We start from the raw sequence: 87,069 nt of genomic DNA on the forward strand, positions 1-87,069 counted from the left end.
GGGCTACTCAGAACAATAATTCCTTTCCGACCGCGCGCCAACCGTCGGCAGGTTATCTAGTCGGAGATTTCATAATGAAATAGATAAACAGCATCAGTTAAAGTTTAGGCCCTGATGCTCGTTTTGCGCGTTCCTTGGCCCCGCAGCGCAGGATGTTCCGCTCGCCCTGGCGTTTTAGCGCCTTCTGATAGCGCGCTGCGCTGCGCGGCCGGCGCGAGGAGAAATGCCGTCATTTTTGCTGGACAAATATCCGCATGCAGGATTGCGCATAATACTTTTGCATATATCATGATGGCCGATTCGAGCAAAATCATTGCCATATATTTGCCCGAAGTGACGGATGGATGGAGCTCGGTTCCACGAGCCCCCTAATCCGCAGGCGCAAGCGCCTGGTGAAAGGAGAGAGATGCAGAATGTCCGGTAAACTGGAAGGAAAAGTCGCGTTCGTCACCGGCGCGGCGCAAGGTATCGGTGCAGCCTGCGCGCGGCGACTCGCGGTGGAGGGCGCGAGCGTCGTCGTGGCTGATCTCCAGGAGGAGGGGGGCAAGGCCACGGTGGCCACGATCGAGGCCGCCGGTGGACAGGCGCGCTTCATCGCTCTTGACGTGACGCGCGAAGATGCCTGGATCGCCGCCATCGGGCAGGTGCGTGATGAATATGGTGCGCTTCATGTCCTGCTCAACAACGCCGGGATCGGACGTCCCGCGCCGCTTACCGAAACGAGCTACGACACGTTTCGCCTGATCTTCGCGATCAACGTCGATGGCATGTTTCTTGGAATGAAGCATGCGATCCCGCTCATCGCCGCGAGCGGGGGCGGCTCCATCATAAACCTGTCGTCTGCGGCATCAAGGAAGGCCTATGCCAATATGTCCGCCTATTGCGCCAGCAAAGCGGGCATTGCGCAGCTGACCAAGGTCGCGGCGCTGGAATGCGCCCAGGGCGGAACGCGAATCCGCGTGAACTCCATCCATCCCGGCATAGTCGTCACCCCGGCTTGGGATGCGCTGGGCGCCCTCAATGGCGGGGACGCCTCCACCGCCATCGATCTCGACGCGATGGCCGCCCAGACGGTGCCGCTGGGCTACGCCGGCGCGCCGGACGACATAGCCAATGCCGTGATCTACCTCGCCAGCGAGGACAGCCGATACGTGACCGGGACCGAACTGGTCATCGATGGCGGGCAGCTGCTGCTGTGACCTGCGGGGCGGGATGCCCCGCGCCCTCGACGATTTCATCGACCAAGCAAGGACATCACAGACCATGAGTGGATTGCTACAAGGAAAGACCGCCATCCTCACCGGCGCCGGATCGGGGATGGGCCTCGCGACTGCGCGCCTGTTCCACCGCGAAGGCGCCAATCTTGTCCTGGTCGATATCTCGGGCCAGCAGGATGCCACCGCCCGGGAACTGGGCGACAGGGCCGTTCCGGTCCAGGCCGACGTCGCCAGGGGCGAAGAGGTCAGGGCGGTGATCGATCGCGCCGTAACCGAATTTGGCGGCTTGGATATCCTTTGCAACATCGCCGGTGCGAATGCGCCGATGCAGTTGCTTGCGAATTCGCCGGAGTCAGATTTCGACCGTATGGTCGACATCAACTTGCGCGGCGTGTTCCTGACGATGAAGTATGCGATCCCGGTTCTGCTTGCTGGCGGCGGCGGCTCGATCGTCAACGTCGCATCGACCGCAGCCCTGATTGGCACGCCCCAATTGGCGAGCTACAGCGGCGCCAAGAGCGGTGTCTATGGCCTGACCCGCTCCGTCGCGTTGGAATATGCAGCCCAAGGGATCCGGGCCAATACCCTATGCCCGGGCACGATCAAGACGCCGATGATGGATCAGGGTATCGCGGACAACCCGGGAGCCTACGAGTATCTGCGGGATCTGGTTCCGATGCGGCGCGTGGGGCAGGCCGAGGAAATCGCGAACGGCATGTTGTTCCTCGCCAGCGATCAGTCCTCGTACATCACCGGCATCGCGCTGCCAGTCGACGGCGGGCAGACAGCGGGTTGACCGGGGCAGGGTACGGTTGCCGTCCCAAAAACGGTGACCCTACCCTGCCGGCGCATGTTACCGGGCGGTGGATTACTGTCGCGCCCGATCGATGCCGAAGCCGGCTGGGCAGTCTCGCGCTTTCAAACGAACTAAAGTCTAAGTTCAAGCGTCAATCCACCGTCGAGCACGACGCTCGATCCCGTGGCGTAGGAAGAATCATCCGAAGCGAACCATAGAACGGCGCGGGCGATGTCCATCCCGTTCGCAGGCCGCCCAAGCGGCACCACTCTCTTGGCCACTTCATGGGCATCGCCCACGGGAGAATTGGCCGAGAACCCGACGATGACGCCATTGGCCCGGATACCTTGCGGGCCGTACTGGATCGCGATCGTCTTGAGCAGGTTCATCGCGGCGGCATTGCACGCACTGTAGTTGGGCGTATTGTTGGTGGGGCGCAGCGCCGCGATCGAAACGACGTTGACGATCGCGCCGCCGCCCGCCGCGAGCATCATCGGCAGGACCGCTTTGACGCCCAGGAAGGTGCCGTCGAGGTTGGCTGCGGTGTAGCGGCGCCATTCATCGATGCTCAGTTCATCCAGCATCCCCACGCCGAACAGTCGGGCACTGTTGACCAGGATATCGATCTTGCCTTCGGTCTGCCTGATGACGTCGACAGCGCGGGCCCAATCGGCTTCTTCGCCCACGTCCAGCTTCATGTGTCGGACGTTCTCGGGACGTTCGGTCTGCGCGGCGACTTGATCGACGCGGGTCTCATCTACATCGGTGACGAAAACCTTGGCGCCCTCGCTGACCAGCAACTGTGCGAGCGCCAGTCCCTTGGTGCCGCCGGCACCGGATATCAGCGCGACTTTGCCTTCGACTCTTCCCGTCATCCTCGTTCTCCATTTTATGAGCAAACATGGCTGGTAATCCGAAAATCGATCGATACCGGGCCGGCGGGCAGGTATCCCCCTGACTGGCGTGTGATCGCGGCGATCTGCCGCGAACCGCATCGTCTCCATCGGTGACGTTTGACATGCGCCGATTTATTAATACGATCGCTTTAATATCCCGCCATGGAGACTTGTCAATGCCGTTCCGGACAGTGCCTTGAATAGCGATCCGAGGAAGGTCGTCCAGACCGAGCGAAGCGGCGCGACGCGGCTCGAACTCAAGCGCGTCGCGCAGCGCATGTTCGCCGAACACGGGATCGCGGCGATCGGCATGCGCCAGATCGTCGAAGCCGCCGGCCAGCGCAATGCGGCGGCGATTCACTACTATTTTGGCAGCAAGGACGACCTGATTCGCGAATTGTTGATCGATGGCGCCGACGCAATTGACACGCAGCGACACGCGATGCTCGATGGCTTCGAAGCACAGGAAAGGGACATTGGCCTGCGTGCGGTGGTCCGCGCATTGGTGCTTCCCAGCGACGCGGTCTATGCCGGCGGCGAGACTACGTACCTGCGGTTCCTCTCGAACGTAATGGCCGAACGCCGCCCCTTGTTCGACGAGACGATCCGCCCCGCCCACGCGACTGCCTATGCGCGGTGCATCGCGCATACCCGGCGATTGCTGGCTCCCCTTGCAAAGGCCACCATAGACCGCCGCCTGCTTTATGCGGGCCTGACGATGCAGGCCATTCTGGCGGCCCGGGAACCTGCGATCAAGTCGGACGCCGGCAACCATGGTTACTGGGGTGACGAGGCGGTCGCGGCGCTGCTCGATTGCGTTTATGCGATACTGACGGGCCCGGTGGGGGAGGCGGCGGCTTAGGTGCAGGTCGCCCTGGCGGATCATGGGACGTCGGGCAGCCGAAGCGACGCGAAGCATCCTGTAATCCCCCAGGGCAGTTCTGGATCGGACGGTCAGAAGCGCATCGTCACTTCCGCGCCATATGTGCGCGGCGCGGCCCATGTCCCCTGATATTGCGAGGACGAAGACTGGTAGAAACCGAAGACCTTGTAGTCGGTCTTGCCAATATTCTTGGCAAAGGCCCTGACTGTGAAGCGGTCGTTCGCCGGCGTGAACGTGACATAGGCGTTCTGGACGTTGTAGGCTTTCTGGGTTCCAGCGGCCTTGGCGAATTCGTCGAAGTGGACCTTGCCGCTGAAGAACGTCTCTCCCCGCACGACGATGGAGCCTCCTCCCGACAGGTCGAAGCGATTTTCCAGGCCAACATTGAGCGTATAGGGCGGGGCGCGATTCAACCAGTTGCCCGAAACGTCGGTCAGGCGGCTGGCATCGTCGGGCCGCGGGTCGAGCGCTGAACAGGCACCCGGAAACGCCGACTGGTCGCAGTTCAGGAAGTCTGTGTACTTGGCGGACTGGAGCAGCCCCGAGACGTCAAGGCTGAGGCTGTTGGTTATCAGCGCATTCAGACTCGCTTCCACACCGTAGATCTTCGCCGAAGCGGCGTTCTCGACGAGGAAGGTGCCGACGCCAACCACCTTCTGCACCTGGATGTCGGAATACTTATAGTAATATCCTGATACATTGAGGCGAATCCGGTTGTCGAACAATTGCGATTTGATGCCGACTTCCGGCCCCTTGATCCGTTCAGGAGCGAAATCGTCGCCGGGGCTGTTGGCCACGAAACCACCGGACTTGAAGCCCTTGGACCATTGCCCGTACAGCATGATCTTGTCGGTCACGTCGAATTGGATACCGATTTTCGGCGTCCATGCCTCGTCGGAACGGCTTTTTGTCGCCAGTCCGTAGTTGAAGGCGGGGTTCGGCGTCGTCACCGACTGGGTCGCCGTCTTGCTGTCATTGTTATAGCGTATACCGCCGACCAACCTCAGGCCATCGACCACGGTAAAGGTCTGGTCGGTGAAGAATGCGTAGGATTCAGCTTTCTGCTTCGTATATGTGGAGAAGAAAAATCCGGGGCCTGCGATAAAGAAGTCGGTATCGCTGGTTCCGCGATATTTGTCATGGAAGTAGAATGCGCCGAATATGGATTTCAGGCGATCATTGAACGATGACGTCGTGATATTGACTTCCTGGGTGAACGTCGACGTCTTGCTATCGGTATCCGTCGAAACGCCGTAGAACGAGCTAGAATCACCATCGAGCCGCATCCTGTCCTTGAACGTCTGGTATGCCGTGATCGACTTGACCGTCACGTTGTCCGAAAGATCCCAGGTCAGGGTGCCGTCCGTCTGGAAATAATCGCTTTCCTGGAAGCCGTCGAGGTCGCTGTAGGTCCGGTGCGGGCGCAAGGACTGCTGGGCGAGCCGGGGATCGGAGGTCGGCTCGAAAACCGCCGAAACCGGGCGGGTCTTCGAATTGAGATAGATCGCCTCGACGTCGAAGCGCAAGGTGTCGGAAGGCGTGAATGCCAGCGCCGCGCGTCCTCCCAGCGATTTGTTCGTCTCAAAGCTTTTGCGCGGCGCCCCTTCCAACAGGTTGCGGGTGAAGCCCTTGTCCTGGTTGTCGTAGATGCCGGACAGCAGGAAGCCGACGCTGTCCGAAATCGGTCCCGACACACGCCCCTGGATCGCATAACGGTCATAATTACCAATACGGCCCGTCACTTCTCCCTCGAAGACTTCGCTAGGCCCCTTGAGTACGTAATTGATGACGCCGCCCGTGGCATTTCGCCCGTACAGCGTGCCTTGCGGGCCGGACAGTACCTCCACTCGTTCCAGATCGACCATCGCGGAGTCTACGCTACGCGAACGAGGCTGATACACGCCGTTGATATGTGTCGCGACCGATGGGTCTTCGGTGCCCGAAGTCGTCCCTGTGCTGATGCCTCGAATGGCGATGACGCTCGTTCCGAAGAAGCGGTTAACGACCATGGAAGGAATCTGGGTCTGAAGGTCGGCGACATTCTGAATTTGGCGCGTCTCGATCGCGTCGGTGGACAGCGCCGTGATCGTTGCCGGCACCCGCTGGGCGCTTTCCGACCTTTTCTGGGCCGTTACGACGATATCCGCCAGTCCCTGATTTGTGGGCGGCGATGCACCCTGGTCCGGCGTCGCTTCCTGAGCAGCGGCGGCACTGGCCCATGCCGCCGCACCAATGCTGGCCGCAATCATTAGATTGCGCACGGTTTTACCCTTCATCGCATCTCCCTCCCACCTGCGCGCCCGAACCGGTATCGGCGCATCTCTAATTTATTAAGTGACTAATGAAATACCATCCGATTCATTTTTCGGCAAGAGCAAATACCATTCAGGGTTCACGGGACGAAGCGGAGCGCCTGCGGTCGGCAGCTGGCGCTCTTTACTAACTGATCGATCAGGCGTGTTCCTTGCGCGCGAAGCGGCCTAAGGACGGAAGATTGCCCGGGACGCCTGAAGGAGTTTCGAAATCCACGTTCGGTCGAAAATGCGCGTATCGCTTGGATAAGAGTGGTGCCAGCGTCGAAGGGGCGATCGCCGTTTTGTTGCCAAGCGATATGGGGCGATGTCGCGTTCGAAGAGGTCTATCGAGATTTCCCTGTCGGTGAGGCGGATGCGCGCTGGTTGCAATTTCACGCGGGCAGATCCGGCAGGGCTCTCGCACCAGGCGTCACCGATGCCTCGTTGCGCAGATTGAGTTCCTACGCATAAACGAAGTCAGCGGCGAAATCCGCTTCGCAATCCAGTGTCTCGGCCTATCTGCGGGGCTGTTCGGAATAGCTTCCGGTCTGCTTCACGACGTCCCACTCTGACGGCGGCCAGTCTGTCTCCTTATTGGTAGTACCATGATCGCGGGCGGAAGCCGAATAAGACCTACATTCGAAAACAGGGATTGGGAACTCAAGTCATGGAACGTCTTCATTGTCAGCGGCGTGCGCACGGCAGTCGGCGACTTCGGCGGTCCGCTCAATAGTTTGATGCCCGCCGAGCTTGGCGAGCTCGTCGCAACCGAGGCGCCAAAGCGTGCGGGCATCGAGCCCGAGGCGGTCGGGCATATTGTGATCGGCCAAGTCATGCCGACCAGCCAAGGACGAGATGCTCAGCCGCGTCATCGGCATCAAAGACGGTGCCGCTGCCGCCGTGCTGCTCCGACCGGGCCGAAGTCGAGAAGCGCGGCCTCAAGCCGCTCGCGCGCATCGTCGCCTGGGGCCATGCCGGCGTCGATCCCGCCTCCATGGGCGATGGCCCGATCCAAGCCGTGCCAATCGCGCTCAAGCGCGCTGGACTCGGCCACGAGCAGATCGGCGTGATCGAGAGCAACGAGGCTTTCTCCGCGCAGGCCCGCGCCGTCGCCTAGGTGCTAGGTTGTGATCAATCCCGACGGCTCGGCCGTCTCTACCGACAACCTGGTCGGTGTGACGGGCTGCATGCCCACCATCAAGGGCGCCTATGAACTGAAGCGCGCTGGCGGCCAGTACGGCCTCATCACGATGTGCATTGGCGGCGGGCAGGGCATCGCCATGGTCATCAGGAACGTGGAGTAATCTGACATGAAGCTCGGTAGCCTCAACCACATCGGCGTCGCCAGCCCCACTTCGACGCCTTGATCGCGTTCTACAAAGGCGAGATGCGCGTGACCGAGCCTTTCGCGCTCTAAAGCCGGCAGGTGCGTGTCTGCTTTGTCAACACGCTGGGCGAGAAGGGCACCGCCGGTACGCAGATCGAACTGCTTCAGCCGACGGTTGCGGGCTCGGCGGTTAGCAAGCGGTTGGAAAGAACCCGATCGGGGGGCGGGGGGCAGCACCACGTCTGCTAGGCGAGTTCATCGGCCAGGCTTTCCGTCAGCCTGTGAATGCCGGCATTGGATGCCGCGCGCCCATTCCAATTTTCGCTTCCAACGCGGCATCTGCTCCGACGTTGACGATGCGCCGGTTCTCTGATGCAAGCACAAGGCGCGATGACGCCGAAACGATATTTACTTCGGTGTGCGAATTCGTCTCAAAAAATGCGTTGCCATACGGCCGGCTCCGCGTGAGTCGCGGTAACCAGACAAAGCCGCCGACAATGTCGACGAGACCGTCGAACTGTCCGTTTTTGTCGAACCCGCTGGGTGGCAACAGGGTCGGCAAGATCGAGCCTGCAACGTCGGAAAGTCGGCGCCGGTTGTCTCAGGAGCGATTGCGAAGTCCACCCACCACATCGTGCCCTGCGGTCACCAGGCTTTTGATACAGCCGCTGCCAGGACGCACAAGCCACCGGTCACTACGATTGCTTTTACGATGCATCTGCCCCGGTTGCAGCAACATGCACCTTCTACTGCGTGTTCGGTCAATAACATGTTTCCCATTTAAGTGATCAATATATTGTTACATCGGTTGCATGGGTGGGGCTTTTGCGATAATGATCGCGATCAACCTCAGTTTTTACCATGGTGGAAATGCATCGCAATTCGGAAGTCGCGGGCGCTGTTCGTGAGAGAAAATCGGACATTTCGAAGAGCCTGCTGCTCGACGCTACGGCGTCGCTGCTCGCCGAGCGCAGCGCGATGGATGTCTCTCTAAGCGACATTGCCAAGCATTGCGGGTTGAGTGCGGCACTCATCAAATATTATTTCAACAATAAGGATGGACTGTTGTTGGCAGTGCTGGAGCGCGACGCCAACAATGCGATGGCTTCGCTCGATCATCTGCTGGGCATGCCGGTTTCGGCGGATCGTAAGCTCAAGATTCATATTAGCGGCATTATCAATGCTTACTTCCGGTCACCCTACCTTAATCGCTTGATCCATTTCATGATCGAATATGGAGAGCCGTCTTCCAGTAAGCGAGTCTCGGAAATTTACGTGCAGCCAATGGTCGCGGCCTATCGCCAGATAGTGAGCGAGGGGGTGGAGGAAGGGATCTTCAATTGGGTGGATCCGGGAATGCTGTATCATAGCCTGGTGGGGGCGTGCGACCACCTCTTCCATGCCGCTTATACCGCACCCGATACGCTTGGGAGCCCGAAGATTACTGAAGAGATAAAGCAGCGCTATACGGCCCATGTGAGCAACCTGTTCCTGCATGGCATGGGATTGACAAAGTAGTGCCGGACCCGGGCTCGGGGCGGTTCTAGAGTGGGATGACATTAGTTTGCTGAGTATTCAGAGTTGCGCAGGTGATTGCTTCATTCGGCTGGACTGAAGGCATCGAGCAGAGCCGATGCGTCGCCAGGTTGCGTCGTGGGTGCGTTCTGCGGCTTTTCGCATCAGGTGATTAAGCTTGCAAAGACCCGCTCGATCCTGTGTTCATGAGGACTCTCCAGTGCAGATTCCTTTGAGCGGTTTTGAAAATCTACGAGCCAGTTGCGTTGGGTTCCAACCTTAGCCAGCCTTCCCTTGATCCGGCCGCGCCGGAGCCAACCGAGACGGTTTGCCGGTGCGCTCCCGTTCAATCGGCATATTCCTGGAGGGTCATTTCGCTGTTGTTCCGCCGGGGGGATATTATTCGACCAGATAGGGCGTGTCGTGCCAAGCCCACACGCCGCTGGAGCAGGCGATGGATCATAAAAGCGTTAAAGCTATCCTTCTTGGGCGGCGCCCAACCCTCAGTATTGAGCGCGTCAGCGATAATCTGCGCGGTTGCTCCCTGGCTTCGCAGTTCGATTACCCGGGCAAGCAACTTGTAGAAGTTCTCCAGTTGCTCGAACCGCCGGACCGGTCGTGTGAACGCATGTTCCGTCACAGTGCCACCCACCCAATGGTTGACGAGTCCAGCGCGCTCGGCTTCACCCCCGACGATAACTTTCACGCATTCCAGCATCATACGTACAATGGCTTGGCGATCGCGTGCTGTCATTGATGCGCTGCTCTACAACGCCGGGACATCTTGTGCGAGTTGTCGTATAGCATGCTCGGCTTGGGTAAGGCGTTCGGGCTCTTGCGCTAAAGCGCGCCGCCGTTCGACTGCCAGCGACTGCTCGGCCGCGAGTGCAGCTTTCAGTTCCGTTCCAGCGTCTGGGCAACCACTCGGTTATCCGGATCTACCACTTCGCAACGGTGGCGCGCGAGCGCAGTTTCACATCTCGCGCGTTCAAGCCGTGCTTTCTATTGGCCGTGAGTTGTCGGCGTTCCAGCTCAATATCCTTGCACGCTTGCAGGCTCACCTCGACTTCAGCCGGCAATAGGGCTTCAAGGATCAGCGTGGACGTCAGCCTACCGACCGGCCACGCACTGATCGACTGGCAAGGTTCACGGCGTGCGCAAGGTGTGGCGTCAGATGCAGCGCGAGGGCTTCGATATTGCCCGTTGCACGGTCGAACGGCTGATGTGTGATCTGGGCCTACAGGACGTGATCCGGGGCAAGCGGGTGAAGACGACGATCAGCGACAAGGCAGCGCCATGTCCGCTCGATCAGGTCACCGTCAGTTACATGCGCCTGCGCCGAACATGCTGAGGGTGTCGGACTTTATCCAGTACTGTCGATACAACAGGCTCGCGCAGGTCCATCGAATAGGGCTCGGCCATGCTCGCTGGCCTCCCATCTACAGTCAGCATCTTGAAACAGAAATTCAGTCTCAAGGAAATTCCTTTGAAACAGCCAAATGTCATCCCTCTCTAAGTTGATCTTGGGCGAGACGACGGACGCACTGCCGTAGCTGGCTGTGCATCAACCATGCGCTATTCGAACTATGAGCTTGCCGTCGTGATTGCCGGTGAACAGGCGGTCCAGCGCATCGGGAGCCTGCTCGAGCCCCTCGACGACATGATCCTTCCATTTGATCCGGCCCTCCGCGATCCACTGGCTCAGTTCGCCCAGTGCTTCGCGGGCATGCTTTAGGTAGTCGATGACGACGAAGCCCCTTACAGTGAGGCGCTGCATGAGAATCCGGCCAAAATCGGTAGGCCCCGGCATCGGCCCATCCATGTTGTACCGGGAGATCATACCGCAAAGGATCATGCGGCCGTCCTTGTTGAGGCGGTTGAACACAGCATCCATGATCGGTCCGCCAACGTTTTCGAAATTGACATCGACCCCGTTCGGGCAAATCCGGTCCAGCTCGTTCGCGACATCGCCGCTACGGTAATTGATCGCGGAATCGAATCCCAAATCCTGGGTTAGCCAACTGCATTTTCGCTCTCCGCCGGCGATACCGACGACCTTGCATTCCTTTATGCGCCCGATCTGGCCAACTATAGACCCTACCGCGCCAGCCGCGGCCGAAACGACTATGGTTTCCCCTGAAACTGGCCGCCCGACATCGAGGAGGCCAAAGTAAGCGGTTAATCCGGTGGTGCCCAGAACCGACAGATGGGCCGTAAGCGGCACTTCTTTACGGTGGGGAACCGGGACAACGTGCCTAACATCTAGAACGCAATGGCTTTGCCAGCCACCTCCTCCAGTCGGCTGTACGATGTCGCCCGGCTTGAAGCGGTCGGTCCTGCTTTCCTCGACGACGCCAATGGTCACGCCGCGCATGACGTCACCAAGCCCTACGGGGGGAAGGTACTGTTCACGATCGCTCATCCACAGCCGATTGGTCGGATCGAGAGATAGATAAAGGTTGCGAATCAGAACTTTGCCATCATCGATCCGAGGTATTGGCGTTTCGATTAATTCGATATCGGCAGGCGTTACGGCGCCAGAAGGCCGGTTCTTTAAGATCCACTGCTGATTTTTCATGCACCTTCTCCGTTCGGCTTATCCCCGCTGAGGCGGGAAAATTTTCAGATGTCGCGCAGCGCCGCGTACGCATATCAGTTCGGCGCCGGATAGCGGGGGCTGCGCTTCTCCAGAAAGGCCGCAATGCCCTCGCGGAATTCGCCCGATGCAACGCACAACGTCTGGTTACGGTCTTCCATGGCTATTGCCGCATCCAAGGATGGGGCGTCGAGGTTCATCCTCATGCAATCCTTGGTGAGGCGCAGTCCGATCGGGGAAGCATGCAGAAGCGATGCGACCATCGTTTCGCCGGCTTCCGAAAGGTTTGCATCGGACACGCAGCGCGCGACGAGACCGAGACTCTCCGCGCGCTGCGCATCGATAAAGTTGCCGGTGAGAAGCAGTTCGGCTGCCGCCGACGCGCCGATCAGGCGCGGCAGGAAATAGGAAACGCCCATGTCGCAACCGGACAGACCGAGGCGTACGAAGGCCGCGTTCATTCTTGCGGAATTACCGGCGATGCGGATGTCGGATGCTAAAGCCATGGCGAAGCCGCCGCCGCATGCAGGGCCATGGACCAGGCTGACGATAATTTGTGGTATCCGCCGCATCTGCAGGAATATCTTCGCAATTTTGCGTTGGCCGTCGAGAATCGCGCTGACGCTGGCGCCATCTGCGACCGCCGTATCGAGATCGAGCCCTGCGCAATAGCTTCGTCCAGCGCCGCGGATCACGATCACTCTGACAGATGGGTCGGATTCAACTTCCCGGAAATATGCGGTCAGTTCGTCCACCATAACTGGGTCCAGTGCGTTCAAGCGCGATGGCCGATTAAGGGTCAAATGATCCACGGCGGGCGCCTTCTCGACGATGATTGCGCGATAATCCGCCATAGCGCCTCCAAATAAGCTGATCGTACAATAAAATTGGCGACATCGATTAGCCAGCTTTGGATCAGTGTCAACCTTGCTGGGATCGTCGCCTTTGCGCACGTCCTCAGGCGTGCTTGACATTAATTAAACGACCAATTAAATTCAGACATGAGCAAATTTGAGGAGAGGTGTGTGCCCGAAGCCTATATCATCGATGCGGTCAGGACCCCGCGTGGTATCGGGAAAGTCGGGAAAGGGGCTCTAGCTCACCTTCATCCCCAATATCTGGGGGCGACGGTGCTCAAGGCCATTGCCGAGCGCAACAATCTCGAAACGGGCGAAGTGGACGATATCATCTGGTCGACCTCTGCGCAGAAGGGCGGACAGGGCGGAGACCTCGGGCGCATGTCCGCGCTCGATGCCGGATATGACGTGAAGGCCAGCGGAGTTACGCTTGACCGGTTCTGCGGGGGCGGAATCACAACGGTCGCGTTGGCGGCGGCGCAGATCAGGTCCGGCATGGAAGATGTCGTGATTGCCGGCGGCACCGAGATGATGTCCCTGACCGCGACGATGGCGGCGCAGGAACATGCAGCGGGGTTCGAGCTGACCCTGATGGGCGCCGGCAACGATCGTCTGCGGGCGCGGCATCCCCAGTCGCATCAGGGCGTCTGCGGCGATGCTATTGCCACGATCGAAGGCATTTCCCGCGAGGACCTCGACGCTTTCGGCCTTGAAAGCCAGCGCAAGGCGGCTGTCGCCATCGCCGAGGGGCGTTTCGACAAGAGCATCGTTCCCGTCGTCGCCGACGATGGATCGGTGCTGCTCGACAAGGACGAGTATCCCCGGCCGCAGACGACGGCCGAAGGGCTCGCCGCGCTCAATCCCGCGTTCGTCAAGCTGGCCGACATGGCTATCGACCAAGCTGGAACGACGTATCGCGGGCTCATCAACCAGAAATTCCCCGACCTGGAAATCCAGCACGTCCATCATGCCGGCAACTCGTCTGGCGTGGTGGATGGGGCGGCAGCTATCCTGCTGACGTCGCGGGACTATGCGCAGAGCCACGGATTGCAGCCGCGCGGCCGCGTGGTCGCTACGGCCAATGTCGGCGACGATCCCACGCTGATGCTGAATGCCCCGGTTCCGGCCGCGCGCAAGGTCCTCGCCAAGGCGGGCCTGTCGCCGGACGACATCGACCTGTGGGAGATCAACGAGGCATTTGCAGTGGTCGCCGAAAAGTTTATTCGCGATCTCGATCTCGATCGGGCCAAAGTTAACGTCAACGGCGGCTCGATCGCGCTTGGCCATCCGATCGGGGCGACCGGATCGATCCTGATCGGGACGGTTCTCGACGAGCTGGAGCGTACAGGCGGTCGCTATGGTCTAGTCACAATGTGCGCAGCCGGCGGCATGGCCCCGGCGATCGTAATCGAGCGTGTCGACAGCTTCTAACAACGGGCGGAACTAAGAATCATGGAACTGAACGAGTCTAATGCAGCCGTCGTTACCGGCGGCGCCTCGGGGCTGGGCGAAGCGACCGTGCGGGCGCTGGCCGCCAAGGGCGTGAAGGTGGCGATCCTCGATCTACAAGCCGAAAAGGGCGAAGCGCTGGCAGCAGAGATTGGCGGCGTGTTCTGCCAAGTCGACGTCACCGACGATGCCAGCGTGGATGCCGCACTCGCCAAGGCGCGCGGCGCGCATGGGCAGGAGCGGATCCTGGTTTGCTGTGCTGGTATCGGCAGCGCCAAGAAGACCGTGGCTCGTTCGAAGACAGACGGCGGCATCGTCGAGTACCCGATGACCGAATTCGCGCGCGTGGTCGAGGTCAATCTTTTCGGGACCTTCCGCTGCGTGACCAAGTCTGCGGCGGGGATGCTGACGCTTGACCCCGGCGTGGACGGCGAAAGGGGGGCGATCGTGATGACGGCGAGCGTTGCGGCAGAGGATGGCCAGATGGGCCAGGTCGCCTATGCGGCGTCGAAGGGCGGGGTCGTGAGCCTTACGCTTCCGATCGCCCGCGACCTGATGTCAGAGGGAATCCGCGTGAACACGATCCTGCCCGGGATCTTCAGCACCCCGCTGATGCTCGCCGCGCCGCAGCAGGTGAAGGATGCCTTGGCGGCGTCGGTTCCTTTCCCCAAGCGGCTAGGCCTGCCGGTCGAATATGGCGCGTTGGCGCTGTCGATGATCGAGAATACCTATTTCAACGGCGAGGACGTTCGTCTCGACGGTGCGATTCGCATGGCGCCGCGCTAAGCATGGTACAGCTATTCGCCGAGCCGACGCGCTGGATGGACGAGGAACTCGTCATGTTCGACGATTCCGTCGCCCGTTACCTCGCCGAAAAGGCACCACCCGAACGGCTGGCGTCCTGGCGGGAGGCCGGCATCGTCGAACGGTCGGCCTGGACCGAAATGGCGGAAGCGGGCCTCCTGGGCCTTTCAATTTCCACCGAATACGGCGGGGCCGGCGGCGACTTCCGGCACGAAGCGGTGCTTCTGCGCCGCCTGGGCCTGATCGGGGCGGAAGGCTGGGGCGTGCCCTTGCACAACGCCATCTGCGCGGCCTACATCGAAAAGTACGGGACGCCCGAGCAGCGCACCCGCTGGCTGCCAAGGATGGTGACCGGTGAACTGATCGGCGCCATCGCCATGACCGAGCCAGGCGCGGGATCGGACCTTCAGGGCATCCGCGCTACCGCGCGCGCTAGAGGCAACGGCTATGTGATAAACGGACAGAAGACGTTCATCACCAATGGCCAGCACGCCGATCTGGTGATCGTGGTCGCAAAGACCGATCCCGCTGCGGGAAGCAGGGGGATTTCCCTTTTCGTGGTGGAAACCGCAGATGCGCAGGGCTTCAAGCGCGGCCGCAACCTGGACAAGATCGGCCTGGAGATGGGCGATACCTCGGAACTGTACTTCGACAACGTCCATGTCCCGGCGGACAACCTCATCGGCGGCGAGCAAGGGCAGGGCATGTACCAGTTGATGAAAGAGCTTCCCAAGGAGCGCCTCATCATCGCGGTGGAATGCCTTGCGATCATCCAGTCCGCGTTGGAAAACACCCTCGCCTACGTCGCCCAGCGCAAGGCGTTCGGCTCGCGCGTGCTCGATTTCCAGAACACGCAGTTCGTGTTGGCTGAATGCAAGACCGAGGCGGTGGTCGCCAAAAGCTTCGTCGACGATTGCGTCCAGCGCTACCTTGAAGGGACATTGGATGCACCTACGGCCAGCATGGCGAAGTACTGGGTGTCGGAACGGGCGCAGGACATCGTCGACCGTTGCCTGCAACTGTTCGGCGGCTATGGCTACATGAACGAATACCCGATCGCGCAGATGTACAAGGACGTTCGGGTCAAGCGGATCTACGGCGGAACCACCGAGGTCATGAAGCTGCTCATCGCCCGCAGTCTCGAGAATTGAGGGCGGCATGAGCAAGGCAAACAGCGGCACTACGGCTGTGCGCGACAATGCCCGGTTCGACCAGTCGGCGCTCGAGCGCTGGATGGCGGCGAACATTCCCGGCTTCCGCGGGCCACTCGGCGTCGAGCAGTTCAGCGGCGGGCAGTCCAACCCGACGTTCAAGCTGGTGACCCCGCGCGCGACCTATGTGATGCGTCGCAAGCCGGCGGGGCAGCTTCTCAAGGGAGCGCATGCCATCGACCGTGAGGCGCGGGTGATGACGGCGCTGGAGGGCGCGGGTTTCCCCGTTCCCCATGTCCATGCGCTGTGCACCGACGAAAGCGTGATCGGCTCGTGGTTCTACATCATGGACATGGTGGAGGGGCGCATCTTCTGGGAGGGCAGCTTTCCGGGTGTGTCGAGCGCCGAAAGGGCGACCTATCAACTGGCCATGGCCGATACTATGGCCGCGCTGCACCGGCTGGATCCGCAGGCGCTGGGCCTTGGCGATTACGGGCGTCATGGCGGGTATTTCCGGCGGCAGATCGATCGATGGTCCGGCCAGTATCTCCAGGATGTTGATGCCGGACGCACGGCGGACATGGATTTTCTCGTGGATTGGCTGCCCGCGCATGCGGTGGACGACGATGACACGCGCATCGTCCATGGCGACTTCCGGATCGACAACCTGATCTTCCACCCCGACCGACCGGAAGTCATCGCCGTGCTGGATTGGGAATTGTCGACCTTGGGCAATCCCCTGGTGGATTTCACCTACAACCTGATGGCGTACCGGGTGCCGTCATCGACTCTCTGGGGAATATCCGACCTCGATCTTGCGCAGTTGAACCTGCCGGGCGAGAACGAATATGTGGCCGCCTATTGCCGGAGCACAGGGCGCGATCGGATCGACGGGATCGACGTCTTCGTCGCGTTCAATCTGTTTCGCCTCGCCGCCATCATTCATGGTATCAAAGGGCGCATGATCCGGGGAACGGCGTCTTCGGCGGATGCGGCGGCGATGGTGGCGCGGATGGACCTTCTGGCCGCCACCGCGCGGCGCATTGCCGAGAAGATACCGGCGTAGACCGGCGCGAGCAGGGGGGATACGGGCAGTGACCATTCGTTTCGACTATGAGGGAAAGCACGTCCTCGTCACGGGGGGATCGCAAGGCATCGGCCTCGGGATAGCGCGTGCCTTCGTGGAGGCCGGGGCGGATGTGGCCATCACCGGGACGCGCACCGGCCCCGAAGCCTACGACGGTGATCTTTCCGCGTTTCGCTATCACCAGCTTCGCCTCGACGATGCAGGGCAGCGCGCCGCTTTCGCGGATCGGTTCGGCGACCTCGACATCCTCGTCAACAACGCGGGGCAGGCCATCGAGGGCGAATACGCCCTGGACGGTTACATGCAGACCATGGAGGTCAACCTCAATGCCGCCGTGGACTTGTGCTACCGGTTCCACGCGCGGCTGAAGTACGCGGGCGGCGCCATCGTGAACGTGGGGTCCGGGGCGAGCTACATCGCAATCCGCAAGCACCCCGCCTATACCGCCAGCAAGACCGGCCTGCTGGGCTTCACCCGCGCCATCGCGGATGCCTGGGCGCCCGATGGCATCCGGGTCAATCTCGTCGCGCCCGGCTTCATCGACACCCGGATGACCGAGTGGGTGGCCAGCGACGCCAGATGGTCGGCTGGCATCCTCGCTGCAATCCCGGCGGGACGGCAGGGGGTGCCCGAAGACGTGGCGATGGCGGTGCTGTTCCTGGCCGCGCCCGAGGCGAACTACGTTCGAGGGCAGGGCCTCGTGGTCGACGGCGGAATGCTTTTGCGTTGACACCGTGCAAATCCGCTACCTAAAACTTATTGATCGATTGACAAATTTTAGGCCGATGATACGGCCGAGTTGAAAGAATGAGGTGGATGATTAGTGGAATACGAGACCATCGAAGTGGAGCGCGTCGGGCGGATCGGCGTCCTTCGCCTGAACCAGCCGGCCACCCTCAACGCCGTTTCGCTCAAGATGGTGGAGGAAATCTCGGACGGGCTGGACGATCTTCTCGATACCGCGCGCGCGATCGTGCTGACGGCGGCGGGGCGGGCGTTCTGTTCGGGCGCCAATCTCGCCGATAACGAGGTGGAGGATTTCGGGGCCTCGCTCGAGAGCCACGTCAACCCGCTGATGCTGAAACTGCGCGATTTTCCGGTCCCGTGGATAAGCGCAGTGCGTGGCGCCGCCGCCGGGGTCGGCTGTTCTTTCGCGCTGGCCGCCGATCTGATCGTGGCGAGCGAAACCGCCTACTTCCTCCAGGCTTTCAGCCGCGTCGGACTGGTGCCGGACGGCGGCTCCTCGTACATGCTGGCGCGCACCATCGGCCGGGCGCGGGCGATGGAACTGATGCTGCTCGGCGACCGGCTTCCGGCCGCGCAGGCGCTGGAATGGGGGCTCGTCAACCGCGTGGTCCCGGACGAAGCGCTGGAGCAAGCGGCGATGGACCTGGCCGAGCGACTGGCGGCAGGGCCGCAGAGCCTTGGCCGCGTGAGGCAGATGACCTGGGCGGCGCTCGACACCCCGCTCGAGGATACGCTGCGGCGCGAAAGGACGGAGCAGGCGGACGCCGGACGAACCGCTGATTGCGCAGAAGGCATTCTTGCTTTCCGTGAACGGCGACCGGCACGATTTGAGGGACGATGATGAGCGGTACTTATTCCTTCGACCTTTCCGGGCGTGTGGTCATGGTGACTGGCGCGTCGTCCGGTATCGGCAATCACCTGGCCCGCAAGCTGGCCGCCAACGGCGCCAGGGTCGTGCTGGCCGCAAGGCGCGCGGCGATGCTGTCCGAACTTGAAGCGCAGATCGCGCAGGCGGGCGGCACCGCGATGGCCGTGACCATGGATGTCAGCGAAGAAGCCTCCGTCCTTGCCGCATATGACGCCGCCGAGGCGGCGGTGGGCCCGGTCGACAGCGTCGTCGTCAATGCGGGCATGTCGATCGGGGGCAGCGCGCTGGGCCTCCCCGTCGACGATTTCGACCGGATCATGTCCGTCAACCTGCGCGGCGCCTTCCTTACCGCTCGCGAAGGTGCGCGGCGCATGATCGAAGCCGGCTCGGACGAGCGTGGGCATGGACGCATAGTGCTGATCTCGTCGATCACGGCGTTCTACGTGCCGCCGGGACAGGTTGCCTACGCGGCCAGCAAGGCTGGTGTCGTGCAGATGGGACGCGCGATGGCCCGCGACTGGGCCGGCAAGGGGATCAACGTCAACACCGTCTGCCCAGGGTACATGCGAACCGAGCTGACCGACCAGTATCTGGACTCGCCCAAGGGTACGGAACTGATCGACAGCTTCCATCGCAAGCGCGCGATGAGCGTGGACGTTCTCGATCCCATGGTGCTCTACCTGTGCTCCGACGCCAGCGCCCAAGTGCACGGATCGGTCTTCACGATCGACGACGGCCAGTCGCTGTGAGCTACCAGACCATCCGCTACGAAGTCGATGCGGGGATCGCAACGATCACGCTGGATCGCCCGGCGGTGCTCAATGCCTTCAACAGCCGGATGCTCGAGGAACTGCTCGACGCGGTGGACCGGGCGGATGGCAACGACGATGTGCGCGCGGTCATCTTCACTGGCGAAGGGCGCGCGTTCTGCGCCGGTGCGGACCTGACCGAAGGTGCCGCCGCATTCGACGTCGCCGGTGCGCCAGGTTCGCCGATCAGGGCGGACGGCAGCGCCGACTACACGAAGCAAAGCGCCCGGGACGGCGGGGGGCTGCTGACCTTGCGGCTGTTCCGCTGCGTCAAGCCGCTGATCGCGGCGATCAACGGCCCGGCGGTGGGCGTGGGCATCACCATGACGCTGGCGATGGACATCCGGATTGCCAGCGACGACGCCCGAATGGGCTTCGTCTTCGCCCGCCGGGGGATCGTGCCAGAAGCGGCCTCCTCGTACTTCCTGCCGCGTATCGTCGGCATTTCGCGGGCGCTGGAATGGTGCTTCAGCGGCAGGGTCTTCCCAGCGGAGGAAGCCAGGGCGGGCGGTCTCGTCAGCCGCCTTCATCCGCCCGCCGAACTGCTGGCGGCAGCGCGATCGATCGCACGAGAGATTACCGACAACACCGCTCCTGTATCGGTCGCGCTGATGCGCCAGATGCTGTGGCGGGGCGCCTCGGCGAGCCATCCCATGGAGGCGCACCGCATCGACAGCCGAGGCATCGTCTCGCGCGGCCGCAGTGCCGATGTGGCCGAAGGCGTGGAGGCGTTTCTCGAAAAGCGACCGGCGGTATTCCCGGACCGCGTATCGGCCGACATGCCCGACTTCTACCCATGGTGGTCTGAACCCGAATATGGCTGATCGCGGCCTTCGCGCCATCCGGCAGTCAACCCGATCCATGCTCCTCCAGGAGAGTGAAATGAACCAGACAGTCGAAAAAACCAAGGTCCACAGCCTGACGGTCAGCGATGGGATCGCCGTACTGGCGATCAATTCGCCGCCGGTCAACGTGCTGGGTCATGAGGTGCGGGTGGCGATCGACAGCGGCATCCGCGAAGCGATCGCCGACGATGCAGTGAAGGCGATCGTCATCCATTGCGAGGGGCGCACGTTCTTCGCGGGCGCTGACATTACCGAGTTCGACGGCATTCTCGCAGGACCCGACCTCAACCAGATATTCGCGGTGATGGATGCCTCGCCCAAGCCGATAGTGGCGGCGCTGCATGGCGTGGCCCTGGGCGGAGGGCTCGAACTCGCGCTGGCCTGCCATTACCGCGTGGCGGTTCCGGGTGCGAAGATCGGCCTGCCCGAAGTGTCTCTCGGCCTGCTGCCGGGGGCGGGGGGGACGCAGCGGCTTCCGCGCATCGCCGGCGTCGCCTGTGCGCTCGACATGATCGTCGGCGGCAAGCAGATGGAAGCGGTCAAGGCCGCCGGGATCGGCCTGATCGACAAGATCGTTCTGGGCGATCTGCTGGCCGGCGCCGTCAGCTATGCCGGTGAGCTCGTCAGCCGCGGCGCGCCGCTGCGCCGGGTGCGCGACCTTGTCGCGCCGGGCGATGCCTCCGCCTCCGCGACGATCATCGCGGATTACCGCAAGGCCAACGCGCGCAGCTTCGAGGGCTTCAAGGCGCCGGGGCACATCGTCGCCGCTATCGAGTCGGCGATGGCGCTGCCGTTCGACGAGGGCATGAAGCGCGAAGCGGAACTGTTCGGCGAACTCATGGCTTCGCGAGAATCCGGTGCGCAGCGGCATCTCTTCTTCGCCGAGCGGGCAGCGGCAAAAGTGCCGGGCCTCGCCCGCGACGTGAAGCCGATCGACATCGCAACGGTCGCGGTCATCGGCGCGGGCACGATGGGTTCGGGGATTGCGACCGCGTTCCTCAATGCCGGCCTTGCGGTCACCCTGGTCGATCGCGACGAGGCCGCCGCCGAACGCGGTGCGACAGGTATCTACCGCACGATCGACGGCATGACGGCCAAAGGCCGCATCTCCAGCGAGGAAGCGCACAAGCGCAAGGGCTTGCTGACGACGGGCACGGACCTGACGGCGGCGGTGGCCGAGGTCGATCTCGTGGTCGAAGCGGTGTTCGAAAATCTCGAACTCAAGCAGGACGTCTTCCGACGGATCGATAGCGCTGCAAAGCCGGGCGCGATCCTGGCGAGCAACACCTCCTTCCTCGATCTCGATGCGATCGCCGCGGTGACGTCCCGGCCGGACCATGTGATCGGCCTGCACTTCTTCGCGCCGGCCAACATCATGCGCCTGCTGGAAGTCGTGAGCGGCGCCAAGACGGCGGATGCGGTGGTCGCGACGGGTATGGGCCTGGGCCGCAAGCTAGGCAAAGTGGCCGTCCTTTCGGGCGTATGCGACGGTTTCATCGCCAACCGCGTGATGACCACGCGCATGGCCGCTGCCGAGGCGTTGATCCTCGAAGGGCCGCTCCCCTGGGACATCGACCGGGTGATGCGCGAATACGGGTTCCCGATGGGACCGTTCGAGATGATCGACCTTGTCGGTCTCGACGTGATCGGCTGGGACCGCGAAAACAGCGCTGGTCGCTCCGTGCAGGAAGTACTGTGCGAGATGGACCGCTGGGGGCAGAAGAAGTCCGGCGGATATTACGATTACGACGAAAAGCGCCGGGCGACGCCTTCAGCGGTCGCGGAACAGGTCATCCGCGATTTCGCCGCTCGCTCCGGAGTGGCACAGCGCGACTACACCGATACACAGATCGTAGAGCGGTTGCTCTACCCGATCGTCAACGAGGGCGCGAAAGTGCTGGAGGAAGGCATCGCATCGCGCGCCTCGGACATCGATGTCGCCGTCGTGACGGGATATGGCTGGCCGGCCTGGACCGGCGGACCGATGTTCTGGGCGGATGGCGTCGGCCTCGACTGCGTGGTGGAGGCGCTGGAGGCCTCGGTGGGCGTCGAAGCGGTTTCGCCGCTTCTGCGCAAGCTGGCTGCCGAAGGCGGCAGCCTGACCTGACCGGCCGGCGCCCGCCGGGTATCCCCAACTGGAGTTCCACTGATGCCGACCAACGAAGCCTATATCGTCGCCGCCGGACGGACCGCCGGCGGGCGCCGCAAGGGCGCTCTTTCCCAATGGCACCCTGCCGATCTGGCGGGCGAAGTGCTCAATGCGCTGGTGGATCGCACGGGGATCGATCCGGCCGTGGTCGAGGACGTGATCTTCGGCTGCGTCAGCCAGGTCGGCGAGCAGAGCATGCACATCGGGCGCAGTGCGGTGATGGCCTCAAAGCTACCCGACAGTGTGCCTGCGGTCACGATCGACCGGCAATGCGGCTCCTCGCAGCAGGCGATTCACTTCGCCGCGCAGGCGATCCTGTCGGGCACGCAGGACGTGGTGATCGCAGCGGGCGTGGAAAGCATGACGCGCGTGCCGATGGGCTCGCCTGCGGCGCTCGCCCAACAGGCGGGCATCGTCACCGGACCATGGTCGCAGCGCATCAAGGATCGCTACGGGGTCGAGGAATTCAGCCAGTTTTCCGGCGCGCAGATGATCGCCGACAAGTACGGCTTCACGCGCGACGACCTCGACAGATACGCGCTTGAAAGCCATCAGAGGGCAATCAAAGCTGCTAGAAGCGGCGCGTTCGACGAGGAGATCGTGTCGATTGCCGTCGATGACGGTGTCGGCGGCACAACGCTTCATCGCACCGATGAAGGCATCCGCTTCGATGCGACGCTGGAATCGATCGGCTCGGTCAAGCTGCTGCAGGAAGGCGGCAGCATCTCCGCTGCCAGCGCCAGCCAGATCTGCGACGGCGCTTCGGGTGTTCTGGTCGTTAGCGAAAGTGCGCTCAAGACGCACAACCTTTTGCCGCTGGCGCGCATCCACAATCTTACCGTCACCGCCGGCGATCCGGTCATCATGCTGGAGGAGCCGATCCCGGCGACGCGGCGCGCGCTGGAGCGGGCGGGCATGCGCATTTCAGACATCGACCTCTACGAGGTCAACGAAGCATTCGCACCGATCCCGCTGGCGTGGTTGCAGGCAATCGAGGCGGACCCAACCCGCCTCAATGTCAATGGCGGAGCAATTGCGCTCGGCCACCCCCTGGGTGCTTCGGGTAGCAAGCTGATGACGACTTTGGTTCATGCACTGCGCGCGCGGGGAAAGCGGTACGGGCTGCAGACCATGTGCGAAGGCGGCGGCATTGCCAACGTTACAATCGTCGAGGCGCTCTGACGTGCCGGGACCGTTGGCGGGGGCGCGCATCGTCGAGCTAGCCGGGATCGGTCCCGGCACGCATACCCGGGCGGTGCTGGCCGACATCCTCGTCCGCTAGCGCGTAGTTCTAGACGGAGACCAGCCATGCCGGAACCCTTGCCTGCCTCCAAGTGCGACCAGATTCGCCCTTTCCGCATCGCCGTCCCGCAAGCCGATATCGATGATTTACAGCGCCGTCTGGCCAACACGCGGTGGCCGGAACGAGAGACCGTGGAAGACATGTCCCAAGGCGTCCCGCTCGCGCGACTGCGCAAGCTGGTCAACTTCTGGAAATCCGATTACGACTGGCGGCGAACCGAAGCACGGCTCAACAGCTGGCCGAACTTCATCACCGAGATCGACGGGCTCGACATTCACTTCCTGCATATCCGTTCGCCCCAGAAGGATGCCTTGCCGCTGATAATGACGCATGGCTGGCCAGGTTCAATCGTCGAGTTCATGGATATCATCGGTCCGTTGACGGATCCCGTCGGCCATGGTGGGACGGCGGAACAGGCCTTCCACCTCGTCCTTCCTTCACTGCCCGGTTACGGGTTTTCCGGGAAGCCGAATGCGCGGGGCTGGGATGTCGATCGGATCGCTCGCGCCTGGCATGAGCTGATGCTGCGGCTGGGATACGATCGCTATGTGGCACAGGGCGGAGATTGGGGTGCGATGGTCTCGCAGTTCATGGGCCGGATGGCGCCGGCCGGGCTGGCGGGCGTCCACGTCAACTTTCCCGTCGTCATGCCGGACGACGAGGATCTGGGCAATACGCCTGAGGAGACCGCCGCGCTCGATGCGATCGACCGGTTCTATGCGGCCGAAGCCGGCTACTTCCAGATGCACGTCACGCGCCCCCAAACCATCGGTTATGCCTTGGCGGACTCCCCAGTCGGGCAGGCGGCGTGGATCTTAGAGAAGCTCATGTCATGGACGGATGGCGACGGTGAGGCGGAGGCGCTGTTGGGAATGGATAAGATCGTAGCTATGATCATGCTTTACTGGTTGACCAATAGCGCGGCGTCATCAGCGCGGCTGTATTGGGAGAACGCCGAACTGTCCTATGCCGCGATCAGGATCGATATTCCGGTGGCAGTGTCGCTTTTTCCCAAAGAGCATTACACCCCGCCACGTGCCTGGGCGGAGCGCGCTTACAGCCGTCTTGTCTATTGGAACAAAGTGGATGCAGGCGGCCACTTCGCCGCCATGGAGCAGCCGGGGCTTTTCACTGAGGAACTTCGCGCCGCCTTCACAAGCCTGCGGCAGCATTCGGCGTCTCCAGATGATAATGGATGACCTCGGCTGCGTCCGCACGGGGGGCATGCAGGCGGTTGGCCGGCTCGTTCGGATCGGCGATGCCGATCGACATGCCGGTAAACAGGATCTGCTCGCCAGGAACCCCGAGGAAGCTGTCGATCGTGCGCGGGTAAACGGCCCAGCATTCCTGCGGGCACGAATCGAGCCCGGCTTCGCGTAGGAGCAGCATCACTGTCTGTAGGTACATGCCGCAGTCCGCCCACTGCGGCGGGCCATGTTTGCGGTCGAGGTAGCAGAATAGCGCGACAGGGGCACCGAAGCATTGGTAATTGCGTGCGAACCAGGCGCGGCGTGCGGCCGTGTCCTCACGCGCTATGCCGATCTCGCCATAGAGGGCTTCGCCGATAGCGAAGCGTCGGTCGCTATACGGCGCATCGAGGGCTCGCGGATAGATGTCGTACTGCGTGCCTTCGCCACCGGGTTCATCCCGGAGGCGCCCGGCCATCAGGGCCTTGAGGTCGTCAAGCCTGCGGCCAGAGACGACGTGGATGTGCCATGGCTGCAGGTTGCCGCCAGACGGCGCGCGCATGGCGCGCCCCAGAATGTCGGCAATTAGCGCCAGATCGACGGGCTGCGACAGGAATCCTCGCACCGATCGACGACTGGCTACGGCCTCGCTTACGTTCATCGCACTTCTCCCGCACTTGTCCTGCTCCTCTACGAGATAGTTTATCAACCAATCAATTAAATATTGCGAGCGCCTGTCCGGAATGATAGTCCGGAATTTGCGGATTGCGAGCGGCTGCGATGCCGTGAAAGCGACGCGTCGGCGGCCGCGCGGCCGCTAAGGGAAGGCGAGGAACTGTGATAAGGACACGTTTCACCGAGTTATTCGGGGTCGAACATCCGATCGCGCAAGGCGGCATGCAGTGGGTCGGCACGGCCGAACTTGTGGGCGCGGTGGCGAATGCCGGGGCTCTGGGCTTCCTGACTGCGCTGACGCAGCCCACACCCGAGGCGCTGGCGAAAGAAATCGCCCGCACGCGCGAGTTCACCGACAAGCCGTTCGGCGTCAACCTGACGATCCTGCCGTCGATCAATCCGCCGCCCTATGATGAATACAGGCGCGCGATCATCGAAAGCGGCGTCAAGGCGGTCGAGACGGCGGGTTACAAGCCGCAGGAACATGTCGATGCGTTCAAGGCGCACGGCATCAAGGTGATCCACAAATGCACCGCCGTGCGCCATGCGCTGTCGGCCGAGCGGATGGGCGTGGACGCGATCTCCATCGACGGTTTCGAATGTGCCGGCCATCCCGGCGAGGACGACATTCCGGGTCTGGTCCTGATCCCTGCTGCCGCCGACAAGATAAAGATTCCGATGCTCGCTTCGGGCGGCTTCGGCGATGGGCGCGGGCTGGTCGCGGCGCTCGCGCTGGGCGCCGAAGGCGTCAACATGGGCACGCGCTTTTGCGCCACGCGCGAGGCGCCGATCCACGACAACATCAAGCAGGCGATCGTGGCCAACGACGAACGGGCGACCGAACTGCTGTTCCGCAGCTATCGCAACACCGCGCGCGTCGCGAAGAACTCCGTCGCGGTCGAAGCCGTCCGCATCGAGCGCGAGGGCAATCCGTTCGAGGCCATCGCGCATCTTGTCAAGGGCGCGCGCGGGCGCGAAGGGCTGGTCAGCGGCGATCCCGAGCATGGTATCTGGACAGCAGGCATGGTCCAGGGACTGATCCACGACATCCCCTCCGTCGCCGAGCTGGTCGTACGCATCATGTCGGAAGCGCAGGCCATCATCGCGCAGCGCCTTGCCGGATACGCTGGCATCGCCCAGCGGGAGATGGCCTGATGAACCTCGACTGGAGCCCAGAGGACTTCGCCTTTCGCGACGAAGTGCGCGCTTTCTTCGAGGAGAACCTGACCGATGCAATCCGCCGCGCCGGCGTGGAGCAGACCAGTGTCTACGCGGATCATGATCGCTCGCTGGCGTGGCAGAAGATCCTGCATGCCAAGGGCTGGGCGGCTCCCGCTTGGCCGATCGAACATGGCGGTCCGGGATGGAGCGTCACTCAACGCTACATCTTCTCGCGTGAGCGGGTGGCGGCGGGCGCGCCGCCGGTGTCGCCGATGGGCATCCAGATGTGCGGGCCGGCGATCATCGGTCACGGCACAGCAGAGCAGAAGGCTTATTATCTGCCGAGGATGCTTTCGGGCGAGGATTTCTGGTGCCAGGGCTATTCGGAACCAGGCTCGGGCTCGGACCTCGCCTCGCTCAAGACGCGCGCCGACGATGATGGCGACAGCCTCGTGTGCAATGGCTCGAAGATTTGGAACACCCATGCCGACGTGGCGGACTGGGGATTCTTCCTGGTGCGCACGTCGACGCTCGAACGGCCGCAGAAGGGAATCACGTTCCTGCTGATCGACATGAAGACGCCGGGCGTCACCGTGCGACCGATCATCTCGGCCTCCGGCGAGCATATCCAGAACGAGATATTCCTCGAGAACGTACGTGTCCCCAAGGCGAACGTAGTTGGCCGGATCGACGAGGGCTGGACTGTGGCGAAATACCTCCTGGAATTTGAGCGCGGCGGTGTCGCCTATGCTCCCGAGTTGCAGGTCCGCCTGGACGAGATTGCCGAGGCGGCGGCGCAGGTGCCTGGTGACGATGGTGGCACGTTGGCCGACGATACGGCTTTCGCCCGCCGCATGGCCGAGGCGCGCATTCGCGTCTCAGTGCTGGAAGTTTTCGAATTCCGGGCCATGTCCGAGGCGGAGCGGGGCGGTACGCCGGGGGCGTCCGCATCGGTGATGAAAATTCTCGGCACCGAGGCGCAGCAGCACATGACCGAACTGGGCATGCTCGTGGCCGGGCGATACGGCATGGCCTACCAGCCGCAGGCGGGCTGCCCCGGCGGTCCCGTGTCCTTCCCGCATGCGGGCGATGGCTTCGCCGGTCCCCGCTTCGCGGCAATCGCGCCGCTGCGCTACCTCAATGAGCGCGCGGCGAGCATCTATGCCGGCTCCAACGAAATCCAGCGCAACATCCTTGCTAAGACGATGGGCCTGTAAGGCCCCGTCGTTCTCCGAATCAGGTCAGGAATTTTCAAGACATGGCAGATTTCACCCGGGCCAAAGCCATCGCTGGCAAGGTGGAGCGCTTCGTACGGACCGTGGTCGTCCCTTACGAGCAGGACGAGCGCAATGGCGCGCACGGCCCTTGCGATGGGATGGTCCGTGAACTTCGCGGCAAGGCACGCGAAGCGGGCCTGCTCACGCCGCACATCCTGGGCGACGGCAGCCATCTGACGCAACGCGAGACCGCGATCGTGCTCCAGGCGTCCGGGCTCTCGCCACTTGGCCCGGTGGCGCTCAACACGATGGCGCCCGACGAGGGCAACATGTACCTCCTCGGCAAGGTGGCCAACGCCGAACAGCGCAGGCGTTTCCTCGATCCCATCGTCGCGGGCGAGGCACGCTCGGCGTTCTTCATGACCGAACCAGCCGACGAGGGCGGTGCCGGTTCCGACCCCTCGATGATGAAGACCGCTTGCCGCAAGGACGGCGACCACTGGGTCGTCAACGGCCGCAAGGCGTTCATCACCGGCGCGCAGGGCGCTCGGGTGGGGATCGTCATGGCGAAGTCCGAGGACGCCGACACGGCGGGGGGCGCCTGCCTGTTTCTGGTCGACCTGCCGAACCCGGCGATTCGCATAGAGCGCATCCTCGACACCATCGACAGTTCCATGCCCGGAGGCCACGCGGTCATCGCGATCGAGAACCTGCGGGTGCCGACCGACCAGATGCTGGGCGAGCCAGGCGAGGGCTTCAAGCTGGCCCAGATCCGCCTCAGCCCGGCTCGGCTGTCGCACTGCATGCGCTGGCACGGTGCCGCGACCCGCGCGCACGAGATCGCATCCGCCTATGCCTGCCGGCGCGAGGCGTTCGGCAAGCTGCTGGTCGACCATGAAGGCGTCGGCTTCATGCTGGCCGAGAACATGATCGACCTCAAGCAGGCCGAACTGATGATCGACTGGTGTGCAGGCGTCCTTGACACCGGATCACTGGGCACGACGGAAAGCTCGATGGCGAAAGTGGCGGTGAGCGAGGCGCTGATGCGGGTCGCCGATCGTTGCGTTCAGGTCATGGGCGGCACGGGCGTCTCGGGCGATACGATCGTCGAGCAGGTGTTCCGCGAAATCCGCGCCTTCCGCATCTACGACGGCCCCACCGAAGTCCACAAATGGAGCCTCGCCAAGAAGATCAAGAAAAGCCACGCGAAAGGCTGACGCAAGAACGTCCGCCCCGAGAATTCGAGGAGAGAGACCGATGCTGAGCGATGCACAGTTGCTGGAGCTTTACGACAAGCAGAAGCTCCACGAAAACCTCATGCTGTATTGTCGCGGGATCGATAGGATGGACGCGGATCTGGTCCGCTCGACTTACTGGCCGGATTCGACCGACGATCACGGCGGTTTCATCGGCCCCGGCCAGGAGTGGGGCGATGCGGGCGTCGCGTGGAAGGACAAGGTTCACAACAACAATCATCACGTGTCGAACGTCCTGATCGAACTCGACGGCGAGCGCGCGCGGCGCGAAAGCATGTTCCTCAACGTGGTGAACCTGAAGGAGCCAGCCGTCTCGTTCTTCCTCGGCGGGCGTTATCGCGACCTGTGCGAAAAGCGCGACGGTGAATGGCGTATCCTTCACCGGACCTGCGTTTGGGACTGGTTCGAAAACCGCCCTACTTCCGGTGGCTGGGAACTTTGCGGGGTGCCCGAGCACTCGAACTGGGGCCGCTTCGCGCCTGACGATCCGATCGACAAGGACTGGACGCGCGGCCAACCCACCTCGTTTCCCCGGCCCGGCGGGCAGTACCGTGCCGCGCGCCGATAACACCCCGTCTCGCCGATGAGCGACCGCAACGGCAGGGTCTCTGTGGATGACGCGCTGGCCCTGATCGAGGGCAGGGCGGCACCGCTGGGGCTGGAAACCGTGGCGGTGACGGCTCGCGCGCTGGGCCGTGTGCTGGCCGGCCCGGTCCTTGCCGCGCAGGATGCTCCTCGCTTCGACTGCTCGGCGATGGACGGTCATGCCCTGCGATCCGTTACCGCACAATGCGCCTCTTCTTGTGAGCCCCGTGCCCTGGCCATCACCGCAGCCGTTGCGGCGGGCGCGGTCCCCCCGCCGCTCGCCCAGGGCGACGTGTGCGTTCCGATCAGCACCGGGGCGCGGATACCCGCCGGCGCGGACGCAGTTGTGGCGAAGGAGAGCGCCAGAGTGGTGGGTGACACGCTGGTGCTGACCACCCCCGTGCCCTCGGGGTGCAACATCCGGCGGCGCGGCGAAGACATCGCGCACGCAAGCCAGTTGGTGCCGGCGGGCACGAAAGTGACGCCCGAACTGCTCGGTGCTCTACTCAACTGCGGTATCCGCAGGATCGCCGTCCAGCGTATGCCGCGCGTCATCGTCATGAGCACTGGCAGCGAGATTGTCGTGGCGGACGATCGACTGGAAGACGCCATGCGTTTCGACAGCAACGGGCCGATGATCGAGGCCGCGTGCATCGCGCTTGGCCTGCCCTGCCGTTTCGCGGGGCGGGTGAGCGATGACAGCGCCGCGCTGGAGCAGGCGATCGGCGAAATCGAGGGCGACGGCGCCGAGATCGTCATCACCACCGGCGGCGTTTCGGCCGGAGATCACGACCTCGTCCGGGAGGTGCTGGAGCGGCGGGGCGCGCGGGTGGAATTCCACGGCATCGCCATGCGGCCGGGCAAGCCCCTGCTGTTCGCCACGTTTCCCGACGGCCGGCTGTGGTTTGGCCTCCCGGGCAATTCCATAGCGGCATGGGTTGGCCTGCGCTTCTTCGTCCTGGCCGCCGTCCGCCGGATGGTGGGACTTGGGCGCGAGCAGGGGCGGCCAGTGCATGTGGATGCGCAGGCGCGGCCGGGTCTGTCGCTGTTTTTGCACGCGCGCGATACGGGACCGTCTGGACAGGTGGACATCGGCCTCGACCAGCGCTCGCACATCTTCAACTCCCTGCTCGAAGCGGACTGCTGGGTGCGTCTGGACAGTGATTCCGCCGGCACCGCAAACGCTTGGCGCTTTGACCGCAACGCGGACTTGTCCGCGCCATGACCCTCTTGCACGCCGTATTCGCCGATAGTCTGGGAGATGTGCGTGCCCTTGCGATCCGTCCGCACGATTGCGGCGGGCCCCCGGCGCCGGGCCATGTGCGTGTCAGGATGCGATATGTCGGGATCGGCTTTGCCGATGTGCTGATCGTCGAAGGCCGTTATCAGGCCGCGCCGGGTTTGCCCTTCATCCCGGGAACCGAGGGTGCGGGCATCGTCGAGGCGCTGGGCGCTGGGGTGAATGGCTTCGTCGTGGGCGACGAGGTCGTCTGCCGCGGCTGGTGCGGGATGCTGGCGCAGGCAATCAACCTCCCGGCCCAAGACGTCAGGCTCAGGCCACGGCCGCTCGATCTGGCGCAGGCGGCGGTGTTCCAGACCAGTTATGAGACCGCGTGGCACGCATTGGCGGATCGGGGCGGGCTCAGGTCCGGGGAGGCGCTGCTGGTGCTCGGCGCGGCGGGAGGAACGGGGCTGGCCGCGGTGCAGATCGGCAGGCATATGGGCGCCCGCGTCATCGCCTGTGCATCTACCCCGGAAAAGCGCGCGCTGGCGATGTCGGCCGGCGCCGATGCGGTCGTCGGCGCCTTTTCTGCCGAATGGCGCGAAGCGGTTCGTCAAGCGAACGGCGGTCGCGGGATCGACGTGACGTTCGATCCCGTCGGCGGGGAGATGACCGCCGCCGCCTTCCGCAACATGGGCTGGGGCGGGCGGCACCTCATCATCGGCTTCCCGGCGGGCATCGCCAGCATCGCCACAAACCTGCCGCTGCTCAAGGGCGCCTCGATCGTCGGCGTCGACGTGCGCCAGTTCGCGATGCACGATCCGCAGAAGGCCGAGGCGAACCGCGACCGATTGTTCGCGATCGCAGCACAAGGCAATCTGCGACCCCGTGTCGCCCGTCGTTTCGCTATGGAGGACGTCGCGCAGGCCATGCTGATGGTCGCTTCGGGCCAGAGCGCGGGAAGGGTTGTCGTGACGTTGTGACTTTAGCGCCGCCGGTCGAAGATTTCGTGCTCCTGGACGACGAAGATCGGCGAATTTTCGAGGTCGATGAAGTCGCCCTCGTCCGCGAGCAGGTCCCGCCCGGCCTGGATCGAGGCGGCGGGGGCACAATCGCTGGGGTAGAGGATTTCGGCGGAATCGAACCAGATTTCCGCCACACCATCGAACGGCTCGCCCGCAAAGCCGCGATCCGCCGCCAATGCGCCTAGACGCGGATCGTAAAGCCGGTGCGACTGGACGTAGCGCCGGATGCCAAGATTTCGGGCCCGCTCGTGGACCATCGGGCCATGAATATGCTTCCAATAAGTCTGGAACTCCTCGGGCGACAGGTCTGCCTTGCGACGCAGGCAGAACACGACCTTGACCATCATTCAGTTCCTTTCGGCATATCGGCCCGGTTCGACGCGCGCAGTCCCCCGACGATGAGTTCGGCGGTGGAGCGGGCGTAGCGCGCCATGAGTTCGATGGTCAGCTCGCCGCTACCCAGCATGGCGCGGCGAGATGCGGCGGAGGCGAATATCTGGGCGCAGGCCCCTTCGATGGCGTAGCCGATCAGGGCCGAATCCACCGGCCTGAACTGGCCGCAGGCGATGCCATCGGCAATGATCGCCTGCCGCGCCTCGGCGACAGGGCGGATAAAGAAATGTGTGACCTGTTCCATCGCCTCGGCCGATCCTTCGCGGATCAGCTTCTGCAGCAGATGGTGCAGGTAAGGCCGATCGAAGTAAGTCGTCACGATGCCCATCACGTGCTGGCGCATCTTTTCCGCCGGCGGCAGGTTCGACGCGCGAAGTTTGGCCAGGCCGCCGATGGCCCGGTCGGCATCTTCCCTCGCGATGGCGAGCATCAGGCCTTCCCGCCCGCCGAAATAGTAGCTGACCAGCGCGACGTTGACGCCCGCGCGGCGCGTGATGTCCGCGAGAGGCGCTTCCACCAGCCCGCTTTCGACCATGACCATACGCGCGGCATCGAGCAGGCGTTGCCGGGTGTCGCGCGCCCGGGCCGCATCGCGCAGCGTCGATCTGGCGGAGCGCATCGGCCGTCCGGGCTAGGCGGTGTCGCGCGCGGCGGCGAGAATTTCCTCGGCGTGCTCCCCGATCATGGGTGCGTGATCGAGCGTTGCGGGGTGATAGTCGCCGAAACGGATCGGCGGCTTCATGGTAAAGTAATCGCCCTCCGTCGGATGGGTGCGGCGCTCGAAGAAGCCCGTCTGCGCCAGATGGGGGTCCGACATGATATCGCCGATATCCCGCACCTGCTGCGCCGGGACTTGCGCCTCGTGGCAGATCTTCAGGAGTTCCGCGGTCGTGAAGTTGAGCGTCAGGCGCGCCATTTCCTGGTAGAGCGGCGCGATATTGCGTGCTCGCAGCGACAGGGTGGCGAAGCGCTCGTCGTCGAGGAAGCCGGGGTTTCCCAGCACGGAAAAGACGGTGGGCCACGATTCGTCGGTATAGGGAACGATGCTGATGTAGCCATCCTTCGTAGGGAAGGGCTGCCGGTCCGGATCGACCTGCCGCGAATAGCACACGGTGCCCTTGGGCGGGTCGAACGTGTTGCCGGCAAGATGTTCGAGCAGCATGAACCCGGTGAACGCCTCGAACATCGGCACTTCCACGAATTGCCCGTGCCCGGTGCGCATCTTGTGGATGATTGCCGCCAGTGTGCCCTGCGCGGCGTACAGCCCGGCGACCTTGTCGGCGATCAGCGAAGGCAAGTAGCGCGCGCGGGGATTGCCATCGACCCTTGGCAGCAGGGTCGCCGTGCCGCTGGCGGCCTGGATCACGTCGTCGTAGGCCTGCAGGTCGGCATAAGGCCCGTCCTGCCCGAAGCCCACGCAATGGACGTAGATGATTTCCGGATTGATCCGCTTGACGCTGTCGTAATCGAGCCCGAGGCGCTCCATGCCCTTGCCGCGCACATTGTGGACGAAAACATCCGCATCGCGCAGCAGGCGTTTCATCGTCTCGTGGTCGTCGGGGGTCTTGAGGTCGAGGGCGATCGACTTCTTGCCCCGGTTGATGGTCATGAAGCCTGGGCTCATGCCCTTGGTCGCAACCGCGCGGCCGGACCAGCGGAAGCCGTCTCCGCTACGCGGAGTTTCCACCTTGGTGATCTCCGCGCCGAATTCTGCCAGGATCTGCGTGCAGTACGGCCCGAAGACCACGCTCGTCAGATCGAGGACTTTCACGCCCTCGAGCATCTTCCTTCCATCGCCGTTGTCGATCATGATCCCGTCCACTCCGGTGTGCGCTTTTCCGCGAATGCGGTCACGCCTTCCTTGAAATCCTTGGTCTTCGCGAGGCGGCGGAAGATCGCGTCGTTCTGCGCCATCGCCTTGTCGAGCGCCCCTTCGGTCTCAAGATGGCCGATCGCCTCTAGAGAAGCGCGGATGGCCGTGGGCGAATTGCGCGTGATGGTTTCGGCCAGAGCACGGGCGCGTTCAAGCGCCGTTCCGTCAGCGACCACGTCGTTGACGAAGCCCAGGCGAAGCGCCTCGTCGGCCTCGACCGTCCGGCCGGTGAGGATCATCTCCATCGCGGCCTTGCGTCCGATGTGGCGGGTCAACCGGTGGACCCCGCCGGCGGCGGCGAACAGGCCGACCTTGACTTCCGGCACTGCGAACCGAGCCCCTTCGTCCGCTACGGCCAGGTCGCTCGCCAGGACGATCTCCAGCCCGCCGCCCATAGCGACGCCATTGACCGCCGCGATGATCGGCTTGGTCCGGACGAAGCGGCTGCACAGTCCGGCAAAGCCCGACCATGGCATCGACATGTCGCCGCCTTTGGCCGTCACCTTGAGGTCGTTGCCCGCGCAAAAAGCGCGATCTCCGGCGCCCGTCACGATCGCGACCCATAAATCGTCGTCCCGCTCGTACTCGTCCCAGATCTCGTGCAGCGCGAAATGCACGGCGGAATGGAGCGCGTTCATGCGTTCGGGGCGGTTGAAGGTGACTTCGAGGACGTGCCCGCGCCGCTCGACGAGTACTTCGTCGAAACGGCGCACGAGGCCCGGCGCGGCGGGCTGGGCGGGGGGGCCGATGCGATCGTCCGCTTCCAGGTAATTGACGCCCTGTTCGTGCGTGATGCGCACCGTAGTGCCGACCGGATCGCCCGCCGCCAGCGCCGCCAGCGTGGCGCGATGACCCGACCGTACCCGGGCCAGAACCCGACCTTGACCCGACCTGGCGATGACATAACCGCGCGCGGGATTGCCCTTGCGATAGCTGACCGTGAAGGTCTCGACGACGGCCTCGGTCGAACGGGACAGCAGCGTCGGCTTGGGCCGCGCGTCGATCTGCGCCTGAATGGCCACGCTGGACACCGGCTTCCAATCCGGCGAGGGCGTTGCCGAATAGATGCCCACCGCCTCCTTGGAGAGGAAGCCCCCATTGGCAAGGACGAGGCCGAATTTCTCCGGTGCCGCACGCAGCATTTCCGTCATCGTCGCGATCGCGTGGAGCGAGTAGCTGTTGCCGGGGCCGCCGAAGAACGGCAGCCCGCCGGTGACCGTGGGCAAGGTCTTGCGCCAGTCGAGCGACAGCGCCTCGGCGGCCAGCAGGACGGCACAGGGAAAGCAGCTGTACAGGTCGAACAGAGCGATGTCCTCGGCGCGCTTGCCCGCGGCATCGAGGGCGGTGGCGATCGTCAAGGTGATCGGGTCGGAGCGCGATAGGTCCGGTCGCTCGGTCACCGGCGCGTCCTTGGCGGCGGCGTAGCCGTGCAGGTAAATCCATCGGTCCTGCGGAATGCCCAGTTCCGCCGCGACGCCCGCCGAAGTGACGAGGACGGCGGCGCCCTGGTTCACGGCGTCCTGGGCGACGTGCCACTTGAGGTAAGGATCGGAAACTTCGTAATTTTCGCGCGACGGCGTCGACAGGAATTCGGGCGACTTGTGTTCGGGAAACTGGGAATGCGGGTTGGCTTGCGCGACGTGGGAGAACCGCTCCCACAATTGCGATATCATCGCCAGATGCGCATCGCGAGACAAGCCCAGCCGCGCCCGCAAGGCGTGTTCGAAGGCGGGATAGGTCTGCGTCGGCGATCCCAGGCCGTTACGCGCCTCGTAGCCGGAAAGGAGGCGGGGGCCGCTGCCGCGATCCTCGAACGAGCGAGGTGACGTGCCCGACCAGTCGAGGGTCATGCGGGCCTTGCGCGCGGCCTTGAGCGCGCCGGTCGCTTCCGACCCGGTGATGAGGACCATCCTGCGGGTTCCCGCGAACACCTCTTCCGCGGCCTCGTTGATGAGCACCTGCGGCTGGTCGCCCCCGACGATCGAATAGACCAGCGCAGCCTCGCCCAGCCCCAGCCAGTCGGCGATGGCGCCGGGCGGATTGGCCTCCCGCCCGAAGGGATGGACCGCATCGTCCTGGTAATCGAGCATCGCCCGCACGACGGCGATCTTGTCGATGGCGCCGCGGACGGACGATGCCGCGCCGGTATCGTCGAGGGCCCGCTGCACCGCCTCCAATTGCAACGACAGCGGACTGGGCGCCGTCTCCGCTGCATCGCTCTGCCAGTGCCGGGTAACCTGCCCGACCCCGACGATCACTGGAGTTGCCGGATTTATCATCTCGCTCTCGTCCGCCCCCGCCACTGATATTTATCAACCGATCAACATATAGTTAAACACGCGCTTAACTGATGTCAATCGTCGTGGGAGCCGCAGCGGCGTTCAAGCCACCTTTTGTGCCCAACGATAGTCGATCTTGTAGGAGGTATGCAGTTGCGACATCTGGACCGAGTCGACGCCTTCAAGCGCCGAGATCTCGTTGCGCTTGATGTGCAGCGCGTCCTCATGGTCGCGTGACAGGACGATACAGATCAGGTCGGATTTGCCCACGCATTTGAACAGCTGCGGCAGCCAGGCCCGGTCGCGCAGGCTTTCGACGATGCTGTCCAGGCGGCCGACCTCGGCGGTGATTTCCATGAGGTTAAACATGCCCACTCCCGCCGCGCTGGGGTCTATCACCCGGATGAATCGCAGGATCTGGGCGGTTTTCAGGTTGTTGATCCGGTAGCGCGCGGTGCTCGGCTTGATGTCCAGCTTGCGCGCGATGTTGTTGATCGACTGGTGTGCATTCTGCTGCAAGTGCGCGATCAGTTGCAGGTCGGTATCGTCGCACATCCCTTCGGGTATGTCCTTGCGCAGATGCGCGAGGTTGAGTTCGACCGCTGGCGGCGTGTAATGAGCGGCATACGTGACATATTCCGCCCGAAACACCGGCACTTCGACGACGATGTCATGATGCCAGCGGTGTATGCCGGGAATTTTCGCGATCGTCCCGAGCAGGGTTTTCGCCAGGCTGCGAAGATCGACGAACCGCAGGAGCACGAGCAGGTCGGAGGTGCCGTTGGCCAGTTCGCTCACCATCAGCACGGTTCGCAGGGCGGCGATTTCCTGTGCGATATCCGCGATGGGGCGGCCACGGGTCTGGATATGGATGCAGCAAAAGCTCTGCCGCATGTGATCGAGGTCTAGAACCGCGAGAATCTGCGATATCTTCTCGCGATCAAGAATGCGCAATCGCGCCGTGATCGTCGCAGCTTCGACGCCGAGTTTTTCGGCAAGAGCCGCGTTGCCTGCGAACGGATCGTTCGTGAGTTCGGACAGAATCGCCCGGTCGAGTTCATTGAGTATCATGGGCCTAGGCATGCCAGATAGGCGCCTTGCTGCAAAGCGATGTCAACTGCGCCTGGGCCCGCTCGCACGGGTCGACGGATGACGTTGAGCTACGAGGTGATTAGCAAAAATATCGTCATAAAATTGCTCATAGCGACAGATATAAGTCGATCGTTTGCACTATCGCGCAATCAAAACAGGCTTGACGTAGTTTATTAAACGATTACTCAATGTGTTGCCAGCGGCAGATATAAGCGCCGGAAGCGATGGAGTCGGATGTGGCGGGTGTGTACGTGCAGCCCCCTGGGGCGTTCTGATCATGTGGCTGCAAGGCCTCGTTCCGCACCATGCCTCGCGCCGGCGACGCGCCGTGGCGAGCGGGTTCCGAATGCAGCCACGCGGCTGCTGGTCGAGCGACCGTAACATTACGTCGATCGAAACTTAAGGGAATGTACGCGGACCGGGCCCTCTCGCCGTCGGTTTTCGCGCCAATCAAGGATGCGGTTATGGATGCTCTGGCGGACGGGACGGTAGTGGAGGTGCGAAACACTGCGAGCACCGGTGTAGGAAGCGGCGAGGGCGAGGCCCACACTTTCGTCGTCGGTATCGACGTGGGCGGCACTTTCACCGACGCGGTGTGCAGCGATGGCAATAACGTATGGCGCGCGAAATCGCCGACCAACCCGGCGCGGTTCAGCGACGGCGTGATGGGCGCCTGCACTCTTCTGGCCGCGCAGCTCGGCCGTCCGCTCGAACACTTTCTCGCCAGCATCGCCCGCTTTGGCCTCGGTACCACCGCCGTCACTAATGTCCTTGCAACGCAGCGCGGCAAGACCGTGGGCCTGCTCACCACCGCAGGGTTCGAAGACCATATCCATGCGATGCGCGGACATCGCAAGGAGCAGGACGGCTGGCTCGTCCTCGGCTGGAATCCGGTTCCCAAGGATGCGGTGCGCGGTATCGATGAACGCATCGACCGGCGTGGCGAAGTGCTTGCCCCGCTCGACGTTGCGCAAGTGGAGGCGGCGGCGAAGTCGCTGGTCGAGGAGCAGGGCGTCGACGCTTTCGCGATCTCATTCCTGTGGTCCTTCCGCAATCCCGTGCATGAGCAACAGGCGGTCGAGGCGGTGAAGCGCCTTTACCCCGACATCGCGGTGTTCAGCGGTGCCGACCTCAACCCGGTCATGCGCGAATACGAGCGGACCACGCTGGCGGTACTCAACGCATTCACCTCGGACGCGCTGGACGGGGTGGAGGAACTGGCGCACGAACTGGAGCGTGGTGGCCTCAAGGCGCCGATCTTGCTCCTGCATTCGGGCGGCGGCGCGATCACGATCGCGGAGGCGCGTGCGACGCCCATTGCATTGGCGTCGTCCGGTCCGGCCGCGGGCGCGGTGGCCGCGGGCGAAGTCACTCTCGCCCATGGCCTGAGCAATGGGCTGTGCTGCGATATGGGCGGTACCAGCATCGACGTTGCAGTCGTCGAGGACGGCATCCCGCACCGGCGCCAGAGCGTCGAGATCGGCGGCCTGATGACCAGCCAGTCGGCGATCGACGTGGAATCGATCGGCGCGGGCGGTGGTTCGATGGCGTGGATCGACGATCGCGGGTTGCTGCGCGTCGGCCCCCAGTCGGCCCGCGCGACGCCGGGGCCGGTATGCTACGGGCGTGGCGGCACCGTCCCCACGGTGACCGACGCGATGGTGCTGCTGGGCTATATCGATGCGACTTCGTTCGTGGGCGGATCGATGCAGCTCGACGTAGAGGCGGCGCGGCGTGCCTGCGAGAAATTGGGCGCGCCGCTGGGCCTCGACGCGATGGAAACCGCATTCGGCATTCGTGAGATCGCCCTGGCTGAAATGGGCAAGGCGATGCGGGCGCGGATATCCTCGGGCGGTATCGACGTGCGCAAGTTCGGCGTCGTCGCCTTCGGCGGATCGGGCTCGCTGTTCTCCACGACGATGGCGCAGGAGCTTGAACTGCAGTGGGTGCTGACGCCGTCGGTTGCCTCGGTGCTTTCGGCCTATGGCGCGGCAAGTGCCGACATCCGGCGTGAACGCACGGTCGCGGTCGACCAGATGCTGGGCGATTCCGCTGACAGCGCCAACGCCGCGTTCGCCGACCTGAAAGCGCGCGCCGAGCAGGATCTGGAGCACCAGAACGTCGCGGTCGAGAATCGCCAATTGGTGTGCGAGGTGGACATGCGTTTCCACCGTCAGCGCAACTCGTTGACGCTGGCCCTGGAGGGCAGCATGTTCGATCCGGACGCGCTGCATAAGCGGTTCGAGCAGGCCTATGCGAAACAGTACGGCGTTTCCGGCCTGACCGGGGAAACGCAGATCGAGCTGTCGAACGTGCGCGTCATTGGCATCGGCCGGACTGTTCGTGCGGTGCTGCCCGATGTGCTGGTGGCGCGCGATGGCGGCGGCGACGCTCAGGCGGCCGGGTCGCGGTCGGTCTATTTCGGCCACGGCGTGAGCCAGGACGTTCCTGTATATGATGCCGAGCGGCTGCATCCGGGCGATCGCATCGCCGGTCCCGCGTTGCTCGACAAGGCCGATACCACGCTGTGGGCCCCGCCGCGCTCGTCGGTGACCGTCGAGCCAAACGGTTCTCTCATCACTCGTTTTGAAGGTCCGGCACAATGACCGATCCGATTCTCCTCGAAGTCCTGCGCTGCAAGCTCGAAGCGATTGCCGAAGACGGTTCGCGCACGATCATCCGCACCGCCATCAGCCCCATCGTCGCGGAAGCGGGCGATTGTTCCTGCACCATCTACGGCCCCAGCGGCGATCTCGTGATCGGCGGCGGCGCAATGCAACTGCACTTCCATGTCGGCGGGCACGGTATCCGCAAGATCTACGAACTGCACGGGGACACGATCTCCGAAGGCGACATCTTCCTCGTCAACGATCCTTACAACGGTGGCGGCCTCCATGCGCAGGACGTGTTCATTCACCTGCCTATCTTCATCGAGGGCAAGCTGGTCGCATGGGTCGGGACCTCTGCGCACATGATCGACATGGGCGGGATGGTGCCCGGCTCGTTCTCCACCTCAGCCGTCGAGGTCTACCAGGAGGCCTTCCGCGTCCCCCCCGTGCGCCTGTATCGCAAGGGCGAGGAACAGCGCGATATCTGGGCGATCTTCCGCAACAACGTGCGCATGGCGGACGTCGTGGAAATGGACATTCGCTCGCTGATCTCGGGCGGCAACATCGTTCGCGAACAGTTGGGCAAGCTGATCAAGGAATATGGCGGCGACGTCTTCGTCGAGGTCATGGATGCGCTGTCCACCCTGACCGAGGCGGAAGTGCGCCGCCGCATCGGCGAGATCGAGCCGGGGACCTATCGCGCCACCACCTGGAGCGAGTGGACGGACGAATTCTATCACATCCCATGCACCTTGACCGTCGAGGCCGACACGCTGACGTTCAACTTCGTCGGCGCCTCGCCGCAGACCACGCACTTCCTGAACTCCAAGCCCTACATCCTGCGCAGCCTCGTCGGATCGCAACTGGCGACCTATGTCGGCGATGGCCTGCCGTACAACGAAGGCCTGTTCCGCAGCTTCAATATCGTTTGCGAACCCGGCTCCATTCTTGACGCGCAGGCGCCCGCGCCGATCGGCGGGCCGCACCTCGACGTGGGGCAGGCGGCGCTGGAAGTGGCGATCCGCGCGCTCAACTATGCGCTGGCCGCTTCGCCGAACGCACGCGCGCGGCGCAACCTGGCGGGGCCGAGCGCTTCGTCCGGTCTGGCGCTGCATACCCTTGCCGGACTGGGCCATGATGGCCTGCCGGTCGGCTGGCTGATGCTGGACGGCGCGCTGGTGGGGGCGAGCGCGGGTCACGATCGCGATACGGCCAACATGACCTACCAGGCGGTCGGTCACGGCGTGCTGGAGACGGTCGACATCGAAGTGCTCGAAAGCTGGTATCCGATCCGCATCGAAACCCGCGCGCCGCGCGCCGGCATCGGCGGTGCGGGCAGGTTCACCGCCGGGCGGCCGGCGACCGTCTCCTATGCCATCGACGCGCCCCAGCCGCTGTCGATGACGATCATGGGCAACCGCGAGCGCATGCCGATCGCCGGCATGGCGGGCGGCCTGCCCGGCATCCCGACGCGGCTGCTCATCCGCCGCGCGGGCAGTGAGGAGACCGAGTATCTCGCCTGCCACCAGGACGGGCTCCAGGTGAACAACGGCGACCTCATCATCTGCGACAACAGCAACGGCGGTGGCTGGGGCGATCCCCTGACCCGCGCGCCCGATCTGGTGCTTCAGGACGTACGCCGCGGCATGCTGACCGCGGAGCAGGCGCTCGCGATCTACGGCGTCTTCGAGGGCAGCGCCGAGCAAATCGAGGCCCAGCGCGCGCAAATCCGTGCCGAGCGACTTGCCACGGCGCAGCCCGCGCCCAAGCCGCTGACCTGGACCGCCGACCTTCGCGACCGGGCGGAAGGCGGCGATGCGCCGCTGTTCTCGGGCATTCGTCAGCGCGGTAGCGTCGCGGTCGCCGACGGCTCGGGTGCGCCGCTGGCAGTGAGCCCGGACAGCTGGACCGATGGCTGCCCGAGGATCTTCGGGTTCGGCAATGCCTCGGACCAGGTGGATTACGTTGCCTATCTCGACCCGATCAGCGGCGAGCTGCTGGAGGTGGACGTGACGCCCGCGGGCCACGCCCGGTCCTTCGACGTCTCCCCGGTACGCTGGACCGCCGCCGCAGAGGCGAAGATCGCGGCATGAGCGCGCTGCACGATGACGAGGTGTTGCGGCTGGGAGTGACCGTGGGGGACCTGCAGGCCGGGGCCTTGCGGCGCCATCCCGAAAGGACGGCGCTGGTCGGCGGCGGCGTGCGCCTCAGCTATACCCAGGTCGAGGCGAAAGTCGCGCAATACGCCCGACTTTTCCGGCAGCACGGCCTGACGCGGGGCGACGGGTTCTCGATCCTGGCGACCAACCGGCTGGAGGTCATCTACGCCAACCTTGCCGGACAGCTGCTGGGCATGCGTTATACTCCGCTGCATCCCAAGGGTTCGGAAGACGACCACCTCTATATCCTGGACTTTGCGAAGATTTCCGGGCTGCTCGTCGATGACCGTGCGTTCGCGGAACGCGGCCGCGTCATCTTCGAAAAGGCCGGACTGAAAGCGCTTTTCACGATCGACGGTACATTCGGCATCCCGGTTTCCCACGCCGATGCATTGTCCGGTGCCGCGTTCGCCAGCGAGGCGCTGCCGCAGGATATCGCCAACCTCATCTTCACCGGCGGAACTACGGGGCGTCCCAAGGGCGTCGCTCACCGTCACGGCTCGATCGTCTCGGCCACCATGCAGGCCTTGGCGCATTGGGACTGGCCGGTCGATACCCGCTTTCTCATTGCGACACCGATTTCCCACGCGGCGGGCGCGATGTTGACGCCCACGCTGGTGCGAGGGGGCGAATTCCACGTCGTGCCCGGGTTCGATCCCGAAGCTTTCCTGGAAACGATCGTGCGTGAGAAGATCACTGCTACGTTCGTCGTCCCCTCAATGATCTACGACCTGCTCGACCGCGTGCGCGTGGAGGACTACGATCTGTCGAGCCTGGAAATGGTGATTTACGGCGCGGCGCCGATTTCGCCCTCGCGCCTTGCCGAGGCGATCGAGCGGATCGGCCCCAAGTTCTGCCAGCTTTACGGGCAGACCGAAGCGCCCAACAACATCTGCTACCTGTCGAAGGGCGATCACGACCTGACACGGCCGCACCGGCTCGAGTCCTGCGGTTTCCCGCAGGCGCCCAACAGCATCAAGCTGATCCGGCCCGATGGATCGGAAGCGGCCGCCGATGAGGCCGGGGAGATCTGCGTACGCGGGCCGCTGGTCATGGAAAGTTATTGGGAAAACCCCGAGGAAACCGCCAAGGTGCTCGAAGGCGGCTGGCTCCACACCGGCGACGTGGCGCGCCGGGATGCCGAAGGGTATCTCTACATCGTCGACCGGGTGAAGGACATGGTCATCTCCGGCGGCTTCAACATCTTCACCCGCGAGGTCGAGGACTGCCTGGCCCGGCATCCGGCTGTGGCCTCCTGCGCGGTCATCGGCGTTCCTCATCCCCGCTGGGGCGAGGCGGTCGCCGCCATCGTCGTCCTGCGGCCTGGCCGCACGGTCGATAGGGAGGAGCTTGTAGCGCTGGTGCGCGATGGCAAGGGCCCGGTACAGGCGCCCAAGATCGTCGAATTCGTCGATGCCCTGCCGCTCACCCCGGTGGGGAAGGTCGACAAGAAAATTCTCAGGTCACGATACTGGCAGGGGGCCGAACGAAGCGTCGCATGAAACGCACGGCCGCCTGATTTGAAGGAAGAGGAAACCGCGATGGCACAACATGATCTCGTTATCACGAACGCCCGGATCGTAGATGGCACGGGCGCGCCTGCATTCGATGGCACCGTTGCGGTCCGGGACGGGCGCATTTCGTACGTCGGCCCGGACTCCGTCGAAGGCGCGAAGACGATCGATGCCGCCGGTCGCTACGTCTCGCCCGGTTTCATCGATATGCACACGCACTACGATGCGCAGATCACCTGGGACCCCTGGGTCGAGCCGCATACCAAGCATGGCGTCACTACCTTCATCTGCGGCAACTGCGGTTTCACGCTGGCGCCGGCCACCAGGGAATCGCTGGAATACCTCATCCCGATGCTGGCGAAAGTGGAGGGCATTCCCCATGGATCGCTGATCCACGGCGCCCGGATCGATTGGCATACGACGGCCGAGATGCTCGATTTCCTCGAAGGCAGGGTGGGCGTCAACATAGGTTTCATGACCGGTCATTCGACTCTGCGCGCGTACGTCATGGGCGAAGACGCGGTTTCCGACACCATCACACGCGAGCAGATCGACCAGATGAAGGCGCTGCTGCACCAGTCGCTGCAGGAAGGTTCGCTGGGATTTTCCTCCAGCCACATCGAAACGCACAAGGACCACGAAGGCGAGGACGTGCCCTCGTTGCATTCCTCGCACGAGGAACTGATCGAGCTGATGTCGATCGTTAGCGAATATGAAGGCACGATCGCGGGTTACGTCCACACCGGCCGCCTTTTGGACGAAGCTGGCATGCGCAAGATGGCCGAAGTATCACTCGCGGCAAACCGCACATATGCCTGGCCGCTGCTCACGCCCGGCTACACCAGCCAGGACTTCGCGCGCAACAAGCTGAGCGCCACCGATTACGCCCGCAAGATGGGGGCGGAACTGCGCGTGCAATCGCCCTCCTACCCACTGCGCGGCTACCTCAACATGAAAAGCGGCCTGTCCTACGACCAGTTCCCCGGCATCTGGAACTGGGTCTACCGCGGCAATCACGAGGAGCGCGTCGCGCGCTTCGCGGACCAGTCGCTGCGCGCGCAGCTCGAAGAGGACGCGCTCAAGATCGACGATACTGACAACGCGAAGTTCATGTCGCTGTGGCACACCTTTCGGATCAACACCGTCAAGTCCGAGAAGAACCGCAAGTATCTGGGCCGCATGGTCAGCGACATCGCGGTGGAGGAAGGCAAGACACCGTTCAACGCGCTGATGGACATCATGGTCGAGGACAACCTGGAGACGATCGTCGTCCCGGTCGATCCCACCCGCGACGAAAAGGCGCTGTGGAAGTGGGTCGCCGATTGCCTGCGCGATGATCGCACGATGTGGGGCGGGGACGACGGCGGCGCGCACCTCGACCAGCTCGAAGCCTATTGCCACGGCACCCAGTTCTTGATGCACGCGGTACGCGAATATGGCTTCATGACGGTGGAGGAGGCGGTCCACGAATTCACGCAGGCCATCGCCAACTATGTCGGCCTGAAGAATCGTGGCGTCATCGCGGTGGGCAACCATGCCGACCTCAACATCTTCGATCTGGAACGGCTGAACACGCTTCCGGTCGAACTGCGCGCCGATTTCCCGGCAGGCGGCGAACGGCTCTACACCGATGCCGAAGGCTTCGACTACGTGATCGTCAACGGCGTGCCGATCATTGCCGACGGCGAATATACCAAGGCCCTGCCCGGCAAGGTCTTGCGTGCGCGGCAGGATACCTACACCGTCGACATCAAGAAGCATGCCGACCTGACCCGCATCGAGTACCTCGAAGCAGCCGAATAGGATTTCCCGGGGAGGGAGAGGTGATCGCGCGCTTCGTCCGGTGCGAAGCGCGCGATCATTCCCCCGCTTACCGTTTCCCGAACATCATGAAAGAATGCCAAATATGGACTTCACCTTGTCGGACGAGCAGCAGTTGCTGAAGGACAGCGTTCAGGGGTTCCTGCGTGGCCGTTATCCGTTCGAGCGCCGCTTTGCTCGGCGCGGGCAGCCCGTCTCTCGCGACATCTGGACCGCGCTGGCCGGGGATCTGGGTATAACCGCCGTGGGCGTGCCAGAGGATCTGGGCGGCATCGGTGGTGACGGCGTCGAAACGATGATCGTGATGGAGGAGCTTGGCCGCGCGCTCGTCGTCGAACCTTATCTCGAAACGGTTGCGATCGCCGTCCCTGCGCTGGTCGCCGATGGCGGCGCCCACGCCCGCGCGGTGCTGGAGCGGATCGTCGCGGGTGAGGCGATCTGCGCCTTCGCCTGGGGCGAGGCGGGCTTGCGCAACAGGATCGCAGACGTCGCTGTCACCGCCCGCCAGGACGGCGACGGCTGGCGTCTCGACGGTTCCAAGGCGGTCGTGACCGCCGCACCCTGGGCCGATCACTTGCTCGTCCTTGCCCGAACCGCCGGAAAACCGGGCGACAGGGAAGGGCTGTCGCTGTTCCTCGTCGACAGCGTCCTGGACGGGATTTCGCAGCGCGCATATCCCACGGTGGACGGGCGCGATGCCGCCGACATCGAGTTCGCGCACGTCGCACTGCCCGGCCACGCCTTGCTCGGGGCCGAGGGACAGGCGGCGGATCTTGCCGAGGAACTGCTGGACCGCGCCATCGCTGCCATCTGCGCCGAGGCGGTCGGGCTGATGGAGCAGATGCTGGCCTATACCCGGGCCTACCTTCTGGAGCGGCGGCAATTCGGCCAGCCCCTCGCATCGTTCCAGGTCCTCCAGCACCGGCTCGTGGACATGTACATGCAGGTCGAAATGGCCCGTTCGGCGACTTATCTCGCAACGCTCAAGCTCGGTGCCGCGCCCGCCGAACGCATGCGTGCCGCATCCGCCGCGAAAGTCACGATCGGCAGCGCCTGCCGCTTCGTCGGACAAAACGCGGTGCAACTCTTCGGCGGCATGGGCGTGACAGACGAGGCGGCCGTCAGCCACTACTTCCGCCGCAGCACCTGCATCGAAAGCGAGTTTGGTGCGATCGACTACCATCTCTCGCGCCATGTCGCGCTGGGAAAGGGAACGGCGCAGGCGACCGGGACGCGCGAAGCTGCGGCATCGGATAGCCTGATCCCGGCCTAGAACCGCGCGGCCTTTCGCACGTTTCTACTGGTGGAAGGCCGTGTTGTCGCTCAGCGGGGCCCGGTCGGTGCGCGCCGTGTTGGCGGGGTGCAGTTCGTCCGGATATCCGAAGGCTATGCCGTAAAGTACGCGCAAGTCGTCCGCCACACCCAGTTCCTTGCGAACCAGGTCGGCGTAATGGCCTAGCGCCCCTTGCGCGCACGAGCCGATGCCATGGGCGGTCATCGCCAGCATGAGCGATTGCGCGTAGTTGCCGCAGTCCGCCGCCTCGCGGATTTGCGCCCAGTCGGGCATCAGGATGAACGCGGCGTGCGGCGCGTCGAAGAAGCGGAAGTTGCGCAACATGCTCTCGGTGCGGGCGGCGATGTCGTCGCGCGCCACGCCGGTGGCGGCGAACAGCGCCTTGGCCGCGCCGATCTGGCGCGCGCGGTATTCGCCTGGGTAGGGGCCCGTCAGCGGATAGTCCGGAGATGGCGAGGCCTGCGAACTGGCCGCGCGATACAGCAGATCAGCCATACGGTCCCTTGCCTTTCCCGACAGTACATGCACCACCCACGGCTGGACGTTGCAGTTCGAGGGAGCCTGCCCCGCCATCGTAAATACGCATTCCATGACATCATCCGGGACCGGATCGGGGCGAAAACCGCGAATGGACCTGCGCGATCTGAGCAGGTCGTCGAGCACTTGGACGGGAGATGCGGCGGTGTTCATGACGGGAGTCCTCACGATGGTGCAGTCAGAAAGCCCGGTCGCTGGCATCGCCTAGCTGCGATCCGCCTTCGCAGTCCAGGATCGTGCCGGTGATGTAGCTGGCAGAAGCACTGCACAGGAAGACGGCGGCTTCCGCAATCTCGCCGATCTCTCCGTAGCGCCGTAGCGGAATGCGCGAAATGAGCGCCTGCCTGCTCGCGTCGTCGGGCGTTAGGCGGGCCATACCTTCGGTTCCCGCGATGGGGCCGGGCGAAATGCCGTTCACGCGAATGCCCAGGGGGCCCCACTCCATCGCCAGCGTCCGGATCAACTGGTTGATGCCGGCTTTGGCGGCGCAGGCATGCGCTTGCCCGATGGCCGGGTTGATCGCTTGCCCCGCGGTGATCGCGATCAGCGAGGCGCCCGGCTGGCGCAGCTTGTCGAGGCCGGCGCGAAAGACGTTGAAGGTGCCGTTCAGGTCGATGTCCACCACGGTGCGGAATGCGTGGCGGAAAGCGTCTCGGCGCGGCTGAGGAAGTTGCCCGCGGCGCCGGAGACGAGGAAATCGATCGGACCGAACCGCGCGACGCTGTCGGCAAGGGCGCGGTCAACGCCGTCGTAGTCGCGCACGTCGCACGACCTGCCGACGGCTTGGGGGCCGATCGAGAGCGCGGCTGCCTGCGCCTTGTCGGGATTGCGGCCGATGACCGTGACTTGCGCGCCAAGATGAGCGAACCGCGTCGCGATGCCCAGGTTGATGCCGCTGGTGCCGCCCGCGACGAAGGCGTGCCGGTCCTTCAAGATCTCGTCCCTGAATACGCTCATCGCGCTGTCCTTGCCGTCAGATGTTGCGTTCCTGGCCTTCCCAGTAGGGCGCGCGCAGCTTGCGCTTAAATATCTTGCCGGAATCCTCCCTGGGCAGTTCGGAAGCGATTTCGAAGAAGCGGGGCACCTTGTAGCCCGCAAGCGTCTTGCGCAGGCTCGATCGCAAGTAGTCCAGATCGATGCGTGCCCCGGGCAGCGGCTGGACGACCGCCATGACGGCCTCGCCGAATTCTGCATCCGGGATTCCGAACACCGCGCAATCGGCCACGCTGTCGAGCCGATGCAGTTCGGCCTCTATCTCGGCCGGATAGATGTTGGCCCCGCCCGACACGATCATGTCGGTCTTGCGGTCGCACAGGTAGAGATATCCCTCGTCGTCGAGATAGCCGATGTCGCCGGGCGCCAGCATACCGTCCATCTCGGCCGCGGCGCGCTTAGCGGGATCGTTCTGGTAGGTAAAGTCCGCCGCGCCGTGCCTGATCCCGACGACCTCGCCGATGACGTTGGGCGCAACCGCGTTGCCGGCCGCGTCGACGATCCTCACTTCGGTATTGGGCATCGCGCGGCCGACCGATCCAGGATGCGCCAGCCATTCCTCGGCGCCGATATGAGTGACGTTCCCCATTTCGGTCGTGCCGTAATACTCGCTGACGATTGGTCCCCACCAATCGATCATTGCTCGTTTGACCGGGGCAGGGCAGGGCGCTGCCGCGTGACCTACATATCTGAGCGACGAGAGGTCGTAGCGAGCCCTCACCTCCTCGGGCAGCCGCAATAGCCGCACGAACATGATCGGCACCATGTTAAGATGGGTGATCCGCTCGCGCTCGATTAGTGCCAGCAGCGCCTCGGGATCGAAACGCGGCTCCACGACCAGGTTGGCGCCGATGCGGATCGAGAAGATCGAATGGATGTTCGGGGCGGTGTGGTACAGCGGGCCGATCGTGGCGGTGATGATTTCCGCAGGGTCGCGCCCGCCGGTCAGATATTCCGTATAGCCGTACGAAATGCCCAGCATGTCCGATAGCGACTGCGCCTGTGCCGGAGAGGCCGGCGGCCGCTTCACCCCCTTGGGCTTGCCGGTCGTGCCGGAGGTGTAGATCATCGAGTTGGGGGCGACGGCAGGCTCGCGGTCCAGCGGTGCAGTGGCGCTGACGAGATCGGCCCAGTTGGGGAGGCCTTCCGGCACGCCTGCATCCTCGATGCCATAGGCTTCGCGTATCGCCGACGGCGTTTCCACCACGATGACGATCACATCTTCCGAGATCGCGGAGCGCAAAGGCGTGAGCAGGTCGGAGTGGATGACAAGGAGCTTTGCGCCGCTATCGCGCAGGATGTAGTCGGTTTCGGAAGCCGTGCCATGCCAGTTGAGCGGTACCGAATAGGCCCCCAACATGCCGACTCCGAGCGCGGCTTCGAAAAACGGCAGGTCGTTGCGCAGGCACAGGGCGACGCCGTCACCGGCACGGATGCCGAAATCCTCGAACATTCTCGCGGCGCGGCGGGCCCGCTTGTCCAGGTCGGCTTTGACCAGCATGCGGTTGCCGCTCTTGATCCAGCTCATCGCAATCCTCGCCCTTTTTTTTGCTGTCCGCGCGCTCCCGGCTCGGTTTCTACCGGTATGGCCTCGCCTTTGCCGGGGACCATCCCGGCTGCGATCCGCGCGGCGCCTTGCGTTCAAGCGCCGCGCGAGATCCCTCAGTCGGCTGGCAGAAGATTATATTCCCTGATCTTCTGCTTGCCGAGCTGGCTCATGTGGACTTCGTCCGGGCCATCGGCGAGGCGCAGCCACCGGTTGGTCGTGAAGAAGTACGCAATCGGCGTATCGTCCGAGACGCCCATGCCGCCGTGGCTCTGGATGGCGCGATCGCACACGAGCTGAGCCATCTGCGGCGCGACCACCTTGATCGCGGCGATCAGGTCCTTGGCGTCCTTGTTGCCGACCTTGTCCATGCGGTCCGCCGCCTTGAGCGTCAGCAGTCGTGCCATTTCGACGTCGCAGAAGCTGCGCGCCACGTCCTGGCGGATGCTGGACTGATCCGAGAGCTTCTTGCCGAAGGCGACCCGGCTTTCCACGCGGCGGGCCATGATCTCCAGCGCGCGCTGGGCCTGTCCGATCGAGCGCATGCAATGGTGGATGCGGCCCGGCCCGAGGCGCCCCTGCGCGATTTCGAAGCCACGCCCTTCGCCCAGGATCAGGTTGCTCTTGGGCACGCGGACGTTCTCGAACAGCAGTTCCGATTCGCCGCCGGGCGAATGCAGCGCGCCGAACACCTTCTGGTTGCGGACCACAGATACGCCGGGCGTGTCCTTGGGCACGATGATCGTCGAATGCTGGAGATGACGGGGCGCGTCGAAATCGGTCTTGCCCATCACGATCAGCAGCGTCGTCGCCGGGTTCATGTAGCCCGAAATCCACCACTTGCGGCCGTTGATGACGTAATCGTCGCCATCGGCGATGATCGACATCTCGAGGTTGGTCGCGTCAGAGGACGCCACCTGCGGTTCCGTCATGACGTAGGCGGAACGGATTTCGCCGGCCAGCAGCGGCCGGAGCCACTGGTCCTGCTGTTCGGGGGAACCGAACTTGGCGAGCACTTCCATGTTTCCGGTATCAGGCGCCGAGCAGTTGAAGATCTCGCTCGAGAAAGGCACACGGCCCATGATTTCGGCCAGCGGCGCATATTCGAGGTTGGTGAGTCCGGGTGAGAATTCGCCGTACTCGTGCGGCAGGAACAGGTTCCAAAGACCCTGTTCCCTGGCCTTGGCCTTCAGCGGCTCCAGGCCCGGCCATTCCTTCCACATGTTGTTCTGGTCGAGGATGAACTCGTGACGCTCGTGCTCGATCGGATAGACATGCTCGGTCATGAAGGCGCTCAGCTTCGCGATGAGCCCCTTCGTCTTGTCCGAATAATCGAAGTTCATAACTTCTCCTGACTTATGCGACGCAATGCGCGATTGAATACGAAGATGGCGCTTTCGTGCAGCTGGTCGCCGATGGCCCTGGGCATCAGCCCCGCACAGGCGCGCGCGTGCGATCCTTCGAGGATGGCGCCGAGCTTGAAGGGCGCGAGGACCGAGAACCATAGCGCGTCGTGCTCGCTGCGTCCGGTCGCTGACAGGTACCTGTCGACGACGTCGCCGATCGGCGCGAAGCCGTCCCACGGCATGACAGGCGGGTCCAGTCCGACATCCTGCGGATCGTACCAGGTGGCGGTCAGCCAACCGAGATCAAGAAGCGGGTCGCCCAGGCTCGCCAGTTCCCAGTCGACGATAGCCGCCAGCGCAGGCGACGACGGATCGTACATCACGTTGGCCAGATGATAGTCGCCATGGATGAGCCCTGGGCGCATCTCGCTCGGACGGTTCGCCTCCAGCCACCGACAGATCGCCTCTATGTCGGGCAGGGCGTCGTAGCCGGTCCAATTGTCGAACTGGGCGTAGGCGTCGAGCTGTCGGCGCCAGCGGGGCACCTGCCGTTCGAGCCAATGGTCGATCTTTCCGAAGTCGGAAAGGCCAACCGCATCGGTATCCACTCTCGACAACGCAACGATGCCATCGACGATCGCATCGCTCATGCGGCGGCGGACCTTGGGGTTTTGTGCGTGGTAATCGGGCATGCCCTCCGTGGCGTTGAAGCCATCGACCGGTTCCATGAGATAGAAAGCGATGCCCATGATGGAGGGATCGGCACAGCCGGCGATGAAAGAGGGATGTGGCACGTCGGTCCCGGCTAGTGCAGCCAGAACCTTCATCTCGCGGCGCATAACGGAGTCGCTCTCGGCACGCGGTCGACGGGGAGGGCGGCGTAGTACGAACCGCCGGTCCCCGCGCGTGAACTGAAGCAGGATATTCTGCGTACCGCCGCCCAGCGTCCCCGCGTCGCGTATGGGGCCGCTTTCAAGCCCCTGGGTATCCATCCAGGCTTCCAGGGCACCCAGATCGATCAGCTCGCGCCACACTTCGCGGTCGTGGGAAATCTCCGCCATCTTACAACGTCAGTCCGCCATCCACGACGATCGTGTGGCCAACGATGTAGGAGGCGAGCGGAGAGGCGAGGAACAGTGCAACGCCGGCCATGTCGGCTGGCTGGCCGAGCCGTGCGATCGGGATCTGCGCCAGCGCGCCTTCCAGGCGTTCGGGATTCTGTGTGGTGACCCTTGTCAGCTTGGTATCGACGAGGCCGGGCGCGATCCCGTTGACCCGGACCCCCTTGCCCGCCCAGGCCTGTGCAAGGGACCGGGTGAGCCCCAGGATGCCGGTCTTGCTGGCGCTGTAGGCGGGGTTTCCCATCGTCGCGTGATAGGCGGCGGTGCTCGATACCGTGATGACGGTGCCGCCCGTTTCACGAAGCATCGGAAAGAACCGCTGGGCACAGGTCATCATCGAGTTCAGGTTGACCTCGACCACCCGCCGGAACGATTCGATCTCGAATTCCTGCCGCTGGTAAAGGACCGTTCCCTGGCACAGGATCAGCACGTCAAGCTTGTCGAACCCAGCGGGGACGGACCGGACGCGATCGGCATCCGCGACATCGACTTGGCTGTAGGCCAGGCCGTCAAGCTCGTGCGAGTCTTCGTAGTGGGACGCCGAAGGTTTGGTGCCCCAGATGTGCGTGTCCGCTCCATTATCGCGAAAGGCGATAGCGATCCCACGGCCGATCCCGCTCGATCCGCCGACGACGAGTACCGTCTTGTCCGAACTATCCAAGGCCTTCATCCCGTCCTGAGCAAACGAATCGTTGTAAGTCGATCGACTTATTGAGTAGTCAGGCAGGATCGTCAATGTAAGAATTGACGGATCGGTTAAAACGCTGTCGGCTTGACGCCCATGCTACCCCTTTTTGAAGCCTTGGCGACGCCTTGAACTGACGATGAAAACGGAGAAGATGATGTCTGAACAGAGTAGCGGGATGGTTCATGGCAAGGTCGCGCCGGGTTACGAGCGGGTGCGGGCCGTGTTCGAAGCCAATTTTGCATCCGGCGCGGAAGTGGGCGCGAGCTTTGCCGTCTATCGCGACGGCAGGGCCTTGGTCGATCTTTGGGGTGGATATGCCGACCTCCAGCAGTCCAGGCCGGTGGACGAACGCACCCTGTTCGCCGTGTGGTCGACCTCCAAGGGGCTTGCTGCCCTGTGTGTTGCCTTGCTCGTGGAACGCGGCGCCCTGAAATACGAGCAGCCGGTGAGCACGGTCTGGCCCGAATTCGCGGCGAACGGAAAGGACGCGATCACCGTTGCGCAATTGCTGTCCCATCAGGCGGGACTGGTGGGGACGCGCGAACCGGCGACGATCTCGGATTACTACGAGCACGCCCGTGTGGCCGAACTCCTTGCGGGCCAGGCTCCGTTTTTCGAACCGGGAAAGTGGGGTTACCACACCCTGACGTTCGGAACGCTTGCCGACGAGTTGGTCCGGCGTGTCGATGGTCGCACCCTGGGGCGATTCTTTGCGGAAGAAGTGGCGGATCCGCACGGGATCGATGCCTACCTTGGCCTACCGCTGGAGGAGGATGCCCGCCAGGCCGAAATGACCGGAGCCGCCGATGCCGATGCGCTGGGCTTCGATCCGGGCGATCCCGCTTGCGCCGAAGCCGCCCTGCTCAATCCGCTGCTGGATTGGGCGTGGCCGAACCAACGGGCCTGGCGCGAAGCGGGGGTGCCGGGTGCCGGGGGCAGCGCCAGCGCGCGGGGCCTCGCGCGGCTTTACGGCTTGCTGGTCGCGCCGGAATCGCCGATCCTCAGCCCTGCGGTCCTGGAGCAGGCGATCCGTGAGCGCATTGCCGGCGTGGACCAATCGAGTGGCGGGACGGGCCGCTATGCGGCGGGCTTTCGCCTCAACACCGGCTCCATGGGTTCCAACCCGGCGGCGTTCGGCCATGCCGGCATGGGTGGCAGCGTAGGCTTCGCCGATCCGCATCGTCGACTGGGGATCGGATATACACCCAACCGGATGACGAACTACACCTGGCAGGCCTCCGATCCGCGCCTCACGCCGTTGCTCGCGGCGCTTTACGGGATCGAGGGCGCACGCTGAGGATGAAGGAAAGCGGGCGACGGCGCTGCGTTGCCTACCTTCCATACGAAGCCACAGACGAAGGCAGGCGCGCCGTAAAGCCACGCGCCTGCCGGGTGGACGATCAGGCCTGGGTCACGACCGGTTCGGGAATGTAGATCGCCTGCGGAACCATGTATTCCATCAATCCCTCGACGCCGTTCTCCACGCCGAATCCACTCTGCTTGTGGCCGGCGAAGGGGGTGTCGGGCCGCAGCTTCAGGTTCTGGTTGATCCACACGGTGCCGGTTTCGATCCGCCGGGCGATGCTCACTGCCTGCTCGACGTTCTTCGACCAGACCGCGCCGGCAAGGCCGTAGTCGCTGGCATTGGCGCGATCGACCACTTCGTCGATCGTCTTGAAGCGCAGCAACGGTAGCACCGGCCCGAACGCCTCCTCCTGAACGACCGCCGAATCTTCGGGAGGGTTGTCGACCAGCGTGATGGGAATGAAGTATCCCCCATTTTGCGGCACGGACGCTCCTTCGATTACGGTGAGCCCGCTCGCTTTGGCATCGTCGATCAGCGACTTCACCCGATCGAACTGGCGCTTGTTCTGGATGGGGCCGAGCACCGTTCCCTGCTCCGCGCCGTCGCCGACCTTGATCGCGTGGGCCAGTGCTACAAGCTTTTCCTTCAGCGCCTCGTAGATGTCCTCGTGGATGTAAAGGCGCTTGGTGGCGATGCAGATTTGAGCGGTGTTGTAGAAGGCGCCCATGAAGATGGCGAGCGCGGCTTCCTCGACATCGACGTCGGGCATGACGATCGCGGCATCGTTGCCGCCTAGTTCGAGCGTCACCCGCTTGAGATCACGGGCGGCGCTTTCGAGCACGCGTTTGCCGGTGGCTGTGGAGCCGGTGAACGAAATCTTGTCGAAGCCGGGGTGCGCTGTCATCAGCGGGCCCAGATCGTCACCGCCGGAAATGATGTTGAGCACGCCGGCGGGGAATACGTCCTTGAGCAACTCGCCGATCTTGAGCATGCACAGCGGTGTGAAGGGCGAGGATTTCAGAACCATGGTGTTACCCGCGACCAAGGCGGGCGCGATCTTCCAGAACGCCAGGTTGACGGGGAAATTCCACGGCGCGATGGCGCAAACGACACCTAGCGGGACATGCCCGACCTCCACCCGCTGGCCGTCACCCTTGGCGATGACCTTGTCGGGGATTTCCATATGAGAGTAGGCGTTCAGCCATTGCACCGCGACCATGATCTCTGCCCGCGCCCCGTCGAAGGGCCGCCCCTGTTCGCGCGTGAAGATGCGGGCCAGGTCGTCAGCGTGCTCGGTGAGGATCGTGGCAGCGGTGCGCAGCATTTCCTGGCGCTCGCCTAGCGGGCGCAGCCGCCAGGATCGGAATGCCGTGCGCGCGCCGGCAACCGCTTCGTCGAGTTGCTCGGCGGAGCAGTCCGGCGCGACGGCGAATGGCGTGCCTGTCGCGGGATTGACGATCTCGATAGTGTCAGGCGCAGTCACGAGCGAGCCGTTCACCAGCATGCGGTAGTTGTCGTCGATATTGGTCACTGCACTCTCCGTAGATTTGTAAGGCACGCGCGTCCCCAACATATGGGCGCGCGAATGTTTCATGCTTCCTGCCCGGCGGCGAGCGGCGACGCCGGCATCCGACGATGCCGGGTCGATACGGCGATGGTTGCTGCCGCGAGGGTAACCGATGCCGCCAGCATCGCGCCCGATCCGATTACGAGCACGGGAATGCTCCAGACCGTCACGATCGCCGAGGCGACCGCAGGGCCCGCAGCCATGCCGACCAGTTGCGCCGTGGGAAGCTGCATCGCAGCCCCGCGTTCTTTCTCCACCGATGTGAGATAGGGCATGTGGAACGATCCGACGAACATCCATACGAAAGCGAACGCCGCCGCGCAGATGGTGAAGAGCACGCTCGATCCGGTGAGCCCCATGATGCTGACGAGGATGGCGAGGATGCTCCCTCCTCCCAGCAAGACCGTACTGCCCTTGAACCTGGCACCCATCACTCCCGCGCACAGTCCGCCGGTGAGTTGGGCTGCTAGGGCGTAGGAAATCGCCGTGCTTCCAACGGTTTCTGCAAAACCCGAATGCCGGGCCAACGGGACCAGATAGACCCAAAGGGCCATGACCCCGGCCAGGTTCAGGGAAACGGCAAACAAGGCAACGATCCCGCGCCCGGACGGCAGGGCCAGCCTGAAGCCGGCAGCGCCAGTCTCATATCGGCGCGGGATCAGGGGCACCAGCACGAACGACGCCAAGTTCAGGCCGGCGATGATGGCATAGCTGGCTGAAGCGCCCCGCCAGGCGAACACCACGTTGGAAAACAGGAACGACAGTGCCAGCAGCGTCAGTGACTGCAGCAGGATGAATATCGCACATAGCCGCGCTGGCACCGGATGGCGCGACAGCATGCCGACCCACAACCACGACATCAGGCCGGCGCTGATCCCGCCGAAGAAGCGCAGCACCATGAACGGGATGCCAACGAGGTTCCCGCACAGAAGATTAACGCAGGCGCTTATGGCGATGGCTGCCAAGGCGATGGCACGCAGGTTTTCCGGCTTGAGCCGAAAGCCGGCGCAGCTTGCTGCGATCGCCATGCCAAGTCCTTCGAGCATGGCGGTCTGGCCGATCTGCCCCAGCGAGATCGCGCCTTCGCGCGCCAGTTGTCCCAGCATCAACGGCTGCAACTGGACAGCAAGACTGCCAAGCGCTCCGAGCATCACCACCGCCATGATAGCGGTGCGGGAAAAGCCAATCGGGGGCAGGGGAGCCGTCATCAGGCGTTAATCCTTTCCAGTATGGCCTTAGCAATGAAACTGCGCGTCAGGTCGTCGACCGATCCAGGCTGAAAAGGCCTGGCATGGGCGCGGTTCAGTGAACCAGGCACCGGGTGACGGTGACGGGCACCGCAGTCAGCCATGCCATGTTGCTGATCGGTTCGATCGATTCTGGTCCGGTCGGCATGATGTCGTTGCAGTTGATCCCTGCATTCTGACGCGCTACCTGCAACGCGAAGGTCTTCTGCTGCCCGTAGCCATGGGTCATGGCGACGGTCCCTTCGCGCAGTGTGTCGTCTACGAAGACATGCGCCTCGATCGCCCCGAAACCGGTGGCCACTTCCACCTTGTCGCCCTCCACCAGGCCAAGCCGCTCGACGTCCAGATGGGACATATGCAGCGGGTTCTCACGCTCCTTGCCCTTGCGGAACTTGGGTGCGTTCACGAACCAGCTGTTGTGCATGTAGGGCGTGCGCAAGGATATGAGCTTGAGGGTATGCGGCGGCTCGCTGGACAACTCCTCGAAAATGGTATCGAAACGGTCAAACAGTCCAGTCGCCTCGAACTTTGCCGGGAAGCAGTCGATCTTCTTGTCTGGATGCTGCAGGCAGACATCGAACAACGCATCGTAGGGCAGGGGGTCGAATAGCGCCGTTCCCGACGGCATTTCGCGCAATTGTTCAATCGAAAGATTCTTGCCAGCGAGCAACTTCTCGATGGACTGCGCTCCCCAGTCGGCATCCGGCTGGTCGTTCAACGGCGAATCCAGTCCGGTAGCCTGAAGGATGCGGGACAGGATCCACCAGTCGTTACGACGTTCCTGTGCCGGCGCAACCATGGGATCGGTATATTTGACGTTGGGGGTCTGCTGCATCCCCATGCCGCACAAATTGATGTCCGGTCGCTCTAGGAAATCGACGGTAGGCAAGACGAAGTCGGCCAGCTCGCCGGTGGCATTGCGGAACAGGTCGAGCGAGACGACAAGCTCCAGGTTCTCGAAAGCCTTGCGCCCTTCGGTCTCGCCGGCCACGCTGAGCAGCGGGTTGCCGGAAATCACGATCAGGGCTTTGATGTCGCCATTGTTCATCAGCGAGGTCATGATGTTTGCTGGCAAAGGAATGCTCATTCCAGGCTGCAGGACCTCGAACGTGCCGATCGACGTCTTCACCAGCTTGACGCCGGTCACCGGCGGGCATGACAACGCGAGTGCGTTGGGCTTGAAGGTCCCGCCCTTCCTGCCTAGGTTGCCGGTCACGAACTGCAGCATCTCCACCAGCCAGGCCGAGATCATGCCTTGGCGGCTCTGGTTTACCCCGGTCGCCATATAGACGATGCCTGACCGAGCCTCGACGTATTCGCGGGCGACTTTGCGGATGGCTTGTGCGCTCAGCCCGGTGACCCCTGCGACCTTGTCCGGCGAGTATTTGCGCACGAATTGCCGCATAGGTTCGACGTTGCGGCCATACTTGCCGACGATCGCGGCATCGAAGCCGGTGAGTTTTTCGACTTCATGCAGCAATGCAGCGAGGAAATAGGCATCGGTGCCCGGTCGTATGAGAAGGGTCGGGCCGGTTTCAGGCGATGAAGACTCGGTGATGCGCGGGTTGACGAAGCGCACCTTGCCGCCGCGCCGCTGGATGTTCTTGACGATCTCCCAGTCGTTGGTGGCGGACATCAGCGTCCAGCGAGACACTTTGGGGTTGCTACCAATGCACAGGAGATAGTCGGTGTTGTCGATGTCGGGAATCTTGAACGAAGAGGGCGATCCGAAGACCTCGGCCATCGTCGCCATCTTGTTCGATGTGTCCTGCGTGTTCGAGGTGAACCGCAGCGACGTCCCAAGCGATGCACTGAGGTAAGGCGCGAACATCGTGTAGGTCGAATTGAATGCGCCCGGATTGCCGGCATAAGTCGCCACCGCATCGGGGCCGTATTTTTCCCGGATGTTGCGCAACCGCTCGCCGATCTCGGCAAAGGCTTCGTCCCAGCTCACCCGCTGGAAATCTCCGTGCGCTTCCGTACGCGGGTTCATCCGCCGCAAGGGCCAGTTGATGCGGTCGGGATCCTCGTGGATTTCCAGGTACGAGAGTCCCTTGTGACAAGCGACGCCGCCTGCGGGATTGTTTTCGTCGGGTGTTATGAGGTTGGGTTTGCCCTTTTCATCGAAATGCACCGTCAACGGGCATCCCGGCTCGCAGATACGACAGAAACTGGTCTTCGATTGGGTCATGCCAGTATATTTCCAAGTTCCGCCGCACAAGAGGCAGCGCCTTCCCTCGCCTGATGGGGTAGCGCCGCCTCGATCAGCTTGTCGATGCTGGCAAGCTTGACACGGGGCCGGCCCAAATCCCGCCCGGCGAGACGTTCGACACGATCGATCGCGCGCCACCCGTCGAAAAGGACGATCCGGGCGTTGCGGGCGGTGAGAACCGCCTGCACCTGATCGCGGTCCAGCATCGCCGGCTGCAACGCACCCACAACATGATCGGCAAGGAGGCTGGCCACCGTCTCGTGGGCGCAGCGCCGATTGCTGCCGATGATGCCGCGGCAGCCCCGCTTGATCCAGCCGGTCACATAAATTCCCGGCAGACCGACGCCATCGTTGAGAACCTTGCCCCTTTCGTTCGGGATCACGCCGGTGACCGGGTCGAAAGGCAGGCCTTCGAGAGGGGCGCCGCGATATCCGCAAGCGGAAAGGACCAGCCCGACGTCCATAGAATCTATCTTGTCGCCACGTTCGAACCGGACCGCGTCGTCCCGGCGCACAGCGGTGTTGGTAACATATTCCAGCCGTTCGACCCGCCCGTTCCCACGCAGCGCCACCGGGGTCGCAAGGAAGTGAAAGACGATGCGCTTGTGTTCGGGAGACTGCGGTTTTGCCAGCAAGCCGCACATGATCCGATAGCGGCGCTGGGCGCGCCAGGTGCCTAGCGGATCGGCGCCGGGAACAGGCGGCTCCACGGTCCCGCGCACATGGATGTCGACGCCCTCGGAGTGCTCGAACTCCTCGAGCTCAGGATTGTTGAAAGCGGCGAATTCCAGGTCGCGTCGGCCCAGGATCACGACTTCGCGGACTTTGCTGGCCCGCAAAGCCGCAAGGGCATGTTCGGCTATATCGGTCTTTTCCAGCACGGCGATGTCGGTCGTCAGGATGCGCGCGATATCGACGGCAACGTTACCGTTTCCGACGATGACCACCCGCGGATGGGACAGGTCGAACTGGAGGTCGGCCTGGTCGGGATGCGCGTTGTAGAACTGCACGAATTCGCGCGCGCCCCATACGCCGCCTAGGTTCTCCCCCGGCACGCCAATGGCGTTGTGGCTGCCCGCCCCGTGCGCGTAGATGACAGCGTCGTACCACTTGGCCAGTTCTTCGGCCGCAACGTCTCTGCCCACCGACATATTGCCGAAAAACCGAACACGGGGGTCGCGCAGGATGAAATCGAAGAGCCGGTCGGTGATCTTCTTCTTTTCGCTATGATCGGGTGCGACACCGGTGCGGACCAACCCCCAGGGGGTGGGCAGTCGCTCGATGAAATCTATTTCGACCTGATGCTGTCGACTTTCAAGGAGGTGACCGGCCGCATAGAGGCCAGCCGGACCCGCGCCGATGATCGCAACGCGGATCGCACGTGATGTCATTTCGCAGTAACCTCGAAATAGTGTCGGTTTAGTTCGGCATACTGCGTCCATTGCGCAGGCAGGGAGCCTTCCTGGTATATCGCTGAGACAGGGCAGACATCCATGCAAGCGCCGCAGTTTATGCAGACGCGGGGGTCGATGAATAGTTGCTCCACGCGCTGGAATTCAGGATCGTCCGGCCCGGGCGATATCGCCGATACCGGGCATATCTCCGCACAAGAATAGTCGGCGACGCATGGCGCGGCGATCACATAGGTCATCCGTCATCCCTTGTTTCAAGCGCAGATTTCGGCTCTCTGTCATGACCAACTGACCGCACTGTCGCGCTCGATTTTCGGCGCATCTTATCCGGCCCTTTTGTTACTTATCTTTCTAAATTAATCGATTAATTAAGCATGTCAAGTCGTTGTGGTCTCGGGGTGGGTGCAAGTGTCCCCATGTATGGCTCCACTTAAGATGTGCACGCGCATCGCCAGAAGCTTACCGACGCATTGGGTAAATACCTGGCAGCGTCCAACATCCCGACCGTCAATCCCCCTTGCGTGGCCGGCAAGGTTCAGCTTGCTGAAGGACCGCGTATGCCGGCGCAGCTCGATTACCAACTCCTGGATCGATTTCGGATCGATATGCCGGGCAAAAACATCTTCCGCATGGCGCCCAATGGCTTGGTGCTGCCGAGGTTCGATCCGGATCGGTCGGGAGATAGCCAGTCATCGGAAGGCGGTTAAGTTTATCAATCGATTGACGTATATTGATTTGTGCGGGTAAACACCGCTTCGGTCGCTCACGATCATCGCACAAATGCTTGCCGGCACGGCGGTAACCCAAGTCACCGGCCGCTGCGGCGAAGGCGAGAATTTTCGAGGAGGACAATTTGGCAGGACCGCTGGAAGGTATTCGCATCATCGAGTTCGGCGGCATTGGCCCAGCGCCTTTCGCAGGCATGATGCTGGCGGATCATGGGGCGGAGGTCATCCGCATCGATCGGCCGGGAACCCGGCTCAATCCATTCGATCCTCTGCTGCGATCGCGTAAGTCGGTCCTGCTCGACCTGAAATCGCCTCGAGACTGTGATCAGGTGCGCGCCTTGTGCCGCGATGCGGACGGGTTGATCGAAGGCTTTCGACCTGGGGTCATGGAGCGTCTCGGCCTCGGTCCGAACGAGCTGCTCAAGGAGAATCCCCAGCTTGTCTACGGCCGCATGACTGGCTGGGGCCAAAACGGGCCGCAGGCCGCGCTGGCGGGACATGACATCGATTACATCGCGATTTCTGGCGCTCTTGGCACCATCGGCCCCGCTGATGGCCCGCCAGTGGTGCCGCTCAATCTGGTCGGCGATTTCGGCGGCGGAGGAATGATGCTGGCCTTTGGAATGCTGGCGGCCTTGCTCTCGATCCGCGACGGGGGGCAGGGTCAGGTGATCGACTGCGCGATGACCGATGGCTCGGCATTGCTGATGTCGATCATCTACGGGTGGAGGCACGACGGACGCTGGCGTGACCGCCGGGAGGACAATGTGATCGACGGTGGGGCCCCTTATTATGGCACTTATGCGACCGCTGACGGCCAGCATGTTGCCATCGGTGCGATCGAGCCGCAGTTCTATGCGATCTTGCGGGAAAAGCTCGGAATTCTGGATGACCCCGCGTACGACGAGCAAGAGGATCCATTGCTCTGGCCGAAGCAGAGAGAAGGTCTTCGCGCCATATTCCGCACGCGTACCCGTGCCCAGTGGTGCGAGATATTGGAAGCTACCGACGCCTGCTTCGCGCCGGTCCTCGACATCGCCGAAGCACTGCATCACCCTCACAATGTCTCGCGCGAGACTTTCATTGAAGTCGCTGGCGTGGTGCAGCCCGCACCGGCTCCGCGATACTCGTTGACACCATGCTCGCCGCCCCGGCCGGCGCCCGAGGCAGGTGCGGATTCGCAAGCTTTGCTGGGAATGTCCGAAGCGTGATGCCTACCTGAAAACGCGGACGGGCACCGTAAATCACGCGTGCCGGGAGTATTATTGGCGCTGGCTTTGGGCACTATCCGAAATGTGCTGCCCCGGAGACTATACATAAGGATTTTCGATCGCATGGATCCAGAGATTGCAAAGGTTTTTGCAACGCTCCCGGAACTCGACGTTGCCATCTGGACAATGCGCGCGCCGAATACAACGCGATGCTCACGGCTTGGCCGATAGCCAACGACACATTGGTATCGATCCGGGACATGATGGTTCCGCCAAGGCTAGAGACCTGCCTGTATCGGTACGCGTCTTTGCTCCGGCGGATCGCGCGTGGGCACCTTGCCCGCGATCTGCGGGATTCAGGGTGGCGGCTACAGGGCGCATGGGCGATGCAATATCCGTCGACGGGCTATTTTGCCGGGCCTGCCGTTTCCTGACTAGATAAACGCCTAATGAGACCCGTGCGCGGGTGGGCATAGACAGGCGTGCCAATTGCTGATTCTATGGGCTTTCCAGGGAGCAGAGTGGTCGTGGCGCAGCGTTCGATTGGTCAGGAGCGATTTGGGTTTTCAGGGTCCGAGCGCACGACGTCATCGCTGGACGCACTTGTATCGCTGGTCGCGGTTCTTTTCGATCGGCTTTATCCAGCCTCCAAAGGTGAGCCCGCTTGGCGCCCCTGGCAATGGCGAAAGGAGGCTCGATCGCTATATTGCTGCTCTGACGGCGTGTGGTCGTGGCGCTCAGTGACGAACCTGTTCCGCACGGCTTCCTCTCGTTTCAACGAGACGACCTCACCATCAAACCAACACTTTGGATCAAGCCGCCATGAACAGGCGCAATATGTCAGAGCAAGCTTGTCATGCCCGCAGGCGAAAGGATTTCGATCCAGTAGCCGTCAGGATCGGCAATGAAGGCGACAGTCTTCATCGTGCCATCTTGCGGCCGCTTGACGAAGGTGACGCCGAGTTCCTCGAAGCGGGCACACGCGCTATCCACGTCGGGGACGCTGATGCCGATATGTCCAAAGCCGCGCGGTTCGCCGTTGCCATGGTGATATCCCGCGAAACCTTCGTCGCTTTCCGTCCCCCAATTATGGGTCAATTCCAGCGTCGTCTCCCGCGCGAAGATAAATTTCGCGCGCTCCGCCGGATCCGTCGGAATGTCTTCGTCCGCTGCCAGATAGGCCAGAAAATAAAGCGAGAATGCCATCTCTGGAAAGTCGATCTTCTGCAACAGCGTCATACCAAGAACATCCTGGTAGAACGCAACGGACGGGGCAGGATCGCGGACGCGTATCATCGTCTGGTTAAGGACGAATCCTTCGGTTCCGGCGGCTCGGGACATGGTAATCTCCTGCGAACTTGTGGCTGCGGTGGCAAAGCCGGACGGTTTGAAAGTCATTGGGATGGCATGGGTCGCTCACGCGCTCGAACGAATGACGAGTTGTGAGGGAATGACGAGTTTCCTGGCGCTATTCTCGAAGCTGTGATCCACGCATTCGATCGCAAGCGCGGCCATAGCGTCGATATTTTGCCTGAAGGTTGTAAGATCATAAGCGTGCCAGGACGCCGCCGGGATATCGTCGAAACCAATCACGGCAGGCAGCCGCGCGCAGCCCCCGGCACGCAGACCGTCGATCAGGCCGATCGCCGTCAGGTCGTTCACGCAAAGGAGGGCGTCCGGTATAGAGGGGGCGTTCAGAAGCGTGTCGGCGGCCGCGAGGCCGCCGCTGACAAGATAATCGCCCGGCAGGACGATAGGCTCAGGCGCACCCAACTCCGCAAGAGCCATGCGGAAGCCCGCCAAGCGCGCGTCGCTGACGGAGCTTTCAGCGGGACCACCAACGAAGGCCATATGCCTATGGCCTCTTCCGATCAGAAGGCGTGCGGCCTGTTCGCCCGCAGCCTCATTGCCCGCCAGGATATTGTGGATGCCCGGCAACTGTTCGGCCGCGTTGACCACGACGACGGGCACGCCGTGGCGGGACAATCTCTCTGCGGCCTCTGCGGACTGGATCGAAAGCGACGTTATGATTGCATCCACCCGATATTCCATCAGGCTGTCGACGACGGAATCGATCTCGCTATCGCTATTGACCGGTACGAGCATCGCCCGTTTCCCGTTCGCGCCCAGCGCCCGGCAGATCGCCTCGCTCGCCAGCGCATGAAAGGGGTTCGCAAAGCCGCCCACAACCACGGCGATCATGTTGGACCTGCCTGAAAGGATCATGCCGGGCAGACGACTGGGCCGATACCCCAGTTCGCGCGCCGCAGTGACGATCCGCTCCTTCAGATCCGGCGATATGCTGGCGCCGGGCGTGAAGGCGCGTGATACCGCCGACTGCGAAACGCCCACCCGCGCGGCGACGTCTCGCGATGTCACCGCGCGTCGGGCTTCGGGAACTGTCGTTTTGCGACGGGGCAGGGCGCTTCCTTCGGTTCATTCGCACGCTTCAAGATGCCCCTTTACGCGGGCGGGACAGCGCTGTCTTGCTCGATGAGATTTTCGGCCTTGAGTTCTGCCCAGAAATCCGCCGGGATCACCTGCGCGAAGGCTTCGGCATTGTCACGAGCTTGCTTGGCGGTGCTCATCCCGGGAATGACGGCCGATACTACCGAAGGCGCCGCAGAGAATTGCAACGCGGCAGCGACGAGAGCGACCTTATGCGCATCGGCGATTCGTCGGAATGCCGCCCGCCGCGCAACCGCATCGTCGGGCGTCCCACCGGCATAATCATATTGTGGTCGCCCGGTCAGGAACCCGGCGTTGAATGGCGCGCCCACGACGACGGATCCGCCAGCCTTTTCGACGACCGGGAACAGTTGGCGCAATGCCCCAGCGTGGTGGAAAAGCGAATATTGGGTGGCGGACAGGACGATATCGGGGTCGGCCTCCTCGAAAGACCGAATTGCGGGTTTCAAGGTGTTGACCCCCACGCCCCAGGCCTTGATCAGCCCCTCTTCGCGCATGGCGGTCAGCGCCTTCATCGCGCCGTCGCGGGCGGTTTCGAACACCTCTGTCCATGCCTCGCCATGCGCGTCCGGTGAAATGTCGTGGACATAGACGATATCGATGCTCGCCAGTCCGAGCCGCTGAAGACTGTCTTCGATCGAGCGCCGCGCGCCGTCGGCACTGTAATCATGCTGGATCGCAAAGGGCGGAACGTCGTGAAATATCCCCTGCGTCGTGCCGGCAAGAGACTCGTCTGGCCGTAGCAGCCGTCCTACCTTGGTCGACACGGTGATGTCCGCGCGCGGCAGATTGGGCAGAACTTGCGCAAAACGGCGTTCTGCACGCCCATGACCATATAGCGGCGCGGTGTCGAAATAGCGGATTCCGGCATCGAAGGCGGCCTGCAATGTTTCTCGTGCCCCATCGTCGGTCATCGTCTTGAACGAATTGCCCATCGGAGCGCTTCCGAAGCCCAATGCGCCACTGGGCCGGTAGCGGGTCGATAAGGGTGTCTGCAAAACCATGCTGAACCTTTGGATTGTTGGAAGGTGAACCATCAATACGCATCGATCCTACTATGGTTGCATCGCGATGCAATAGGGCGTATTGGGCGCTCGCTCTTGTTTCGGCACCGGCAATGTGGTGGTGGTGACGCTGAACCACCGCCTGGCGCCTTGGGCTATGCCTATCTGGCGGCGCTTGGTGGGCCGGCGGGATCGGGCAATGTCAGCAATCTGGACACCATCTTGGCGCTGATATGGGTGCGCGACAATATCGTCCGGTTCGGCGGCAATCCGGACCGTGTGATGATATTCGGCCAGCCGGGCGGCGGCGCTAGCATGTCACCGCCGCCGGACCGATGCACGTTACCTGCCGGGCGAAGGCGTGGATGGAAAAGTCTGGCGCACCCGATATTACGACGTTGATGCGGCTGCTGATCGGACGCTGGACGAGCGATGGCAATGGCCGATCCGTTGGAAGGCAAGGGCGAAATCAGTTTCACCTCCACGCTGGATCATGACGTGCTCGCCCGTCATCCCTTCTTTCCCGACGCCCCGCGGGAAGCAGCGCATATCCCTTTGATCGTCGGCAACGCCCATGACGAAACTGCGCTGTGGATCGAGAAGATGCTGCGCGCGGGTGACACGACATGGGACAATCTGCTTGACCGGCTGGCGCGCGAAATGGTCGAGGATTTGGCACCCGATCATGTCATCCTCCGTTATCGCCAGTTCTATCCCGATCGCAGTCCAGGGAGATATTATTGGCGGCGACGACGGCGGGCCGATCCTGGCCAGGGCATCTGGTCCAGACGGAGGAACGCGCTCGCATCGATGCCCCGACCTGGATGTATCAGTTCGACTTTCCCTGTCCCGAAGCGGGCGGGATATTGAGGGCGTTCCACACCCTGGATATCCCGCCGGTGTTCGTCAATGTCGATGCGGCTCGATCGCGTACCGGTACCAGCCCCGATGCGCGGCACTTGGCGGGGCACATGGCGGACAGCTTCATCGCGTTCGCGCGGACCGGCGACCCGAACCATCGCGCCATTGCCGACTGGCCAGAATTTGATCTCGATACGCGGCCGACGATGATCTTCGACCGTCAGGTCGCCATCGAAAACGGTGCCCTATATCAAGCCGGGCGGTTAGATTTCCTCGGGCCAATAAAGACGCATCGGATTGTCGATCAGCAGTTTGCGCTGCAATTCGGGCGTCGGTGCGATACGCGGGATCATATCGACCAGATGGCCGTCGTCCGGGATATCGTCCTGCATGTTCGGATGGGGCCAATCGGTGCCCCACAAAACGCGATCCTGATAGTCCGCGACGAGCGGCGCAACCGCATCGGCAAAGGCATTCCAGGGATCGCCGGTCGGGTCCAGGCGGTCGGGACAGGTTGCCTTGAACCAGATATCGTCGCGGCTTTGCAGGAAAGCGCGAAAGGCCTTCATGTCGGCGCCATCGGGCCCCTGGGCCACATCGGGGCGCCCCATATGATCGATGACCAGCGGCACGGGGATCGCGTCCATGAAGGGGCGCAATTCTTCCAATATGTCGGCTTCGAAATAGATGACGACATGCCAGCCGGCGGGCAGGCGCTTAGCTACTTCCAGGAATTTGTCCTTGGGCGCGTCATCGACCAGTCGTTTGAGGAAATTGAAGCGGATGCCGCGGATGCCGCCATCATGCAGGGCGGCAAGATCAGCGTCCGAAATGGCGGGATCGACCACTGCGACGCCGCGGGCCTTGCCATTCGACTTGGCGATCGCATCCAATGTTGCGGCATTGTCGGTGCCGTGGCAGCTGGCCTGCACGATCACATTGCGGGCAAAGCCCAGATGGTCGCGCAGCGCGAACAGCTTGTCCGGACCGGCATCCTCCGGCAGATATTTCGCCTTCGCGCTGAAAGGGAAATCCGCCATCGGGCCGAACACATGGCAATGGGCGTCGATCGCACCGGAGGGCGGCGTGTAGAGCGGCTTGGACGGATTGCCGTGCCAGCTGGTAATGCGGTCGCTCATGCGAATATCTCTCCATCCATCAATTTACGCGCGGTGCGCAGCATGGCGGCGCTGGTGACCGCGCCGCTGTCATCCAGTTCCATGACGCAGGTCGTTTCGCCCGTGGGATGTTCGACCGACAGCGTCTTGCGATTTCCCTGCGGGATCGTGGCCACCTCAGAGGCAGGCGATCCTTCGATCAGACAGGCGGTGGCGACGCTAACCGCGCCCAGCACGCCGATGGAAGCATGGGCACGGTGGGGGATAAAGCTGCGCACCGTGACCGCGCCGCCATCGCGTGGCGGGGCGACCAGCATCATCTTGGGCACGGACTTGTCCGTGACGTCGCCCAGATTCATTCGCTCGCCAACGGCCAGGCGGATGGCTTCTATGCGGGCCTTCAACGCCGTGTCATTGTCCAGCGTCTCGCGATCTTCATAGCCGGTGATGCCAACGTCCTGCGCCTTCATCACGACGCAGGGCATGCCATTGTCGATCAGGGTGACGCGCACGCCCTCCACCTCGTCAGAAGCGTTGCCTGTGGGAAGCAGTGCGCCGCAGGACGAGCCGGCCGTATCGCGAAACTCCAATGGGATGGGGGCGGCAGAGCCGGGCACGCCGTCGATTTTGGCGTCGCCATCATAGCGGACCGTGCCGCCTGGCGTCTGTACCGTGGCGATGGCGATCTGCCCGGTATTTTCCATGAAGATGGCGACATTTGTTTCGCCGTCTGCTGCCGCGACAAGACCCCGTTCGATTGCGAAGGGACCGATGCCGGCCAGGATATTACCGCAATTCTGCGCGTCGGTGACGACCGCCTTATCGACGAAGACCTGGAGGAAGAGATAATCGACATCGACGCCTTCACGCTCGGACGCCTTTACGACCGCAACCTTGCTGGTCAGCGGGTCGGCGCCCCCCATGCCGTCAATCTGGCGCGGGTCGGGCGAACCCATGATGCGCAGAAGAAACGCATCGCGGGCGGCGATGTCGGCAGGCAGGTCTTCGGCCAGAAAATAGCCGCCCTTCGACGTGCCGCCACGCATCCACATGACGCGGGATTGGGTATGTGCTGTCATCTACTGTTCCGTTCGGTTCGGGCCTGTCGAGAACCCTGCGCGATGGTTCTCGACAGGCTCGAACCGAACGGGAAGGGGAGCAAGACAGCCATGAGGCTTAGATGTACTTCAAACCCATTTCTTCCAGACGCGGGCGCATATTGTAGATGTCGAGGCCGAGTTCCCCGGCGGCCAAGCGAACACGCTTGGCTTCCTCGGCGGCTTCGCGGGCCTGCGCCTTTTCAAGGACGGATGCTGCGTCAGCACGCGGCACGATGCACACGCCATCATCGTCGGCGATGATGACATCGCCCGGATTGACCAGCGCATTGGCGCAGATGACCGGTATATTGACGCTGCCGAGCGTATTCTTGACCGTGCCCTGCGCATGGACGGCCTTGGACCAGACGGGAAAGTTCATCTGGGTGAGGTCGCGCACGTCGCGCACGCCTGCGTCGATGATGAGGCCACGGCAGCCGCGCGCCTGTGCCGAAGTGGCCAGCAGGTCGCCGAAATAGCCGTCAGTACAGGGGCTGGTGGGGGCGAGAAGGAGAATGTCGCCTTCCTGCAACTGTTCAATGGCGACATGGACCATCCAGTTGTCGCCGGGCGCGGCCGAAATGGTGACGGCGCTACCGGCGATACGCGCGCCGCTGTAGATCGGGCGCATATAGGGCGCAAGCAGGCCGGTGCGCCCCTGCGCTTCATGCACGGTGGCGACACCGGCTTTGGCGAGGCCATCGATGACGGCAAGGTCCGCCCGCTGGATATTCTGGACGACGACGTTGGACATGGACCGGTTCCTTCTCCCAAGATGAACAGCGACATGGACAGTTGCGGGGTGATGCTCAAATCCGAACTGGCGCAATGCCATTAAATTTTGATAATCATAAAATATGGAACCCGATCAGTTCAATATCCGCCACCTGGCCGCCATGGCCGCCGTCGTCGATCAGGGCAGCGTAAGCCTGGCCGCGCGTGCGGTTAACCTGACCCAGCCCGCGGTGACACAAGGCATCGCCAAGCTGGAGGCACAGCTGGGCGTCCGGCTGTTCGACCGGCAGCCCGGTGGCATGGCCGCACTGGAGGCGGCGTTGCGACTGAAGCCCAGGATCGACGTGGCGCTGCGGCTGATCGGCAGCAATCGCGTGACGGCGGCGCAAGTGCGCGCATTTGTCGCGCTGGCGCGGGCGGGCAGCTATGCGGCGGCAGCGGCGATCACGGGCGTGGCGGAACCGTCGCTGCACCGCGCGGTCGGCGATCTGGGGTTGGCTGTCGGCAGCCGGCTGGTCGATCGACGGGGCAGGGGGGTGACGCTGACCAGGCCGGGCATGGCGCTGGCGCAGCGATTGCGACTGGCACTGGCGGAATTGCGGCAGGGGCTGGCCGATCTGGCAGATCTGAAAGGGGAGGAAGGGGGCCGAATATTGGTGGGCGCGATGCCGCTGTCGCGCGCGCGGCTGTTGCCCGACGCGATCATGCGGTTCCGCGCCGACTTTCCGCAGGTCGACATCAGCGTTGCCGAAGGCGCGCATGCCGAATTGGTGGGGCCGCTGAGGGATGGCGAGATCGACATGATGATCGGTGCGTTGCGCGATCCGGCGATGGCGCTGGATCTGGAACAGCGCGCTCTTTTCGAGGATCGACCCACCATATTGGCGCGCGATGGGCACCCGTTGGCGGCAGGCTGGGATGCAGATGCGCTGCGCCGCTACCCGTGGATATTGCCGCCGGAAGGCACGCCGCTGCGCCAATTGTGGAAGGCCATGTTCGCTGAACTGGGTGGCGATGTGCCCGCCGTCCCGATTGAGTGCGGATCGGTGATGACGATCCGGCAGTTGCTGGTGGGTGGGGATTATCTGACTTTGCTCTCCTACGACCAGCTGGCACTGGAATTGGAGGCGGGATTGCTGACGGATATCGGCCCGGCGCCGGGCGCGATCAGCCGGACCATCGGTCTGACCACGCGCGCCGACTGGCGACCGACCCGGTTGCAGCATCAGTTCATGGTCGCTGTCGAAGCGTCGGCTGGGCAGATGACTTCGTAAATTCTTATGATGCCGTGCCGGATTCGATTGGCGGCCGGCGGCCCGATCCGTCATCCATTGGCATCATGGAGCAGGAAATTGGTCTGATCGGATTTGGCGAGGCGGGGTCCACCTTTGCATTGGCAGGGGATTGGGCCGCGGCTGCGCATGTGTTCGATGCAAAGACGGACGATGCTGCAACGCGGGCCGCAATGCTGGCACATTATGTCGAAGCCGGCGTTTCGGCAGCCCCTAATCTGGCAGATGCGCTGAACGGCGTCACGCTCATCCTGTCTGTGGTGACGGCGGATCAGGCGTTGGCTGTGGCCCAAATGGCTGCGGGACTGGTTGCGCCCGGCACGCTCTATTGCGACCTCAACAGCGTCGCGCCGCAAACCAAGCAGGCGGCGGCGCAGGCGATGGAGGCTGCCGGCGGCCATTATGTCGATGTCGCGGTGATGGCGCCGGTCGATCCTGCGCGGTTGAATGTCCCCTTGCTGCTGAGCGGAGCGCGGGCCCAAGAGGCGGAAGCGCGATTGCAGGCGCTGGGTTTCGCCAAGACCCGCGTGGTGGGTGAGGCTGTCGGCCGGGCATCGTCCATCAAAATGATCCGGTCGGTGATGGTCAAGGGGATTGAGGCGTTGACCGCCGAATGCGTGCTGGCTGCTGCGCAAGCCGATGTGCTGGACGAGGTGCTGGCGTCGCTGGATGCGAGCGAACGGCCAAGGCCCTGGGATGTGCGGGCCGATTATAATCTCGACCGGATGCTGGTGCATGGGCTGCGCCGCGCCGCCGAAATGGAAGAAGTTGTCAAGACGCTTGAGAAGTTAGGCACCGGCGCGGCGATGACGCGCGGTACGGTGCAGCGGCAGCGGGCGATCGGCGCATTGGGCGTGAGGACGCCACCGGAAGGTTTGGGCGCGAAGATCGGTACGGTCGCGCAAGGGTGACAGAATTTTGGGGCAGGCGCCGTGCGCTGCTGCCTGAAATCCCGGCTTTCGCCGGTATGACGTTATAAGGTTGGAGACGAAAGCGGATGAGCCTGATTATCGATTGCCACGGCCATTATACCGTCCTGCCCAAGGGGCATGACGCTTGGCGCGAAGAGCAGAAGGCCGCGTTCAAGGCCGGGACGCCTTGCCCGCCCTATCCCGACATCAGCGACGCGGAAATTCGTGAGACGATCGAGGCGAACCAGTTGCGCCTGATCAAGGAACGCGGCGCGGACCTCACCATCTTTTCGCCGCGCGCGTCGGCCATGGCGCCGCATGTCGGCGATGCCGACGTTGCGAAGGAATGGGCGATCCGCTGCAACGACCTGATCGCGCGCGTCGTGGGTCTGTTTCCCGAAACCTTCGTGGGCGTGTGCATGCTGCCGCAGTCGCCCAAGGCGGATATGTCCAATTCGATCGCGGAGCTGGAGCGCTGCGTCAACGAGCTGGGCTTTATCGGCTGCAATCTCAATCCCGATCCGGGCGGCGGCCATTTCACCCATCCGCCGCTGACCGACAAATATTGGTACCCCTTCTACGAGAAGATGGTTGAGCTGGATGTGCCGGCGATGATCCATGTGTCGGGCAGCTGCAATCCGGCGATGCACGCGACCGGTGGCTATTATATCGCCGCCGACACGATCGCCTTCATGCAATTGCTGGAGGGCGATCTGTTCAAGGATTTCCCGACGCTGCGCTTCATTATTCCGCATGGCGGCGGCGCGGTGCCCTATCATTGGGGGCGCTATCGCGGCCTGGCCGACATGCTCAAGAAGCCCGACCTGTCGACGCACCTGATGAACAACATCTTCTTCGACACCTGCGTCTATCACCAGCCGGGCGTCGACCTGCTGGCCGACGTGATCGAGAACAAGAATATCCTGTTCGGGTCGGAAATGGTCGGCGCGGTGCGCGGCATCGACCCGACCACCGGCTTCTATTTCGACGACACCAAACGCTATGTCGATGCGCTGGAGATCAGCGACGAGGAACGGGCCGCGATCTTCGCGGGCAATGCTCGCCGCGTCTTCCCGCGCCTCGACGCCAAATTGAAGGAGAGGGGACTATGATAACAGAAGATCCCAAGCATCAGGATATTCACGAATATCTGGCCGAGATGGAGGATATTCCCGGCACCCGCGTGTTTACAGCGAAGCGCGCGCGGCAGGGCTATCATATCAACCAGTTCGCGATGAGCCTGATGAAGGACGAAAATCGCGCGCGCTTCAAGGCTGACGAGCGCGCCTATATGGACGAATGGCCGTTGACCGAGGACCAGAAGCAGGCGCTGCTGGCGCGCGATTATAATCGCTGCCTGGACCTGGGCGGGAACGTCTATTTCCTGTCGAAACTGTTTTCGACCGATGGCATTCCCTTCGCGGAAGCGGTCAGCACCATGACCGACATGAAATTCCCGGAATATCGCGAAATGATGATGCAGGGTGGCCGTTCACCTGAAGGCGTGCGGTCGATCAAGGCCAATGAAGCGGCGGCTGCCGCGAAGAAAGAGGATCGCTGATATGGCGCGGATTACCGCTGGCGTGGCGTCGAGCCATGTGCCGCTGCTGGGCGTTGCGTCCGACTTCAACAAGGATCGCGACGATTATTTCGGCCCGATCTTTGCCGGATACGACTGGACCCGCGAATGGGAAAAGGCCGAAAAGCCCGATGTGATCGTTCTGGTCTATAATGACCATGCCAGCGCTTTCGACATGAAGATCATCCCGACCTTCGCGATCGGGTGCGGCGAACGCTACAAGTCGGCCGATGAAGGCTGGGGACCGCGTGCGGTGCCGGACGTGGAGGGGCATCCTGACCTCGCCTGGCACATGGCGCAGAGCCTGATCCTGGACGAGTTCGACATGACCATCATCAACGAGATGGACGTCGATCATGGCCTGACCGTGCCGCTTTCCATGATGTTCGGCAAGCCGGACGCCTGGCCGTGCAAGGTCATACCCCTGGCTGTCAATGTCGTCACCTATCCGCCGCCGTCGGGCAATCGCTGCTGGGCGCTGGGCGAAGCGGTGCGCAAGGCGGTCGAGAGCTTCCCTGAGGACCTGAACGTCCAGGTGTGGGGCACGGGCGGCATGAGCCATCAGTTGCAGGGGCCGCGCGCGGGCCTGATCAACAAGGAATGGGACAATATGTTCCTGGATGGATTGATCGGCGATAGCGACCACCTGCGCCGTATTCCGCATATCGAATATCTGCGCGAGACGGGCAGCGAAGGCATCGAAATGGTGATGTGGCTCATCATGCGCGGCGCTTTGGGCAAGAACACCCGCGCGTTGCACCGCCATTATCATGTGCCCTGTTCCAACACGGCGATCGGCCATCTTGTGCTGCGCCCCGACAATGGCGAGGGGCTGGACATGACTGGCAGCGGCGTGATGGCGATCGCTGCGGAGTAGCTGCCTAAAGCCCTTCCCCCTCCCCCCTCTTTAAAAAAGAGGGGCTCATTTTGGAGTAGTTTCATGCGTATTGCCCTGGCCGGTGCCGGCGCTTTTGGCGAAAAGCATCTTGATGGCCTCAAGAATATCGACGGCGTGACCGTCACATCGATCATCGGTCGCGAACTGGAAGCGACGAAGAAGGTCGCTGACAAATATGGCATCGGCCATGTCACCACCGACCTCAATGAAACGCTGGCCCGTGATGATGTGGATGCCGTGATCCTGTGTACGCCGACACAGATGCACGCAGCCCAGGCGATCGCCTGCATGGACGCTGGCAAGCATGTCGAGGTGGAAATTCCGCTGGCGGACAGCTGGAAGGATGCGCAGGCGGTGCTGGCCAAGCAGCAGGAAACCGGCCTGACCTGCATGGTCGGCCATACCCGCCGCTTCAACCCGTCGCACCAATATGTCCATAACCGCATCAAGGCGGGCGAGTTCAACGTGCAGCAGATGGATGTGCAGACCTATTTCTTCCGTCGCAAGAATATCAATGCGAAAGGGGAGGCGCGTAGCTGGACCGACCATCTGCTGTGGCATCATGCCGCGCATACGGTCGACCTGTTCGCCTATCAGGCGGGCAAGATCGTGTCGGCCCATGCGATGCAGGGGCCGATCCATCCGGAATTGGGCATCGCCATGGACATGTCGATCCAGTTGAAGAGCGAGACGGATGCGATCTGCACCCTGTCGCTGAGCTTCAACAATGACGGGCCGCTCGGCACCTTCTTCCGTTATATCGGCGACACCAACACCTATATCGCGCGCTACGACGATCTGGTGAACGGCAAGGAAGAGGCGATCGACCTGGCCGGTGTCGCTGTGTCCAACAACGGTATCGAATTGCAGGATCGCGAGTTCATCGGCGCCATCCGCGAAGGCCGCGATCCCAATTCGAGCGTCGCCAAGGTGTTCGATTGCTACCGCGTGCTGGGCGAGTTGGAAACGCAGCTCGGCTGATCCACAGGCTCCCTTCGGGGTCGCAGGGAAGGGCGTGGCGGAGTTATCCGCTGCGCCCTTTCCGCTTTTCAACCGGTCAGCAACGGGTGGGTCATGCGCAGGTCGTCCAGCAGGTTCTCGATCAAGGCGATATCCTGAAAGCTGCCGATTGGCGTCGCGTTCCAGTTGCAGTGGGGATGCGTTTCGCGACTATAGAGGCGTAGCGGGCCAATCGCCTTGCGCCAATGATGCTTGCTCTTGCCATGGTCGCGCAGCAGCCGGGCCACCAGCAGGTCGATGAGCTTGTCCGCTGTCATGGCTGCGCATGTAAGGGTGTCCGCAGCGGCGTCAACCTTCGCGCGCGGCGCGATAGGCGCGGGGCGGCTGGCCGACATGGCGAGCGAAGAAGCGCGAGAAATAAGCGGGGTCTTCGAAGCCGACCGCATAGGCGATATCCGTCACCGATAATTGCGAATAAAGAAGCAGGCGGCGCGCTTCCAGCAGGGCGCGGTCGTCGAGCATCTGGGCAGGAGAAGTGCCCGCCACATGGGCGCAAGCCTGACGCAGGCCGGTAAGGCTGGTGCCCAACGCGCGAGCATGATCCGCGACCGGTTCGCGCTGGCGAAAACGTTGCTCAATCCGTTCGCGCAGCCGGGCGACCAAAGCGGCTTGCCGCGCGGTGCCGGGCTGGGCTTGTTGCGTCAGCGGCGCATGGCGCAAGGCAAGCACCATCAGCGCCAACAGGGCGGATTCGACGGCGGCGCGCTGGCCGGGGCCGGACCATCCCAATTCCTGCGCCATGCGGGTTATGATGTCCTGCGCGCCCATTCCTTCGGCGGCTGGTAGGGAGACGGCTTGGGGATGGGTGAAGAGCGGGGCAAGATCGGCATCACGGGCGATCAGATGGCGCAGATAACTGTCGGCGATGGTGATGACATGGCCGCTGGATTCGCTGTGCCAGCTAAAGCCATGGACGATGCCCGCCGGGATCAGCAGCAGGCACGGCGCGTCGAACACGACCTGTGCTGCCTCCGCCTGCATCGCGCCCCCACCCTGCGCGATCAGGATGACATGGTTGAGGTCGCGATGGACGTGCGGGCGGATCGTCCATTCGCTGGGGCGGGACCGATCGTCCAGACTTTCGACATGGACGAAGCCTTCCGCCACACTGCGCTGCGGTTCGCCATAGAGATAGAAGCTGGGGACGGGGGCGATCGACATGATGGATTGTCCAATCATGCGCCTGTTCCCGTCCGGCGGCAAGATATCAGGCAGGGCGTTGGCGCAGTGCCGCCAGGAGCGCTGCACCGGCCAGCGATCCCAATGCCATCACCAGTGCGACCTGCGGCAAGCCGAAATTCAGGGTGAAGAGGAGGCCTGCGAGAATCGGCCCGATCGCGGCACCTCCCCGGCCGATCCCGATGACAATGCCGGTCCCGCCGGCGCGGACGGCGGTGGGGAAGGACTGGGCGACCAGCGCATAGAGGCCGACCACCGCGCCATTGGTGAAAAAGCCGGCGCATGCAGCGACAAGGCTGAGGCCCGCCAGCGTCGTTTGCCCCTGCCCGAAAATCGTCACCATGATGGTAGAGGCGACCATCGCGACCATGACCAGGCCGCGCACCGGCAGGCGCCAGCTGAGCGCGCCGAGTAGCAGCGAGCCGATGAGGCCGCCGACATTGGCCCAGACTAGCACGCTGCCTGCCGCCGACGGGGCAAAGCCCATGTCCACGACGATTTTGGGCACCCATTTCAGGATGAAGTAGAACGTCATGATGTGGCAGAAATAGGCGAGCGTCAGCAATATGGTGGTGCTGGCAAGCCCCGGCGCGAACAGGGCGGCGAAAGAGGGTTTTGGCGCTGCGTCGTCGATCACAGGCAGGGCGCTGGCCGGCGCGTGACCCATGCGTGCGAGCAGATTGTTGATCCGGGGCAGGGCGCCGTCGGGGCGTTTCTGTAGGAGGAAGCCGATCGATTCGGGCAACAGCCAGAGCGAGACGGGCAGGAAGACGGCCGTGACGATCCCGCCGAACAGGAAGATGTCGCGCCAGCCCCCCGACACCAGCATCTGCGATGCGACCGACCCACCCACTATGGCGCCGACCGGATAGCCGGCAGCCATGATCGCGACGGCGACGCTGCGGGCGCGGGCGTTGGCCAGTTCGGCCACCATGGCGTTGGTGCAGGCAAGCATGCCGCCGATGCCGAGACCCGTCACCAGCCGGATGGTGGAAAGCGACAGAATGTCCCAAGCCTGGGTCGCAGCCGCCATGCCTGCCGCCATGACCACCAGGCAACCCAATATGGTCGGCCGCCGGCCAATCCGGTCGGCGACATTGCCAAGCAGCACCGATCCCGCCGCCATGCCGATGAGTTCCATCGACAGAACGAGGCCGAGCGCGGCACGATCAATGCCCCATTCCTTTGCGATGCCCGGCGAAACGAAGCTGATCGCCAGCACATCGAACCCGTCCAGCGCATTCAACAATATGCATAAGGTGATTGCCGCGATCTGGAGCCGCCCCATAGGGGCTTCGTCCAGCTGTCGCCTGATGTCGGTCATGCCCGCTCCCGTCCTGTAAATCTTATGTTTTCGTGCTTGTCATCCGACTGAGAAAATGTCGAGCGCGACATGATCCTTGTAACGCGCCGCGGTACAGAGGAATATGGTGCGACCAAGCCAGCCATGGGGGCTGTCACCCGCCACCTCGAACCGGGGCGTGGTACGGAAATAATATAGAGCGGGATCGACCACCTCGCCCGACGCTATGCGGGCCAACACGGGTTCGGGGCCATGGCGATAGCCCGGATTGACGACCGAAATGATGGTGCCGTCGCGGGCTTCGAGCGAATAGCGGGCAAGGATGTCGGCTGTGCCGTCGGCCCGTATCGATTGCCAGTCCGCGCCGCCGGGCAGCACCTTGCCAGTCAGGCGCGGACCATCGACACTGCCGCCGGTGATGGGGATGACCCGTTTGCGCACCCCATCGATCATGCCCAATTCCTGCGGTGCGCCGATCGACACGCGCAGGCGCATGGCCAGGGTCAATGCGGGTATCGCCAACATATCGGTCGCTGCGGCAGGGGCAGCGGCGCCGGCGATCGTCAGGGCGGGCATGGCCTTCAGCAGGCTGCGGCGGTGCATGTCGTGATCCATGGCCTCTCCTGTCATCTCTGGCCGGATCGTGACGATGTCCGGCGTCTCGCGATAGAGGCCGGGCCGTCCGTGGGTAGCGGCCCGGCCAAAGGTCAGGCGCTCTGCTTCGATTTATCGTAAGCGCCCAGGCCCGGTTTGTACGTCTTGTCGTCGATAAACTGCTTGATGCCTTCCTTGCGGCCCTCATTGTCGAAGCTGTTGGCCGACTCCTGCGCCCGGATCAGATAATCTTCGGCATTGTCATAGGTCATTTCGCGAACGCGACGAATGGCGTCCTTGGTGGCCTTGAGCGCAATCGGGTTCTTGCTCAGCAGTACATTGGCGACCTCCGTAACGCGCGCCTTCAACCGGTCGAGCGGCAGCGCTTCGTTGACAAAGCCCCATTCGGCGGCCTTTTTGCCATCGACATTTTCGCCCATAAGCGAATGATACATGGCGTTGCGGAAATTGGTGAGTTCGGTCGCGACCTTGGCCGCGCCGCCGCCGGGCAGGATGCCCCAATTGATTTCGGACAGGCCAAACTGCGCGTCTTCCGCCGCAAAGGCCAGGTCGCAGGCGAAGAGCGGGCCATAGCCGCCGCCAAAGCACCAGCCATTGACCATCGCGATCGTCGGCTTCTGATACCAGCGCAGACGGCGCCACCAGCCATAGCTTTCCCGCTGCGCGCCGCGCGTGCCGGCAAGGCCCTGCGATTCGGTTTCGCGGAAATATTCCTTCAGGTCCATGCCCGCCGACCAAGCCGTACCTTCGCCGGTCAGGACGAGCACGCCGACATCCGCGCGAAACTCCAGCTCGTCCAGAACGCGCATCATCTGGCGATTGAGACGCGGCGACATGCAGTTACGCTTGTCCGGGCGGTTGAAGCTGACCCAGGCGATGCCGTCTTCGACGGTATAGGCGACGGTTTCGAGTTCCGTCTGTTCGACGCCCTCAATGTGCAGGATGTTGGTCATGAATAAGTCTCCGGAAAGATAAGGTGGCGGATCAGATCGGATAATGGCCTGGCTCGGTTTCCATTGTGATCCAGCGCAGGTCGGTGAAGCTGTCGATACCGGCACGGCCGCCGAACTTGCCATATCCCGACGCCTTCGTGCCGCCGAAAGGCATCTGCGCCTCATCATGCACGGTCGGGCCGTTGATGTGGCAGATGCCCGACTGGATGCGGCGTGCGACCTTCAGGCCGCGCGCGGTGTCGCGGGTGAAGACAGAAGCGGAGAGGCCATAGTCGGTATCGTTGGCGAGTTCGATCGCATGGGCTTCGTCGCGGGCGCGAACGATGCCGACGACCGGGCCAAAGCTTTCGTCCCGGAACAGCTTCATCGCCGGGGTCACGCCGTCGATGACATGGGCGGGCATCAGGACGCCATCGGCCGGCCCGCCGTTCAATTGCGTCGCGCCGGCGGCCAGCGCGTCGTCGATCAGCGACTGGACATGGGCGACGGTCTTCGTATCGACCACGGCACCCAGCGGGGTCTTGCCCGCGCGCGGATCGCCGACGGCCATGGTCGCGACCTTGGCCTGAAATTTCGCGGCGAAGGCATCGGCGATGGCATCGACCACGATGATCCGCTCGGTCGACATGCAGATCTGGCCCTGATTCATGAAGGCGCCGAAGGCTGCGGCCTTCACGGCTTCGTCCAGGTCGGCGTCCTCCAGCACGACAAGCGGCGCCTTGCCGCCTAATTCGAGCAGCACGGGCTTAAGATTTTCAGCGCAGCGTTTCGCGATGATCCTGCCCACGGCGGTGGAGCCGGTGAAGTTGACGCGGCGCACGGCCGGGTGATCGATCATCGCGCCGACCACCTCGCCGGCGTCCTGCGGCGCATTGGTGATGAGGTTGACGATCCCGCCGCCAAAGCCAGCCTCGATGAAGGACTGGACGATCAGGCCATGGGTGCGGGGACATTGTTCCGACGCCTTGAGCACGACCGTGTTGCCGCAGGCCAGCGGCACGGCGATGGCGCGGGTGGCAAGGATGATCGGCGCGTTCCAGGGCGCCATGGATAGCACGACGCCGGCCGGGTCGCGGACCGCCATGGCGATGCAGCCGGGCTTGTCGGATGGGATGATCTCGCCGCCGATTTGGGTGGTAAGGCTGGCGGCCTCTCGCACCATGGAACTGGATAGCATGAGGTTGAACCGCGCCCAGCCTTCGGTAGCGCCAATCTCCTCCATCATCGCATCGACAAATTCGGTGGCCTTTGCGTCCAGCGCATCGGCGGCCTTCATCAATGCGGCGCGGCGGGCGTTGGGGCCGAGCGCCGACCAGGCTGGAAAGGCGGTCTGTGCTGCATCCACGGCGGCGATGGCATCATGGACGCTGGCGGCGGATGCGATGGTCGCGAGGGCGCCCGTCACCGGATTGGCGCGTTCGAATTTTGCGGCGGTTGTGCGCGATTCGCCGCCGATCAACAGGCAAACTTCCGATGCAGGCATATCCCGACTCCTCATTATTGTTATGAAACATAGCAATATTGATTGTTCTGGGCAATAGCATTATCGTCCGATCCATGGACAAGCCTGCTGATCCTGAAGATCGTTTGAACGACCCGGTCGCATCGCGACTGGGCTATATGCTGCGGCGGGCGTCAGCCGCGATGATGGCCGGATTGGGCGCCAGGCTGGCGGATATCGGGCTAAGGCCTGTAGAAGGCACGATCCTGATCCTGATCGGCGCCAATCCCGGATGTATCCAGAGCGATGTCGGGCGGATGCTGGGTATCAAACGGGCCAATATGGTGCCGCTGATCGCGGCGCTGGCAGAACGGGAACTGGTGAAGAGATCGCCGGTCGATGGTCGCAGCCTCGCGCTGTCGTTGACCGGGGCTGGCGAGGCGTTGCGCACGCAGGTTGACGCCATCATGGATACGCATGAGGCGCGGTTCGAACGGTTGCTGACAGGCAGAGACGTTGGATTGATGCGTGAGGCGCTGCGCCTGATCGCCGAGGAAGGCGAAGCCGCCAGGGAGTGAACTTCCAGCCGGTCGAAGGGTTACCCTCAACTCTTGGCTTGCGCGCGCCCATGTGGGAAAGGCGCAATCAGGGTTGCCCAACGATTATCGGACAAACAGATGACGCCATTGCCGATCGACAGGATGACGCGAGCCACCCGCTGTGCATGGGGGGCTATGGCGCTGGCGATGCTGACGCCGATGGCGTTGGGAGCCGCTGAGCCCGCTCCGTTCGAAATGCCGGGGCCCGCGCTCGACATATTGGTCATGCGCGGCGACCAGAGCTTGCCCATCGCGCAGGTGCCCAGCCTGGCCGAAGGCGACCGGTTGTCTGTCGAAGCTGATCTGCCCACCGATCAGGGCGCCCGCTTCATCCTCGTATCCGCGTTTCTGCGCGGTGCGACCAATCCGCCGCCCAAGGATTGGGTGCAGTTCGCCGAGACATGGAAGAAGAAGGACAAGGACAAGGCGCTGGTCCTGACTGTGCCCAAGGGCGCGCGTCAGATGGTGCTGTTCCTGGTCCCCGATACCGGCGGTGCGGAAGGCGTATTGTCCGACGCGGTGCGGGGCAAGCCGGGCGAGTTCGTACGCGCGACTCAGGATCTCAACCAGGCCTCGCTCGACCGGTCGCGGCTGGACGCCTTCATGCTGGCGATCAAGACGCAGGAAAACAGCCATCCCGAATATCTGCGCAGCGTTGCGCCCATGCTGGCGCGCAGCCTGTCGATCAAACTGAACGAGGATTGCCTGTCCAAGGTTGTCGAAATGCAGGCATCCTGCCTGCTCGATAACCGGGAATCGCTCGTGCTGGCGGACGTTCATAGCAGTTCGCTGGCGGAAACGCTGACCGGTGCGCCGACCGACCTTGCCATGCAACTCGCGTCCACGCGCGAGGCGGGCTATGGTTTCTATAGCCCCTATATCGGTGTGGTGCGTGACATCGCGAAGATATTCGGCGCGTTCAGCAGCCCGCAATTCGATTATCTGCCGACATTGAGCGTGCGTAAGCCCGACGGCATGTCGCTGCTGCTCAATGCCGCCCCATCCTTTCAGAAGCCCAAGTCGGTAATGGTCGTTGCCATGCCGGCGATCGAAGCGGACAGCCCGCCGCGCCTGCGCCGTGTCGGTGATGCGCCGGTTTGTGCGGCGCGGGCAGGAACCGTGTTGCCGGTGGAAGGGGCGCCGCTGATTTTCTCCACGGCCTATGCACGTGACGTAAAGCTGGCGCTCAAGGCGTCTTCTGGTGAAGTGATGGATTTGCCGCTGGAGGCGCGGGCCGACCGTGGTGGTTATGTGCTGACGGGCGCTGGCCTGCCGCCCGCGTTCACAGGGTCCGTGGAAGGCCATGTTCATGGACGCTGGGGGTTTGACCGTTTCGAAGGGCCCGACTTCATGTTGCAGATGCCTGACAAAGGCGGCTGGCAGGTCGATGGTGACGACGCTGCGCTGGTCGTTGGGCGCGACAATGGACTGGTGCTCAAGGGCGGCGCACCCGCGTGCGTGGAAAGCGTGATGTTGCGCCAGGGCGAAGGTGCGCCCAGACCGATGGAATGGAAGGTGCAGGGCCGCGACAGGCTGGCGCTGACGGTACCGCTCGCCGACCGCAAGCCCGGCGCACTCAGCATCGAGGTCAAATATCAAGGTGTGGCCCAGCCCGCCGCCGTGGCGCTGCGCAGCTATGCGCAGGCCAGTCGACTGGATGGATTGTTGCTCCATGCGGGGGACAAGGCGGCGCTGCTCTCTGGCCAGCGGCTGGATCAGGTGGACAGTGTGGAGGTTGGTGGCGTGTCGATGCGTCCGGACGGACTGACGCGGGACGGGGCCGTGGACCGGCTGCGGTTGGTGGCGCAAGGCGACCAGAGGACGGGCGCCGCCGGCACCGAGATGGCTGCGCGCATAAGATTGCGCGACGGACGGACCGTCAATCTGGCCGTGACGGTGGCGGCGCCACGGCCGCAGGTCGGGTTGCTCAGCAAGGATATCAGCCTGGGTACGCCGCCCGCAAATGGCAAGGCACTGGCCCTGAACGGCGACAATCTGCTGCCGGACAATGGCCAATTGGTCTTTTCGGTACGCGCCGACGAACGCACGAAGCTGAACGCCAGCGACGTGATCGAGGTGGCGTCGGTGGACGAGGATGCGCCGCCGATCCGGCTGACAGCGGCCACTGGTTTGCGGCTGGAAAGCCCAAAGGTGATGGTGGCGCGGCTGGACCCGAAGGCGATGGCGCCGGCGCTGTTCGGGCCGCTTCGCTTCCGCCTGCTGCGCGGGAACGAGGCCAGCGACTGGCAACCTTTGGTGACGCTGGCACGATTGCCGCAGATCGAGGCGGTGGCGTGCGAGGGTGAAGCGCAGGCATGCACCATCCGCGGCCGCGACCTGTTCCTGATAGACGCGGTGGGTACGACACCTTCGCTCGATCAGGCGTCGCAAGTGGCGCCAGGCTATACCGGTTCGGCGCTCAAGGCACCTGCGCCGCAGGATGGCAAACTCTATCTGCGCCTGCGCGATGCGCCTGACAGCGTGGTGACGCTCCCGGCGGCCTGACGGACGGGCGTATCATCCATGGCATTGATGAAAATGGACGGGGCATTTTCGCCGCTTTCGATTGAAGGCGATCGAATTCGTCTCTGTCCAGGCTGATCGATCGTCCAAATCATAAGTTGATGTGGCCATGGGCGCGCCGATCCGTGCGCGCCATTCTCCTCTCCATCCATATGAACTGGAGAGGATTGCCATGAAAACCCAGGTCGCCATTATCGGCGCTGGCCCCGCCGGACTGATGCTCGGCCATCTGCTGCGGGCCGAGGGCATTGATGCCGTGATCGTGGAACGGGCGTCGCCCGATTATGTGCTTGGCCGTATCCGCGCCGGCGTGTTGGAGCGCACCACTACCGATCTCATGGATCGGCTGGGTCTGGGTACGCGGATGCATGCGGAAGGGTTGCCGCATGATGGATTCCATCTGGCGGACGGCGAACGGCTCATCCGCATCGACATCGCCGAACTCACCGGGCGTCAGGTGATGGTTTATGGCCAGACCGAGGTTACTCGCGACCTTATGGACGCGGCACCGGAACGTGGCCTGCACATCATTTACGAGGCCGCAGACGTGGCGCTGCATGATGTCGATGGCGACGCGCCCTATCTCACCTACAGCAAGGATGGTGCGACCCATCGGATTGACGCCGCATTCCTATGCGGTTGCGACGGCTTTCACGGTCCCTCGCGCAAGGCTATCCCGGTCTCGGTCGCAACGGCCTATGAAAAAGTCTATCCTTTCGGATGGCTTGGCATTCTGGCCGATGTGACGCCCTGCAATCATGAACTCATCTATGCCAATCATCAACGCGGCTTTGCGCTGGCGTCGATGCGGTCGGAAACCCGCAGCCGCTATTATATCCAGGTGCCCCTGGACGAGAAGGTCGAAGAATGGCCGGATGATCGGTTGTGGGACGAGCTGGAGACCCGCTTGGGACCGGAGGCGGCCGCCCATATCACGCGCGGTCCTGCGCTGGAAAAATCGATCGCGCCGCTGCGCAGTTTCGTGTTCGAACCGATGCGCCATGGTCGGTTGATGCTGGCGGGTGATAGCGCCCATATCGTGCCGCCGACTGGCGCCAAGGGCCTCAATCTGGCCATGTCCGATGTCCATTACCTGTCTCAGTCGTTGATCGGCTACTTCAAACGTCATGACAGCGACGCGGTGGCCGGCTATTCGGACAAGGCGCTGGCCCGCGTCTGGAAATCCGAACGCTTTTCATGGCAATTGACGAAGCTGATGCACCGCTTCCCCGATAGCGATGCGTTCGATCGCCGGATGCAGGTCGCCGACCTCGACTATATCGCTTCCTCGGTTGCGGCGCAGACGACGATCGCGGAAAATTACGTAGGATTACCCCTGTAGATATGACCAGTCTCCCCACGCGCAAAATCGGCCCTTTTACCGTCTCGGCCATTGGCCTTGGCTGCATGAACCTGTCCCACGCCTATCTGCCGCGTCCCGATCCGGCCGAAGCGGAGCGGCTGTTGCGCCATGCGCTGGATGTGGGCGTGACGTTCTTCGATACGGCGGCTCTTTACGGCTTCGGTGCAAATGAAGAGCTGCTCGGTCGGACCCTGATGGATCGCCGGGGGGATTTCACTTTGGCGAGCAAGTGCGTGTTGGGGGAGATTGACGGCAAGCGTGGGCTGGATGGTTCGCCAGCGGCAATCACCCGCGTGCTGGAAGATTCGCTGCGCCGGCTGAATGTCGACCATATCGATCTCTATTATCTGCACAGGCTTGATCCCAAAGTGCCGATCGAGGAATCGGTTGGTGCTCTGGCGCGCGGGGTCGAGGCTGGCAAGATCGGCGCGATCGGTCTGTCGGAAATGTCGGCGGCGACGCTGCGGCGGGCGCAGGCTGTGCATCCGATCGCGGCGATGCAGACCGAATACTCGCCCTGGGTCCGCAACCCGGAAATCGCCGTGCTCGATGCCTGTGCGGAACTGGGCACGGCATTCGTCGCCTTTTCACCGCTCGGGCGTGGCTTGCTGGCGGGCAACCCCAATGCCGCCAACCTACAGCCGGGCGATATTCGTGGCGGCATGCCCCGTTTCCAGTCGCCGCACTTGGAAGCCAATTTGCGACTGATCGCGCAACTCAAGGGGCTGGCGGATCAGGCCGGTTGCACCGCGGCGCAACTCTGCCTGGCCTGGCTGCTGGCCAAGGGCGATCATGTCGTGCCGATCCCTGGGACCACCAGCATCGCCCATCTCGACGAAGATTTGGCCACTCTGTCGCGCACATGGCCGACAGATCTGATTGCTGCCGTGGGCGATATCTTCCGTTTCGATGCGCCGTCGGGCCCCCGCTATCCCCGCGAAGCGCAAGCGCAGGTCGATACCGAAACATGGGTGGGTGAACCACTAGCCTGAACCGGACGGGCCGATTCTCCTGTCTGTCCAATCAGTTGATTCGAATGGATGGGCTTTTCCAAGGGCGTGGATGGGCCATAGTCTGTCCACGCCCGATTATTTTGCATTTACGAAACGACCAGAAACAGGCGGCTTTCGGCCAGCGGGCCCAGCATTCTTTGCCGCTGCAATAGAAAGTTCAAAAAACCTTATTGACCGAATCATTGGGTGGACCTAGAGCGCTTTTCACCGGACGGGGCGCTGCCAGT

The 87,069-nt window shown here is 63.1% G+C and carries 77 protein-coding genes and 4 pseudogenes; 46 read left to right on the forward strand and 35 right to left on the reverse strand.

Annotated features, from left to right (window positions below):
* Window positions 1-413 precede the first annotated feature (413 nt).
* The gene (locus AC07UX_RS19035; protein ID WP_495193551.1) at window positions 414-1,199 is read left to right on the forward strand and encodes an SDR family NAD(P)-dependent oxidoreductase; all 786 of its coding nucleotides are present in this window, start codon (window positions 414-416) and stop codon (window positions 1,197-1,199) included.
* Window positions 1,200-1,263: 64 nt separating this feature from the next.
* The gene (locus AC07UX_RS19040; RefSeq protein ID WP_495193552.1) at window positions 1,264-2,013 is read left to right on the forward strand and encodes an SDR family NAD(P)-dependent oxidoreductase; all 750 of its coding nucleotides are present in this window, start codon (window positions 1,264-1,266) and stop codon (window positions 2,011-2,013) included.
* 131 nt (window positions 2,014-2,144) lie between these two features.
* Here AC07UX_RS19040 and AC07UX_RS19045 read toward each other — a convergent pair whose 3' ends face one another.
* Window positions 2,145-3,017: an SDR family NAD(P)-dependent oxidoreductase gene (locus AC07UX_RS19045; protein WP_495193553.1), complete on the reverse strand. Its 873-nt coding sequence runs from the start codon at window positions 3,015-3,017 to the stop codon at window positions 2,145-2,147.
* Between the two features lie 88 nt (window positions 3,018-3,105).
* Here AC07UX_RS19045 and AC07UX_RS19050 point away from each other — a divergent pair, with 88 nt between their 5' ends.
* Complete coding sequence (locus tag AC07UX_RS19050) at window positions 3,106-3,771, forward strand: TetR/AcrR family transcriptional regulator (RefSeq protein ID WP_495193554.1); 666 nt, start codon at window positions 3,106-3,108, stop codon at window positions 3,769-3,771.
* A gap of 92 nt (window positions 3,772-3,863) precedes the next feature.
* Here AC07UX_RS19050 and AC07UX_RS19055 read toward each other — a convergent pair whose 3' ends face one another.
* Window positions 3,864-6,068, reverse strand: coding sequence for a TonB-dependent receptor (locus AC07UX_RS19055; RefSeq protein WP_495193555.1), 2,205 nt, complete (start codon window positions 6,066-6,068; stop codon window positions 3,864-3,866).
* Window positions 6,069-6,691: 623 nt separating this feature from the next.
* Between AC07UX_RS19055 and AC07UX_RS19060 the strand changes: the two are divergent.
* The 3 genes and pseudogenes from AC07UX_RS19060 to AC07UX_RS19070 all read left to right on the forward strand — a co-directional run.
* Window positions 6,692-6,883 (forward strand): annotated as a pseudogene (locus AC07UX_RS19060) (hypothetical protein); the annotation flags it as partial.
* Window positions 6,884-6,972: 89 nt separating this feature from the next.
* Window positions 6,973-7,203 (forward strand): hypothetical protein, encoded by a 231-nt coding sequence (locus AC07UX_RS19065; RefSeq protein WP_495193556.1) that lies wholly within the window; start codon window positions 6,973-6,975, stop codon window positions 7,201-7,203.
* Window positions 7,204-7,213: 10 nt separating this feature from the next.
* Window positions 7,214-7,390, forward strand: coding sequence for a hypothetical protein (locus AC07UX_RS19070; protein ID WP_495193557.1), 177 nt, complete (start codon window positions 7,214-7,216; stop codon window positions 7,388-7,390).
* 297 nt (window positions 7,391-7,687) lie between these two features.
* On the opposite strand, the gene AC07UX_RS19075 is transcribed toward AC07UX_RS19070, so the two are convergent.
* Window positions 7,688-7,975, reverse strand: coding sequence for a hypothetical protein (locus AC07UX_RS19075; protein WP_495193558.1), 288 nt, complete (start codon window positions 7,973-7,975; stop codon window positions 7,688-7,690).
* Between the two features lie 308 nt (window positions 7,976-8,283).
* On the opposite strand from AC07UX_RS19075, the gene AC07UX_RS19080 reads away from it, so the two are divergent.
* The gene (locus tag AC07UX_RS19080) at window positions 8,284-8,931 is read left to right on the forward strand and encodes a TetR family transcriptional regulator (RefSeq protein WP_495193559.1); all 648 of its coding nucleotides are present in this window, start codon (window positions 8,284-8,286) and stop codon (window positions 8,929-8,931) included.
* Between the two features lie 343 nt (window positions 8,932-9,274).
* Here AC07UX_RS19080 and AC07UX_RS19085 read toward each other — a convergent pair whose 3' ends face one another.
* A complete protein-coding gene (locus tag AC07UX_RS19085) occupies window positions 9,275-9,682 on the reverse strand; it encodes a hypothetical protein (protein ID WP_495193560.1) in 408 nt (135 codons plus the stop codon).
* A gap of 387 nt (window positions 9,683-10,069) precedes the next feature.
* Between AC07UX_RS19085 and AC07UX_RS19090 the strand changes: the two are divergent.
* Window positions 10,070-10,293, forward strand: a pseudogene (locus AC07UX_RS19090) (IS3 family transposase); the annotation flags it as partial.
* A 199-nt stretch (window positions 10,294-10,492) separates the two neighbouring features.
* On the opposite strand, the gene AC07UX_RS19095 reads toward AC07UX_RS19090, so the two are convergent.
* Together AC07UX_RS19095 and AC07UX_RS19100 are read right to left on the reverse strand one after the other, a co-directional pair.
* Entirely contained in the window at window positions 10,493-11,506 is a 1,014-nt protein-coding gene (locus AC07UX_RS19095; protein WP_495193561.1) for an NADP-dependent oxidoreductase, read from the reverse strand.
* A gap of 74 nt (window positions 11,507-11,580) precedes the next feature.
* Complete coding sequence (locus AC07UX_RS19100; RefSeq protein WP_495193562.1) at window positions 11,581-12,378, reverse strand: enoyl-CoA hydratase/isomerase family protein; 798 nt, start codon at window positions 12,376-12,378, stop codon at window positions 11,581-11,583.
* Window positions 12,379-12,549: 171 nt separating this feature from the next.
* On the opposite strand from AC07UX_RS19100, the gene AC07UX_RS19105 reads away from it, so the two are divergent.
* The 11 genes from AC07UX_RS19105 (at window position 12,550) to AC07UX_RS19155 (ending at window position 24,792) form a co-directional block, all read left to right on the forward strand.
* Complete coding sequence (locus tag AC07UX_RS19105; RefSeq protein WP_495193622.1) at window positions 12,550-13,812, forward strand: acetyl-CoA C-acetyltransferase; 1,263 nt, start codon at window positions 12,550-12,552, stop codon at window positions 13,810-13,812.
* Window positions 13,813-13,833: 21 nt separating this feature from the next.
* The gene (locus AC07UX_RS19110) at window positions 13,834-14,616 is read left to right on the forward strand and encodes an SDR family NAD(P)-dependent oxidoreductase (RefSeq protein ID WP_495193563.1); all 783 of its coding nucleotides are present in this window, start codon (window positions 13,834-13,836) and stop codon (window positions 14,614-14,616) included.
* A 2-nt stretch (window positions 14,617-14,618) separates the two neighbouring features.
* Complete coding sequence (locus tag AC07UX_RS19115) at window positions 14,619-15,785, forward strand: acyl-CoA dehydrogenase family protein (RefSeq protein WP_495193564.1); 1,167 nt, start codon at window positions 14,619-14,621, stop codon at window positions 15,783-15,785.
* A gap of 7 nt (window positions 15,786-15,792) precedes the next feature.
* Complete coding sequence (locus AC07UX_RS19120) at window positions 15,793-16,851, forward strand: phosphotransferase (RefSeq protein WP_495193565.1); 1,059 nt, start codon at window positions 15,793-15,795, stop codon at window positions 16,849-16,851.
* Window positions 16,852-16,879: 28 nt separating this feature from the next.
* The gene (locus AC07UX_RS19125) at window positions 16,880-17,602 is read left to right on the forward strand and encodes an SDR family NAD(P)-dependent oxidoreductase (protein WP_495193566.1); all 723 of its coding nucleotides are present in this window, start codon (window positions 16,880-16,882) and stop codon (window positions 17,600-17,602) included.
* Between the two features lie 93 nt (window positions 17,603-17,695).
* Window positions 17,696-18,460, forward strand: a complete 765-nt coding sequence (locus AC07UX_RS19130; RefSeq protein ID WP_495193567.1) for an enoyl-CoA hydratase-related protein — start codon at window positions 17,696-17,698, stop codon at window positions 18,458-18,460.
* Window positions 18,457-19,236, forward strand: a complete 780-nt coding sequence (locus AC07UX_RS19135; RefSeq protein ID WP_495193568.1) for an SDR family NAD(P)-dependent oxidoreductase — start codon at window positions 18,457-18,459, stop codon at window positions 19,234-19,236. Before AC07UX_RS19130 ends, AC07UX_RS19135 begins: the two co-directional genes overlap by 4 nt.
* Entirely contained in the window at window positions 19,233-20,120 is an 888-nt protein-coding gene (locus AC07UX_RS19140; protein ID WP_495193569.1) for a crotonase/enoyl-CoA hydratase family protein, read from the forward strand. The genes AC07UX_RS19135 and AC07UX_RS19140 overlap by 4 nt, the downstream gene beginning before the upstream one ends.
* A gap of 58 nt (window positions 20,121-20,178) precedes the next feature.
* Window positions 20,179-22,248: a 3-hydroxyacyl-CoA dehydrogenase NAD-binding domain-containing protein gene (locus tag AC07UX_RS19145; RefSeq protein ID WP_495193570.1), complete on the forward strand. Its 2,070-nt coding sequence runs from the start codon at window positions 20,179-20,181 to the stop codon at window positions 22,246-22,248.
* Between the two features lie 42 nt (window positions 22,249-22,290).
* Window positions 22,291-23,472, forward strand: coding sequence for an acetyl-CoA C-acetyltransferase (locus AC07UX_RS19150; RefSeq protein WP_495193571.1), 1,182 nt, complete (start codon window positions 22,291-22,293; stop codon window positions 23,470-23,472).
* A gap of 126 nt (window positions 23,473-23,598) precedes the next feature.
* Complete coding sequence (locus AC07UX_RS19155; RefSeq protein WP_495193572.1) at window positions 23,599-24,792, forward strand: epoxide hydrolase family protein; 1,194 nt, start codon at window positions 23,599-23,601, stop codon at window positions 24,790-24,792.
* Here the strand turns inward: AC07UX_RS19155 and AC07UX_RS19160 are convergent.
* The gene (locus tag AC07UX_RS19160) at window positions 24,746-25,441 is read right to left on the reverse strand and encodes a nitroreductase (RefSeq protein WP_495193573.1); all 696 of its coding nucleotides are present in this window, start codon (window positions 25,439-25,441) and stop codon (window positions 24,746-24,748) included. The two genes, AC07UX_RS19155 and AC07UX_RS19160, sit on opposite strands and share 47 nt — an antisense overlap.
* A gap of 176 nt (window positions 25,442-25,617) precedes the next feature.
* Here AC07UX_RS19160 and AC07UX_RS19165 point away from each other — a divergent pair, with 176 nt between their 5' ends.
* From AC07UX_RS19165 to AC07UX_RS19190, 6 genes are read left to right on the forward strand one after another with little or no spacing between them, the layout of a single operon-like run.
* Window positions 25,618-26,610, forward strand: a complete 993-nt coding sequence (locus AC07UX_RS19165; RefSeq protein WP_495193574.1) for an NAD(P)H-dependent flavin oxidoreductase — start codon at window positions 25,618-25,620, stop codon at window positions 26,608-26,610.
* The gene (locus tag AC07UX_RS19170) at window positions 26,610-27,833 is read left to right on the forward strand and encodes an acyl-CoA dehydrogenase family protein (protein ID WP_495193575.1); all 1,224 of its coding nucleotides are present in this window, start codon (window positions 26,610-26,612) and stop codon (window positions 27,831-27,833) included. The genes AC07UX_RS19165 and AC07UX_RS19170 overlap by 1 nt, the downstream gene beginning before the upstream one ends.
* Before the next feature lie 41 nt (window positions 27,834-27,874).
* Window positions 27,875-29,050, forward strand: a complete 1,176-nt coding sequence (locus AC07UX_RS19175) for an acyl-CoA dehydrogenase family protein (protein WP_495193576.1) — start codon at window positions 27,875-27,877, stop codon at window positions 29,048-29,050.
* A gap of 40 nt (window positions 29,051-29,090) precedes the next feature.
* On the forward strand, window positions 29,091-29,657 hold the full coding sequence (locus AC07UX_RS19180; RefSeq protein ID WP_495193577.1) for a nuclear transport factor 2 family protein: 567 nt from the start codon (window positions 29,091-29,093) through the stop codon (window positions 29,655-29,657).
* Window positions 29,658-29,672: 15 nt separating this feature from the next.
* On the forward strand, window positions 29,673-30,899 hold the full coding sequence (locus tag AC07UX_RS19185) for a molybdopterin molybdotransferase MoeA (RefSeq protein ID WP_495193578.1): 1,227 nt from the start codon (window positions 29,673-29,675) through the stop codon (window positions 30,897-30,899).
* Complete coding sequence (locus AC07UX_RS19190) at window positions 30,896-31,879, forward strand: NADPH:quinone oxidoreductase family protein (RefSeq protein WP_495193579.1); 984 nt, start codon at window positions 30,896-30,898, stop codon at window positions 31,877-31,879. Before AC07UX_RS19185 ends, AC07UX_RS19190 begins: the two co-directional genes overlap by 4 nt.
* Before the next feature lie 2 nt (window positions 31,880-31,881).
* Here the strand turns inward: AC07UX_RS19190 and AC07UX_RS19195 are convergent, their stop codons facing one another.
* From AC07UX_RS19195 to AC07UX_RS19215, 5 genes are all read right to left on the reverse strand, one after another.
* Window positions 31,882-32,268 carry an EthD domain-containing protein gene (locus AC07UX_RS19195; protein WP_495193580.1) on the reverse strand — a complete coding sequence of 129 codons (387 nt, stop codon included), beginning with the start codon at window positions 32,266-32,268 and terminating at the stop codon, window positions 31,882-31,884.
* Complete coding sequence (locus AC07UX_RS19200) at window positions 32,265-32,933, reverse strand: TetR family transcriptional regulator (protein ID WP_495193581.1); 669 nt, start codon at window positions 32,931-32,933, stop codon at window positions 32,265-32,267. Before AC07UX_RS19200 ends, AC07UX_RS19195 begins: the two co-directional genes overlap by 4 nt.
* A gap of 12 nt (window positions 32,934-32,945) precedes the next feature.
* Entirely contained in the window at window positions 32,946-34,124 is a 1,179-nt protein-coding gene (locus AC07UX_RS19205) for a CaiB/BaiF CoA transferase family protein (RefSeq protein WP_495193582.1), read from the reverse strand.
* A complete protein-coding gene (locus tag AC07UX_RS19210) occupies window positions 34,121-36,355 on the reverse strand; it encodes an enoyl-CoA hydratase-related protein (protein ID WP_495193623.1) in 2,235 nt (744 codons plus the stop codon). Before AC07UX_RS19210 ends, AC07UX_RS19205 begins: the two co-directional genes overlap by 4 nt.
* 213 nt (window positions 36,356-36,568) lie before the next feature.
* A complete protein-coding gene (locus AC07UX_RS19215; protein WP_495193583.1) occupies window positions 36,569-37,549 on the reverse strand; it encodes an Lrp/AsnC family transcriptional regulator in 981 nt (326 codons plus the stop codon).
* Window positions 37,550-38,022: 473 nt separating this feature from the next.
* Here AC07UX_RS19215 and AC07UX_RS19220 point away from each other — a divergent pair, with 473 nt between their 5' ends.
* The 5 genes from AC07UX_RS19220 to AC07UX_RS19240 all read left to right on the forward strand — a co-directional run bounded on the left by AC07UX_RS19220 (window position 38,023) and on the right by AC07UX_RS19240 (window position 46,934).
* A complete protein-coding gene (locus tag AC07UX_RS19220) occupies window positions 38,023-40,164 on the forward strand; it encodes a hydantoinase/oxoprolinase family protein (protein WP_495193584.1) in 2,142 nt (713 codons plus the stop codon).
* On the forward strand, window positions 40,161-42,260 hold the full coding sequence (locus AC07UX_RS19225) for a hydantoinase B/oxoprolinase family protein (RefSeq protein WP_495193585.1): 2,100 nt from the start codon (window positions 40,161-40,163) through the stop codon (window positions 42,258-42,260). The genes AC07UX_RS19220 and AC07UX_RS19225 overlap by 4 nt, the downstream gene beginning before the upstream one ends.
* Window positions 42,257-43,828 (forward strand): AMP-binding protein, encoded by a 1,572-nt coding sequence (locus tag AC07UX_RS19230; protein WP_495193586.1) that lies wholly within the window; start codon window positions 42,257-42,259, stop codon window positions 43,826-43,828. The genes AC07UX_RS19225 and AC07UX_RS19230 overlap by 4 nt, the downstream gene beginning before the upstream one ends.
* A 39-nt stretch (window positions 43,829-43,867) precedes the next feature.
* On the forward strand, window positions 43,868-45,643 hold the full coding sequence (locus tag AC07UX_RS19235) for an N-acyl-D-amino-acid deacylase family protein (RefSeq protein ID WP_495193587.1): 1,776 nt from the start codon (window positions 43,868-43,870) through the stop codon (window positions 45,641-45,643).
* A gap of 103 nt (window positions 45,644-45,746) precedes the next feature.
* Window positions 45,747-46,934 (forward strand): acyl-CoA dehydrogenase family protein, encoded by a 1,188-nt coding sequence (locus tag AC07UX_RS19240; protein ID WP_495193588.1) that lies wholly within the window; start codon window positions 45,747-45,749, stop codon window positions 46,932-46,934.
* A 24-nt stretch (window positions 46,935-46,958) separates the two neighbouring features.
* Here the strand turns inward: AC07UX_RS19240 and AC07UX_RS19245 are convergent, their stop codons facing one another.
* The 6 genes and pseudogenes from AC07UX_RS19245 to AC07UX_RS19270 form a co-directional block, all read right to left on the reverse strand.
* Window positions 46,959-47,645 (reverse strand): nitroreductase, encoded by a 687-nt coding sequence (locus tag AC07UX_RS19245; protein ID WP_495193589.1) that lies wholly within the window; start codon window positions 47,643-47,645, stop codon window positions 46,959-46,961.
* Window positions 47,646-47,670: 25 nt separating this feature from the next.
* A pseudogene (locus AC07UX_RS19250) lies at window positions 47,671-48,449 on the reverse strand (SDR family oxidoreductase).
* 16 nt (window positions 48,450-48,465) lie between these two features.
* Window positions 48,466-50,130, reverse strand: coding sequence for an AMP-binding protein (locus tag AC07UX_RS19255; protein WP_495193590.1), 1,665 nt, complete (start codon window positions 50,128-50,130; stop codon window positions 48,466-48,468).
* A 17-nt stretch (window positions 50,131-50,147) separates the two neighbouring features.
* Entirely contained in the window at window positions 50,148-51,374 is a 1,227-nt protein-coding gene (locus AC07UX_RS19260; protein ID WP_495193624.1) for an acyl-CoA dehydrogenase family protein, read from the reverse strand.
* Complete coding sequence (locus tag AC07UX_RS19265; RefSeq protein ID WP_495193591.1) at window positions 51,371-52,438, reverse strand: phosphotransferase family protein; 1,068 nt, start codon at window positions 52,436-52,438, stop codon at window positions 51,371-51,373. Before AC07UX_RS19265 ends, AC07UX_RS19260 begins: the two co-directional genes overlap by 4 nt.
* Before the next feature lies 1 nt (window position 52,439).
* A complete protein-coding gene (locus AC07UX_RS19270) occupies window positions 52,440-53,168 on the reverse strand; it encodes an SDR family NAD(P)-dependent oxidoreductase (RefSeq protein WP_495193625.1) in 729 nt (242 codons plus the stop codon).
* A gap of 154 nt (window positions 53,169-53,322) precedes the next feature.
* On the opposite strand from AC07UX_RS19270, the gene AC07UX_RS19275 reads away from it, so the two are divergent.
* A complete protein-coding gene (locus tag AC07UX_RS19275; protein ID WP_495193592.1) occupies window positions 53,323-54,483 on the forward strand; it encodes a serine hydrolase domain-containing protein in 1,161 nt (386 codons plus the stop codon).
* Between the two features lie 103 nt (window positions 54,484-54,586).
* On the opposite strand, the gene AC07UX_RS19280 is transcribed toward AC07UX_RS19275, so the two are convergent.
* The 5 genes from AC07UX_RS19280 to AC07UX_RS19300 form a co-directional block, all read right to left on the reverse strand.
* Window positions 54,587-56,023 (reverse strand): aldehyde dehydrogenase family protein, encoded by a 1,437-nt coding sequence (locus AC07UX_RS19280; RefSeq protein WP_495193593.1) that lies wholly within the window; start codon window positions 56,021-56,023, stop codon window positions 54,587-54,589.
* Between the two features lie 59 nt (window positions 56,024-56,082).
* Entirely contained in the window at window positions 56,083-57,267 is a 1,185-nt protein-coding gene (locus AC07UX_RS19285; protein WP_495193594.1) for an MFS transporter, read from the reverse strand.
* 94 nt (window positions 57,268-57,361) lie between these two features.
* On the reverse strand, window positions 57,362-59,440 hold the full coding sequence (locus tag AC07UX_RS19290; protein WP_495193626.1) for a molybdopterin-containing oxidoreductase family protein: 2,079 nt from the start codon (window positions 59,438-59,440) through the stop codon (window positions 57,362-57,364).
* A 53-nt stretch (window positions 59,441-59,493) separates the two neighbouring features.
* A complete protein-coding gene (locus tag AC07UX_RS19295; RefSeq protein ID WP_495193595.1) occupies window positions 59,494-60,960 on the reverse strand; it encodes an FAD-dependent oxidoreductase in 1,467 nt (488 codons plus the stop codon).
* Window positions 60,906-61,169 (reverse strand): ferredoxin family protein, encoded by a 264-nt coding sequence (locus AC07UX_RS19300; RefSeq protein ID WP_495193596.1) that lies wholly within the window; start codon window positions 61,167-61,169, stop codon window positions 60,906-60,908. Before AC07UX_RS19300 ends, AC07UX_RS19295 begins: the two co-directional genes overlap by 55 nt.
* A 198-nt stretch (window positions 61,170-61,367) precedes the next feature.
* On the opposite strand from AC07UX_RS19300, the gene AC07UX_RS19305 reads away from it, so the two are divergent.
* Together AC07UX_RS19305 and AC07UX_RS19310 are read left to right on the forward strand one after the other, a co-directional pair.
* On the forward strand, window positions 61,368-61,637 hold the full coding sequence (locus AC07UX_RS19305) for a PhlB family protein (protein WP_495193597.1): 270 nt from the start codon (window positions 61,368-61,370) through the stop codon (window positions 61,635-61,637).
* A 146-nt stretch (window positions 61,638-61,783) separates the two neighbouring features.
* Window positions 61,784-62,869, forward strand: coding sequence for a CaiB/BaiF CoA transferase family protein (locus AC07UX_RS19310; RefSeq protein WP_495193598.1), 1,086 nt, complete (start codon window positions 61,784-61,786; stop codon window positions 62,867-62,869).
* Window positions 62,870-63,709: 840 nt separating this feature from the next.
* Here AC07UX_RS19310 and gloA read toward each other — a convergent pair.
* The 3 genes from gloA to AC07UX_RS19325 form a co-directional block, all read right to left on the reverse strand.
* Window positions 63,710-64,210 (reverse strand): lactoylglutathione lyase, encoded by a 501-nt coding sequence (gene gloA, locus AC07UX_RS19315; RefSeq protein ID WP_495193599.1) that lies wholly within the window; start codon window positions 64,208-64,210, stop codon window positions 63,710-63,712.
* A gap of 75 nt (window positions 64,211-64,285) precedes the next feature.
* Window positions 64,286-65,248 (reverse strand): LacI family DNA-binding transcriptional regulator, encoded by a 963-nt coding sequence (locus AC07UX_RS19320; protein WP_495193600.1) that lies wholly within the window; start codon window positions 65,246-65,248, stop codon window positions 64,286-64,288.
* Window positions 65,249-65,331: 83 nt separating this feature from the next.
* A complete protein-coding gene (locus AC07UX_RS19325; RefSeq protein WP_495193601.1) occupies window positions 65,332-66,375 on the reverse strand; it encodes an aldo/keto reductase in 1,044 nt (347 codons plus the stop codon).
* On the opposite strand from AC07UX_RS19325, the gene AC07UX_RS19330 reads away from it, so the two are divergent.
* The 3 genes and pseudogenes from AC07UX_RS19330 to AC07UX_RS19340 form a co-directional block, all read left to right on the forward strand.
* A complete protein-coding gene (locus AC07UX_RS19330) occupies window positions 66,367-66,744 on the forward strand; it encodes a carboxylesterase family protein (RefSeq protein WP_495193602.1) in 378 nt (125 codons plus the stop codon). The two genes, AC07UX_RS19325 and AC07UX_RS19330, sit on opposite strands and share 9 nt — an antisense overlap.
* A gap of 30 nt (window positions 66,745-66,774) precedes the next feature.
* Window positions 66,775-67,212 (forward strand): hypothetical protein, encoded by a 438-nt coding sequence (locus AC07UX_RS19335; RefSeq protein WP_495193603.1) that lies wholly within the window; start codon window positions 66,775-66,777, stop codon window positions 67,210-67,212.
* A pseudogene (locus AC07UX_RS19340) lies at window positions 67,167-67,370 on the forward strand (carboxylesterase/lipase family protein); the annotation flags it as partial. The gene AC07UX_RS19335 and the pseudogene AC07UX_RS19340, both read left to right, overlap by 46 nt.
* 96 nt (window positions 67,371-67,466) lie before the next feature.
* Here the strand turns inward: AC07UX_RS19340 and AC07UX_RS19345 are convergent.
* From AC07UX_RS19345 to ligK, 3 genes are all read right to left on the reverse strand, one after another.
* Window positions 67,467-68,342 (reverse strand): amidohydrolase family protein, encoded by an 876-nt coding sequence (locus tag AC07UX_RS19345; RefSeq protein WP_495193604.1) that lies wholly within the window; start codon window positions 68,340-68,342, stop codon window positions 67,467-67,469.
* Window positions 68,339-69,400, reverse strand: coding sequence for a 4-oxalomesaconate tautomerase (locus tag AC07UX_RS19350; protein WP_495193605.1), 1,062 nt, complete (start codon window positions 69,398-69,400; stop codon window positions 68,339-68,341). The genes AC07UX_RS19345 and AC07UX_RS19350 overlap by 4 nt, the downstream gene beginning before the upstream one ends.
* Window positions 69,401-69,497: 97 nt before the next feature.
* Entirely contained in the window at window positions 69,498-70,172 is a 675-nt protein-coding gene (gene ligK, locus AC07UX_RS19355; protein ID WP_495193606.1) for a 4-carboxy-4-hydroxy-2-oxoadipate aldolase/oxaloacetate decarboxylase, read from the reverse strand.
* Window positions 70,173-70,275: 103 nt separating this feature from the next.
* Here ligK and AC07UX_RS19360 point away from each other — a divergent pair, with 103 nt between their 5' ends.
* The 6 genes from AC07UX_RS19360 to AC07UX_RS19385 all read left to right on the forward strand — a co-directional run bounded on the left by AC07UX_RS19360 (window position 70,276) and on the right by AC07UX_RS19385 (window position 75,814).
* Window positions 70,276-71,427: a LysR substrate-binding domain-containing protein gene (locus AC07UX_RS19360; RefSeq protein ID WP_495193607.1), complete on the forward strand. Its 1,152-nt coding sequence runs from the start codon at window positions 70,276-70,278 to the stop codon at window positions 71,425-71,427.
* Window positions 71,428-71,492: 65 nt separating this feature from the next.
* A complete protein-coding gene (locus AC07UX_RS19365; RefSeq protein WP_495193608.1) occupies window positions 71,493-72,356 on the forward strand; it encodes an NAD(P)-dependent oxidoreductase in 864 nt (287 codons plus the stop codon).
* Between the two features lie 86 nt (window positions 72,357-72,442).
* Window positions 72,443-73,468: an amidohydrolase family protein gene (locus AC07UX_RS19370; protein WP_495193609.1), complete on the forward strand. Its 1,026-nt coding sequence runs from the start codon at window positions 72,443-72,445 to the stop codon at window positions 73,466-73,468.
* Window positions 73,465-73,917, forward strand: coding sequence for a protocatechuate 4,5-dioxygenase subunit alpha (ligA, locus tag AC07UX_RS19375; RefSeq protein WP_495193610.1), 453 nt, complete (start codon window positions 73,465-73,467; stop codon window positions 73,915-73,917). Before AC07UX_RS19370 ends, ligA begins: the two co-directional genes overlap by 4 nt.
* A gap of 1 nt (window position 73,918) precedes the next feature.
* Window positions 73,919-74,812: a class III extradiol dioxygenase subunit beta gene (locus tag AC07UX_RS19380; protein ID WP_495193611.1), complete on the forward strand. Its 894-nt coding sequence runs from the start codon at window positions 73,919-73,921 to the stop codon at window positions 74,810-74,812.
* Window positions 74,813-74,875: 63 nt separating this feature from the next.
* Window positions 74,876-75,814, forward strand: coding sequence for a Gfo/Idh/MocA family oxidoreductase (locus AC07UX_RS19385; RefSeq protein ID WP_495193612.1), 939 nt, complete (start codon window positions 74,876-74,878; stop codon window positions 75,812-75,814).
* A 68-nt stretch (window positions 75,815-75,882) separates the two neighbouring features.
* On the opposite strand, the gene AC07UX_RS19390 is transcribed toward AC07UX_RS19385, so the two are convergent.
* The 6 genes from AC07UX_RS19390 to AC07UX_RS19415 form a co-directional block, all read right to left on the reverse strand.
* Window positions 75,883-76,110: a hypothetical protein gene (locus AC07UX_RS19390; RefSeq protein ID WP_495193613.1), complete on the reverse strand. Its 228-nt coding sequence runs from the start codon at window positions 76,108-76,110 to the stop codon at window positions 75,883-75,885.
* A gap of 31 nt (window positions 76,111-76,141) precedes the next feature.
* Complete coding sequence (locus tag AC07UX_RS19395) at window positions 76,142-77,014, reverse strand: helix-turn-helix domain-containing protein (protein ID WP_495193627.1); 873 nt, start codon at window positions 77,012-77,014, stop codon at window positions 76,142-76,144.
* 46 nt (window positions 77,015-77,060) lie between these two features.
* Complete coding sequence (locus tag AC07UX_RS19400; protein ID WP_495193614.1) at window positions 77,061-78,356, reverse strand: MFS transporter; 1,296 nt, start codon at window positions 78,354-78,356, stop codon at window positions 77,061-77,063.
* 39 nt (window positions 78,357-78,395) lie between these two features.
* Window positions 78,396-78,950 carry a DUF3237 domain-containing protein gene (locus tag AC07UX_RS19405; RefSeq protein WP_495193615.1) on the reverse strand — a complete coding sequence of 185 codons (555 nt, stop codon included), beginning with the start codon at window positions 78,948-78,950 and terminating at the stop codon, window positions 78,396-78,398.
* Window positions 78,951-79,042: 92 nt separating this feature from the next.
* Window positions 79,043-79,903 carry a p-hydroxycinnamoyl CoA hydratase/lyase gene (locus tag AC07UX_RS19410; protein ID WP_495193616.1) on the reverse strand — a complete coding sequence of 287 codons (861 nt, stop codon included), beginning with the start codon at window positions 79,901-79,903 and terminating at the stop codon, window positions 79,043-79,045.
* Between the two features lie 31 nt (window positions 79,904-79,934).
* Window positions 79,935-81,386 carry an aldehyde dehydrogenase gene (locus AC07UX_RS19415; protein WP_495193617.1) on the reverse strand — a complete coding sequence of 484 codons (1,452 nt, stop codon included), beginning with the start codon at window positions 81,384-81,386 and terminating at the stop codon, window positions 79,935-79,937.
* Window positions 81,387-81,460: 74 nt separating this feature from the next.
* On the opposite strand from AC07UX_RS19415, the gene AC07UX_RS19420 reads away from it, so the two are divergent.
* The 4 genes from AC07UX_RS19420 to AC07UX_RS19435 all read left to right on the forward strand — a co-directional run bounded on the left by AC07UX_RS19420 (window position 81,461) and on the right by AC07UX_RS19435 (window position 86,821).
* Window positions 81,461-81,922, forward strand: a complete 462-nt coding sequence (locus AC07UX_RS19420; RefSeq protein ID WP_495193618.1) for a MarR family winged helix-turn-helix transcriptional regulator — start codon at window positions 81,461-81,463, stop codon at window positions 81,920-81,922.
* A 123-nt stretch (window positions 81,923-82,045) separates the two neighbouring features.
* Complete coding sequence (locus tag AC07UX_RS19425; protein ID WP_495193619.1) at window positions 82,046-84,448, forward strand: hypothetical protein; 2,403 nt, start codon at window positions 82,046-82,048, stop codon at window positions 84,446-84,448.
* Window positions 84,449-84,638: 190 nt separating this feature from the next.
* Entirely contained in the window at window positions 84,639-85,808 is a 1,170-nt protein-coding gene (pobA, locus tag AC07UX_RS19430) for a 4-hydroxybenzoate 3-monooxygenase (RefSeq protein ID WP_495193620.1), read from the forward strand.
* A 2-nt stretch (window positions 85,809-85,810) separates the two neighbouring features.
* Entirely contained in the window at window positions 85,811-86,821 is a 1,011-nt protein-coding gene (locus AC07UX_RS19435) for an aldo/keto reductase (protein WP_495193621.1), read from the forward strand.
* Window positions 86,822-87,069: the final 248 nt, after the last annotated feature.

It is taken from the genome of Sphingobium sp. GW821-FHT02B05, assembly GCF_059421905.1.

Coding starts and splice junctions, on each gene's coding strand:
- AC07UX_RS19300 (WP_495193596.1), bottom strand. CDS start 61,169: ATGACCTATGTGATCGCCGCGCCATGCGTCGCCGACTATTCTTGTGCG.
- AC07UX_RS19380 (WP_495193611.1), top strand. CDS start 73,919: ATGGCGCGGATTACCGCTGGCGTGGCGTCGAGCCATGTGCCGCTGCTG.
- AC07UX_RS19275 (WP_495193592.1), top strand. CDS start 53,323: ATGAAAACGGAGAAGATGATGTCTGAACAGAGTAGCGGGATGGTTCAT.
- AC07UX_RS19295 (WP_495193595.1), bottom strand. CDS start 60,960: ATGGACGCAGTATGCCGAACTAAACCGACACTATTTCGAGGTTACTGC.
- AC07UX_RS19335 (WP_495193603.1), top strand. CDS start 66,775: ATGGCAATGGCCGATCCGTTGGAAGGCAAGGGCGAAATCAGTTTCACC.
- AC07UX_RS19230 (WP_495193586.1), top strand. CDS start 42,257: ATGAGCGCGCTGCACGATGACGAGGTGTTGCGGCTGGGAGTGACCGTG.
- AC07UX_RS19175 (WP_495193576.1), top strand. CDS start 27,875: ATGGCAGATTTCACCCGGGCCAAAGCCATCGCTGGCAAGGTGGAGCGC.
- AC07UX_RS19220 (WP_495193584.1), top strand. CDS start 38,023: ATGGATGCTCTGGCGGACGGGACGGTAGTGGAGGTGCGAAACACTGCG.
- AC07UX_RS19405 (WP_495193615.1), bottom strand. CDS start 78,950: ATGGATCACGACATGCACCGCCGCAGCCTGCTGAAGGCCATGCCCGCC.
- AC07UX_RS19200 (WP_495193581.1), bottom strand. CDS start 32,933: ATGCGCTCCGCCAGATCGACGCTGCGCGATGCGGCCCGGGCGCGCGAC.
- AC07UX_RS19035 (WP_495193551.1), top strand. CDS start 414: ATGTCCGGTAAACTGGAAGGAAAAGTCGCGTTCGTCACCGGCGCGGCG.
- AC07UX_RS19325 (WP_495193601.1), bottom strand. CDS start 66,375: ATGGTTCACCTTCCAACAATCCAAAGGTTCAGCATGGTTTTGCAGACA.
- AC07UX_RS19245 (WP_495193589.1), bottom strand. CDS start 47,645: ATGAACACCGCCGCATCTCCCGTCCAAGTGCTCGACGACCTGCTCAGA.
- AC07UX_RS19435 (WP_495193621.1), top strand. CDS start 85,811: ATGACCAGTCTCCCCACGCGCAAAATCGGCCCTTTTACCGTCTCGGCC.
- AC07UX_RS19260 (WP_495193624.1), bottom strand. CDS start 51,374: ATGAACTTCGATTATTCGGACAAGACGAAGGGGCTCATCGCGAAGCTG.
- AC07UX_RS19185 (WP_495193578.1), top strand. CDS start 29,673: ATGAGCGACCGCAACGGCAGGGTCTCTGTGGATGACGCGCTGGCCCTG.
- AC07UX_RS19425 (WP_495193619.1), top strand. CDS start 82,046: ATGACGCGAGCCACCCGCTGTGCATGGGGGGCTATGGCGCTGGCGATG.
- AC07UX_RS19240 (WP_495193588.1), top strand. CDS start 45,747: ATGGACTTCACCTTGTCGGACGAGCAGCAGTTGCTGAAGGACAGCGTT.
- AC07UX_RS19400 (WP_495193614.1), bottom strand. CDS start 78,356: ATGACCGACATCAGGCGACAGCTGGACGAAGCCCCTATGGGGCGGCTC.
- AC07UX_RS19115 (WP_495193564.1), top strand. CDS start 14,619: ATGGTACAGCTATTCGCCGAGCCGACGCGCTGGATGGACGAGGAACTC.
- AC07UX_RS19285 (WP_495193594.1), bottom strand. CDS start 57,267: ATGACGGCTCCCCTGCCCCCGATTGGCTTTTCCCGCACCGCTATCATG.
- AC07UX_RS19180 (WP_495193577.1), top strand. CDS start 29,091: ATGCTGAGCGATGCACAGTTGCTGGAGCTTTACGACAAGCAGAAGCTC.
- AC07UX_RS19085 (WP_495193560.1), bottom strand. CDS start 9,682: ATGACAGCACGCGATCGCCAAGCCATTGTACGTATGATGCTGGAATGC.
- ligA (WP_495193610.1), top strand. CDS start 73,465: ATGATAACAGAAGATCCCAAGCATCAGGATATTCACGAATATCTGGCC.
- AC07UX_RS19385 (WP_495193612.1), top strand. CDS start 74,876: ATGCGTATTGCCCTGGCCGGTGCCGGCGCTTTTGGCGAAAAGCATCTT.
- AC07UX_RS19360 (WP_495193607.1), top strand. CDS start 70,276: ATGGAACCCGATCAGTTCAATATCCGCCACCTGGCCGCCATGGCCGCC.
- AC07UX_RS19100 (WP_495193562.1), bottom strand. CDS start 12,378: ATGGCGGATTATCGCGCAATCATCGTCGAGAAGGCGCCCGCCGTGGAT.
- AC07UX_RS19410 (WP_495193616.1), bottom strand. CDS start 79,903: ATGACCAACATCCTGCACATTGAGGGCGTCGAACAGACGGAACTCGAA.
- AC07UX_RS19270 (WP_495193625.1), bottom strand. CDS start 53,168: ATGAAGGCCTTGGATAGTTCGGACAAGACGGTACTCGTCGTCGGCGGA.
- AC07UX_RS19420 (WP_495193618.1), top strand. CDS start 81,461: ATGGACAAGCCTGCTGATCCTGAAGATCGTTTGAACGACCCGGTCGCA.
- AC07UX_RS19120 (WP_495193565.1), top strand. CDS start 15,793: ATGAGCAAGGCAAACAGCGGCACTACGGCTGTGCGCGACAATGCCCGG.
- gloA (WP_495193599.1), bottom strand. CDS start 64,210: ATGTCCCGAGCCGCCGGAACCGAAGGATTCGTCCTTAACCAGACGATG.
- AC07UX_RS19390 (WP_495193613.1), bottom strand. CDS start 76,110: ATGACAGCGGACAAGCTCATCGACCTGCTGGTGGCCCGGCTGCTGCGC.
- AC07UX_RS19350 (WP_495193605.1), bottom strand. CDS start 69,400: ATGACAGCACATACCCAATCCCGCGTCATGTGGATGCGTGGCGGCACG.
- AC07UX_RS19080 (WP_495193559.1), top strand. CDS start 8,284: ATGCATCGCAATTCGGAAGTCGCGGGCGCTGTTCGTGAGAGAAAATCG.
- AC07UX_RS19170 (WP_495193575.1), top strand. CDS start 26,610: ATGAACCTCGACTGGAGCCCAGAGGACTTCGCCTTTCGCGACGAAGTG.
- ligK (WP_495193606.1), bottom strand. CDS start 70,172: ATGTCCAACGTCGTCGTCCAGAATATCCAGCGGGCGGACCTTGCCGTC.
- pobA (WP_495193620.1), top strand. CDS start 84,639: ATGAAAACCCAGGTCGCCATTATCGGCGCTGGCCCCGCCGGACTGATG.
- AC07UX_RS19055 (WP_495193555.1), bottom strand. CDS start 6,068: ATGAAGGGTAAAACCGTGCGCAATCTAATGATTGCGGCCAGCATTGGT.
- AC07UX_RS19160 (WP_495193573.1), bottom strand. CDS start 25,441: ATGAACGTAAGCGAGGCCGTAGCCAGTCGTCGATCGGTGCGAGGATTC.
- AC07UX_RS19155 (WP_495193572.1), top strand. CDS start 23,599: ATGCCGGAACCCTTGCCTGCCTCCAAGTGCGACCAGATTCGCCCTTTC.
- AC07UX_RS19110 (WP_495193563.1), top strand. CDS start 13,834: ATGGAACTGAACGAGTCTAATGCAGCCGTCGTTACCGGCGGCGCCTCG.
- AC07UX_RS19195 (WP_495193580.1), bottom strand. CDS start 32,268: ATGATGGTCAAGGTCGTGTTCTGCCTGCGTCGCAAGGCAGACCTGTCG.
- AC07UX_RS19265 (WP_495193591.1), bottom strand. CDS start 52,438: ATGGCGGAGATTTCCCACGACCGCGAAGTGTGGCGCGAGCTGATCGAT.
- AC07UX_RS19345 (WP_495193604.1), bottom strand. CDS start 68,342: ATGAGCGACCGCATTACCAGCTGGCACGGCAATCCGTCCAAGCCGCTC.
- AC07UX_RS19415 (WP_495193617.1), bottom strand. CDS start 81,386: ATGCCTGCATCGGAAGTTTGCCTGTTGATCGGCGGCGAATCGCGCACA.
- AC07UX_RS19365 (WP_495193608.1), top strand. CDS start 71,493: ATGGAGCAGGAAATTGGTCTGATCGGATTTGGCGAGGCGGGGTCCACC.
- AC07UX_RS19370 (WP_495193609.1), top strand. CDS start 72,443: ATGAGCCTGATTATCGATTGCCACGGCCATTATACCGTCCTGCCCAAG.
- AC07UX_RS19150 (WP_495193571.1), top strand. CDS start 22,291: ATGCCGACCAACGAAGCCTATATCGTCGCCGCCGGACGGACCGCCGGC.
- AC07UX_RS19190 (WP_495193579.1), top strand. CDS start 30,896: ATGACCCTCTTGCACGCCGTATTCGCCGATAGTCTGGGAGATGTGCGT.
- AC07UX_RS19135 (WP_495193568.1), top strand. CDS start 18,457: ATGATGAGCGGTACTTATTCCTTCGACCTTTCCGGGCGTGTGGTCATG.
- AC07UX_RS19215 (WP_495193583.1), bottom strand. CDS start 37,549: ATGCCTAGGCCCATGATACTCAATGAACTCGACCGGGCGATTCTGTCC.
- AC07UX_RS19095 (WP_495193561.1), bottom strand. CDS start 11,506: ATGAAAAATCAGCAGTGGATCTTAAAGAACCGGCCTTCTGGCGCCGTA.
- AC07UX_RS19205 (WP_495193582.1), bottom strand. CDS start 34,124: ATGATCGACAACGGCGATGGAAGGAAGATGCTCGAGGGCGTGAAAGTC.
- AC07UX_RS19395 (WP_495193627.1), bottom strand. CDS start 77,014: ATGTCGATCGCCCCCGTCCCCAGCTTCTATCTCTATGGCGAACCGCAG.
- AC07UX_RS19225 (WP_495193585.1), top strand. CDS start 40,161: ATGACCGATCCGATTCTCCTCGAAGTCCTGCGCTGCAAGCTCGAAGCG.
- AC07UX_RS19040 (WP_495193552.1), top strand. CDS start 1,264: ATGAGTGGATTGCTACAAGGAAAGACCGCCATCCTCACCGGCGCCGGA.
- AC07UX_RS19045 (WP_495193553.1), bottom strand. CDS start 3,017: ATGGAGACGATGCGGTTCGCGGCAGATCGCCGCGATCACACGCCAGTC.
- AC07UX_RS19145 (WP_495193570.1), top strand. CDS start 20,179: ATGAACCAGACAGTCGAAAAAACCAAGGTCCACAGCCTGACGGTCAGC.
- AC07UX_RS19235 (WP_495193587.1), top strand. CDS start 43,868: ATGGCACAACATGATCTCGTTATCACGAACGCCCGGATCGTAGATGGC.